General features: G+C 58.9%; 64 protein-coding genes, 1 tRNA gene, 3 rRNA genes, 1 pseudogene and 1 riboswitch (1 of these 70 cut by a window edge). Of the genes and pseudogenes, 49 read left to right on the top strand and 20 right to left on the bottom strand.

Annotated elements, in window-relative coordinates; all coding sequences use genetic code 11:
• Nucleotides 1–71: 71 nt before the first annotated feature.
• The 5 genes from BN3002_RS01185 to rsmI all read left to right on the top strand — a co-directional run bounded on the left by BN3002_RS01185 (nt 72) and on the right by rsmI (nt 6541).
• A 16S ribosomal RNA gene (locus BN3002_RS01185) occupies nt 72–1622 on the top strand.
• Nucleotides 1623–1883: 261 nt separating this feature from the next.
• Nucleotides 1884–4986 (top strand): 23S ribosomal RNA (locus BN3002_RS01180).
• 122 nt (nt 4987–5108) lie between these two features.
• Nucleotides 5109–5227 (top strand): 5S ribosomal RNA (rrf, locus tag BN3002_RS01175).
• Together the 16S, 23S and 5S rRNA genes form the textbook arrangement of a ribosomal RNA operon.
• A gap of 212 nt (nt 5228–5439) precedes the next feature.
• Complete coding sequence (locus BN3002_RS01170) at nt 5440–5652, top strand: Rv0909 family putative TA system antitoxin (RefSeq protein WP_058236220.1); 213 nt, start codon at nt 5440–5442, stop codon at nt 5650–5652.
• A gap of 43 nt (nt 5653–5695) precedes the next feature.
• A complete protein-coding gene (rsmI, locus tag BN3002_RS01165) occupies nt 5696–6541 on the top strand; it encodes a 16S rRNA (cytidine(1402)-2'-O)-methyltransferase (protein WP_058236219.1) in 846 nt (281 codons plus the stop codon).
• A 20-nt stretch (nt 6542–6561) separates the two neighbouring features.
• Here the strand turns inward: rsmI and BN3002_RS01160 are convergent, their stop codons facing one another.
• Entirely contained in the window at nt 6562–7140 is a 579-nt protein-coding gene (locus tag BN3002_RS01160; RefSeq protein WP_058236218.1) for an isochorismatase family protein, read from the bottom strand.
• 134 nt (nt 7141–7274) lie between these two features.
• Here BN3002_RS01160 and BN3002_RS01155 point away from each other — a divergent pair, with 134 nt between their 5' ends.
• Together BN3002_RS01155 and metG are read left to right on the top strand one after the other, a co-directional pair.
• Entirely contained in the window at nt 7275–8210 is a 936-nt protein-coding gene (locus tag BN3002_RS01155) for an aldo/keto reductase (protein WP_058236217.1), read from the top strand.
• Nucleotides 8211–8267: 57 nt separating this feature from the next.
• A complete protein-coding gene (gene metG / locus BN3002_RS01150; RefSeq protein ID WP_058236216.1) occupies nt 8268–10073 on the top strand; it encodes a methionine--tRNA ligase in 1806 nt (601 codons plus the stop codon).
• Nucleotides 10074–10086: 13 nt separating this feature from the next.
• Here the strand turns inward: metG and BN3002_RS01145 are convergent, their stop codons facing one another.
• On the bottom strand, nt 10087–10389 hold the full coding sequence (locus tag BN3002_RS01145) for a hypothetical protein (RefSeq protein ID WP_154955683.1): 303 nt from the start codon (nt 10387–10389) through the stop codon (nt 10087–10089).
• A 10-nt stretch (nt 10390–10399) separates the two neighbouring features.
• Nucleotides 10400–11779, bottom strand: a complete 1380-nt coding sequence (locus BN3002_RS01140; protein ID WP_058236214.1) for a PspC domain-containing protein — start codon at nt 11777–11779, stop codon at nt 10400–10402.
• A gap of 113 nt (nt 11780–11892) precedes the next feature.
• Between BN3002_RS01140 and BN3002_RS01135 the strand changes: the two genes are divergently transcribed.
• Nucleotides 11893–13188, top strand: coding sequence for an ATP-binding protein (locus tag BN3002_RS01135; protein WP_058236213.1), 1296 nt, complete (start codon nt 11893–11895; stop codon nt 13186–13188).
• Nucleotides 13189–13201: 13 nt separating this feature from the next.
• On the top strand, nt 13202–13852 hold the full coding sequence (locus tag BN3002_RS01130; RefSeq protein WP_058236212.1) for a LuxR C-terminal-related transcriptional regulator: 651 nt from the start codon (nt 13202–13204) through the stop codon (nt 13850–13852).
• A 7-nt stretch (nt 13853–13859) separates the two neighbouring features.
• On the opposite strand, the gene BN3002_RS01125 is transcribed toward BN3002_RS01130, so the two are convergent.
• From BN3002_RS01125 to BN3002_RS01105, 5 genes are read right to left on the bottom strand one after another with little or no spacing between them, the layout of a single operon-like run.
• A complete protein-coding gene (locus BN3002_RS01125) occupies nt 13860–14648 on the bottom strand; it encodes a hypothetical protein (protein WP_058236211.1) in 789 nt (262 codons plus the stop codon).
• A gap of 4 nt (nt 14649–14652) precedes the next feature.
• Entirely contained in the window at nt 14653–15192 is a 540-nt protein-coding gene (locus BN3002_RS01120) for a hypothetical protein (protein WP_058236210.1), read from the bottom strand.
• Nucleotides 15189–15599, bottom strand: coding sequence for a hypothetical protein (locus tag BN3002_RS01115; RefSeq protein ID WP_058236209.1), 411 nt, complete (start codon nt 15597–15599; stop codon nt 15189–15191). The genes BN3002_RS01120 and BN3002_RS01115 overlap by 4 nt, the downstream gene beginning before the upstream one ends.
• 42 nt (nt 15600–15641) lie before the next feature.
• Nucleotides 15642–16769 carry a tape measure protein gene (locus BN3002_RS01110; protein ID WP_058236208.1) on the bottom strand — a complete coding sequence of 376 codons (1128 nt, stop codon included), beginning with the start codon at nt 16767–16769 and terminating at the stop codon, nt 15642–15644.
• Nucleotides 16770–16784: 15 nt separating this feature from the next.
• Nucleotides 16785–17066: a hypothetical protein gene (locus tag BN3002_RS01105; protein ID WP_058236207.1), complete on the bottom strand. Its 282-nt coding sequence runs from the start codon at nt 17064–17066 to the stop codon at nt 16785–16787.
• 148 nt (nt 17067–17214) lie between these two features.
• Between BN3002_RS01105 and BN3002_RS01100 the strand changes: the two genes are divergently transcribed.
• The 9 genes from BN3002_RS01100 to guaA all read left to right on the top strand — a co-directional run bounded on the left by BN3002_RS01100 (nt 17215) and on the right by guaA (nt 33367).
• Complete coding sequence (locus tag BN3002_RS01100) at nt 17215–19485, top strand: bifunctional metallophosphatase/5'-nucleotidase (protein WP_082628469.1); 2271 nt, start codon at nt 17215–17217, stop codon at nt 19483–19485.
• A gap of 72 nt (nt 19486–19557) precedes the next feature.
• Nucleotides 19558–22077 (top strand): ATP-dependent helicase, encoded by a 2520-nt coding sequence (locus tag BN3002_RS01095; protein ID WP_058236206.1) that lies wholly within the window; start codon nt 19558–19560, stop codon nt 22075–22077.
• 121 nt (nt 22078–22198) lie between these two features.
• Nucleotides 22199–23410 (top strand): ADP-forming succinate--CoA ligase subunit beta, encoded by a 1212-nt coding sequence (gene sucC, locus BN3002_RS01090; protein WP_058236205.1) that lies wholly within the window; start codon nt 22199–22201, stop codon nt 23408–23410.
• 26 nt (nt 23411–23436) lie between these two features.
• Complete coding sequence (gene sucD / locus BN3002_RS01085; RefSeq protein ID WP_058236204.1) at nt 23437–24357, top strand: succinate--CoA ligase subunit alpha; 921 nt, start codon at nt 23437–23439, stop codon at nt 24355–24357.
• Nucleotides 24358–24450: 93 nt separating this feature from the next.
• Nucleotides 24451–26226: a cell division protein PerM gene (locus BN3002_RS01080; RefSeq protein ID WP_058236203.1), complete on the top strand. Its 1776-nt coding sequence runs from the start codon at nt 24451–24453 to the stop codon at nt 26224–26226.
• A 29-nt stretch (nt 26227–26255) separates the two neighbouring features.
• Nucleotides 26256–26342: riboswitch (ZMP/ZTP riboswitch) on the top strand.
• Between the two features lie 29 nt (nt 26343–26371).
• Nucleotides 26372–28168, top strand: a complete 1797-nt coding sequence (locus BN3002_RS01075) for a bifunctional phosphoribosylaminoimidazolecarboxamide formyltransferase/inosine monophosphate cyclohydrolase (RefSeq protein ID WP_058236245.1) — start codon at nt 26372–26374, stop codon at nt 28166–28168.
• A gap of 136 nt (nt 28169–28304) precedes the next feature.
• Nucleotides 28305–29273 carry a S41 family peptidase gene (locus BN3002_RS01070; protein WP_058236202.1) on the top strand — a complete coding sequence of 323 codons (969 nt, stop codon included), beginning with the start codon at nt 28305–28307 and terminating at the stop codon, nt 29271–29273.
• A gap of 185 nt (nt 29274–29458) precedes the next feature.
• A complete protein-coding gene (locus tag BN3002_RS01065) occupies nt 29459–31753 on the top strand; it encodes a glycoside hydrolase family 3 N-terminal domain-containing protein (protein WP_058236201.1) in 2295 nt (764 codons plus the stop codon).
• A gap of 39 nt (nt 31754–31792) precedes the next feature.
• Nucleotides 31793–33367, top strand: a complete 1575-nt coding sequence (gene guaA, locus BN3002_RS01060; RefSeq protein WP_257525372.1) for a glutamine-hydrolyzing GMP synthase — start codon at nt 31793–31795, stop codon at nt 33365–33367.
• Nucleotides 33368–33482: 115 nt separating this feature from the next.
• Here guaA and BN3002_RS01055 read toward each other — a convergent pair whose 3' ends face one another.
• Nucleotides 33483–34304, bottom strand: coding sequence for a MerR family transcriptional regulator (locus BN3002_RS01055; protein ID WP_058236199.1), 822 nt, complete (start codon nt 34302–34304; stop codon nt 33483–33485).
• A 78-nt stretch (nt 34305–34382) separates the two neighbouring features.
• On the opposite strand from BN3002_RS01055, the gene BN3002_RS01050 reads away from it, so the two are divergent.
• Nucleotides 34383–34703, top strand: a complete 321-nt coding sequence (locus BN3002_RS01050) for a DMT family transporter (RefSeq protein ID WP_058236198.1) — start codon at nt 34383–34385, stop codon at nt 34701–34703.
• Nucleotides 34704–35673: 970 nt separating this feature from the next.
• Here BN3002_RS01050 and BN3002_RS01045 read toward each other — a convergent pair.
• Nucleotides 35674–40131 carry an LPXTG cell wall anchor domain-containing protein gene (locus tag BN3002_RS01045; RefSeq protein WP_257525371.1) on the bottom strand — a complete coding sequence of 1486 codons (4458 nt, stop codon included), beginning with the start codon at nt 40129–40131 and terminating at the stop codon, nt 35674–35676.
• A gap of 853 nt (nt 40132–40984) precedes the next feature.
• On the opposite strand from BN3002_RS01045, the pseudogene BN3002_RS01035 reads away from it, so the two are divergent.
• Both BN3002_RS01035 and BN3002_RS01030 read left to right on the top strand, forming a co-directional pair.
• Nucleotides 40985–41239, top strand: a pseudogene (locus tag BN3002_RS01035) (GMP synthase (glutamine-hydrolyzing)); the annotation flags it as partial.
• Nucleotides 41240–41859: 620 nt separating this feature from the next.
• Entirely contained in the window at nt 41860–42300 is a 441-nt protein-coding gene (locus BN3002_RS01030; protein WP_257525370.1) for a hypothetical protein, read from the top strand.
• Between the two features lie 218 nt (nt 42301–42518).
• Here the strand turns inward: BN3002_RS01030 and BN3002_RS01025 are convergent, their stop codons facing one another.
• Together BN3002_RS01025 and BN3002_RS01020 are read right to left on the bottom strand one after the other, a co-directional pair.
• Complete coding sequence (locus tag BN3002_RS01025; RefSeq protein WP_058236193.1) at nt 42519–43970, bottom strand: hypothetical protein; 1452 nt, start codon at nt 43968–43970, stop codon at nt 42519–42521.
• A gap of 2 nt (nt 43971–43972) precedes the next feature.
• On the bottom strand, nt 43973–45331 hold the full coding sequence (locus BN3002_RS01020) for a hypothetical protein (RefSeq protein ID WP_154955681.1): 1359 nt from the start codon (nt 45329–45331) through the stop codon (nt 43973–43975).
• Here BN3002_RS01020 and BN3002_RS01015 point away from each other — a divergent pair.
• The gene (locus BN3002_RS01015) at nt 45300–46952 is read left to right on the top strand and encodes a hypothetical protein (RefSeq protein WP_257525369.1); all 1653 of its coding nucleotides are present in this window, start codon (nt 45300–45302) and stop codon (nt 46950–46952) included. The two genes, BN3002_RS01020 and BN3002_RS01015, sit on opposite strands and share 32 nt — an antisense overlap.
• A 224-nt stretch (nt 46953–47176) precedes the next feature.
• The gene (locus BN3002_RS01005) at nt 47177–47860 is read left to right on the top strand and encodes a hypothetical protein (protein WP_257525367.1); all 684 of its coding nucleotides are present in this window, start codon (nt 47177–47179) and stop codon (nt 47858–47860) included.
• Between the two features lie 447 nt (nt 47861–48307).
• Here BN3002_RS01005 and BN3002_RS01000 read toward each other — a convergent pair whose 3' ends face one another.
• The gene (locus BN3002_RS01000; RefSeq protein ID WP_058236190.1) at nt 48308–50839 is read right to left on the bottom strand and encodes a DUF4268 domain-containing protein; all 2532 of its coding nucleotides are present in this window, start codon (nt 50837–50839) and stop codon (nt 48308–48310) included.
• 123 nt (nt 50840–50962) lie between these two features.
• Here BN3002_RS01000 and BN3002_RS00995 point away from each other — a divergent pair, with 123 nt between their 5' ends.
• From BN3002_RS00995 to BN3002_RS00965, 7 genes are all read left to right on the top strand, one after another.
• Entirely contained in the window at nt 50963–51427 is a 465-nt protein-coding gene (locus BN3002_RS00995; protein ID WP_058236243.1) for a maltose acetyltransferase domain-containing protein, read from the top strand.
• A gap of 106 nt (nt 51428–51533) precedes the next feature.
• Nucleotides 51534–52805, top strand: coding sequence for an HNH endonuclease signature motif containing protein (locus BN3002_RS00990; protein WP_058236189.1), 1272 nt, complete (start codon nt 51534–51536; stop codon nt 52803–52805).
• Nucleotides 52806–52883: 78 nt separating this feature from the next.
• A complete protein-coding gene (locus tag BN3002_RS00985; protein ID WP_058236242.1) occupies nt 52884–53807 on the top strand; it encodes a TatD family hydrolase in 924 nt (307 codons plus the stop codon).
• Nucleotides 53808–53954: 147 nt separating this feature from the next.
• Nucleotides 53955–55082, top strand: a complete 1128-nt coding sequence (locus BN3002_RS00980) for a resuscitation-promoting factor (RefSeq protein ID WP_307781412.1) — start codon at nt 53955–53957, stop codon at nt 55080–55082.
• Between the two features lie 89 nt (nt 55083–55171).
• On the top strand, nt 55172–56500 hold the full coding sequence (locus tag BN3002_RS00975) for an aggregation-promoting factor C-terminal-like domain-containing protein (protein WP_257525363.1): 1329 nt from the start codon (nt 55172–55174) through the stop codon (nt 56498–56500).
• A 27-nt stretch (nt 56501–56527) separates the two neighbouring features.
• Nucleotides 56528–57466: a 16S rRNA (adenine(1518)-N(6)/adenine(1519)-N(6))-dimethyltransferase RsmA gene (rsmA, locus tag BN3002_RS00970; protein ID WP_082628466.1), complete on the top strand. Its 939-nt coding sequence runs from the start codon at nt 56528–56530 to the stop codon at nt 57464–57466.
• Nucleotides 57459–58409: a 4-(cytidine 5'-diphospho)-2-C-methyl-D-erythritol kinase gene (locus tag BN3002_RS00965; protein ID WP_058236188.1), complete on the top strand. Its 951-nt coding sequence runs from the start codon at nt 57459–57461 to the stop codon at nt 58407–58409. Before rsmA ends, BN3002_RS00965 begins: the two co-directional genes overlap by 8 nt.
• Here the strand turns inward: BN3002_RS00965 and BN3002_RS00960 are convergent.
• Entirely contained in the window at nt 58389–61088 is a 2700-nt protein-coding gene (locus BN3002_RS00960; RefSeq protein ID WP_058236187.1) for a glycoside hydrolase family 172 protein, read from the bottom strand. The two genes, BN3002_RS00965 and BN3002_RS00960, sit on opposite strands and share 21 nt — an antisense overlap.
• Before the next feature lie 216 nt (nt 61089–61304).
• Here BN3002_RS00960 and BN3002_RS00955 point away from each other — a divergent pair, with 216 nt between their 5' ends.
• The 7 genes from BN3002_RS00955 to BN3002_RS00925 all read left to right on the top strand — a co-directional run bounded on the left by BN3002_RS00955 (nt 61305) and on the right by BN3002_RS00925 (nt 69200).
• Nucleotides 61305–62912: a sugar ABC transporter ATP-binding protein gene (locus BN3002_RS00955; RefSeq protein ID WP_074026135.1), complete on the top strand. Its 1608-nt coding sequence runs from the start codon at nt 61305–61307 to the stop codon at nt 62910–62912.
• A 17-nt stretch (nt 62913–62929) separates the two neighbouring features.
• Nucleotides 62930–64033, top strand: a complete 1104-nt coding sequence (locus BN3002_RS00950) for an ABC transporter permease (protein ID WP_058236186.1) — start codon at nt 62930–62932, stop codon at nt 64031–64033.
• A 58-nt stretch (nt 64034–64091) separates the two neighbouring features.
• A complete protein-coding gene (locus BN3002_RS00945) occupies nt 64092–65159 on the top strand; it encodes a substrate-binding domain-containing protein (RefSeq protein ID WP_058236185.1) in 1068 nt (355 codons plus the stop codon).
• Nucleotides 65160–65328: 169 nt separating this feature from the next.
• On the top strand, nt 65329–66720 hold the full coding sequence (locus BN3002_RS00940) for an MFS transporter (RefSeq protein ID WP_058236184.1): 1392 nt from the start codon (nt 65329–65331) through the stop codon (nt 66718–66720).
• A 30-nt stretch (nt 66721–66750) separates the two neighbouring features.
• On the top strand, nt 66751–67851 hold the full coding sequence (locus BN3002_RS00935) for a LacI family DNA-binding transcriptional regulator (protein WP_058236183.1): 1101 nt from the start codon (nt 66751–66753) through the stop codon (nt 67849–67851).
• Nucleotides 67852–67857: 6 nt separating this feature from the next.
• Nucleotides 67858–68499, top strand: coding sequence for a hypothetical protein (locus tag BN3002_RS11075; RefSeq protein WP_154955680.1), 642 nt, complete (start codon nt 67858–67860; stop codon nt 68497–68499).
• Nucleotides 68500–68504: 5 nt separating this feature from the next.
• A complete protein-coding gene (locus BN3002_RS00925) occupies nt 68505–69200 on the top strand; it encodes an MgtC/SapB family protein (RefSeq protein WP_058236239.1) in 696 nt (231 codons plus the stop codon).
• Nucleotides 69201–69206: 6 nt separating this feature from the next.
• On the opposite strand, the gene BN3002_RS00920 is transcribed toward BN3002_RS00925, so the two are convergent.
• From BN3002_RS00920 to BN3002_RS00900, 5 genes are all read right to left on the bottom strand, one after another.
• A complete protein-coding gene (locus BN3002_RS00920) occupies nt 69207–70976 on the bottom strand; it encodes an ABC-F family ATP-binding cassette domain-containing protein (protein WP_058236181.1) in 1770 nt (589 codons plus the stop codon).
• Between the two features lie 147 nt (nt 70977–71123).
• Nucleotides 71124–72827 (bottom strand): hypothetical protein, encoded by a 1704-nt coding sequence (locus BN3002_RS00915; protein ID WP_154955679.1) that lies wholly within the window; start codon nt 72825–72827, stop codon nt 71124–71126.
• Nucleotides 72812–73573: an ABC transporter ATP-binding protein gene (locus tag BN3002_RS00910; protein ID WP_058236179.1), complete on the bottom strand. Its 762-nt coding sequence runs from the start codon at nt 73571–73573 to the stop codon at nt 72812–72814. The genes BN3002_RS00915 and BN3002_RS00910 overlap by 16 nt, the downstream gene beginning before the upstream one ends.
• Nucleotides 73574–73611: 38 nt before the next feature.
• The gene (locus BN3002_RS00905; protein ID WP_058236178.1) at nt 73612–74118 is read right to left on the bottom strand and encodes a MarR family winged helix-turn-helix transcriptional regulator; all 507 of its coding nucleotides are present in this window, start codon (nt 74116–74118) and stop codon (nt 73612–73614) included.
• 43 nt (nt 74119–74161) lie between these two features.
• Nucleotides 74162–74785 carry a TetR/AcrR family transcriptional regulator gene (locus tag BN3002_RS00900; RefSeq protein WP_058236177.1) on the bottom strand — a complete coding sequence of 208 codons (624 nt, stop codon included), beginning with the start codon at nt 74783–74785 and terminating at the stop codon, nt 74162–74164.
• Between the two features lie 80 nt (nt 74786–74865).
• On the opposite strand from BN3002_RS00900, the gene BN3002_RS00895 reads away from it, so the two are divergent.
• From BN3002_RS00895 to deoC, 12 genes are all read left to right on the top strand, one after another.
• Nucleotides 74866–74936, top strand: a tRNA-Gln gene (locus tag BN3002_RS00895).
• A gap of 254 nt (nt 74937–75190) precedes the next feature.
• On the top strand, nt 75191–76171 hold the full coding sequence (locus tag BN3002_RS00890) for a ribose-phosphate diphosphokinase (RefSeq protein WP_058236176.1): 981 nt from the start codon (nt 75191–75193) through the stop codon (nt 76169–76171).
• A gap of 161 nt (nt 76172–76332) precedes the next feature.
• Nucleotides 76333–76965, top strand: coding sequence for a 50S ribosomal protein L25/general stress protein Ctc (locus BN3002_RS00885; protein WP_058236175.1), 633 nt, complete (start codon nt 76333–76335; stop codon nt 76963–76965).
• A 70-nt stretch (nt 76966–77035) separates the two neighbouring features.
• A complete protein-coding gene (locus BN3002_RS00880) occupies nt 77036–78097 on the top strand; it encodes a mannose-1-phosphate guanylyltransferase (protein WP_058236174.1) in 1062 nt (353 codons plus the stop codon).
• 113 nt (nt 78098–78210) lie between these two features.
• Nucleotides 78211–79341 (top strand): BMP family lipoprotein, encoded by a 1131-nt coding sequence (locus tag BN3002_RS00875; RefSeq protein ID WP_058236173.1) that lies wholly within the window; start codon nt 78211–78213, stop codon nt 79339–79341.
• Between the two features lie 105 nt (nt 79342–79446).
• Nucleotides 79447–81024, top strand: coding sequence for an ABC transporter ATP-binding protein (locus BN3002_RS00870; protein WP_058236172.1), 1578 nt, complete (start codon nt 79447–79449; stop codon nt 81022–81024).
• Nucleotides 81025–81047: 23 nt separating this feature from the next.
• On the top strand, nt 81048–82247 hold the full coding sequence (locus tag BN3002_RS00865; protein ID WP_443592059.1) for an ABC transporter permease: 1200 nt from the start codon (nt 81048–81050) through the stop codon (nt 82245–82247).
• Nucleotides 82244–83509: an ABC transporter permease gene (locus BN3002_RS00860; protein WP_058236170.1), complete on the top strand. Its 1266-nt coding sequence runs from the start codon at nt 82244–82246 to the stop codon at nt 83507–83509. Before BN3002_RS00865 ends, BN3002_RS00860 begins: the two co-directional genes overlap by 4 nt.
• Before the next feature lie 28 nt (nt 83510–83537).
• Nucleotides 83538–83978 carry a cytidine deaminase gene (locus BN3002_RS00855; RefSeq protein ID WP_257525362.1) on the top strand — a complete coding sequence of 147 codons (441 nt, stop codon included), beginning with the start codon at nt 83538–83540 and terminating at the stop codon, nt 83976–83978.
• The gene (locus BN3002_RS00850) at nt 83968–85263 is read left to right on the top strand and encodes a thymidine phosphorylase (RefSeq protein ID WP_058236168.1); all 1296 of its coding nucleotides are present in this window, start codon (nt 83968–83970) and stop codon (nt 85261–85263) included. The genes BN3002_RS00855 and BN3002_RS00850 overlap by 11 nt, the downstream gene beginning before the upstream one ends.
• Complete coding sequence (locus tag BN3002_RS00845) at nt 85260–85808, top strand: hypothetical protein (RefSeq protein ID WP_058236167.1); 549 nt, start codon at nt 85260–85262, stop codon at nt 85806–85808. The genes BN3002_RS00850 and BN3002_RS00845 overlap by 4 nt, the downstream gene beginning before the upstream one ends.
• Before the next feature lie 20 nt (nt 85809–85828).
• On the top strand, nt 85829–86482 hold the full coding sequence (gene deoC / locus BN3002_RS00840; protein ID WP_058236166.1) for a deoxyribose-phosphate aldolase: 654 nt from the start codon (nt 85829–85831) through the stop codon (nt 86480–86482).
• Nucleotides 86483–86488: 6 nt separating this feature from the next.
• Here the strand turns inward: deoC and BN3002_RS00835 are convergent, their stop codons facing one another.
• Nucleotides 86489–86868, bottom strand: partial view of a phospho-sugar mutase gene (locus BN3002_RS00835; RefSeq protein WP_058236165.1) — the 3' end only. It continues 1318 nt past the right edge of the window; only the last 380 of its 1698 coding nucleotides appear in the window; the start codon falls outside the window, past its right edge; its stop codon occupies nt 86489–86491.

Raw genomic sequence — 86868 nt, 5'->3', positions numbered from 1 at the left:
GGGTTTTGGTTGGGATTGGCTGCCCTGTTGTGGGGTGGTTGTTTTCTGAGCAGATTATGGTTTTTGTTTTTTGTTTGGAGAGTTTGATCCTGGCTCAGGACGAACGCTGGCGGCGTGCTTAACACATGCAAGTCGAACGGGATCTGCGTGGCCTTTGTGGTTGTGTGGTGAGAGTGGCGAACGGGTGAGTAACACGTGAGGAACCTGCCTTTTTCTTTGGGATAACGCTCAGAAATGGGTGCTAGTACTGGATGTTCTGCGCTTTCCGCATGGGGGGTGTGGGAAAGGGGCCTTTGTGGTTTCTGGAGGGAGATGGGCTCGCGGCTTATCAGCTTGTTGGTGGGGTGATGGCTTACCAAGGCTTTGACGGGTAGCCGGCCTGAGAGGGTGGGCGGTCACATTGGGACTGAGATACGGCCCAGACTCCTACGGGAGGCAGCAGTGGGGAATTTTGCACAATGGGGGGAACCTTGATGCAGCGACGCCGCGTGAGGGATGGAGGCCTTCGGGTTGTGAACCTCTTTCGCTCGTGTGCAAGCCGCTATTTGGGTAGTGGTGAGTGTAGCGGGTAAAGAAGCGCCGGCTAACTACGTGCCAGCAGCCGCGGTAATACGTAGGGCGCGAGCGTTGTCCGGATTTATTGGGCGTAAAGGGCTTGTAGGCGGTTTGTCGCGCCTGTCGTGTAATCCTCTGGCTTAACTGGGGGTGTGCGGTGGGTACGGGCAGGCTTGAGTGCGGTAGGGGAGATTGGAATTCCTGGTGTAGCGGTGGAATGCGCAGATATCAGGAGGAACACCGGTGGCGAAGGCGGGTCTCTGGGCCGTTACTGACGCTGAGGAGCGAAAGCGTGGGGAGCGAACAGGATTAGATACCCTGGTAGTCCATGCTGTAAACGTTGGGCACTAGGTGTGGGGGCCGCCCTTGGTTTCTGCGCCGTAGCTAACGCTTTAAGTGCCCCGCCTGGGGAGTACGGCCGCAAGGCTAAAACTCAAAGGAATTGACGGGGGCCCGCACAAGCGGCGGAGCATGCGGATTAATTCGATGCAACGCGAAGAACCTTACCAAGGCTTGACATGCGCCCTGAGCGCCTAGAGATAGGTGTGCATTTGGTTGGGGGTGTGCAGGTGGTGCATGGTTGTCGTCAGCTCGTGTCGTGAGATGTTGGGTTAAGTCCCGCAACGAGCGCAACCCTTGCCCTATGTTGCCAGCGCGTTATGGTGGGGACTCGTGGGGGACTGCCGGGGTTAACTCGGAGGAAGGTGGGGATGACGTCAAATCATCATGCCCCTTATGTCTTGGGCTTCACGCATGCTACAATGGCAGGTACAGAGGGTTGCGATGCTGTGAGGTGGAGCGAATCCTTTAAAGCTTGTCTCAGTTCGGATCGGGGTCTGCAATTCGACCTCGTGAAGGTGGAGTCGCTAGTAATCGCAGATCAGCTACGCTGCGGTGAATACGTTCTCGGGCCTTGTACACACCGCCCGTCACGTCACGAAAGTTGGTAACACCCGAAGCTTGTGGCTTAACCTTTTTGGGGGGAGCAGGTGACGGTGGGATTGGCGATTGGGACGAAGTCGTAACAAGGTAGGCGTACCGGAAGGTGCGGCTGGATCACCTCCTTTCTAGGGAGCCCTGTTTGTGCGTTTGTTTCTGCTCTTTTTGGGGTGGGGCGCGTTGTGGGGTTGCAAGTGTTGGCGGAGCAGACACATTGTCGGGTTTTCTTTCAATTCCTGTGTGTTTTGGAAGTGTGTGTTGCCTGCGTCTGGCTGCTGTTGTGGTGGTTGGGTGTGTGGTGGGTTGTTTGTGAACTGTATAGTGGTTGTGAGCATCTTTATTGTGTTTTCTGTGTTTTGTTGTTTTTGCATGTTTTCATGTTTGTGTTGTGTTTAGTTTTTGTGGGCATTCGGTGGATGCCTTGGTACCAAGAGCTGATGAAGGACGTGGCGGCCTGCGATAATCCTTGGGGAGTTGGCGAGCGAGCGTTGATCTGAGGGTGTCCGAATGGGGGAACCTGGCTGGGGTTGTGCCTGGTCACTATCATCTGAATTCATAGGGTGGTAGGGGGAACGCGGGGAAGTGAAACATCTTAGTACCCGTAGGAGAAGATATTTCGTCAGTAGTGGTGAGCGAAAGCGGATGATGGCTAAACCGTGTGCGTGTGTGACTCGGCGGGGGTTGCGTGTGCGGGGTTGTGGGGCTCTTTTTTCTCATCTTCTGCCGGGGGTGGGGGTGTGTGCGTGTGCGTGTGGTGAACATCTTGGGATGGGTGACCGAAGTGCGTGATAGTCGTGTAGCTGTGTGTGTGCGTGTGTGCCAAAGGGGTGCCCGAGTAGTGCGGGGCTCGTGGAATCTCGTGTGAATCTGCCAGGACCACCTGGTAAGCCTGAATACTTTTTGGTGACCGATAGTGCATAGTACCGTGAGGGAATGGTGAAAAGTACCCCGGGAGGGGAGTGAAATAGTGCCTGAAACCGGGTGCCTGTAAGCCGTCAGAGCCTGCTTTTGTTGGGTGATGGCGTGCCTTTTGAAGAATGAGCCTGCGAGTCAGTGATGCGTGGCGTGCTTAACCCGTGTGGGGGATGCGTAGCGAAAGCGAGTCTTAATTTTGGGCGTGTGTCGCGTGTTGTGGACCCGAAGCGGGGTGATCTACCTATGGTCAGGGTGAAGCTATGGTAAGACGTGGTGGAGGCCCGTACCCACCAGGGTTGAAAACCTGGGGGATGAACTGTGGGTAGGGGTGAAAGGCCAATCAAACTCCGTGATAGCTGGTTCTCCCCGAAATGCATTTAGGTGCAGCGTCACACTGGGCTTGGTGGAGGTAGAGCTACTGGTTGGTTGATGGGCCGTGTTGGTTACTGACGTCAGCTAAACTCCGAATGCCATTTCAAGTGGGTGTGGCAGTGAGACTGCGGGGGATAAGCTTCGTGGTCGAGAGGGAAACAGCCCAGATCATCGGCTAAGGCCCCTAAGCGTGCGCTGAGTGGGAAAGGATGTGGAGTCGCGTTGACAGCCAGGAGGTTGGCTTAGAAGCAGCCATCCTTGAAAGAGTGCGTAATAGCTCACTGGTCGAGTGGTTGTGCGCCGATAATGTAGCGGGGCTTAAGCGTGCCGCCGAAGCCGTGGCAATAACTTTTTGTTTTTGGGTAGGGGAGCGTCCTGCTCTGGGTGAAGCTGCCTGGTGATGGGTGGTGGACGGGGTGGGAGTGAGAATGCAGGCATGAGTAGCGTTTCGTGGGTGAGAATCCTACGCGCTGATTGACTAAGGGTTCCAGGGGCAGGTTTGTCCGCCCTGGGTTAGTCGGGTCCTAAGGCGAGGCCGACAGGCGTAGTCGATGGGTGACCAGTTGATATTCTGGTACCGTTTGTTTTCCGTCTAACGCTGCATGCTTTCGCGTCGTGTGCTTGCCGTGCGTGGTGTTGTCTTTCGGGATGATGCTGAGTGTGGCTGTGTGTGGTGTGGGGTGTGTGGTGAGCATTGGGGTGACGCAGGGAGGTAGTTGCTGCACACTGGTGGTTATGTGTGTCTAAGGTTGTGGCCTGTTTCTTGGGTGAAATCCGGGAAGCTGCGTTTGATCGCGTGGGTGAGGGCTGATGGGGCTGCCTGTTGGGGTGGCTAGTGGTGATCCTGTACTGCCGAGAAAAGCCTGGATGTGAGGAAGATGAGCGCCCGTACCCTAAACCGACTCTGGTGGTCAGGTAGAGTATACCGAGGCGTGCGAGTGAATCATGGTTAAGGAATTCGGCAAATTGCCCCCGTAACTTTGGGATAAGGGGGGCCCTGCTGGTGTGCCTGCTGTTCGTCGGCTTGGTGCTGATTGGGGTCGCAGAGAATTGGGAGAAGCGACTGTTTATTAAAAACATAGGTGTGTGCTAAGCCGTAAGGCGCTGTATACGCACTGACGCCTGCCCGGTGCTGGAAGGTTAAGAGGACGACTTAACTGCTTTTTTGTGGTGAAGGTTTGAATTTAAGCCCCAGTAAACGGCGGTGGTAACTATAACCATCCTAAGGTAGCGAAATTCCTTGTCGGGTAAGTTCCGACCTGCACGAATGGCGTAACGACTTCTCCGCTGTCTCGACCGTGATCTCGGTGAAATTGCAGTACGAGTAAAGATGCTCGTTTCGCGCAGCAGGACGGAAAGACCCCGGGACCTTTACTATAGCTTGGTATTGGTGTGTGTTTGTGCTTGTGTAGGATAGGTGGGAGACTGTGATGCCGTGCCGCTAGGTGTGGTGGAGTCGTTGGTGAAATACCATTCTGGTTCAAGTATGCATCTAACTTGGAGCCCTGATCGGGTTTGGGGACAGTGCCTGGTGGGTAGTTTAACTGGGGCGGTTGCCTCCTAAAGGGTAACGGAGGCGCTCAAAGGTTCTCTCAGCCTGGTTGGTGATCAGGTGGTGAGTGTAAGTGCACAAGAGGGCTTGACTGTGACACTGACGGGTGGAGCAGGTACGAAAGTAGGAACTAGTGATCCGGCCATGGCTTGTGGAAGCGTGGTCGCTCAACGGATAAAAGGTACCCCGGGGATAACAGGCTGATCTTGCCCAAGAGTCCATATCGACGGCATGGTTTGGCACCTCGATGTCGGCTCGTCGCATCCTGGGGCTGGAGTTGGTCCCAAGGGTTGGGCTGTTCGCCCATTAAAGCGGTACGCGAGCTGGGTTTAGAACGTCGTGAGACAGTTCGGTCCCTATCCGCTGCGCGCGTTGGAAACTTGATGAAGGCCCGTCCCTAGTACGAGAGGACCGGGATGGACGAACCTCTGGTGTGCCAGTTGTACTGCCAGGTGCATTGCTGGTTGGCTACGTTCGGTTGGGATAACCGCTGAAAGCATCTAAGCGGGAAGCTTTCTTCGAGATGAGGTTTCCGTGCCCCCCTTTTTGGGGGGTGGGAGGTCCCCAGTAGATGACTGGGTTGATAGGCCAGAGGTGGAAGCATTGTGAGGTGTTGTGAGCCGACTGGTACTAATGGGCCGATTCTAAACCAACACTCCACACTAGTGTGTGGGGCGAAGCGAGAAAACACGTGCACCCTATGTTTGGGGTGTGGTGCTTGCAATCACTGTGCGGTACACACTCAACCCACATACGGTGGGTGGGTGACATTTTTTGCGGTGGCTCATGGCAGGCGGGAAACGCCCGGCTCCTTTCCGAACCCGGAAGCTAAGCCGCCTTTGCGCTGATGGTACTGCGACCGGGGGGTCGTGGGAGAGTAAGACACTGCCGCAATCAACCGTGAGTTGGGGGTGGGGTACAGGCCTGGAGACAGGCACGTACCCCACCCCCCCTTTTTTACGCGCACACGCAAGCCCGCACACCCAGCGGGGCTGACCGACCGGATACCCAGTCAACCAGCATTTCATGTTTCACATCACATACGCCGCGGCGAATAGCTATTATGAGATCGGCATTAAGGCCACCGACAACGAATGGAGACAGACATGAACTTTGACGATCTGAAGAACAAGGCGACCGACGCGGTGCAGAACTCCGGCAAGGCAGACGATGTGCTGAACAACGTGTCGGAATCAGCCAAGAACGCCACCGACCACAAGTACGACGATAAGATCGACTCAGCGCGCGACGCGATCTCCAGCAAGATCGGTCACAAAGACGAAGCTGGCGCCGAGGATCCCCAGGCAGAAGCCAAGTAAGAACTTCATGTCATAATTCGAGCTGGTAGGGCAGAATGGTCTCGTGAATGAGAACCAGTCCCTACCAGCTTCGTGCATTATTGTGGCCGCAACACCGATCGGCGATGTCAACGACGCGTCGCCTCGGCTGTGCGCAGCCCTCCAGCAGGCAGATGTCGTTGCCGCCGAAGACACGCGCCGAGTCCGTGCATTGGCCTCGCGCCTCGGTGTCCACATTGCAGGATCCATCCTCGCCCTCCACGACCACAACGAGGGCGAGCGCGCGGGCGCACTCATCAGCCAGGCAAAATCAGGTGCACGCATCCTCGTCGTCTCCGATGCCGGCATGCCGACAGTCTCCGATCCGGGCTATCGCATCGTTCACGGAGCTATTGACGAGGGAGTACGCGTCACCGCCCTGCCAGGCCCTTCCGCTCCAGTAACGGCCCTCGCTGTGTCGGGTCTGCCATCAGACCGCTTCGCCTTTGAAGGATTCCTGCCACGCAAACAGGGAGAAGCTGAGCGCACACTCAAGGAACTGGCACGCGACCCGCATACTCTGATTTTCTTCGAATCACCGCGCCGGGTTCATGCCACGCTGTCGTTGATGTCTGAGCACTTCGGTGGCGCCAGGCGCGCGGTCGTGTGCCGAGAGCTGACCAAAGTGCACGAAGAAATCATGCGCGGAACCCTGGCGGAACTGGTCGACGCTACGCAGGGCGACGTGCTCGGTGAGATCACCATTGTCGTTCAAGGCGCCACTCAGAGCGTGAACGCACGGGACCATGTGCAGGCCGTCCTTGCCCTTGTTGACGAAGGTATGCGCCTGAAAGACGCTGCCGCTCAGGTCGCGCAAGCAACGGGTGCGCGCCGCAATGACCTGTACCGGGAAGCGCTGAAAGCTCGGTAGGAGGCTGTGCGGCGGCGCGGCTAGAACGTCGCAGCAGTGGATGCGAGCTGCTGCACGCCCTCCTCGTTCATGCGTTCACGAGCCTTGACACCAAGCTCTTCGCTCACCGGCGCCGTCAAATCTGAAAACACGCGAACCGTGAACTGCTCACGAACCGCATCGATTGCCGTATCGCACACGCAATGAGACTCAGCCAGTCCCACCACATCCACGTCAGTGATCCCCGCGTGGTGAAGTGCGTCGGCCAGGGTGGTGCCATCGTCTGCGACACCCTCGAACCCTGAATAAGCAGCCTCGTACTGGCCCTTCTTGACGGCAATGTCGACGGGAACATCACTGAGTGCCTGGTGGACTTCCGCATTCGGTGTGCCGGCAACACCGTGAGGCGGCCATGAGTCGACGAAATCCGGCTCGTCGGAAAAATGTGCACCTGGGTCAATGTGCCAGTCCTGGGTGGTCGCAATGAGGTCGTACGTATCCGGGTGGCTGCTCACAAAAACGGCGATACGCTGCGCAACCGCGTTGCCGCCCTCGACTCCGAGTTCACCGCCTTCGCAGAATGTCGGTTGGACATCGACGATGATGAGCGCGCGGGACACGGTTCCTCCTCATGATTCGGTGCATATGCACACCTTTGTGGGTTGGTCTTAACTGTAGATGTACGGCAGCGAAAGTGCGAACCGACAGGCGCGAAGCGCGTGCGAATATGTCTCCTCTTGCTTAGGCTGAAGATATGAAACTTGGTGACAGGCATTGGGATATTTCAGGTGTCGCGTTGGGCGGCAACACCTTCGGGTGGACTGCCGATGAGGCGATGACTGCCGACATTTTGGACGCGTACGCCGATCTGGGCGGAACGCTCGTCGACACCGCCGACGTCTACTCTGCATGGGTGGATGGTCACGAGGGAGGCGAATCCGAACTGGCCATGAAGCCGTGGCTTGCACGCCCCGGCAACCGCGACCGCCTGCTGATTGCCACCAAAGTTGGATCCAAGGACTCCCGCAAGGGATTGCGACCGGAGAACATTCACGCTGCCGTGGAAGAATCGTGCGAACGCCTGGGCATTGGCACGATCGACCTGTACTACGCACACTTCGACGAACCCGACGTTCCCATTGATGAGGTCGCCAGCGCGTTTCATGACCTGGTTGAACAAGGCACCATCCGTGAAATCGGAATGTCCAACCTGGAGCCGGATCGCCTGCGCGCATGGTGCAACGCCGCGCGCGAACATGGCTACCACATGCCGATCGCCCTGCAGCCGCACTTCAATGTCGTACACCGAGCCGAATTTGAATCAGAGCGCCTTGACATTGCGCGCGAATGGAACCTGGGTGTCTTCCCTTATTTCTCGCTGGCTTCCGGTTTCCTGACCGGTAAGTATCACCGCGGCGACAAGCTGGAAGGCGACCGAGCCGGAATGGTGGCTCCGTACGTGTCCGCTCAGGCGTTCGACGTGGTTGACGCGGTGACGCGCATTGCCCGCGATAAGGATGTGGCACCGGCTGCTGTCGCCCTCGCCTGGCTGATCGCGCAGCCCACCATTGCTGCACCGCTCGCCTCGGCACGTAACCTCGGGCAGCTCGAAGGCATCATGCAGGCCAGCTCCGTGGAGTTGAGCCAGGAGGAGATTGACGAACTGACGCGCCTGTCGGATGGGCTTTAGGTCACGACCGGCCCCGGCCCGTTCCTCACAGGCGGAAAATCAGTCTAGGCTAAGGGTATGAGTCGTATTCTGTCTGCCGTCGCGTGGCCCTACGCTAACGGGCCGCGCCACATTGGTCATGTTGCTGGTTTCGGTGTTCCCTCTGACGTGTTCTCCCGCTATATGCGAATGGCGGGGCACGACGTCCTGATGGTGTCGGGAACGGACGAGCACGGCACACCGATCCTGGTGGCGGCTGACCAGGAACACGTCACCGCCCGCGAACTTGCCGACCGCAATAACCGCCTGATTGTCGAAGACCTGCAGGCACTGGGCCTGTCCTACGACCTGTTTACGCGCACCACCACCGGTAATCACTACAACGTTGTGCGCGCCATGTTTGAGGTTGTCCGAGACAACGGCTACATGCTGGTGGAAACCACGCGAGGCGCAATCTCTCCCTCGACGGGACGCACCTTGCCGGACCGTTACATCGAGGGCACGTGCCCACTGTGTGGGGCCGAGGGAGCGCGCGGCGACCAGTGCGACAACTGCGGCAACCAGCTTGACCCGACAGATCTGATCAACCCGCATTCACGCATTAACGGTGAGACACCCGAGTTCGTCTCCACGGACCACTACTTCCTCGACTTGCCCTCCCTGGCCGCTGCGTTGTCGAAGTGGCTGGATGAGCGTGAAGAGTCCGGCACGTGGCGTCCGAACGTCATCAAGTTCTCTCAGAACTTCCTCAAGGAAATCCGGCCGCGTGCCATGACTCGCGACATTGACTGGGGAATCCCGGTTCCAGGGTGGGAAGACCAGCCCTCCAAGCGCCTGTACGTCTGGTTTGACGCGGTCGTCGGCTACCTGTCCGCATCGATCGAGTGGGCGCGCCGAAGCGGCGATCCTGACGCGTGGCGCAAATGGTGGAACGACCCGGAGGCGCTGTCCTACTACTTCATGGGCAAGGACAACATTGTCTTCCACTCGCAGATCTGGCCGGCTGAACTGCTCGGATACAACGGTGAAGGTGCGAAGGGTGGCGAGCCGGGTGACCTCGGGCATTTGAACCTGCCCACAGAAGTGGTCTCGTCTGAGTTTCTCACCATGGAAGGCAAGAAGTTTGCCTCCTCACGCGGCATTGTCATCTACGTGCGAGACATGCTCAGCCGCTACCAGCCTGACGCGCTGCGTTATTTCATCAGCGCGGCCGGCCCGGAAACATCCGACGCGGACTTCACGTGGACGGAGTTCGTGCGCCGAACCAATTCGGAGCTGGTGGCAGGGTGGGGCAACCTGGTCAACCGCACCGCATCGATGATCCACAAGCGCTTTGGTGAAATCCCGCAGCCCGGAGAACTCACCGACGATGACCGCGCATTGCTGGACGCAGTTGAAGCCGGCTTTGATGAGGTCGGCTCGCTCATCCGCACGCATCATCAGAAAGCCGCGCTGGGCCAGGCAATGCACCTGGTCGGCCTGGCGAACAAGTACGTGACTGATCAGGCGCCGTTCAAGTTGAAGGCCGAGGAGGAGCGCCCTCGTCTGGCAACAATCTTGTGGACACTGGCGCAGGTGGTGAGCGACCTGAACATTATGCTCAGCCCGTTCCTGCCGCACTCAGCCAACGACGTGGACACCGTGATGGGCGGCGAGGGCACCATCGCCCCCATGCCGCGCATCGATGAGGTTGAAGATCTGGACGTGACGAACGAGGATGGCTCACCGCGACGCTACCCGATTCTGACCGGCGACTACACGCATGTTCCTGAGTGGAAGCGCCATGATATTGAGGTTGGCCGTCCGATCGCCAAACCCGCGCCCGTCTTCCGTAAGCTTGACGACGCCATTGTCGACGAGGAGCTGGAGCGGGCTCAGGCCTGACAGTGCCGCGTAGCTAGCGGCCCTCTTTACGTGCCGTGACTACTGCCGCGACGATCAGTCCCAGGCCCAGCAGGATCAGTGATCCGATGAGCAGGATTGACATGTTGACCGTGGAATGAATTCCCACGATGAACACGAGGACTCCTGCCATGATGATAATTGCCGCCCAGATGAGCTGCCCAACGTTGACGGATGGAGGTGGCGGGGGCGGCAACGCGGGTGCCGCAGGATTTTCGCCTTGCTCGGCAGAGCGCCAGTCCGCGCTGTCGGGCTGCGCCTCAGTGTCGGTCTTCTCTGGTGTTGATTCGTCGCTCATTGCTGCATCCTTATCCATTGCTGCGTGAAGATGATTGAGCAGTGTCTCCTGACTGTGCGCCGCTTTGAGACAGGTCGCCGCTCTGGATCGTGTCACCGGAGATATCTGCAGGCGCAGACTCGATGATGGTGACGCTGCCGTACACATTGGTGATTTCCAGGTTGATCCCGTGCTCAGGAGACCAAAAATCATTGCGGAATGCCAGTTCCTCTGACACGAACTGCACTTCCGGAATCCATGGGCTGGACACCCGGCCTCCTTGTGCATCCAGCCAGTAGTCCGAGCGGATCAGACCGACCGAGCTATACAGATGAAACCCCACCGGCTGATTTTGACGCATCACGATCGTCACATCGCCACCAATATCGTCCAGACGGATCGTCTTGAGCGCATCTGCCGGCGCCTGCGAAAGATCCAGAGTGATTGAACCAGTGTCGGATAATTGCGTCGCAGTCCAGTCGTATGTCACGGCCGTGTCTGCCTCTGCCATACCCGGTTCTTCGCTCTCCAGGGTCTGCAGGTATTGCTCCTGCTCGTATTCGGCGTAGCCCACAGCCAGTACAAGTGGAGAGCATACTGCCACAAGAACGGACAGGCAGATCAGCCATGGCGCGCGACGCCCTCGAAAAGCCGTGAACGCAAGGACTATGCCGAGCCCCACGAGAACGCTCGCTGTCAGAACCACGAACACGCGTACCGCATCCACGCCGCCCAGACCTTCCTGAACGACCAACGCGCACGCTGCTGCAAGAGCAAGGACAATGAGGCCGGTAATGGCCAGGTTCGCCGGCATCGGCACAGAGGGCGAGGCCGGTCGCTGCGCAGGTGGCACCGTCCACGGATTGTTCGGCGTGCCGGTGGCAGGAGATGGTGTTGGCGCACTCACAGGCCGAGGCGCGCTGGCGGGGACATAGCTGGATGGTGGCACATGTGGTAGCGCGCCTTTCTGATGGTTACGCGTGTACTGCACCGCACCGGCAATCGCCATAATGGTCAGGATGATCGCGCCAAGAATGACGAGTGGGTAGATCCACGGCACTGCAGCACTGGAAGCCAGTCCGACCAGAGTTGTCACCAGTGCGCCCGCAAACCCCACATCGAATGTGCCGAATCGGATCAGCTGTTCACAGTGAATACGGCCGTCGCGGTACTCAGGCAGGAAAGCCCATGCCAGTCCATAGGCAGGCAAGATGAAAACGGAACACAGCAATCCCAGAACAATCGCCATTGCCCGCACGAATGCCAGATTCCAGCCAGTGCGCGCAGACATGCCGGCGCATACGCCTCCGACCAGGCGATCCTCACCGCGAAACCAGCCTGACCGACGGATGGAATCGAAAAACGATGAGGACCCGGGATCGGTGAAGGGTGTGCCTGCTGAATAACTCATGAAACTACTGTGGCAGACTGAGTCGTTTACATCTATCGGGGAGAGCCCTGATTCCCCCCTGAAAAGAAGCTGAGAATCACGGCTCGGAGCGGTTTTGATGCCAAGATAGAACAGTGACAGCAGCCAATCGTGAGCGCGACAACGGGTGGATTCCGCCTGCCCGCCATGACTCCTCACGTCCACCGCTGATCCGCGCCACACATTCCTCACAGGCCATGCCGCGTCCGATCCTGGCCGGCGTCTGCTCCGGCATTAGCGTCCATATCGGATTACATGTATGGATCGTCCGCGCGATCTGCCTGTTGTTGTGCACGGTGGGAATCGGCATTCTCCTGTACGTCTGGTTCGCCGTCACCATGCAGGTGGACCGCGGCAGGCGCACAAGCCGATCAGATGGCGCGCTCGCCACCCCTTTGACGCGATCGACCTTTTCAGCCCGATCCAAAGGCGTATCCGCCCAGCTGCTTGCCGCCGGACTGATCGCGATCGGCCTCGCCACTGTTCTGGCGATCCTCGTGGTACTCAACGTCGCCCAGGCCGTTGACATCCCCGCCATACTCGCCTCCATCGTCGGACTGGCACTGGTGTGGAGCCAGAGCGCCTCGCGCCGCAAGAAACTCAGCGCGCTGAACATCGTACTGATCGCCGCCGGCGTCGCATTCTTCCTGCTCGGCATTTTCGCCCTGTTCTTCGGCAGCACGTCACGTTTCCTGGTGACTCGCTCCCTGTTCGTCGGCGTGGTGCTGATCGGTGGACTGATCTTCGCGATTGCTCCGCTGTGGCTGAGAGCCTCAACGAACCTGTCAGCGACACGTGAACAGCAGGTGCGCGACGCCGAACGCGCAGATATTGCCGCTCACCTGCACGATTCAGTCCTGCAGACGCTGACACTGATACGCGCTCACGCCCAGGATCCGACCCGCGTTTCAGCATTGGCGCTGCGTCAGGAACGCGAACTGCGATCCTGGCTGTACACGGGTCACCACGAAGTGTCCGACTCCTTTGCCGCAGCTCTTCGCGAGTCCGTTGAGAACGTCGAATCCCGCTACGGCGTCCCGATCGAGGTCGTAAGCGTGGGAGATTGCGTGCCCACCGTTCAGGCCCTCGCCCTGGTTGCCGCCACCACCGAGGCCGCCACGAACGCTGTGCGTCATGGTCGCCCACCGGTCACCATCTACGCGGAAGTCGGCTCAATCAGCCTTGATGTCTACGTGAAAGATCAGGGCAAGGGCTTCGACGTGGACACAATCCCTGACGATCGCCACGGCATCCGACACTCCATTATCGGCAGAATCGACCGGGTCGGCGGCACGGTGACGATCCGTCGCCTGTCATCTGGTACCGAGATCCACATGAATGTCCCCATCGACGAGGGCGACCCTGCGCCCTCGGAGACCACTGAAAACTGAGAGGGAAGAACTGGTGAGTATTCGCATCGTCGTCATCGATGACCATCCTCTGGTGAGAGCAGGTGTGCGTTCCGAACTGGAAGAATCGGGCGCTGACCTGACCGTGGTGGGCCAGGCCGCTGATGTGGACGGCGCTGTTGCGGCCTGCCGTGATCTGCAGCCTGACGTGGCACTGCTGGATGTCCACTTGCCGGGCGGGCAGGGTGGTGGTGGCGCGGAAGTCGTGGCGCGTTGCGCAGATATCCCGCAGGTGCGCTTCCTGGCGCTGTCGGTGTCAGATTCGCCCGAGGATGTGGTGAGCGTGATCAGAGCAGGCGCTCGCGGATATGTCACAAAGTCGATTTCACCTGGCGACCTGCTGGAAGCCATTAAACGCGTTGCGAGCGGGGACGCGGCATTTTCGCCCCGCCTGGCAGGTTTCGTGCTTGACGCGTTCGGCACGCGTGAGGTGGCGGCCCACGAGGACGAACTGGATCTGCTTTCAGCGCGCGAGCAGGAAGTCATGCGCTTGATTGCGCGTGGCTACACGTACAAGGAAGTTGCAGCCGAGCTGTTTATCTCGGTGAAAACTGTCGAGACACACGTGTCAGCGGTGTTGCGCAAACTGCAGTTGTCGAACCGTAATGAACTGACCCGGTGGGCGGCTCAGCGTCACCTGATCTGACCAGTGGTTATGCGAAAAGCCACTGCGTGATGGTTGCCCACACGGGTGGGGCAGTGGTGGGGTCCACGAAAAGTGCGGGCTCCGACAGGCCAAGCTCGGCCTGTGCCTCCTCAGGCACGACGACAATGGCATACAGACACGAGGGGACACCCAGCGTGATGATCATGTCTGTTGTTTCCCATTGGCGCACTCCTGCGGCGCTGAGGTCCTCCCCGTTGTCGTTCATTGCGGCAAGTGCGTCAGTTGTCAGCAAGTTCAGAGTCCACTGGCCAGACTGGAGCTCGCGAGCCAGCGCACTGTCATCGCCTCCTGCCTGAGCAGCAGCTTGCAGCACCTGGTCGCACCGGGCGCCGTCTGCCGAGTACAGCCCTTCCAGCAGCTCCACACTCATCAGAATTGGCCCCTCGTGAACAGAGGGACGAGGCATAAGGTCGAGGAATTGTCCGAAAACGGATGGGACCTCTTCCGGGGGCAGAGCGTAGAGGTGAACGCCGTCGTTGCTGTGCTTGGCGATCGTTGTTGATCTGGAACTGATCCACGCTTCAACGACCTGGGCTGAATGGGGGCGAACGTCGAGAGCCTGGAATCGTGAGCGCACCGAGTATGCTGCGCTAAGTGCCTCCAGAGCTGTGGGGGTCGGGTCGCTCGAATCGTCAAGGATATGAGCGTCCACCAGTGAACGATGAACCGGATCTGACAGTGGCTCGCCATTGATGATGAAGGATGTCAGTTCATTCCATTCGTCTTCCGATATGACGAGGACGGGTCCTCCAGCAGTAGTCTGCACAGTTGCCATGAAACTATCCTTCGCGTGAGTGGTCGATTGTCGCGGCCGGCATCGCCTCAAGGCTTGCACCAACGTTTTCGAAAAGTTCGTAGTGTGCGCCGTAGTCGCGGGTCGCGCACGACAGTGTTGCCGTGTAACCGCGCGGCTGGTCTGGATCGAGCCACGTGAACTGACGTATCGTGATGGATTCGTCATCGAGGATGTAGCACCCCAGGCGCGCGAAACCCTTCCATTTCTGCGTGGCGACTTCAGACAGGTCCAGGAGCACGAACCCTGGGATTTCGTCGACCAATGCGTGCGTGGTGGTGTCTCGCCACTCCAGGTCGCCCAGGTCGGTGGGAACCGACGCGACGGTGACGACCAGGTTCGGTGCGTATACGCCATCGCGGCTGTTCTGCGTCTGCGCAGCGATGCAGTCGATTGCCGAGCCAATTCCCTGAGACTGTGAAGCCGCCGGGTTGTCGGGCTTCAATTGCGTCCACCCCTCTGGAAGGAGGGCACTGACGACATGTCCGTGAACTGTTGTCGAGCTATCAGATGTCATGCCACTCATTGTGCATCGCTCCTTTGAACATCGGTACCGGACTCAGTGCTGTGATCCACGCGCGAGGCTTTCAGAGCGCGCTGTTTTTCGTGCCATTCGGGATACATCTGTTTGGGAAGATCGAAGTTAAAGAAACTGAGAATGACGCCAATCATGGGAATAAAAATCAATGCCAGCATGAGTGCGGATAGCGGTTTGGAAAGTTGACTATCTGGCAGATTGCCTGTGAGTGCCAGAACTATAGAACCAGCGAAGAAGAAAAGAGCGATCGAAGGCTCGCCAAGGGCTATTGAGTTCTTAGAACCAAGCCACTGCGCCTGCTTGCGGAAAAAACGCCCTGGCCATGTGTCAGTGAACATAGCTAAAGCCCACATCACAGCCATCAGGATCCCAAAAATACATCCCAAGGCAATCAAGCCAGGATCCTCCTTTCAAATAGCCCGTCGTCACTCATGAGTTCAGTGGAATAGTTTGGAGACCAGTGACAGTGCACTGTCTCCCACCGCATCCCCAAACTTCGATGCCGCAAATCCTCCGATTGCACCGCCGATGAGGCTGCCCGCGAGAATTCCAACGGGTCCACCAAACGTTCCGATCATACCGCCGATCTTCGCGCCAGCCGTAGCTCCAGCCCAGCTGCTGACACCACTGACAGCGGCGCGCGTACCGGCACGCGCGATACGCTCGCCTTCACCCATCTGAGGATTATGGGCATCGGCTTGATATTGCTCGTACCCCTTCAGTCCGGCACTGAGGACATTCATGCCCCTGCCGACCCACTTGGTGGCAGGATGCGAAAGAATTTTCGAGGCGCCCTTCGAAATCTTCGCAGCGGTACTTCCTGCCTGACCCGACTTTGCCATCCAGTTCTTCGCTTTGGTCATGGATGAAAGCCGCTCGAACGTGCCCATGCTCTTGGGGGAGACGAACTTGCCACCTGCCCCGCGTGGCGCGAAACGGAATCTTGAGTCCATCGGCAGCCACTGTGCGGCTTTACCAAGGTTCTTGGCGCGCGAGAAAGCCCAAGGTACCAGAGCCAACCCAAGACCTGGTGGGAAAAGGCTCTTAATGAGCTCTTCGAGGAAATTGAGTTGGTCTTCGCACGCACTATCCATTGTCTCGTGCGCTTCCTGCTCACTTTGACGCAGTTGGTAAGCAGTTTCACCCGCGGCGTTGTACGCCGTGACCTTCCTGTTGTACTCAGCAATTTCAGCAGGACTGGGGTCGCCAACGGGCGGAGTTGGTTCGTTGATCACGTCGCCCGTGACGATCAGACCATTGCCGGATGCTGTGCTTCGTGCTTGAGCAAAATCGTTGCGAATTCCTCTGATAGTGCCAGAAAACGTTGTCAGTGCTGTTGTGAATCTGCCCAAAGAATTTGCGCACTCGAGCAGAGAATCTATCGCTGTGCTGATCTTGTTGACAGACGCGTCATGTGTTTCGCCCTCCAGAGCATCACTGGTGGAGCGACGAACGTCCGAAAGGTTATCGACGTAGTCATCCAGTGAGTCTTTTGCTGCGTTCAGCGATGCGACAGATGAATCTATCTGCGACGGATCAGCTTCGACGCTGGTGTCAATTGCCATCTCAGTCTCATTCCCTTAGGGCTGCTGCGTGTAGGTTGAGGAAAATCGGCCTTGGTGTGTGGTATCAACGTGGACAAACGTCTTGATCGCCGTGTCCATGCCCGACGCGAATGTCTCGACCTGCTTGCCTGCTGCGGCGATGCTTTCCTGCAACGCTGTTGTGAAGGATGAACAGGCAGCGTCCGAACGCCCCGTTCCCTGTGGTGCGTTGAGCGTGATGCTGCGGATACTTGCGGCGGTTGAATGTGCCTCGCTGGCAGCCTTATGCGCCTCAGCGGTATCTACTACCAGATTCATACTTAGAGGCTACAGCGGGGTATTCGATCTTTCAATGGTGTGACTTAAACTACGGACTTCAGAGAATGTCAACTTCAATTGCCCCCTTGGAGTGATGTAGGTCATCTTGTTACGATGTGCACGCACCTAGTGACCGCGTAAAGGAGCAATGGTGAATACCACGTATCGTCGTCGCGTGGCTGCAGGAATTGCAGCCGGCACGTTTGTAACTTTAGGCTTCGGAGTAGCCGCACAGGCCGACACGGCGCAGTCAGATGCTGAGCCCATGTCGGCTTCTTCTGACTCACCAGCACCAGCACCGGCGCCGCGCACGTCAGAGCGAGCCGCCAGGCAGAACAATATTGTGACTCTTGATCTGTACAAGCTTACAGACGTTCACGGTCATATTTCCCAGGCGTCGAAGGGCGGGAATGTGACCGAAGCTGGCCTTGCCGCTGTTGGGTGTTACCTCGACCAGGCCCGTGCAGCCAACGACAACTCGACGTTTACGCTGCTGGGCGACAACATCGGAGCCAGTCCCTACGTCAGCGGCTCGTTGAACGATAATCCCACAATTGAAGCTCTCAACCTTTTGCGCCCGGATGCCTCGACGATCGGCAACCACGAACTCGACATGGGCCAGGAGGTCTTCAAGCAGCGGGTTGACGGTTCAGCTGCCGACCAGTTCGTCCAGGCTCAGTTCCCCTACCTGGCAGCCAATGTCAAAGGGATGGGCACCTACCGTAATGATCAGGGCGAAGAAGTACCCTACCTGGGTGACACGAAGATTGTGAGCACGCCCTCCGGTGTCAAGGTCGCTTTCATCGGTGCGATAGCGCAGGACGTTCCCTACAAGCTCTCACCCAAAACCACTGAGGGCCTGACATTTGACGACCCCATTGCGGCTGTCAACGACCTGGCAGGTTCCCTCAAGTCGAGCGGACAGGCCGACGTTGTGATCGCCATGCTTGACGACGACGTGAAGAACAACTTCCCGAAGATGGGGAAGAATGTCGACGGCCTCATGGGTGGTGACACGCACGTGCCATACGACTTCGACATGGTGGACGGAGCCGAAGGTAACAAGCTCTCAGCGGTGGCTTCCGGCTCGTACACCGACAACCTCGGCGTGCTGCACATCCAGTACGACACTGCGAAGAACACAGTTGTTGAATCCAGCGCGGACCTGATCCCCGCCAGCGAAATCGCGCAGTGCGGCGAGGATCCTGACATCAAGGACGTCGTCACCAACGCTGAGAAGATGGCGAAAGAAAAAGGCCAGAGCGTTGTTGCCACAATCGCTCCCAACGCGAAGTTCTCACGCGGAGTCTTCGACAAGGCCGAGGGAGAGTCGGCCGGCCCCGGATCCAACCGTGGCATCGAATCAACACTGGGAGGTCTGGCTGCAGACGCAATGCGTCACGCCGTGACCACCCCTGACGGCAAACCCGTGGACATCGGAATGATCAACGCCGGTGGCCTGCGAGCCGATCTTCAGGCCAATGACAAGGGCGAAATCACCTACGCCTCCACATTCGCGGTCATGCCATTTTCGAACCAGATTGGATACGTGACCCTCAAAGGCTCTGACATTAAGCAGGCACTTGAACAACAGTGGAAGACCAACCTCAATTCGCAAAACTCCCGTCCGATGCTCAAGCTTGGCCTTTCCTCCAATGTCTCCTACACCTATGATCCCGCCAAACCGTACGGTGAGCGCATCACATCCGTTCTCGTCAACGGAGCTCCGATCGACGAGGACGCCTCCTACACGGTGGGGTCGGTGACGTTCCTGCTTAGTGGCGGCGACAGCTTCGACGCCCTGACCAACGGCGGTGAACCGATCATTTCACAGGGACTCGACAGGGATTACTTCAATGAGTACCTCAAGGCTCACGAGGGGGAACTGGCCCCTCGAGCACTTAAAGGATCAGTCGGCCTGTCACTGTCAGGTGAGGCGGTGCCGAACAACTCGGTTATCTCGATCGACCTGCGTGGACTGTCCTTCAGTGAAGGCCCGGGAATCACCGACACGGTCACCGTGAGTGCAGGAAGCCAGAAGGCAACCGCCAAGGTGAATAACTCACTGGTCGAACCTCAGGCCAATACGGAGGCCAGCATCATCACCACTGATGGTGCAGGTCAGGCTCAGGTTGAACTGACTGCTCAGGCTGACTGCTCGGCGACCCCCGGACAGGTAGTCGAGCTGCCACTGACCGTGTCGACCGATGCCGGGGATGTTGTCACAGCGACCAATGGCCTGGTTGTGCGCGTCTCCTGCCCGGCCGCCCAGCGTCCCGTCGAGGAGGGAAAGGCGCCAGCAGGTGCCCCTCAGACCGGTAAGATCGCGCGGACAGGTGCCACCGATTCAGTTGCGATTGCTGCCCTGGTCCTTGCCGGCGTGGGAGCTGCGCTGACGATGCGTCGCCACCGCGCCTAAGATCGCTGTCACATCCGCCCTGGGCATCGCGCGGGTACGGAAATGCCCGCGCGATGCCCTACAGTGGAGTCGATGAATCAGCGTTATTTTTCAACCAGACGGCCACGTATCGCCCTTCCGGACCTGGGCTTCACCCAGACCGCAACGGAGCCTGACGCCGCCCTCGTCAATGACACAGGTGTCGATGCGCTGCTGGACGGGCTGAACGATCAGCAACGCGACGCCGTCACCCACGAGGGCAGTCCGCTTTTGATTCTGGCTGGTGCCGGGTCAGGTAAGACGCGTGTGCTGACCCATCGCATCGCCTGCCTGCTGGAAACGGGGCGCGCACGCCCCAGTGAAATCCTGGCGATCACCTTCACGAACAAAGCGGCAGCTGAGATGCGTGAACGCGTAGCGAACCTGATTGGGCCTGCGGCAAGATCCATGTGGGTGTCCACATTCCACTCGGCGTGTGTGCGGATCCTGCGCAAGGAACACGCTGCGGCAGACTTGACATCAACGTTCACGATTTACGATGCGCAAGATTCGCAGCGCCTGATACAGATGGTGCTCAAAGCCGCCAACGTCGATGTCAAACGCTTCACGCCGAAAATGGTGGCCGCACGAATCTCTGACCTGAAGAATGAGCTGGTCGCTCCCGTCCAGTTCGAGGCGAATGCGCCCAACGATCCGATCTCGCAGGTTGTGGCGGAAGCGTATGTCGAATACGACAAACGACTGCGCCAGGCCAATGCGCTCGATTTTGATGATCTGATTTCGCGCACAGTGGCCCTGCTTCGCGACAAACCCGCCGTCGCTGAGCACTACCACCGACGTTTCCGTCACATCCTGGTCGACGAATATCAGGACACGAACCACGCGCAGTACGTGCTGGTTCGACTGCTCACCGGCAGTGGCGATGACGGTGTCGACAGCGCGGAGCTGACAGTTGTGGGTGATTCGGACCAGTCGATCTACGCGTTTCGTGGCGCCACGATCCGCAACATCGAAGAATTCGAACGCGATTTTCCCGGTGCCCGCACGATCTTGCTGGAACAGAACTACCGATCCACGCAGAACATTTTGTCCGCAGCCAACGCCGTCATTGCTCGCAATCAGGGCCGCCGCCCGAAGAACTTGTGGACCGCTCACGGTGACGGGGCGCCGATCGTGGTGGCCGCACTGGACAGCGAATATGACGAAGCGCGTTTCCTCATCAAAGAAATCCGTCGCCTGCACGACCAGGGAATTGACGAGGGTGACATCGCGGTGTTTTATCGCACGAACGCGCAATCACGTGCCTTGGAAGAACTCCTGGTCCAACAGGGAATCGCCTACCGGCTGGTGGGTGGCACGCGCTTCTACGAACGCAAGGAAATCAAGGATGCGATCGCCTATCTGCAGGCCGTGGTCAACCCCGACGACACGGTGTCGCTGCGGCGGATCCTCAACACTCCGCGCCGCGGCATCGGTGCGCGCGCCGAGGGTGCATTGCTGGCGCACGCAGACCTGTATAACGTGTCGCTGGGTGAAGCGATTCGACACGTCTGGGTCCACGCAGGCAGTCCCGCTGGTGAAGGGGAAGGGATCGAGATCCCTGAAACAGAAGAAAAGTCAGCAGCGGAATCTGCCGGCGACCCTGTCCCGTCCGTTCAGGGGCTTACCCCGCGGGCATCTGCATCTGTCGCAGGTTTCTGGGGGCTGCTTGAAGCCGCACGCGCACTGGACAGGGCCGGCGCGCCGCCAGCCGATATTCTCGACGAGATCCTTGACCATTCCGGCTACCTTGCCGAACTCAAGCGCTCAGATGACCCTCAGGATGCATCGCGCGTGGAGAACCTGGCTGAACTGCACACTGCTGCCACGACGTTCCGTCAAAGTGAACCGGAAGGAACGCTGCTCGACTACCTCGAACGCGTCTCACTGGTGGCTGACTCCGACCAGGTGCCGTCCGATGAGGAGCGTGGCGGCTTTCTGACGCTGATGACCGTTCACACCGCTAAGGGCCTGGAATTTCCCGTTGTTTTCGTCACCGGTATGGAGGATGGCATCTTCCCGCACCAGCGCTCCCTGGGCGAAGAAGCTGAACTTGAAGAGGAACGCCGCCTCGCGTATGTGGCGATCACGCGAGCCCGCTCACGCCTGTACCTGACGAGGGCGGGGCAGCGTTCCGCCTGGGGCACACCGCAGGAATTTCCGCCCTCACGCTTCCTGGATGACATTCCGCCCGAGCTGATCGATGAGCGCTCCTCCATGACATCGACAGAACGCCTGCGTCAGGTGCACCGACAACGCGCCGACCGGTACGGTGACGCTGATGCGGCACCGGCATTCGGGTCAGGGCATTCAAATCTGAGGAGCGCTGCTTTTCGCCTTGCGGGTCGGCGCGCTGTCCGAATGGGAGTTCCACCGGCTCAACAGGCGGAGCCTCCCTCGGACACGACGTCGCTGGTACTGAAGACCGGTGACGTGGTCGAGCATGCGACGTTCGGACGTGGCACCGTGCTGAGCGTGGAAAACAGTGGGGCGCGGGCCGTGGCGCGTATTGACTTTGCCGGCCGGACGAAGAATCTGCTGATCCGAATGGCTCCGCTGACGAAGATTTCATAGGAATTTTGTCCAAAGGGTAGGACTGAAGGCCTCCTTCACGGTAGTCTGAAGGCGATGTCTCGATGTCAAGGTAATTTGTGGCGTCGAAGAAGATCGTGCGAATACTGAAAAGGAGACAGGCGTGGACCTATACGAGTACCAGGCGAAGGAACTGTTCAAATCGCATGACGTGCCAATCCTGCCGGGTATCGTCATCACCGAGGCTGACCAGGCAGTTGACGCTGCGAACACGTTGAACGCTGACCTTCTCGTCGTGAAAGCGCAGGTGAAAACGGGCGGCCGCGGGAAAGCCGGTGGCGTCAAACTGGCTCGCAGCGGCGACGAGGCCCGCGAACATGCCAGCAAGATTCTCGGCATGGACATTAAGGGACACACAGTTAACACAGTGATGATCACCGCCGGATGCGATATTGCCGAGGAATATTACTTCTCCATCTTGCTCGATCGTGCGAACCGTCAGCACCTGGCGATGTGTTCACGTGAAGGCGGCATGGACATTGAAACCCTCGCCAAGGAGCGCCCCGAAGCACTGGCCCGCGTTCCCCTGGATGCGCAGCGCGGCATTGACGAGGACGTTGCGCGCGACATCCTGACTCAAGCAGGATTCGAGGGCGACACGCTCGAAAAGATCGTGCCGATCCTCGTCAAGCTCTGGGACACCTATCACGGCGAAGATGCCACGCTGGTGGAAGTCAACCCGCTCGTCCTGACACCAGAAGGCGACGTCATCGCGCTGGACGGCAAAGTCACGCTCGATGACAACGCGCGCTTCCGTCATGCCGAGCATGAACAGCTCATCGATACTGCAGCTGAAGACCCTCGCGAAGCAATGGCGAAAGCTGCAGGCTTGAATTATGTGCGACTGCAGGGCGAAGTCGGCATCATCGGTAACGGTGCCGGCTTGGTGATGTCCACCCTCGACGTTGTTGCGCTCGCAGGTGAGGAATACGGTGTCAAGCCCGCGAACTTCCTGGACATCGGTGGCGGAGCGTCCGCTGACGTGATGGCCAAGGGCCTGGATGTCATCCTCGGAGACGAACAGGTGCGCGCCGTGTTCGTCAACGTGTTCGGTGGGATCACTGCATGCGACCAGGTGGCGCAAGGTATCGTTGAAGCACTGTCGATCCTCGGTGACAACGCCACGAAGCCGTTGGTGGTGCGCCTTGACGGAAACCGCGTTGATGAGGGACGCGAAATCCTCCAGCAAGCCAGTCACCCGTTGGTCCACATGGCACACACCATGGACGGAGCAGCCCGCATGGTGGCGCAGCTGGCTGCCGGCGTCGAGCCCGACCCTGAAGACACATCCGATCCGGCCGCCCCGCTGGCCTGAAACCTGGAAGCACAAGGAGACTTCTCATGTCGATTTTTCTTGACTCACACTCACGCGTCATCGTCCAGGGCATGACCGGATCAGAGGGACGCAAGCACACCCAGCGCATGCTCAACTCGGGCACCGCCATTGTCGGCGGCGTCAACCCGCGCAAAGCCGGACAGTCCGTGACATTCGATGTCCAGGGATACGGGCCGATGGCTGACCAGGTCACCGACGGCCCTGTCGACATCCCTGTGTTTGGAACGGTTGCAGAAGCAGTGAAGGAAACGGGTGCCACAGTATCGGCCATTTTCGTGCCGCCGGCATTTGCGAAAGACGCTGTACTCGAAGCTGTCGATGCCCGCGTGGAGACGGTCGTGGTCATCACCGAAGGCATCCCGGTCGCTGACTCCACGGAGTTCGTGGCCCGCGCACGTGAAGCGGGCGTGCGCGTGATCGGACCGAACTGCCCAGGCATTATCAGCCCCGGACAGTCGAACGTCGGCATCACCCCGGCAGATATCACCGGCCCAGGACGGCTGGGACTGGTATCGAAGTCCGGCACACTGACCTACCAGATGATGTTCGAACTGCGTGACATCGGCTTTACCACCTGCCTGGGAATCGGTGGTGATCCGGTTATTGGCACCACGCACATTGACGCGCTCGAAGCCTTTGAAAATGACCCCGACACCGAATTGGTCGTCATGATCGGTGAAATCGGTGGCGACGCGGAAGAGCGCGCAGCTCAGTGGATTTCCGAACACATGACCAAACCGGTGGTGGCCTACGTTGCCGGTTTCACGGCTCCGGAAGGCAAGACGATGGGGCATGCCGGCGCGATCGTGTCTGGATCTTCCGGCACGGCCGCGGCGAAGGCTGAAGCACTCGAGGCCGTCGGCGTGCGGGTGGGCCGTACACCTTCCCAAACTGCCATCATCGCTCGCGAGATTCTGCAGAAATAACATCCGGTCGTGCACCGCTGATCGTGAATGAACTTTCTCATGGTCGGCGGTGCACCTCCATGTGTGGGCGCGGATGCGAGACGATGAAGAACGATGACGCACTCACCTGACTCTTCCCCATCGCAGCGCCCTGACAGGCAGCGCGCAGAAGCGGACCTGTCCGCTGATGAGATCCCAACCGAGGTGGTTGGCGCGTGGCTTGAGGAGGAAGACCGTGAAGCAGGTGCGTCGCTGATTTTTGGGCCGGCTCACGATGAGGCAGACAGTGATGATGAACCCGAATTGGATAATTCGGAAAAAGAAACTGAACGCCTCGACCTTGACGGAGCCGACGAGACAGATGCCAAGGCGCCCTCGCCAATTCGAGTGGCCCCGGCACCTCAGGTGCACGACGAGGAACCTCACACCACTCGCACCGCCGTGCGGCGACGCACGATCCGCATCGCACTGCCTGACGGGTGGGCACGCTCCGGCCTGGCCGGCATTGAGGCGGCCCTGATCGGATGGGCGTTCATGATGGTCGTGACGCTGGTGGGGTACTGGTTCGTCTCGCAGAACCCCTGGCTGGCGTCGACCAGCTGGGACGATGCTCGGGCAGTGGGTGGTGACCTCTGGGCTGCGACGCTGGGAGCGCCGATCACGGTGGGGCAGAGCGACATCCTCGCCATTCCGACACTGCTCGGAGCGCTGCTGATCATCATTTTGCGTGTTCTTCTGCTGCCGGGACGGGATTTTCCTGCCGCCGCGCAGTGGATGGCTGTCCCCACGTTTGCAGTCACGGCGCTCATTACAGCTGGAGCGTCCTCGGCTCACATCAACGTGTGGCGCGCACTGCTCGGTGCGCTCGTCATTCCGCTTCTGGCAGCGACCTGGGCGGTAGTTGCTGCTCGACACACGTGGACATGGCCCACGATTTCATCTGAACGGCGCGAATCGTTGACATGGCTGTGGTCAGGGCTGCGCCTTGGTCGCGTTGCCGTGGCACTGACAGTGCTGTTCAGCCTGATCATGAGCGCCGTGTCAATCCTTGTTTCTCTCCAGCGTATCTCCGGTATCCACGAACTGCTCTTTGCTTCGACCAAGGACACGGTCATCATCAACATTGTCCAGGCCCTGTTTGCTCCGTCGATCATGGCATGCGCACTGGCGTGGATCGCGGGGCCTGGTTTCTACGTGGGTGCCGACGCCCTCCATTCAGCGGCGAACGCACCTGTTGCGCCGATTCCGGCGATCCCGATTCTTGCGGCCGTCCCACAGACAGCTCCGGGCCACTGGGTGGCCTGGGCGTTGGTGGGAGTGGGAATCCTGCTGGGCGCATGGGCGGCGTGGCGGCATCGTATGACGCACCTGTGGAAACAGGCGGCTGCGATGGGAGTGGCCACCGTGATCACTGCGCTCGTCATCGCAGCGTGGCTTGCCTCGTCGCGCATGTCGTTGGGGTCGACCCGTCTGAGCGTCGTTGGCCCGCGCGTGTGGTGGAGCGTGCTGTTCGTCGTACTGGAAGTGTGCATGGTCGCACTCGCGGTGTCCCTGGCAGCACATCCGACCACGATCGCGTGGGTGCGCCGAGCGGCCGCAGCTTTGACGGCGTGGACGAAGGCGCGTATTGCCGCATGGAAGAAGAATCGCGCCCAGTCATCGACGAGGGAGACGCCCCTTCCAGCTCCTGACCTGAATGAAGCCGGCGAAGAGACGCCGGAGGAAGAGGAAACGGCGCTGGAAGAAGAGGTGACCGAAGAACTGCCCGCTCCTCCGCGTGCTCCGGATGCCCGCATGGAAGCACTCAAAGCCAGCGCTGCGCCCACGGAACCCATCGCCGTGTCAGACAATACTGACAACAGTGACGAAGATCTGAAAGATCACAGCTAGGCGCATATCCAGCGCCGCCCTCGTACACTAAAAGAGGCCGCAACTGGCGAGGGTGGAGGACCACCGGGAAGCGGCTGAAGCAGCCTCGCACGGCGCCGCCCGCCTGGGCGCTGAGGACCGACCTTGAACCCCCTTGGAGGAAGAATTGTCAGTCCGTTTGGATAACCTCGAACCCGTTGATGTCCGCCCGATCCGCAGAGCACTGATCTCCGTTTACGACAAGACCGGCCTGGTTGACCTGGCTCGCGCACTCGCTGATGCTGGCGTCGAAATCGTGTCCACCGGTTCAACTGCACAAAAAATCCGTGACGCGAAGATTCCTGTGACGCCCGTGGAAGACGTGACTGGTTTCCCCGAGGTGCTGGAAGGTCGCGTCAAGACGCTGCATCCGAAGATCCATGCCGGCATTCTCGCTGATCAGCGCAAAGCCGATCACCGCCAGCAGCTCGAAGACCTGGGGATCGCAGCATTCGACCTGGTGGTATGCAATCTGTACCCATTTGAGGACACGGTTGACTCGGGCGCAGGATTCGACGAATGTGTTGAGCAGATTGACATCGGCGGCCCGTCGATGGTGCGCGCTGCTGCGAAGAACCATCCCTCCGTTGCCATTGCTACCAACCCGGAGCAATACGACGCGGTGATCGACGCTGCACGTTCTGAGGGATTCACTCTGGAGGAGCGTCGCGAACTGGCAGCGGCCGCATTCCGTCACACAGCAAATTACGACGCCGCCATCGCTGACTGGTTCGAAGACGAACTGGATGCTGATCTTGATGTTGACGAGTCGGCTGAAGCCGATGACGTTGATGACGCACAGTGGCCACCGGTGCTGGTCTCTGCTTTCGAACGCCTCCACACCTTGCGTTATGGCGAAAACCCGCATCAGGATGCCGCCGTATACGGCGACATCGTCGAGCTGATGGGTGAGGGTGAAGTTGACGTTGAGTTTGACGAACCAGGCGATGAACAGGACGGCGACGACACGACCCAGGACCTGCTGCCTGGCATCGCGAACGCGCGCCAACTGCATGGCAAAGCGATGAGCTACAACAACTACACCGATGGTGACGCAGCACTGCGCGCAGCATTTGACCATGACGAGCCGTGCGTGGCCATCATCAAGCACGCGAACCCGTGTGGGATCGCCATTGGCGCAGATGTGGCGGAAGCACACCGCAAGGCGCATGCATGCGATCCTGTGTCAGCATTCGGCGGAGTGATCGCAGTCAACCGTGAGGTCAGCGTCGAACTGGCCAGGCAGATCAAACCGATCTTTACCGAGGTCGTCCTGGCGCCCTCCTACGCCGAAGGCGCACTGGAAGTACTGGAAACGAAGAAGAACCTGCGAATCCTGCAGGTAGTGCCACCGGTACGCGGAGCCCTGGAGTTCAAGCAGATTTCCGGGGGACTGCTGGTGCAGGAACGCGACGACATTGACGCTGACGGTGACGACCCGGCGAACTGGACTTTGGCGGCAGGCGAGCCGGCCGACGAGGCAACACTGCGCGACCTGGAGTTCGCGTGGCGCACCGTGCGAGCCGTGCGGTCGAACTCAATCCTGCTGGTTCACGACGGTGCAAGCGTCGGGGTTGGCATGGGTCAGGTCAACCGCGTGGACTCCTGCCGTCTGGCGGTCGAACGCGCGAACACGCTGGGTGGCCGCACAACAGGTGACGCCGCTGCTGACAAGGTGGATTCGGCGGGCGGTGCACGCACAGCCGATGTGGTCGCTGACGAGCCGGAGCGCCGTTCCGAAGGTGCCGTTGCCGCCTCGGACGCATTCTTCCCGTTTGCTGACGGCCTCCAGGTGCTGATCGATGCCGGCGTGAAAGCGGTCGTTCAGCCCGGTGGATCGATCCGCGACAACGAGTCGATCGAAGCGGCACAGGCCGCTGGCATCACGATGTACATGACGGGAACCCGTCACTTCGCGCACTGACAGGCGCTCAACGATCTGCATATGCGGGGTAGAGTCAGCTCTACCCCGCAATGTAGATGGGGCTGTCTTCGCACGCATGAGTCCGCTTCCTCATAATGGAACGCAGACCGACACGTCAACGTGAGGAGCTTAGTCCATGTCCACGGTTGCCAAACGAATCATCATCGCCTTGGTGGCACTGATTGTTGTCGCCGCTGCGCTGCTTGGAGTCGCTGTCGTCAGGTGGGGACCCGACTTCGGTATTTGGCTGACTGAGCCCAGTCCACAGCGCTACGGTGAAGTCGCCCTCAGCCATCTTGACCAGGGAATCAACGCATCGTCCGAAGCCTGGCAGGATGAGCGTCCACGAGTCGAACAGGCAATCAGCGAAGCCACCAGCATTGACGAGGTCGACGCTGTCCTGTCCGATGCCGTCAAAATTGCGGGAACGAAGCACTCGTTCTTGATGATGCCGGACGAAGCGCAAGAAGCCGTCGACGAGTACGAGGCGCCGAGCGTGGAAGAAAACGACGGTGTCGTGACTGTTCACATGCCCGCGTTTATGGGCACACCCGACCAGGGCAGCGAATACGCGCAAACTATTGCGCAAGCTGTGTCCGGAGCGAATGTGTGCGCGGCGGTGATTGACCTCAGTGAAAACGGTGGTGGCGACATGGGACCGATGATTGCCGGTATCTCGCCACTGATTCCTGACGGTCCCGTGTCCTACTTTGTTACGGGCGGAGGCGAAAGCGCCGTCATGTTGGAGAGCGGGAAGGTCAGCGGCGGCGGAAGGCCCACGACCGTTGACATCACGGAAAAGTCAGAGGTGCCGGTCGCGATTGTCACCGGTGAACACACCGGCAGCTCCGGTGAGCAGGCTTTGCTCGCTTTTAAAGGCGTACCGAATACGCGCGTGTTTGGCCAGCCGACCGCAGGATATGCCACGGTCAATACACCGTTCCCGCTGTATGGAGGAAAGCAGCTTGTGGTCACAGTCGGCGTGACGAAAGACCGCATGGGAACGACTCACGCGGAAGATCCGATCGCACCGGATGTGACGGTGGAACCTGCTCAAGCGGTGAACGCGGCAACGCAATGGGCGCGCGACCAGGGTTGTCAGTAGATCGCTCAGCGTTGCCCTGTCGCGAACTCGCCTGTATTCACGTCGATGACCATGCGTTCAGGTCCGGCAATGGCGGGCTCAAAACGCATGATCCAGGACCAGTCCATGCGCATCTGGCCGGGGTCCTTGATGTTCTAATTTACCGACTGTAATATTAGGGTGTTAACTGCCGTGAAAGGACAATGATGACTGACGCTGCTTACCCATTCCAAGATGCTGCTTTGTCGACCACTGAACGCGTCGACGACCTGCTGGGACGCCTGACGGTTGAAGAAAAAGCCGGACAACTGACCCAGTACTTCTACCTCGCTATGGCGTTGAACCAGCAGGACGGCGCGCCCGCTGACGGAGAAGATGCGAACACAGCCCAACGCGCGATGGTGGAAAAAGCGATTAAAGCGGGGCGGGTAGGATCACTCCTGTTCGTCAACGAAGCCTCTGAGACGAACCGGCTGCAGAAACTGGCGATTGAGCACCATCGCTTCGGAATCCCATTGATCTTCGGCTACGACGTCATCCACGGTTTGCGTACCATCTTCCCGGTGCCACTGGCAATGGCAGCAAGCTGGGATCCTGACAGCGCCTCGGCCGCCCAGCGCATCGCAGCACGCGAGGCGCGTTCAGTCGGCATCCACTGGGCATTTGCACCGATGGTCGACATTGCACGAGACCCGCGATGGGGACGCATCATTGAAGGCGCAGGTGAAGATCCCTACCTGGGCAGTGCGATGGCTGCCGGACAGGTGGCAGGCTTCCAGGGCGGTGCGGGCGCGGACGGCGCTGTGCCAGGTGACGCCATCCTCGCTGGTCCCAAGCACTTTGCCGGTTACGGTGCGGCTCGCGGTGGCCGCGACTACGAAGACGTCGACCTGTCCGATTCGGAACTTCACAACGTGTATCTGCCTCCGTTCCGTGACGCTGTTGCCGCTGGCGCACGCAACATCATGAGCGCGTACATGGATCTGAACGGCGTGCCTGCCTCGGGCAACAAGTGGTTGCTGACCGACACGCTTCGCGACGAATTCGGCTTCAAGGGGTTCGTTGTGTCTGACGCGAACGCTGTCCACTCGCTCACCGTCCAGCACTTCGCCAAGGACCTGCCCGATGCGGGCGCGCGAGCCGTCAACGCCGGTCTTGATATGGAAATGGCGATGTTCGAGGCCGCATACGAGCACCTGCCCGAAGCGGTAGAGGACGGACGTGTCTCGATGGAGGTGCTGGATGAAGCTGTCCGTCGCGTACTGCGCGCCAAGTTCGACCTTGGCCTGTTTGAACATCCATATGTTGACGAAGGAGACGCTGCCGCAACCCTGTCCACACCTGAGCATCGCGACGCAGCACAGCACGCTGCTGAACGCACATTCGTGCTGTTGAAGAACGAACACTCCACGCTGCCGCTCAAGGCAGACAAGACGTCTTCCATCGCAGTGATCGGTGAGCTGGCCAACGCACGGCGAGACCCGTTGGGCCCATGGTGCTTCAAGTACGACATCGATGAAACAGTGACGATCCTGGACGGTATTCGCCAGCGCGCCGGTCAGGATGTGAGCGTTGAGTTTGAACCTGGCGCGGGAGTAGGGGAGCGCCTCTATCCCTCGATGTTCGACGATAATGAACCGGTCGTGGACCGCACCCCCGAGGACTGGGATGATGACGCGCACATTGACGCCGCCGTGAAACTTGCTGCACGCAGTGATGTTGCGGTCGTGGTGATCGGCCAGCATCAGAACCAGATCGGTGAGAAGGCCTCCGTGTCCACCTTGGAACTCCAGGGGCGCCAACTGGAGCAGCTCCAGCGTCTGGCAGAGACGGGAACCCCCCTCGTTGTCCTGTGTATGTCGGCCCGCCCGCTGGACCTGACTTGTGTTGATAGTCATGAGGGCGTCGGTGCGATCATGCAGGTCTGGTATCCGGGGACGCGTGCAGGTGCAGCCGTGGCAGCCGCGCTGTTTGGTGATGTCTCGCCTGCCGGTCGTCTGCCGATCACATGGCCACGCAACGTGGGGCAGGTGCCGATGGTCTACAACCACTACCGCACGTTCCAGCCCGAAGGCGCAGGTGAGCGTTACTTCAACGAGCCGAGCACGCCGCTCTACCCGTTCGGATACGGCTTGAGCTACGCGTCATTTGAGTATTCGAATCCGCGTTTGGATCGTGACCAGATCCGCGTCGGTGAGACAGCCACGCTCAGCGTTGACGTCACGAATACCGGGGATGTGGATGCCGACGAGGTTACCCAGCTGTACATCCACCAGTGCTACGGCACGTCCTCGAGGCCTTTGCGTGAGCTTAAGGGATTCTCACGTGTGAGCATCCCGGCCGGTGAGACCGTGACGGTGACGTTCCCCCTCGGCCCCGATCAACTGCGGTACTGGAGCGCGGTCACGAAGGACTGGATCCAGGACGCCACGCGCATCGAACTGTATGTGGGTGGTGATTCCAATGCGCCTTTGGCAGGTTCGCTGACGGTGACGCAGTGATTGTGGCGCATGGGCCGTCCGTACGGCTACGATGAGCCTGTGAGCACTGAAAATCGTCCTGTTCTTGTTGTTGACTTTGGCGCCCAGTACGCGCAGCTGATTGCGCGTCGTGTCCGTGAGACCTCTGCGTACTCGGAGATCGTGCCGCATACGATGCCGGCCGTTGAGATGCTTGCGAAGGATCCGGCTGCGGTGATCCTGTCCGGCGGCCCGTCATCTGTGTACGCGGACAACGCGCCAACGTTTGACACTGAGCTGTTCACGTCAGGCGTCCCAGTGCTCGGCATTTGCTATGGGTTCCAGGTCATGGCGAAGGCTTTGGGCGGCACCGTCGGCAAGACGGGAACGCGCGAATACGGCCATACGTCGCTCACGATTGACGAGGGCGCCTCCAGCGCGCTGCTTGCTGGTACTCCGGCAGAACAGTCCGTGTGGATGAGTCACGGTGATGCGGTGCAGCAGGCGCCGGATGGTTTCACTGTGACGGCCAGCACGCAGGAAACACCTGTTGCCGCGTTCGAGGATCAGTCGCGCCGGCTCTATGGTGTGCAGTGGCACCCTGAGGTGCATCACAGCGAGTTTGGCCAGAAGCTCATTGAGAACTTCATTCACGAGTGTGCGGGTATTGGCACTGATTGGACTCCCGGGTCGATTATTGATGATCAGGTGGCGCGTATTCGTGAGCAGGTGGGCGATGCGCGCGTGATCTGCGGTCTGTCCGGCGGCGTGGATTCCTCGGTTGCTGCCGCGCTGGTGCACAAAGCGGTGGGCGATCAGCTGACGTGTATTTTTGTTGATCACGGGTTGCTGCGTGCGGGTGAGCGTGAGCAGGTCGAGCATGATTACGCGGGCACGATGGGGATCCGCGTGGTGACGGTGGACGAGTCGGAGCGTTTCCTGAATGCTCTGGCTGGCGTGAGCGACCCGGAGCAAAAACGCAAGATCATTGGCCGCGAGTTCATTCGTTCTTTCGAGGCTGCGCAATTGAAACTGGTGCGTGAGGCCGGTGAAGCGGGCGCGGAGATCAAGTTCCTCGTACAGGGCACGCTGTACCCCGACGTTGTTGAATCCGGTGGCGGCGAGGGTGCTGCGAACATCAAGTCGCACCACAATGTCGGTGGACTGCCGGAGGACTTGAACTTTGAGCTGGTGGAGCCGCTGCGCACGCTGTTCAAGGATGAGGTGCGCGCCATTGGCCTGGAACTGGGCGTGCCGGAGAACATTGTGTGGCGTCAGCCGTTCCCCGGTCCTGGCCTGGGAATTCGCATCATTGGTGACGTGACGCGCGAACGCCTGGAGATTCTGCGCGCCGCGGATCTGATTGCCCGCGAGGAGCTGACCGCTGCCGGGCTGGATCGTGAGATCTGGCAGTGTCCGGTGGTGTTGCTGGCGAATGTGCATTCGGTTGGTGTTCAGGGCGATGGCCGCACCTATGGCCATCCGATTGTGCTGCGCCCCGTGTCGTCCGAGGATGCCATGACGGCCGACTGGTCGCGCGTACCGTTCGATGTCCTGGCCCGCATCTCTAACCGCATCACCAACGCGGTGCCCGAGGTCAACCGTGTTGTCCTGGACGTGACCAGCAAGCCGCCGGCAACGATTGAGTGGGAGTAACGGAAGGGCATATTTCTCCAGCTAAGCATGCTAAACCCCTCTGTCGACTTGCGCTTGGCAGAGGGGTTCTTTAAGCCTTTGGAAGCCTCTTGGGGCCATTTCGGCAACCGTCGCGCTAAATCCCAAGCGCCCTCATCTCTATCGAGCAGCGGTACCTGTCCTCCTGGTCCAGCAGCTTGAAGGCCGATATCTCGTAGCGCGGCAGGTCGCCGCGAAGTCCCTGACCGCGCGCGAAGGCGACGAGCGAAGCGTGGGCGCGACCGAGTCCCGAGCAGGGGCCGTCGTAGCTCGCGACCACGTACTCGCCGGCCTCGAGCTCGACGGTCGCGCCGCTATAGGCGGAATCGTCCGGCAGCACGTAGAACAGGTCGTCGTAAGCAACGTCTCGATCAGGAGTGGGCGCTTCCCTGCACACGCCGCCATAGGGTGCGAGCTCTGCCATCAGACCAGCCTCGGCGAGAAGCGCTGCGACTTCCAGGTCACGTCTCACGACCAGGTCGTCAGGATAGGCGCCGAGGCCGACTGCGGCGACGCCGAGCATGGCGATCCTTCGCGCAGGGCGCCTGATGACCCCGATGGACCTGGCATCTATCTCGCATGCTGCTCGGGCCTGCCGGGCGACCTCGTCTATACGCTCGAGGGATTTTCGCAAGCTCGCAATGCGAGCTTCAATCTTGCCGCGTGTGGCATCGAGCGACGTGGCAAGAGCGCGCGCGTCGTCGGTCTCGAGCACACGCTTCACCTCCTGCAACGGCATGCCGGAATCCGCCAGAGCCCTCACCGACAGGAACCGGTAGCGCTGCGATGCCAGGTACAACCTGTAACCGCTCTCCGCAACACGAGCAGGCTTCAGGAGCCCCATCTGGTCGTAGTGGATGAGCGTGTTCTTCGTCGTGCCGCACAGCTCGGCGAACTCGCCGGATTTTAGGAATCTCATTTTCGCCCCTTGACTCTATGGTTACCCGAGAGTTTAGCATAGCTTTTGCTATGGAACATCGAAAGGATTGGGGGTCCCATGTACTACCTCTTTTTGGCGGTCGCCGTCGTCTTTGAATGCGGTGCTACGTTCTACATGAAGCTGTCGGACGGCTTCAGCCAGCTCGGTCCGTCCATCGGCTGCCTGGCGCTCTACGGCCTCTGCTTCGGGTTCTTCTCGAAGGCGCTGCAGGGCATTCCGCTGAGCGTCGCCTACGCGTCGTGGGGCGCACTCGGCATCATCATGGCCACGGGGATATCGGTGTTCGCATTCAAGGAGCCGCTCAATGCCCCGATGATCGCGGGCATTGTCATGTGCGTCGCAGGGGTCCTCGTCGTGAACATCTTCTCTACCCACTAGTCGCAGGCAGGGCATTTCGCCTGAACGTTGCACGAAGGTGCTACACATCGTATCGCGAAGAGCCGAGCGGGGTTCGTCCTTTCGTTGGATCCGTCCGCTTGTTAAGAGCGCCCAAGCCTAAAACGAGTACACGATTCTGCTGATTTGTACTCACCTTTTAAAAATGAGTAATACTCCCCATCACTGACCTGCGGCTGTGACTACTCCCCGAGGGTCTCGTGATCACTCCCCGAGGGCTGAGTACAGAAAGTGTACTCAGTGGTGAGTACAGGTGAGTACACCCTTGGAGCCGCTTCGTGAAAATACTCCCCAATAACGAAACGCCACGAGCGAGCACGCAGCGGCACGGGCGAGCACGAGACGACAAACTGTTAGCGTGTGGAAACTAGCCTTGTGACAGTTGAGTGGGAATAGATCCCGGTCATTTGAAAAGGCATCTTGGCAAATTCGGGGTAACCGGCGAGACATCAAGAATAATATGCGGAAATGGTCTAATCGCTTTAGTCCGGAGGCGCCGGATTATGCGGTGGCAGCGGCCGGCTCTCTCCTTAATCTCTCAGCTCATAAATGATCCGGTTACCCCGTGGGTAAGGCGCGATGCGCTGAACCTTTACCCGTTGAGCTTCCGCGAGTTTTTTCGATGCAACCGGGAACGTCCCTCTGCGGAAGCTACTGGATTCCGAGAACACCGACAGCGTGAAATCGTTTGTGTCAAAACTTACGGCGCTGTTACGCCAATACTACGTGGTCGGGGGCATGCCGGCGGCGGTTGACGCCTTCGCGCAGAATGCGGGACTCGCGGAGGTGCGTATGATTCAAACCGGCATTGTAAGAGGGGTACCAGCGTGATTTCGCGAAGCATGCGCCTTTCGCGCTACCGCCCGGGATGACGGAAGCGTTGGAGTGCGCAACGTGCCACTGTACGCAATGTCGAATACGCGGGAGTGTGGAATCTCTGCTAATGGCAGCGTTAGTTAAGCGCACGTACTTTTCTGGATGCCAAACCTGCACCGGCGGCAGCGGCTAGTCCCAAAGCAAGAATTGCTGACAATCCGCTAGCGCCGGTCTTAGGCATTTTGCGACGCACTCTCTTCACCGCTGTGGAGCCCTCTTCGCCTGGCTCGTTTGGTACCACAGAGCTTTTGGAGACCTTGACGGTTAGCTGGATCGTGTCGTCGTCAGTTGCTACTGCGTCCTTGCCGTCCGGCCACTGGATTGCGTCCCAAGTGAATGAGAATGCTTTTCGCGTGCCAGATTTTGAGGTGGCCATCGCGCTGAATCTACCCTCTACTGTGCCGACAATGGTCAGGTTCGCGTCAACGTCCGCATCTTCGTCAATCATGATTCCAGGGACGGTAATCTTCATCCAACCTTCCGCACCGCCGGCGGCGTCCACAACCTGTTCAAGATCGGAATAAGTCTTGATGGCGGCGGGGTCAGTCAGTGCGAAGACGACGGTTACGGTCTGGGCGTTAGCTGTCACATCTTTGACTGTGAAGCCAGCACCGAAATCGGCAACCCTAACCTGTGTGGCGTCGAGATTGGCCGGCAGGCTCATGCCATCCGGAATAGTGAACGTGGCGACGAACGAGAAGTCTTTCACGTCCAGAGCGATTTCATCGTGATTAACCTCAGGATACAAGGCTTCAATTCCGCCCATCTGTTCATGAATAGGCGTCACTTGCAGGGCACCGGTCAGGTCGAATGTGGAACCTTGAGGCAGGGTAATGACTTCATCATGCTCGGTGTCGGTGCCGACCAGCATGTCGCCGGGCAGCTCGCCAGCTATCGGCGACGGGACTTGCACAGTGAACTGGATAGCCTTGCTGTTGGCGGGTGCCATCACGTCTTTGCCCTCGGGTGTTTGTTCCCCAATCCACTTGAAGAAGAACTCCCGCTGTGTGCCAGCGGCTGAGGTTGCCAGGGCGTTGAATGTGCCAGACACTTCGCCACTTACAGTCAGCTGTGTGCCGCCTGAGACGTCCTTATTCACGGTTACGCCCGGGATCGTCACCTTCATGGTCGAGTCAATCTTGTTGACGGCGTCCTTGAGCTGCTGATAATTCACAATCCCGCTCTTAAGTGTCATGGTCACTGTGACGGTTTTACCCTCCACTGAAACGTCAGAGATAGTGAATGTGTCGGCAAGACCTTCGGCTTTCACCGTATCTTTGGTTAGGTTATCGGGTAAGGTCATGCCGTCCGGAATCGTGAAAGAGGCGGCAAATGTCGAAGCCACATCGCTAAGGTTGATGCTCGACAAGTTTGTGACACCAGGGTATTGGAGCTCAATCGCGTTCATCTGATTCTTGACGACCTCAGAGCCTAGGGTGCCGGTGAAATCAATATTCTCGCCTTGAAAAGCGTCATAAACGTGAGTGTTCTCAGTGTCGTTTCCGACCAGAATGTCGCCAGGCAGTACAGCTTCATAAGGTTTAACCACCAGCAAGGTTTGCTGGATTGTGGAGTCGTCCTTGGCGCGAACGTCCTTGGCCGTATCGGTTTGGTCACCTGTCCAGGTGAAAGTGAATCTATGCAACCTGGGTGCAGGGTTTTCTGCCTGAGCCCTAAAGAGCGCCCTAGCGCTACGAGCAGACACTTTACTGGCTGTCGAGCCTTGCGCGACAGCGTTGAAATTGCCTTTGACAGTTCCGGTTACAGTGATTTCTTGGCCGTTGGTCACCTGTGCGGCGTCCAAGGTTAGACCTTTGACGGTGGCCGTAATCAGGTTTCGATTTCCAGCTCCGGTCGAAAAGACGGCATCCTTTAGCTGCTTGTAGTTTTTGATGCCGGGCTTTAACTTGAAAGTTACGTCCACTGTTTGACCGGTTACGCTAGTGCCTGCAAGCTCGAAGCAATCGCCCAACCCCGCCATCTCAACGGTGGGGTTAGCTGGGATAGCTACGCCATCCGGGAAAGTGATGGACGCGGTGAACGTCGAGCTCAGGCTGGACAATGCAATCTTGTCCGGGGTCTTAGCGTTCTCTGGGAAGACCCCTTCTATGCCCGTCATTTGGTTCTTTATACCGGCGGGATCAACGGCTCCGGTAATCTCGAAGGTGCTCTTCGAGCCCTCCGTGTAAACCCGCTTTATCTTGGTGGTCGCGTCAATCGAGTCAGCCCACATATCGGCGTCAATCGTCAGATCCGCTTTGGTCTCGAGCACTGTTGGGTCAGTTTTCCAAGACAAGTAATACGTGGTGTCAGCCGTAATATCTGGGTTTGCGCCAGGTATCTTGATGCCAAAGAAGCTGGAGTCATCAAACCGGACGCCCGAACCGCCTGCGCCGGCAGCCTTGCTCCAATAAGACTGGTTGGCTAGCAAATACCCCAATTTCTTGGCGTCCGCCTTGGCTGGGGTGATGTCGCCATAAGTCACCTTAGTCAGCAGTGTGCGGAACTTCTGCCCGTATGTAGCTGGCTGTTTCAGAACGGCAATCTCGCCGCCGCTGGCGTCGGTCTCAACAGTAAACTCTTCAGGATTTGTCTTGAATATGCTTGTTTCAGAGAAAATCCCGCCGTTAGCCGAGAAAGCGACCCGGTATTCGTTGTCTTTATATTGGGCGTACAAGTCAATTTGGGTGGTCTCTGCAGCGAATGTTAGCCCAGCGCCCGGTGCGACCTCGTCACCAGAGCCGTCTGGCGCCGTCGTCCACTTTACGAATGTCTTTCCTGCCGGTACAAAGGCGCTGACCTTGGCGGCGACTTCGTCGAAAGCTAGGGCAGTGGCCGTGGTGTCGTTGGGGTCAACATTTTGGATGTACTCTTCACCTGCACCATTGTGGTAAATGACGGTTTTTGCGTCCCATTTCGCATAAACCTCGATGTTGGTATCGAGCTGGGCATTCGCATAATCGAAAGTATGCTCTGCGCCTGCCGCGTCCTTATAGAACCAGCCTAGGAACTTTACGCCGTTAGCGTCAGTTGGTGTGTCGGGGTCAGTGTTACCCGTCACATCGTCGAGTTTGTAGCCGCGAACGGTTGATTTCGCCTTGTCAGCGGTGGTGCCGTCGGCGAAAGACGCATTAGCGTTTTGCAATTTGAAGGTGGCTGTGGCGGCTGGCGCCCAAATGTGCTTTTGCCCGTCTTTGGAGGCCTGCGCTACCGAATAGTTGTACCTGACGCCGTTGGCGTTGATCGGGTTCACGGTATTAATGGTGTTGTCCGCCAGCGTGAATAGCGAAAGCCATTCGTTACCGTTTTGGTCGCCGTTGGTTGGCGTAACGACATCGTGGTTGAAATCGGGGCTATAGGCAATCAAATATGACCCGCCGGTAACCACGTAAGAGCTTCCGGTGCCACGGTTAGCCCCGCCATTGTCAGCAGTGTTATTGCTGGCGTCGGTATTGACCACGCTATTGCCAGTAAAGGTGATCGAGCACGGCCCTGACGACTGCCCAGCGCCATAGGAGGGGTAATACTTCATGTTGGTGGTTTCCAGCACAGAGTTGGTGAATGTCGCCTCGCCAGGCTTGTAGTTGACGTTCAGGCCGCCGTCCGTGCTGTTCTTGATGACTACCTTTGAGTCGGTCACCGATAATTTCGCCGAGACCGTGATGCGTGAGCCATCGGCAGTGAGAGTGGAGCCGTTGACTAGCTCAGACGCGCCCAATAGGGCGAGGGTATTTTTGTAGGCTCTGACTCCTGTAGCTTTGTAAGCATAAAAGTCAGAGTGGTCGAGGTGTACCCCGCCTTTGCCCTTGTCCGGGTCGAAGTAATACCAAACGCCGCGGGTGGTAAGCGAGGAATTCGTCATGTAGAGGCCGGCGTACTGTTCGCTTTTTCCGGGTGTGGCTTGGACGTCCACCGTGCAATTGATGAACCTGGCGTCTGAGTTATAGACAAACCCTCGCCCCAAGCTGTTCTTTGCCGAGATAGTTAAAGCCTCGCGTGAGGTGCCGTTAATTTTGCCTTTTAGGTCGAAGCCGATGGTGTTGCGGTCGAGGATGTAGTTGCCATCGTTAAGCTCAGCGCCAGCCTGGATGGTCAATGCGGTGTTGTAGCCGGTCATTGTGACCGTCTTGCCTGGGGCGCTTAGTTTCGCACCACTTGTGATGGTTAGAAAATTGCCAGAGCCTGTGAATGTGACGTTCTTGTTGATAGCCAGGTCAGTGCCGGACGTGAACGCGCCGACGGTATGTATCGTCCCGCCATCGGATACTAGACCAAGCGCTTTCTCAAGAGTTTTGACGGCGGCGGTTTGACTGCCATCATTGTCGTCTGAGCCCGCTTTGCTATCTACCCAAACCTCAGAAACACCTTGCGGGGAGCGTAATTGCGGTTGGTTGGCGGTAGTGGCTTTCAGCGTTGTCTCAGATGCGGTCGACGAGACTGGGGTTTGGTTTTCTGCTGTTGGGGACGCGGCAGAATCGCCGGCGCTTGGTGTCGGGGTGCTTGACGCCTCGGTGGGTTGAGGAGAAGCAGCCACGACATTTTCCCCTGGTGCGCTGCTAAGGGTTGTCCTCGCGGTAGCGCTTGGCGTGGCATCCTCCGCCCCGGCTTGATCCTCAGCGAAAGCCGCTGCTGGTGTCATAAACAGCGCAAAAATAAGCGACAACGATGCAGCAACGATTCGCTTAGGCATTGCGGCGTTGCTTTGCAATTTTCTTTCCCTAGTCGCACCCATTATTTCCCCCCAGGGTCGTGAGCGGATGGCCATTCGTCGGCCAGAAATAAATACATTCTCACTGAATAATACCGTCTGTTCGGTTAACTAATCTAGGTAGATCAAAAAAGTTCACCCGTTAGTCGAGGGTTCCGAGGCGCAGAGTCTGTCGTATTCCTGGTTTTGTCACGCCATTCACGCTCCGTTGATACCGGGCTGCCGATTAGAAACGTTCCAGCTGTCTCTAGGTGCGTATAAGGATGGTTTTCGAGATTAGCCGACGCCTAGCCAGAGACTCGTTCCACTAACTCGCTGCCCAGGATTACCGGGCTGGTGATGATTGCCAGACGGCGAGAACCCCTTTCGATGAGCCGCCGAGCCCCGAGGTGTCCAGACTCAGTATTGTCTACGTCTACCCATGAGTTAAAGGTTGGGGCTTGGGTAGGTCTGCCGATGAAAACCATAGGAGCATTTTGGAGAGTTTGGATTTGGTGCGGCACCTGGTGATGCAAGGTGACGATTGCGCCATCGACGTGACCCTCATATAGGAAGGGACGTAGTTTAGTGTCCTCGCACCCACGATCAGCGAGCATAAGCAACAACTGCAGATGGGTGTCCTCGAATTCGCGGTTCACTGCGTTGACTATGACTGAGAAGAACAGATCCGAAAATAAGCGAGGTCTGGCAGATGCCCGTCGTGCTGCTGGCGGACGTCCGCTCGGCTGGTGTTCAGGGCGATGGCCGCACCTACGGTCCCCCGATCGTCCTTCGTCCGGTTTCGAGCGAGGATGCTATGACCGCCGACTGGTCGCGCCTGCCGTTCGATGTCCTGGCCCGCATCTCCAACCGCATCACCAACGCGGTGCCGGAAGTCAACCGCGTTGTCCTGGACGTGACCAGCAAGCCGCCGGCAACGATTGAGTGGGAATAGCGGAAACTGGCTTCTGAACTCGCGTTTTGGTGCTGCCGAGTACCACCTGATGCTGTTTCGGCATCGCCTCAGAACAAAGCCGCCAGCGAAATAGTGGGAATAAAAGCCCTCGACCCCTCTGGTTCGAGGGCTTTCTTTTTGCATTCCTACCTGGGAAAACGGTTCAATTATTCCCGCATGCCCCTACTGGGCGGTACGGCGGAGCACTCGGCGGTACGGGAATAATGGGGCCCTGCGGGAATAATTCACAATTCGGGTCCCCCGAGGGGCGATTTCGCGCGGCCGAAACTAAGTTGAAACTGCGAGGTGGATTCAAGCCCTCGTCAATTGCATTTGCCCAGGTCAACAAACGGGAATAATAAAACGCGAAAATCGGTTTCCGCAGTTTCAGTGACCCCGAATGCCGCCGAATAACGCCGCGTATCTTGCTGTGTTCGGGCACGTAATTATTCCCTTAACAGAGCTTCCGGGGTGCCGATTTCATGCGGGAATAACGGAACAGCCTCCGGAGAACCGGAGGCTGTTCGCAAGGAAACGTCAATTTAACTGGGGAGATATCAGAAAGAGGTCTTCCAGTCGGCGTAAGCGGCCTCGTCTATTTCGCCGCGTTCGAGCTCGAGATGCGCGAGGAGCCCGAGAGGGGGCTCTGGCTCACGGCGAACTGGCACCAGGTGCGCGACGACTGGCGCGCCGACGCGCCTGCGGACGACATGCCGGCTGCGCGCAGGTCCCGCGGGTGGCGCTTCATGCTGGCCTCGGAGGCCGAGCTCGGGCAAGCCCGTCGCGTCCTGCTCGACGGCGATGAGGCGTTCGCCCGGGTGCGGGGCTTCCTGTGTGACGCGGCTGCGATCGGCGCCTGCTACCGCGAGCACGTGGGGCCTCCCTCAAAACCGCTGAAGTCGCAGATAAGGGACCTGCAGCGCGCGCTGGGGAGGGCGGAGGTCCCGGGCGTGCCGGACGAGCTGGCGAGGCTGCTCGCGCAAGAGAAGGAAGAGAGCGCCGAGGATGGCGCCCGCAAGGTCAAGGAAGATTGGGGTGACGTCGATGAAGAGGCTTGGTAAGTTCCTCAAGGCGGCGCTTAAGGTCACGCTGGGCTTTTTCGTCTGGCTGTTCCGCGCTGTGTTCAAGTGGGTGATGTAGACGATGACCGTTTGCCTGCCTAGGCAAGCATTCGCTGTTATGAGCATGATAGTAGTGCAAGGAGATTCATCCGTTCTAGACGGCAAACGGCCGAGCGATTGGGTTTCGCTCGGCCGTTGTTTCTTTAACCTGACTGATTCTAATTTAGAAAGAAATCATCGACTTCTTCACGCATGTGCAGGATTTCGCTATCTGGAACGTTAAGGCTTGCCGCCAGCTCAATGGAGCCGGAAAAAGCCATGGCGGAATTCGAGGAGAATGCCTTTTCTAGAAGACTGATGTATTTGATCATATTCTCACGAAGGTCGCTGATGCATGCGGCGTATTCGCTTTCGAGCTCTGTATCGAGGGCCTTCAGCTCCTGGGCATAGTGCGCGAGCAGCTCCGCCTCTCGTTTGTTATAGAAATCCTTTCCCAATTCGTACACGGTCGCCCCTACGGCGTTGCCGACGAGGGCGCCCAGAATCGGGATCGGAATGATAACCTGGCCCACGAAGCTCGAGAATGCGCTCACGGACGCATCGAGGCACGCGATTTCGGAACGTTCTATAAACTCGATCTCCGTCAGCTCGCCGCTGCGGAACCTGTAAGCGCATTCTGCGACGCCGAATGACGCAGTGACCAGCGCGCTTGCGACAGATGAGGGCGTGGCCGTGTAGTTGTTCAGCCAATAAACAGCTCCACCGCGAACCCCGCCCTTGACGAGTCCCATGCCGGAATCTTTGGCGATTTCCTCCCAGTCATCCTGGGTCAAGTCGTCGATACGCTTTCCGTTCCCGAGATGGCGCTTCATTGAAATGACGAATGCCGTTCCCGCTTCCAGAACGGCGCCAGCCGCTGCGGCTTTCGCGCCCTCTTGGGGCGTGGGCTTGTGCTCCTCGTAGATGTCTTTCTTTATCCGCTCGCTCTCGTCTGCGAGCCTGCTCTTCTCCTCGGCCATCTTGTCGGCGATAGCGTTCTTCTGGACCTCCGAGTACTCGAATTTGGAGGCTTCAAGGTCATCGATACTGAACCCGCTTGAGTCGAAGAACTCATGGATGCTCTTCCAGGTTGAGTAGGATGGGCCGCCGGTCGAGGACGCCAGTTTGGCTGCATCCTCCTTTGGCATCTCATACAGGGAGCGCACCGCGTCGAGATGGTCCTTCGGGATCTGATAGATGCCGTCTTTGTCGAGGAAATCAGGGTACTTCTGCAAATGGGCGGCCACAGCGTCCAAGGAGAACTTGCCGCCGGCGTTCACGAACTTGACCTGTATCTCGACGCCGTTGCGCAAAAGGTCGGCGGGGCCGTTGTCGTTCACCCATTCCATTACCGGTTTATCGCCATGGACGAGGCTCTGCGCATTCTCCAACCCGCATTCGGCCACCTCGGCGATGAACCCATGGATGCCCTTGCTGCCGCCCCTGTTCGCAACGACGAGGTCCTCGATCTTCCCGAGCGCCCAGTTCATGGACTCCATTGTGGAATCGAGGTTCTGGTCTTGGCGGTTGAGATTCTCGATGAGGTCGTCGATTCTCATCTGGTTGATCAAGCCGATCCATGCGGCGACGGCCTGCTCCTGGGAGCTCTTGAGTACCTTCTCTGCATTCATGGCTATTCACCGTCCCGGGCGGCCACCCTCTCGACGATGAGGCTGCCCAGGGACTTCGCGTTGTTTACCAAGGCACCCAGGGCCAGTTTCTCGTCGTCGGAGATGGAAAGGTAGTCGGCGCCGTACATGCGGCATGAGGGCATAAAGGACCCGGACAGCTCTTCGCGAAGGGTATTGGTCTTTATCTTAAGTGCCCCGATTGCTGCGGACGTCTCCCTGAGAGCCTCGGTGTTCCGCTTCACCGACAGGAGCTCTTCGTGCTTTTCCCTGGCAATCTCGTGCTGCTTTTTCACAAAGAGAGCGATGGAGGTCAGCAACGTGGCGCCTGCGACGCCCCATCCGATGGGGCCCGCCATTGTCAGGAAAGCGGTGCCACCGGCCATTCCGCCGCCTCCGGCGGCCAATGCGCCTCCGCCGAGCCAGGCCATCGCCGCATTTGTCGCGGCAGCGCCCGATAGCGTAGAGATCGCGGTGCCCGTGGAGGCGGTACCGAAAGTTGTGGCAACCCACATGGCGGCGGATGGGGCGATGCTGGCAACGGCCATACCTGCCGCGACGCCGGCGCCAGCGCTGGCTGCCGATTTCCGTGCCGAGTCCAGCTCTTCGCGGGCGAAGGACGCCGACTCTTTGAAGCTTCGCTTTTTGTGTGACACCTCTTCGATATCTTCCACGAACGACTTCGGCGTGTTCGCAATCGAGTTCACCAGGTCGGTAACGAGGTCCAGCAGGTCGATGCTCCTCAGCCTAGACTGGTAGAGCTCGATCCCTCCCGATTCCAGATCGGTATAGGTTTGGTTGTATTCGATGACGGTGAGCTCGTACTCATCCGGTTCTTTCGCCCTTGCATTCTCGACGCCTTGCCTGACCCCATCGGCGATTTCCCCCGCTTTACCTGCGATGGCGGCGACAGCGCCTTGGGCACCGGCCGCTGCCACGCTTGCAGCGTTTGCGGCTCCTTCAGCCACATCTCCAAGCATTTTCGCCATATGTTCCGGAGCTAGCCTTTGAGATTGGGGCGATCCGTCAACGTTTCGCTCATCGGCAAACTCAGTGTTGTATTTGAAGCTCTTCGGCTCCGGGACGTCTTTGATCGCATCCCCAATGCTCTGAACAGCGCCCTTTGCCTTGCCTGCAATGTCCCCGATAGCCTGCCCCGTCTGCTCGACGGCGCTTTGAGCGGCATTCGATGCCTGTTCGGCAACGCTTGCGATTCCTTTTCCTGCAGCAGCCGCAGTCTTCTGCGCCTCTTTTATTGGGTCGAAGCCTTTATCAAAGAAGCCCATCGCCCCTGCCTTTCTCCATATGCAATCTAAGGCCATTATCCCACCAATGGATTTGGCCTCTATCAGCGATTTAACCACCGGTCATTATCTGCGCGTCAACGTGTGCGCAGGCTCGGGCGCGGGCATCGGCCTTGCTGCCCTGCCGCCCGTGCAGAAGTCGATGCGCGACCCGCTCGAATCGAAGTCCATCACGCTGTCCTGCGGCAAACTCACCACCGGCGTCACGGTGAAGCCATGGACCGGCGTCTTCATGCTCTCCAACGTAAAGAGCGCCGAGACCTACTTCCAGACGGCGTTTCGCGTGCAGTCGCCCTGGACGGTCAAGGACGACGACGGGAACATGCAGATCGTCAAGAACGAGTGCTACGTGTTCGACTTCGCGCTCGACCGCGCCCTCACCATGGTGTCCGACTACTCCACGCAGCTCTCCCCAGAGAAGAAGGGCCCCGAGCAGAAGGTCGGCGACTTCATCCGCTTCCTGCCCGTGCTCGCCTACGACGGCAGCCGTATGAAGGAGATCAACGCCTCCGAGATCCTCGACATCGCCATGGCGGGGACCTCCGCGACGCTTCTCGCCAAGCGCTGGGAGTCGGCGCTGCTCGTCAACGTCGATAACGACACGCTACGACGCCTGCTCGCCAACGACGAGGCAATCAACGCCCTCATGAGCATCGAGGGCTTCCGAAGCCTCAACGACGACATCAAGACCATTATCAACAAGTCGGAAGCGGTAAAGGAAGTCAAGAAGGAGAAGGAGTTCAAGTCCAAGCGCAAGGAGATACAGAAGAAGCTGATCAAGTTCGTCACGCGTATCCCGGTCTTCATGTACCTCACCGACTACCGCGAGGAGACGCTCTACGACGTCATCACCCAGTTGGAGCCGGGGCTGTTCAAGAAGGTCACCGGCCTCGACGTCTCGGACTTCAACCTGCTCGTCTCGCTTGGCGTGTTCAATTCCGCCCTCATGAACGACGCTGTCTACAAGTTCCGTCGCTACGAGGATGCGAGCCTTGTCTACACTGGCATCAACAAGCACGAGGGCGAGAAGGTCGGCCTCTACGACACGTCTCTGTCCAATTACGACTACCTCTACGCGAAGCAGCAGGAGTCGATGGTGGCCCCCGACGGTTCCACTCTGGGCAACGGCGCTGGGGTGGAGGCTCCGTCGCCTGCTGTTGCGGTAAGTCCCGCGATCAAACCGTCGGCATCGGGCGTTTCGAGGTCGACTGCGAAAGCAACGACGCTCGGAGAGGCGCCCGTCAAGAAGGACTGGGTCATCGACGTCCTCGAGTCCCACAACGTCCGCATCGCCGATCGCCGTCCCAAGGGCGGAAGCCTTTGGGCCATCGGCGGCGGTGAGCTCGACGTCGTCATGAACGAGCTTGCCGCGAACGGCGCGCAGTTCACCTACAAGTTGGAAGGCGGTAAGGCAACGAGCTTCAAGGCCGGCTGGTGGCTTTCCGGCTATCCGAAAAAGTCCGAGCCCAAGGCATTGGAGCCCGAAGAGCCGGTTATCACTGAAGCCGACCTTTCCAGGATTGAGGAAGGAACCCAGATCTTCCACAAGAGCTTTGGCTATGGTGAGGTCGTTTCGATTGGCAGTGACAGAATCGCCGTGCGTTTCGACAACGACAAAAAGAAAAAAGAACGCGAATTCATGTTCCCGTCGACCTTCTACCAGGGGATGTTGCAGCTATGAGGTCCGCAGAAGCCATCAAGTCGATACTCGAGGAGCAAGGCCGCTCCCAACGCTCCCTTGCTATCGATCTCGGTCTCACCCCGCAGGCGCTAGACCAGCGCCTAAAGTCGAAGACTATGAAGGTGGAGACCTTGTGTCAAACGGCAGCGCAGCTCGATTACTCTGTGAAGCTGGTTCCGAAAGGTGGCGGCGAGAGCATAGAGATTGAGGGTTAACCGATGTGCTTGGAGCTTGACCTGTTGCTTCCTGTTTCCGAAAACGAAGCGGGTGCGCCCCAGGGCGCCCCGCGGATTATTGAGCGCTCGCCGAGAAATCTCATCGGGGAGGCTCGCTTGGCGTTCGATGCCGGGCTGCTAATCTCATGCCTGACGGTTCTGGTCACCATTCCAGATGTCTGTTCGAATTTGATCGACTCTAGCAATAAAGATGGTCAGCGAGATTGGTGTACGAGGTATCTCGGGTTTCCTAGCACCCCTGTGGCTGACGACATCGACCGATCTCGCGAGCAAAGTCGAGACCATATCGAGCGAACGATGAATGCGCTCATGCGGGAAGACAACTTCACCGCATCCGATTTCTGCCAGCTGCGAAACGCTGTGCTCCATACCGGATCTTCGGTTGTTGACGGCGCGGGGGCAAAATACTCGCCGTTCCATTCGATCGATATACAGGTCTTCAACGACGACAGCCAGCTGGTCATTGGATATGGAGCCACCAGCTCACCAGAGGCGAATGGAATTGAAGGCGATTGCCGCATAAAGATCAACATCAACTTAACTGCCCTGCTTGCGCGCATGGAAAGGGGCGTTGAAAGGTTTTTGAGCGAGTATCCTGAGCTCGATAAGGAAAAAGGGGAATGGGAGTACCTGACTTGGGGAATCGTTGATTTTCGAGCTCCGATCAACTGAGGGCTCCTTTGTTCACTAAGTGAAGCGATCAGCCTTATTGAGCAGTTCCGAAGCGTGATTAGGGGCATGCACGAAGCCACCTGCGACGATTCTTTCAGTCATCGCTCTTGTGTATCCCTTCTGACCTGCGGGAACGCATGACGATAAAGCCGCTGGCTACGATTCACTTCGTTAAACGGGCGTCGATGAGGATGATTGTTGCTTTTGGCATCCATTTCGGGTGTTTCTGAGCCTCAAAACCAGCCCATTCTTGTCCCCGGGTCAAAAATGAAACTGCGGGCTCGCGGTTTCGAAATAGTTCGCGCTTTTGTCCCAGGATTTGTCCCAAACGCCTACGCGAGGTCACGCAGCGGGATTCGGTGGTATGACGGTCAAAATCGACGAGCCAACTGGAGTCAACTGGAATGACGCAACAGTAAACGAGCGTGAAAGAGTGGGAGTAGCGGGTTAGATCGAGGCTAGATTCCGCTTTATGAATTGATGCGCTACCTTCCGCAATGCGTGCATACCTGTGGCCAGCCATTCGTACACCTCATTGACTGAATCACCAGTCAAATCGGCTGGGCGTGCAACGTTCACAACGCGGGTCGTCTTGTCGAGGTCGCCCTCGTCCCACTCAAACGTACCCTCGAGGAATTCCAGTTCTTTCTCGATGTCGGATCGCCGTGCGAGGACGGGTTTGTAGCTTTCTTCGTCAGAAAAGTGGAGCTGGACGGCCACTTCTTGCCCGCTCAACCGTACTAATGCTGTTAAATCGCACTTTCGCAGACCAATGCCAAATGAGGCCCAGTTATCGCGATTAGGCTCACGTGTCGACGGGTCGCGGAAAGCTTCGGTAAAGCCAGGACGATTCGCACAGTATTCATAGAAACCGTTCCAAAATTCCACCATGGATGCGTCGCGGTGGCTCGTGGTCGCTGCCTCGTCATAGCGTCGGCGAATTTCGCTCAACTTGGGACCACCGTCATTCAGACGCCAAAAGTCCCATCCGTTTCGTCCTCCAGAACCTCCTTCGAGGGCGATGACGCGACTAGCTGCCGAGGATGGGCTCGAGAACTTCTCACCGTTGCGCAAGATTAAATCGCCCCTATCGGTGAGTGTCACTGTTTGCGTGAAACGATCAGAACCGGGTTCCAGCACGTCGCCGACATGAAGAAGTCCTGCCGATACGAGGTCATGAATCGTGACTCGCCATGCGCGTCTGTCTGGCTGCTTGCGCGCGACGTATCGCTCGGCTGTATCGGGCGAAACATCAAGGCCTGGCCAGCGCTTGAGCGCAATTGCAGTCAGGTTTTCTGCTCTGTTTCGTATCTCCTCTTCACCCCATGACTCTGCATCTTTCAGTTCTGCTGAGATCGCCATGTATTCGTTGGCGTAACCGCCGATGCAGCGTTCCTTCTTTTCAGTAAAGGTACCGTCGGAAAGTTCGGAATTGTAGGCAGTGACAGTCAAGTTGCCGATGTTGTTGACGAGGGCTTCAAAGCCTTCCTCAGGGGCCTCGCCCAGCGCCTGGCGCCATTCAGAATGAGCAAGCGCATTTTGCGGCATGATGTGCTCAATTGTGTATGAGCCGGATGCGAAATCGTGAGGATCTTTAGGGTGGTGGAAATTCTCAAGATTTGTCAGCAGGAAGAAAGACTTTCTGAAGAGGTAAGAGTCACGCGTGAGTAGTGCATGCGAAAACTCGTCATCTGTTGGAAAACGCCGCGTGGTCCCCGCTGCCATGTATAGCAACGATTGGAAGGCTTCGACGTAATCACCGCCCTCTTCCTGCACTTTATTGAGATTTCCGATAATGCTGGGAAAGAACTTATTCAGCGAATTTGTGGGAGCATCGCAAATTGCTCGCCTCAAGACGTAACTTTCGGTCAGACGAAGCAGGCGGATAAAATCTTCTTTTTCGAAGGCTCCTGCCTCGTAATCTTGATAAAACGACAGGAGGAGCGGATTGAGGACGCTCATATCCAGTGTTGCTATTGTGTCGAAGTGCTCTTTGAGCTGGGGGTCCTCCTCGGTCCCAGAGGTGATTGCCGCGTAGTAGCGAGCAACGTCTTCCATTTCACTGAGAAGGTTGACCATCCGCCCTTTCTTGGCAAACCCGTTTTCGGTGACGTGGCGCTTGAAAATGGGGTACACATCTTTACGCGTGAGCGGTTCAGGCGCATACAGAATGGTCAGATAGTTTCTGATGAATTCATCGAAAACTCTGTCGTATGTGTCTTCGCCAAGGGTCTGCTCAATACGCCGCCAGTGGTTCTGATAGAGCTTTTCTTGTTCGCCTCGGGGTAATCCCATGAGGACAAAGTTTCGGATCAGGTCGGCTGACGAAAGATCTTTACCTGTCGAGTTCATCGATTCGAAAATGAGCTGAGGATTGTCGCGAGTTGCATCCAGAGAAATCGATACAACTTCAAGACGCTGCAGACCATCCCATATTGTATTCGGATTGTCGAGGGCGGCCAGCTTTCGCTCGAAAAACTCCAAGTTGGCAATTAAACGTGATGAGTTGTTGACGACTCGATAGTCCTCGTCCACTAAATGCTCGAGCAACGAGATAAGGGTAGCTCGATCGCCCTGAGACAAAAGCAGCTTGTAACGCTCGTCACCATGCCTGTCGTCATCTATCAGGTACCCCTTGTTGACCAGCCGAGAGTAGGAAAAGTTGAGCTTTTCGTCAGGGTTGTTCTTAGCGTATCGAGCCAGCGCAATCATGAGGAGTACGACAGTTGTGACTCGCTGCTGACCGTCGATTAAGAGAAGCGGCGTCACCTCCGACATCACACCATCTTGGATCCACACAATAGAACCGGTGAAGTGCTTATCATCTGGGCGCTTTCCAACCGACAACACGTCTTCCCACAATTGTTCGCATTGCTCCTCGTCCCACGAGTAGGGGCGTTGATAGACAGGGATGACGAAACGTAAGTTCTGGCTTGTCACAAGCCCGATGAGCGAACGAGCCGATGCGTTCATAGTCATGAGAGCGGGCGCCTTTCGCCGAACAGTTCTTTGAGGCACTGTACCGCACGGCGGCGTCTTAGTGGCATTGAGCTGTGCGAAGAGGCAGTGACTTTTCTAGAATGTTTCGCAGACCAGCCGCCTTTGACACGACAAGTAAGACTGCGCGATGAGCGTCATGCAAGAACGAAATGCCTCGAGCGGCTCCACGAATTTAATCAGCTGCGCCCATCCGAACAGGTCAAACGCCAGGCGATGATGAAGGAAATGTTCGCTGAAATAGGGGAGAACTGCTACATCGAGCCTCCGTTCTACGCGAACTTCGGTAGCAACATCTACGTCAACTTCAACTTCACCTGCGTAGACGACACACACATTTACGTCGGTGTCTACACGATGTTCGGCCCGAACGTCACCATCTCAGCGGCGGGACACCCGATTATCCCGGAGCTTCGCCGAAAGGGCTACCAGTACAACATGCCGGTTCGCATCGGCTCAGGCTGCTGGATCGGTGCGGGTGTCAATATCCTGCCTGGAATCAATGACCGCGACAAGGAGTTCCACTTCAAAGATCGCCGCATTGACTACGCGCAGCTGAACGGAAAATAGGAAGCCGCCCTGCTGGCTCAAATGTGACACACATCACTTAAATTGTGTCCCGTTAAGTGGTGTTCGTGGGACGCAGATGCACATGCCATCCCTCACAATAGAACACATGTTCGATACTTGTGTGTGTGCAGGTGCACCCGACGGCGGCGGTTCCGCCAGTGAGCTTGATGCTGCCATCGAGCAGGTGAACGCACTGCGCGAGGCGGATGCCCGCTGGCGGAAAGCTGAAGCTGAGCGCGCCCGCATGATCATCGACACGATTCTGACGGTCACTGCCGCGCTCAAAGGAGAGCAGGCTCTTGTGCCGCGCTCAAGCAGCGGCACCCCGCTCATTGCCGAGTTCGCCCATCTCGAACTTGCTGCCGCTTTAGGATGCTCACCCTCTCAAACATTGCAGGAACTCTACTCGCTACTTGGTGTTCGCTTCCGCCTCCCGAGACTGTGGGACCGAGTCATGGATGCTGAAATCCCCGTCTGGAAGGCCTGCCATGTTCACTCGCTGACGTCCACACTCGGCGAATCTCAATGCGCGACGCTCGATGAACTGCTCGGACAGATCGGCTCATGGAACCAGGGGCGCATCACCCGTCACGTGAACCTTCTGATCGCCCGCGTTGCCCCGCAGATGATCGAAGTGCGTGCAGAACTTGCCGAGCGTGCCAGACGCGTCGTGTTCGACATGGACGAGGGAGCTGGCAGCGCCTATATGCATGCGCAACTCGCCGTTACAGATGCCCTCCATCTTGACCGCACCGTCGCAAGTCTGGCATCTGCGCTGGCCGCCTCGCATCCAGATGAGTCGGTTGATGAGCGGCGCTCGCGTGCACTCGGCTTGCTGGCGAACCCCGAGCAGGCGGGGGCACTGTTAAATGGACGTGAAGCGAAAACTGAGCGCAGAGCTGAGATCGTTGCTCATATCTACCCGGATTCGCCGCACTGCGCGAGTATCGACGACGGCGGTTCTGTTCCCGTCGCGCAACTCGCATCCATGCTTGCGCATACTCGGGTCACGATTCGCCCCGTCCTTGACTACTCATCGCTGCCTGCCGGTGACCGGCACGATCCGACATCGACGATGCGCAGGGCACTGCTTCAGCGTGAACCGTTCGAGGTATTCCCCTACTCGAACACGCCCTCAACCTCGTGCGACCTGGACCATACGGTCCCATATGAGGAAGGTGGCTCGGCTGGGCAAACAAATCTGGCGAATCTGGGTCCACTGTCGCGAAGTGTTCACCGTGCAAAAACGCATGCAGGTTGGGACCTCGACCAGCCAGAGCCTGGTGTGTACCAGTGGACAACTCCACTCGGCTTCCGGTACGACGTCGTCAACGGAATTACCCGCTATCGCGGACATATGCCGCCTCAAGGGGAATGAGCCGCAAACGCGGCGGGTTCGTTAGGATCGGTTCAGAGGAATAAGCACGTCACCACAGTGAAGGAAGTGACCGGTCCGGTGTCGAAGAAAAAGAAGCGCGAATGGCCACCAGCTGCGCAACCGCTCGAAGGTCATGTGATCGACAACCACACTCATCTGCCGCTGTATGAGGAACAGATTCCTCGCGCTGAGGGAATCAGGCTGGCGCTTGACGAACAGCTCGAGCGCGCTCAGCAGGTCGGTGTGCGCGGACTCATCACCTCTGCCTGCGAAATCCCTGACTTCCACGGATCGATGCAGCTTGCGCGTGAGGGCGCGCCCGGCCTCGCGATACGAGTGGCGCTTGCGATTCATCCCAACGAAGCAGCATTGCATGCCGGGATTGCTGAACCGTCGCCAGATGGCCTCGTCCCGCACGTTGAACAGCACCACGTTCCGCTGGACGAAGCACTCACGGAGGTTGAACGGCGTCTGAATGACCCGGTCGTCGTTGCCGTCGGTGAAACCGGACTCGACTACTTCCGTACAGCCGATGCCGGCAAACAAGCGCAGGCGGAATCATTTCGCGCGCACATTCGACTCGCAGCCGCAGCGGGCCTGCCGCTGCAGATTCATGATCGTGATGCGCATGAAGACACACTCGCGATCCTGAACGAAACCGCCACGGCCGACCAGCTCATCGTCTTTCACTGTTACTCCGGCGACGCGGCAATGGCGCGCGAACTGGCGAAGAACGGGTGGTATGCGTCATTTTCCGGCAATATGACGTATCCGGCTAACGCCCACCTTCGTCAAGCGCTGGTCGAACTTCCGCCTGAACTCGTGCTGGTCGAAACGGATGCGCCCTATCTCACAGCAGTGCCGTGGCGTGGTCATCCGAACGCGACTTACTCAATTGTCCACACTGTGCGGGCAATTGCCGAGCTATGGAACGTCGACGAAGCTGCTGCGTGTGACCGGTTGTGGCGCAGCACGACGCACGTATACGGCGCGTGGGCGTAAGGGGTGGACGCAACCACGTGCGACGGCGAAAAGCAAACGCGACGCATGTGAGATGTGCGACGTCGGATGTCACGTTTGGGTAAAACCTATTAGTGTGGCACCAGTCAGTCCGTCTGCCCGACGGAGCCGAACGACCTCAGGACACTTGTGAATTTGGAATTCTCACCGAGCCGACGAACCGTTATCGCAGCCGCATCCGCCGCATCGCTCGCAGTTGTGGGCGTGGCCGGAGTGGGCGCAGCAGCAGCACACAACACCGTGACTCTCGAGGTCGACGGAGTCTCGCAGCCCGTCAGCGGATTCTCCCGCACCGTCTCAGACGTCATCAATGCTGCAGGCGTTGAAGTCAGCCCTCACGATCTGGTCGCACCGGCGATGGGCGAGGGAGTGTCCAACGGTGACACCGTCGTTGTACGGACTGCATCGCCGTACACGGTGGATCTGGACGGGAACCAGGTGGAACTGTGGTCCACAGCAGGATCAATGGCCGATTTACTGGACGAATTCTCCCAGCACGGCACGGCGATCATCGCCGCTGACCGATCCTTTGCCCGTGCCACATTGCCGCTGGCAGCGCCCGGCGAACGCATCAAGGTTGAGGTAGACGGCCAGACCCTTGACACAGCTGCCGAAACCGGTGACGACACGGCTTCAATCCTGGCTCGCTTGGGCGTCACAACAAGCCCGTTGGATCGCGTGAAGCTGGAAAACCGCGGCGGCACCATCACGATCGTCGTGACACGAGTTGAGCGCGGCTACCGCACGCAGACCGACGCAGTGCCGTTCCAAACTGAAGAGCGAAAAGACGACACCCTGACTGAAGGAACGACGTCGGTTATTCAGGAAGGCAAAGACGGCTCGGTGACGACCAAGTACTTTGAGGAAAAAGTCGGCGGAGAAATCGCCGTGTCGGCAGCCGTATCGACCAGCAAGACCGACCCGCAAAGCAAGATCGTCGCGGTGGGAACGAAGAAAGCGGCCGCCCAACAGAGGACGACAGCTTCCACGCCGACTGCAGCTCCCGCAACCACTGCTGGTTCGGACGTGTGGGCCGCGTTGGCTCAGTGTGAATCCGGCGGAAATCCGGCGACCAACACGGGCAACGGATTCTACGGCATGTACCAGTTCACTTTGCCCACGTGGCAATCGATGGGCGGCACCGGCCTGCCCTCGGACGCATCGGCAGCTGAGCAAACTGCCCGCGCTCAGGCACTGCAGGCGGCAGCTGGATGGGGCCAGTGGCCAGCATGCGCGGCAAGCCTCGGACTGTACTGAGCGCGCAACTCACCACAATTTTCCGGTCCGACTCCACAAATAGTCACAAAACGGTTACGGTAGGAACAGCCGATTGGAAGGAGCCTGCCGTGACCCCGCGACGCATCATTGCCACAGCAAGTGCAGCGTCACTTGCAGTAGCCGGCATCGCGGTTGGTGGTATTGCTCAGGCTCGTCACACAGTGATGCTCGAAGTCGACGGAGTCAGTCAGCCTGTCACCGTGTGGGGCGGCACAGTCTCCGACGCGCTCGCCAGCATCGACGTACAGGTCGGTGAACACGACCTGATCTCGCCCACACCCAGCGAAAACATCGCGTCAGTTGACCATGTCGTTGTGCGCACGGCCAAACCCTACGACCTGACGATCGACGGCGAAGAACGCACCGTATGGTCGACGTCCAGCTCAATTGACACGATCCTGGCAGATGCCGACACCTACGGATCCACCGTGGCGATAGGCGCGAGCCGCTCCTCGATGCGAGCCGAACTTCAACCGCTCGTGTCACGCGCACGCACACTGCCAGTCATTGAAACAAACGGCAACGTGATCCAGAATGTTGCCGTCCGGGCAGGCCAGGACATACGACACGTCATTGAAAACAACGGAATCAAGCTGTCGCCGCTGGACCGGGTCACCCTCGAATCGGCAAACGGCGAACTGTCCGTGCGCGTCCAGCCCGTCACCCGCGGACGCGTCAGCACAGACACCCCGGTGAACTTCTCGAAAGAAGAACGCAAGTCCGACGCACTGTTCGAAGGCGAACGCATCGTTGAACAGGAAGGCACACACGGTGCCAACAGCTCTGTGGTGTGGCAGGAAACAGTCGACGGCGAAGTGACCTACTCAGCCGTGCTGTCGGCCGACAAGAAAGCGGAACCGCGACCGGAAATCGTCACCGTCGGCACCAGGAAAGTCACGCCCGAAGCTCTCCTGGCCGCCGGCATCGATCCGAAAGCCCAGTTGGAAGAAGGCACTGAATCAGATGGCCGCACGTCCGTACGATTCCGAGCCAAACCCGGTGACATCTCAAGCCAGGCCGAACTCGATGAGATTCGCGGCATCGCTGAAGCCGAAGGGCTGACGATCAGCTCGACACCGACCGGAACATACTCGGGCGAAGATCCGCGCGGCATCGCGCAGCAAATGGTGAGTCAGCGCGGCTGGTCAGACAGTGAATTCCAGTGCCTGCTGACATTGTGGGATCGCGAATCGCACTGGAACCCCTATGCCGCTAACGCCTGGTCAGGCGCCTACGGTATTCCGCAGGCTCTCCCCGGATCGAAAATGGCATCTGCCGGTGCTGACTGGCAGACGAATCCGGCCACGCAGATCACGTGGGGCCTGGGATACGTCGCCGGCCGCTACGGAACCCCATGCGGCGCGCTCGGGCATTCCAATTCTGTCGGTTGGTACTGATCCGCGCTCACGCGATACCCTCGTGACGTGAACGAAACAGACGAACGATCCGCGCTGCTGGGACCTGCCGAGATCCACGCAATCGCGGCTGCCCTCGACATTCGCCCGACCAAAGTGCTGGGGCAGAACTTCGTGCACGACGGCGGAACCGTTCGACGCATCGTGCGAGCAGGTGGCGTAGGGAGAGATGACCACGTGCTTGAGGTCGGGCCGGGACTGGGGTCGCTCACACTGGCGCTCCTGGAAACCGGCGCACATGTCGATGCGGTCGAAATTGATCCACGCCTGGCTCGTGCGCTGCCGGAAACCGTTCGGGCCCGCATGCCCGAGGCAGCAGAGCGCCTCACCGTCACCTGTATGGATGCGATGAAAGTGACGCCGGACGAGTTGGGCGACGCTGCGCCCACCAAACTTGTCGCCAATCTGCCATACAACGTGGCTGTGCCGGTACTGTTGCGACTGCTCGAACGCTTCGAGACGCTGCGCGATGTCCTGGTTATGGTGCAGGCAGAGGTTGCCGACCGCCTCGTCGCAGGGCCCCGCTCACGAACCTATGGTGTTCCCTCCCTGAAAGCCGCGTGGTACGGCAACGCTGAACGAGCCGGAAGCATCGGGCGCGCTGTGTTCTGGCCGGTTCCGAACGTCGATTCCGCGCTGGTGCGGCTCACCAGGCGCGATGAGCCGTTGGGTGACGCCGTCCTGCGCGACGCCACATTCGATGCGATCGACCGCGCATTCGGGCAACGACGCAAGACTCTGCGCGCGGCCCTGCGTGACTGGGCGGGATCCGGGGAAGCGGCCGCCGACCTTCTCACCCGTGCCGGCATCGACCCGCAGGCTCGTGGCGAAACGCTGTCCATCGGCCAGTTCGTCGACCTCGGCAGGCTTATCGTCGCCGCCAGATGCGATCCCTCCACGCCCGAGGGAGCCTACGCCTCCACACGAAACGGAGAGGCACATGCGTGAAGCTCAGGCCAGCGCCCCGGGCAAAGTCAACATGCTGCTGCGCGTCGGCGCGCCGGAAAAAGACGGATATCATCCGCTGATCAGCGTGTTCGAGGCGCTCGACCTGCGTGAAACCGTCACAGTGACAACGGCTCGCACCCCCGGAATCGCGGTATCGACAACCGTGTACACGCCAGAGGGCGAGGTAGACGGTCAGGCAAGCGCCATGATGAACGAGCTCGACCCGCACCGGCACTTGGCGGCACGAGCCGCACGCACCTTGCAGCGCCTCGCACAAAGCGGCCCGTGGGCGTCGACCGCGGCAGGCGTGAGGATCCACGTTGATAAGCGCGTGCCGATTGCCGGTGGAATGGCCGGTGGGTCAGCGGATGCGGCAGCCACCCTCGTCGCCTGCAACGAACTGTGGGAATTAGGACTGGACGCAGATCAGCTCCAGGCGGTCGGCCGCACGCTGGGCGCGGATGTGCCGGCCTGCCTGGTCGGCGGAATCGCGCTGGGAACCGGGCACGGCGACCATATGCAGGTCTTGGACAGCGAACATGAACACCTGTGGGTATGCGCAACCGCCCACGAAGGTTTATCGACGCCGGAGGTTTTCAGGCGGCGCGATGAGATGGGTGAATGGGCCGAACTCACCCGGCCAGACGAACAGACGCTCGCCGCACTCACCGCCAGTGCGCGCGAGGCGGCACCGTACTTACATAACGACCTGGCAGCGGCCGCGTTCACGTTGCGACCCGAACTGGCCGACACGATTGAGATCGGACGCGAAAGCGGCGCGCTCGCGGTGATCCTGTCCGGATCGGGGCCAACAGTTGCAGCCCTCGTTGCCGACGAACGCGCCGCTGACAGCGTGGCCGCAGCATGGCGTGAGGCTGATCAGGTTGATCGGGTCATCACCACGCGCGGCCCCGCCCACGGCTCAGTGGCGTCTGCGAACTGACAGTGCGCACGCTCCTACGCCCAGCGCTCCAAGTGCTGTGAGTGCGAGGATCGGTGCAGACGAGCCGGTCGCGCTGAGGCGAGGCGGCTTGTCGGCCTGAGGACGCTCGCCAGTCGTGGGCGATGTAGGCGGTGCGGGCGGTTCAGCCGGTTCCGGCGGTTCGACTGGCGTCGCCGCCTCTTCGCCGCCAATCGTGTACACCTCGTAGCGCGCAGCACTCCACGGTGCCGAACCATCGCGCGGAGTCAGCTCAACCGTGATGCTATCGACGTTCTCAGTGATGGCGCGGGGGATTTCGAACGTGTCCTCCAGCCACTGATGAGTCTGATTGGCCAGGGGCTGCAGCCACGTGCCGACATGCATGCCGTTCACGGCCACATCGACGCTTTGATAGCCACTCGACTGGTCCGACATGCGATGCAGGCGTACACCCTGATTCGACTTCTTGACTGCCGCGGTGAAAGTGATCGGATCAGTCGAGTCGCGCAGAGAATCGGTCACGCTGACCGTGTCATCGTTGCCTTCGAATGTGCTGGTCAGCGAGCGCGGTTCGCCGCCACCTGAGTACGCGTGAGCCGCCTCGCTGTCCACGTCGGTGATGTTGAGTGAATCAGTAAAGGTCAGTACAGGCGCAGCCGCGTGGCCGTACCAGAAAGCGGTCGAAGAGTATTCAGCCGGATGGCGATTATCCGGCCCGTGCTCCAATCCGGCGCTGATCGAGCTCTGGAAATCGATCGCATCACCGATCAGCAGTCGGTAGGCCGAGTCGCACTGATAGTCACAGCCGTACGTTCCAGCGATCTTCTCCAGTGGCGCACCGTTGGTAAATGCGGAGAACGGTCCGTAATCGAAATACCAGCCACCCTCGTAGAAATCTTCACTGCCGGTGCCGTGCCACTGTGGGGTGCGCAGCCCGTCAACGTAGATGCGCTCATCGCCTTCCAGGTAGCCGCGAACGTTGCCGTCGCCCTGTGACGAGGACATGGTGTGGCTGACTCCCATGAAGCGGCCCTGGCCTTCAGTTGAGAGGAACACCCAGTCGCGCCCGTCTTCGGTCGGACCCGCGTGGTGCGTGGCGTAGAAATATCCGAGGGAGGGGACCGGTCCGCTCAAACGCTCGGCCACACTCGCATCCGCGTTGAATGTGACATCGCACGTACCGTTGTTCAGCGTGTACTGAGAGTTGTTGACCAGTGAGATCGTCATCGTCTTGCCGAACGGCATCGGCCACCACGACGAATATGTCCCTGTTTCGGGATCGACACCGAACATCAGCGAGGTAACGGGCGCCTGACCCAGACCGGTACCGAAGAACTCTCCGATCGGCGCGTCGACGGTCAACTGGCCGTCGGCGTGAATCTGGATATGTGTATTCGTCAGGAAATCGTCGGACGCCGCGATTTGCTCGGCGTCAGCGGGGTTTGTATTTTCGCGCGCATAGGTCCGGTCTCCGTGCCAACGTTCGTTCACGATCGAATAGTCGTGAGCTTGTTCAGAGGCGCGCGATTCGTCGGTTCCCTCGCCAACGTCGACTTCATCGGTCCGGATCATGTCGCCGCCCACCTTGGAGTCGACGAAGTAGCGGAATTCGTTGAAGTCGTTGCCCGCAGAGATGAACTCGTTGGTGATGCGGATCGATGACTTGCCTGCGGTGGCGTCGGCGGGCAGTTCAACCGATTCTTCGCGCCACACCCCTGATTTGCCTTCAGTGCCATCCCACTGGCCGGCCTGCGTGCCGTCAACCAGGATACGTGCCTTCTGATCAGGTGAAATCGGGTCATAACGGCGCGTGAGCGTGACACCCTCGTTCGCGGGATCAATCGCCACGGTGAAGCTGGTCGAATCCTTCGTTGCGCGACCGTCATCGTTCATGCGCTCAGGTGCCGGCGCGCCCTTGAGACCTGGCAGGCCAAGGGTGAAAGCCTGGAGCATTCCGGGCTCATCCAGTGTCGCGATTGTTGTGGATTCGCCCGGAGCAAGACTGAAGTCTGCGTGCAGGTTCGGCTCATTGACGAGGGAGGCCGGCGGCTGCGTACCCCAAGTCTTAGTCTGTTCGAGCAGGTCGGTGGGCACGTTGGAGGGATCGAAGGTCGAAATGCCGTCAGCGGTGGCGAACGAGCGGTACGACACATGGTAAAAGAACGGATTGTTCTGCACCGTGACGCGCATGGATTCGCGGTAGGGCATGGGGATCTTGATGTACACGCCACCGGAGGTTTGCATCTTGTCGGCAACGAACGGATAGATGAACGGTGCGCCGGCTTTACCTTCAACCACGTCCTGGAACTGTGCATTGAGAACGACTGTGCCGTCGAGTTCGATGATGATGTTGCCGGCCTTGGTGACGTCGCCACGATCCCACGTTGACCAGATGGATTGGATTTCGCCGGCGCCTGTGGCTTCTGCCAGCACGCATCCTTCATCGGTGGTGCGCAGGCAGGAGTACTTTCCGCTGAATCCGTCGTGGTCGTTGCCACCTTCGCGATCAAAACTTGAGAACTGGCGGCTCTGCGTGCCGGTGCTCAGTTCCGGAAGGCGAGTGATGTCAGTGTAGGTTTGCCAACCTGTTGCGGGATTTTCGTCGGGTGGCGCTGCCTGGGCGAGTCCGCCGATGCTGAGCAGCAGGGCTGTTGACGCGGCCAGTGCGATCTTTCCCGGTCGAGAGAGGTGATTCATCATTGATCCTTGGGTCGAGTGGCGGCATCGCCACTTCGTTTTCGGGCAAAATCAGCTTAAATGGAGCAAAAATGAGTGTCAAGCGATTGTGCATAGTAAATGCTATGTGATATATAGGTTATAGTAATACTAATGTCGCTAAACCGTTACCTGTGAAATCGTTGAGTCGTCTAAACAGCTGGTATACGGTGTGGAGATCAATCTAGGCGCTTGACATCAATGGCGAATCGGAGGCGCGTCGTGACTGTACCGTTGCTCGAAATGCACCATATCGGGAAATCGTTTTCAGGAGTGCGAGCACTCGATAATGTGTCGTTGCGCCTGGGCGCCGGTGAAGTTGTGGCACTGCTGGGAGAAAACGGAGCAGGCAAGTCCACGCTGATCAACGTGCTCTCTGGAGTCTTCAACGACTACGACGGTCACATCAAGGTCGACGGAGAGCCGGTCACGCTGCATAGCCCCAGCACCGCACAACAGCTGGGGATTTCCACCATCCACCAGGAACTGAACCTCGTCCCCGACATGTCAGTGGCAGACAATATCTGGCTCGGACGAGAACAGGCGACCGGAGGGTGGGTCAAGAAACAGCGCACGATTTCGACGGCCCGGGATCTGCTGGCGCGAGTCGGGCTGGATCTAGATCCTAGAAAGTTCGTGCGTCAATACCGACTGGCAGAACAGCAGCTCATTGAAGTGGCAAAGGCGATGAGCCTGAACACCCGAATCCTGATCATGGACGAACCGACGTCGGCGCTGGCAGATGCTGAAGTTGAACGCCTGTTCGAGGTTGTCAGGTCACTTGCATCCGAGGGAGTCGGCATCATCTACATCTCTCACCGTCTGGAAGAACTCGAAGAGATTGCTGACCGGGTCGAAGTGCTGCGAGATGGACAGTTCATCGGTGAACGCGAGATGAGGGACGTCAGTCGATCAGAACTGATCCACATGATGGTGGGTCGTCCGATCTCGGAACTGCACCAGCGTCCCGAGGAAACCGGTGCCCGCGCCGAGGGCGGCGAAGCCAGACTGACGGTGGAGCACCTCTCCCTCATGCCCAATGCGCGCGAGTCGCGGGCAGCACTGCACGACATCTCGCTGTCGGTTGAGCCCGGCGAAGTGCTGGGAATCGCCGGCCTGATGGGAGCTGGTCGCTCAGAAGTACTCGAATCCATTTTTGGAACACCCCCATCCTCGGACATGATCGGTCAGGTCACCCTGAACGGCAAGGCGCTGACCAAGCGGACGCCCGCACGCAGTATCGACGCCGGGATTGCCCTGGTATGTGAAGATCGAAAACTGCAGAGCCTGATCCTGGAAAACTCCGTGCGCTTCAATATGACGCTCCCCGCCCTGTCGGATTTTGCCGGCATAGGCGGATGGGTGAAGAAAACTCGAGAAAAGAAGGCGAGCGAGGAGCAGGTTCAGACTCTTGGGGTGAAGACCCCGTCGATGGATGCGTTCATGAGCACCTTGTCGGGTGGAAACCAGCAGAAAGTCGTCCTCGGAAAATGGCTGCTGACCAACCCGGAAGTGATCTTGCTCGATGAGCCGACACGCGGTATCGATGTCGGTGCGAAAGCAGAAATCTACGAACTTGTTGCGCAGCTGGCATCGCAGGGAGTGTCGTTCATCGTTGTCTCGTCAGAGCTTCCCGAATTACTGGGAATGTGCGACCGAATCGTGGTGTTGTGCGAAGGAAAAATCACCGCTGAATTTGACGCCGGCACAGCCACTCAGGAAGACCTACTCACCGCGGCAATGCCGATTCAAGGGCAGGCAGTCAGAGAGGATGCGCCCGCCGTCGATGCCATCGAAACTGCTAAATAGTGAAGGAGAACAACCCCATGAGCACACAGTCGCAGCGCGGATCGGGTGCGGTCGTGCAGCGCAAGAAATGGCTCCTGATGTTGAGCCAGTCCCAAGGCTATATCGGCCTTCTCCTGATCGTCCTGATTGGACTGTGGAGCCAGGGAGGGCGCTTCGCGGACATAGGAAACCTGACGAACGCCATTGGGTACTTCGCTCCGCGAGGCATCCTGGCGGTGGGAATGACTCTGGTCATTATCACCGGCGGCATCGATCTGTCGGTGGGCGCAGTCATGGCAGTCGGTTCAACCACGTCAGCATGGCTGCTGACGGAAATGAACTGGCCGGTGATCGCGATTGTTCCCACGTCAATGGCTGTGGGCGCCCTCTTCGGCATCATCAGCGGTATCGGCACCGCGTACTTAAAGATCCAGTCGTTTGTCATGACGCTGGCCATCATGACGATCGCACGAGGCTTTACCCGCGAGTTCTCCCATAACGTGTCGATCGGAACGAATGTGATCGGACCGGACGGGGAGGTGGCTCCGGGATCTCAACAGTTCCGAATGCTGGGGACGCCAGGCGAAACGCTGTTCCCTATACCGTTAATAGGGTATTTCCCTGTGCTGGCGCTGATCGTGGTCATTATCCTCGTCCATCTGCTGCTGTCACGCACGACGTTCGGGCGGCACGTGTACGCGGTGGGCGGCAATCCCACCGCGGCGCGCCTGTCGGGTGTGAACGTCAAAGCAGTGCTCGTCATTGTCTTCATGATCTCTGGTTTGCTGTGCGGCCTGGCCGGTCCGATTAACGCGGCTTATAACGCATCAGCAGATCCTCAAGCCGGCATGACCTATGAGATGGACGCGATTGCAGCCGTCGTCATCGGTGGTGCGAGCCTGGCTGGCGGCCGAGGCACAGTGATCGGAACGTCGATCGGCGCATTGATCCTGACCCTGCTCGACAACGTGCTGGGCCTGAACAACTTCAGTGCCAACTGGCAGATGATCATTAAAGGCATCATCCTCGTGGTCGCCGTTGTGATCCAACATCCCGACCTCATTCCCAACGCTGCGGCTCGCCTGAAACGACGAACCGCGCATCCCGTTAAGGCATCCTCGACGCGACACGCGAAGGAGTAGGCCGAGGGGGAAGTCCACACCAAGGTAAACACAACACTAAGAAAGCGAAGGAGCTCTCATGACAATCACGCGACGCAAACTACCGGTACTCCTGGCGGGTGCCCTGGTCGCCGCAGCATCGCTCGGCGCGTGCGCAACCAACGATCAGCCGACATCCGGCTCACAGGCAGATGAAGGCGCATCGAGTGCCACAACTGATCAGAGCAGCGCGGCTGGCGCAAGCGACGGACGTCTGCTGCCCGAAAAGGACAAGTACGTCATCGGGTACTCACAGGCCAACAACGCTGAGCCATATCGTGCGCAGATCAACGCACAGCTGGAGTATTACATCGGGCAGGAATCGAACCTTGAGTTGCTGCCGATTGCTGACGCTCAGCAGGATTCCTCACGTCAGGTGAGTCAGGTCCAGCAGTTCATTCAGCAGGGCGTTGACATTCTGATCGTCTCGCCTAACGAGTCTGACCCGTTGACCCCGCCAGTTGAGCAGGCATGTGAAGCAGGTATCCCGGTGATCGTGCTGGACCGCGCTGTGAACACGGACTGCATCACCTCCTTCATTGGCGGTGACAACGTGGCAATCGGTAAGGCCGCAGGTGAACTGGCACTCCAGCTTCTGCCTGATGGCGGTAAGGTCGTCGAGCTGCGAGGCATTACCTCGAACCAGCCTCAGATCGACCGCGACCAGGGCTTCCGTGACGCAATCGCTGCGAACCCGAAGATCGAGATCGTCAAGGATCAGGACGCAAAGTGGATCAAGGAAGAGGGCACCAAGATCATGCAGCAGTGGCTGCAGTCCGGTGAAGACATTGACCTGGTCTACGCGCACAATGACCCAATGGCGCTGGGCGCCTACCTGGCTGCGGCAGGTGCCGGCAAAGCCGAGGACATCAAGTTCATCGGTATTGACGGCCTCGCAATTCCTGACGGTGGCATACGAGCCGTTCAGGAAGGCCAGCTGGCAGGTACCTTCATCTATCCGACAGGTGCCAGGGAAACAGTCGACACCATTTTGGCGATGATCAAGGGCGAGCCGGTCGAGGCCCAGCAGGTCCTTGAAACCACCCCGATCACACCTGAAAACGCTGCCGAACAGTACGAGCTGAACGACTTCTCCAACAAGAAGTAAGAGGGCTTGTACGAGGCCGGCGCCGAGGAACTCCCCGGCGCCGGTTTTGTGTCTAACGGGCGCGAACTGGGGAGATTTGACCCTGCTGAGAACGAGTTATACTCTTTAGCTACGCGCGTAGACAATGCGCGTCAATAGTTCTGCTTCTTCGCTCAATGAGGAGATGTAAATGAGTACTCGAGCAGACGCCGCACCGGCTGCGTCAGGATCGAAGTTCCAACGTCAGGTTGCGGTACTTTCAGGTGCAGGAATGTTCCTTGATGGATTCGATGTATCCGTCATTGCAGTGGCCCTGCCAGGTTTGAAACGACAGTGGGAAATTTCCGGAGGAATTGAAGGCATCGTCGCTGCTTCTGCGATCGTCGGCATGTTCCTTGGCATGATGTTCGGCGGAAAACTGGCTGACTCCTTGGGTCGGCGCAAGATGTACATGATTGACCTGAGCGGATTCGTGATTTTCGCCCTGCTGGCAGCGTTGACGCAAAATGCGTGGCAGCTAATCGCAACACGTTTCCTGTTGGGTCTGTTCATTGGTGCGGATTACCCAATCTCATCGTCCATTACCGCTGAATTCACTGCTCCCAAGCGTCGTGGACGCTTCATCATCCTCATGTCATTGTTCTGGCAGGTGGGAGCTTTCTGCGCGTACATGACAGGCATTGCCATGCATCCGCTAGGGGAATCCGCATGGCGATGGATGCTGGGATTGGGTGCCGTTCTGGCGGGAATTACGTTGGTTCTGCGTCACAAAGTTCCTGAATCGCCTCGCTGGCTGCGTGAACACGGGCGGATCGAGGAAGCTAACAGTGTGATGCGTGAGATCACAGCCATTCAGGGTGCCTACTTCGACGAAAATGACACGTTAGCAGAGTCCGCACAGGAGTCGATGCAGTCTAAGTCGCGCGTGTATGGGACGTGGTGGGAGCTCTTCAGCCCCAATATGATTCGTTCAACCATTTTCTGCTGCACATTCTGGTTTGCCTTTGCCGTGTCCTTCTATGGCATTCAGATGTACACTCCGTCAATTCTGGAACCGTTCACTCAGGGGAACACCATCTTGGCTTACATTGGTTCGTCGATCATCGCATTGCTGGGTGTTGCCGGCGCCGGCATTGGCATGTACACGGTCGAAAAGATCGGTCGCCGTCCGCAGATTCTATGGTGCTTCGCTGGTATGATCGTCGTCCTCGTGGCACTGGCGCTGACTGATAACCCATCAATTGGCCTGCTTATCTTCCTGCTGTCAGGAGCTATCCTTCTGGCGAACCTAGGTCCCGGCGTGCTGGACATGGTCTATCCAAACGAGCTGTTCCCGACCCGTCTGCGTGCATCCGGTACTGGTTTTGCGGGATCTATCAGCCGTATCGGCGCGATCTTGGGCGTCACAGTGTTCCCCGTGATGGTGGAAAACTGGGGAATGTCGCGCTCAACGTGGCTCTTCGCGGGGGTAGCGGTAGTGGGGTTGATTGTGTCTTACTTCCTAGCTCCTGAAACCAAAGGCAAGTCTCTCGAAGAACTCGAGGAATTGGCCAATAATGGGTGGAAGACCCGTAACGTGTAAGACGCGTTGCCACACGGCGTGGAGAGGCAGATGAAAAGCAAGAGGCCGACTCGCGAGGATGTTGCCCGCGAGGCAGGGACATCAGTAGCTGTTGTGACATACACAGTGAACAATGGCCCTCGGCCCGTTGCTGAAGAAACCCGCAAGCGAGTGCTTGCCGCGATCGACAAGCTGGGATATTCGCCTAATCATGCGGCGCGTATTCTGGCCTCTGGAAAGAGCGGCAACTATGGGCTTGTTCTTCCTAATATCACGAACCCGTTCATTGCAGAAATTGCGCACGCATTTCAGGCGAAGGCGCTCGAGCAGGGAAAATTGATCATCATCGGTGACTCCGCTGATGACCCTGAGAGGGAACGTCGACTCCTGCAGTCCCTGATTGGACAGCAAGTGGATGGCGTGATCTATATGGGAACGGTTGAGAAACTTGCCCTCGACGTGTTTGACGGAACCGGCATTCCCGCAGTGGTTCTCACATATGCAGATTCGGATTCGAAATGCCCGTCAGTCAGAATTGATGAAACTCGGGCAGTTTTCGAGCTGACCACTCATCTGCTCCGACATGGGTACGATCACATCGATATGATGACCGGGCCCGAGGGAATGGAGAATTCATTCGTTCGGGCCCAGGGGTGGTGCAATGCGGTTGGAAGCGATCTGTCATCACCGCACATCTCATGGTGCGCCTACTCGAGAATAGCCGGATATCAATGGCTCACTGATAAGTACGCACAGGGGCACGTTCCCCAAGCAGTTGTGGCAGGCAATGAACGGCAGGCTCTAGGAGTGATGGCCGCGTGCTCGGATCTGCATATACGCATTCCGACGGATCTCGCTTTGGTTGCTCTCAATGGGTCATCGGATACGGGCTATTCCGTGCCGTCGTTGACTGCTGTTCGACAGCCCTGGGGAGAGATGGCTGAGCTTGCATTCCACATCCTTTCGGATACGTCGTTGAACCGCCAGCCACGATCCTTCGCCAGTGGCTTCGACATTGTTTTTGGTGAATCGTGTGGGTGTCGCCACGCTGGCACCCGAGACAGGGCGCTGTTGGCATCCTGGGCAACACCATCCTCCGATTCGCTGGACTCCGTCGCAGGTGTGGCGACACAATCATTGACAGATAAGTAGGAAAAGATGCGCGATTTTTTCGCAAAAGCACCAGAAAACTGGGACAATCCCTCTGGACAACTTCATATCTACGTCTTGCCGGAGCGGAATTTTACCCATCTGGTTGCGCCATACCTTCAGGTACTGACAGAAAGCAGCATCTGTGCAGTGCAGCCACGGGACTCTCTGCATGCTACGGTCCAGCGACTGCCGTATTTTGCCGATGATGGGGAAATAAGAAGGAAAATTCCTTTGCTCGGTCAAGCGATCAGACGGCACTTCGCGCAGTGGCGATGCCCAAATCTGGAGTTCCAGTTACCTGAGGTCACTGAAGATTCAGTATTGTGCTATTCGCGCCCCACCACGGCGTGGAATCACTTCGTCGAGGGTGTGCGTCAATGCGCAATTGATGTCCTTGGTGATGAGGCCGCTCACTTTTCGGGTGTACCACGGGCTCACCTGACTTTGGCATACGGGATCGCTGATGCTGATTCCCGCGATCTTGTCGATCAGATCGACAAGATCAATACTGTGGAATATCGTCACCGCTCGTCCCAATCGCTTTTCTATACCATGGCTCTCGACCATGCTGCAGTTGTGACGGTCCATCAAAACCACCAAGAAGGTACGTATACTTTCGAGCCACTAGCAGTTTTTTATTTAAAGTGATGGAAATGCATTTATCAGGTGAATTAACTCAGATACTTCTTCTGCTAGCAGCGTTGGTGCTGTCTGCGATCATCGGTCTGGAACGCCAGATCCTCGGGAAAAGCGCGGGCATACGTACGCAAGCGATCGTCGGTATGACAGCGGCGCTCATGATGCTGATTTCCAAGTATGGATTCAGTGATGTGCTGAGCGAGGGAATCGTGCGGGTGGATCCATCACGGGTCGCTGCCCAGGTTGTTTCCGGAATCGGCTTCCTAGGAGCCGGAATCATCCTGACACGCCATGGGGCAATCCGCGGACTTACGACCGCAGCAACGATCTGGGAAACTGCGGCGATCGGTATGGCATGCGGAGCGGGCCTGTGGTGGCTTGCACTGGCAGGAACCGTATTCCACTTCGTGGTCATCTGGGTGCTCTCACCCTTCGCACGGCTGTTCCGACGCAAGGGCAGCGAAGACGAAAACATCCTGTGTGTCTCGTACCCGCAAGGTGAGGGCGTCCTCCGAAGCATCCTGTCCGAGCTGGCACGCGAAGGGTGGAGCGTGGAAAACGTCAGCACCTCCACCAGTCGCTCCTCCGAGACACTGACCGCTTACATCAGAATGCATTCGCGGGTCGTGGTCGACCAGGCTTCCACGCTCGCCACCCTCGCGGATCTGCCTAACGTGCAAGGTGTGCGGATCATGGAAGATAACGAATAGTTACGCCTAGCCTTCGAGCTCTTCGGACAGCTCCAGCCACTGTGCTTCGAGCTGGCCAACCTCGTCCTCAACTGCGCGAACCTGATCCGCAAGGTCCTGTAACCCCACGTAGTCAGTCGGATCATGGCCTGCCATCTGCGCTTTCAGATCCTCGCCCTGGCGTGTCAGGCGGTCCATCTTTCGCTCCAGCGCTGACAGCTCTTTTTGTGCAGCGTAGGCGCGGGCGCCGGAATTCTCGGTTTCCTCCTCAGCCGGTGACGGTTCAGTGAGCTCGGCCTGACTTTGGATCTTCAGGTACTGCTCGACCCCACCGGGCAGATGGCAGAACGTGCCGTCAATGATGGCGTATTGCTGGTCGGTGACGCGCTCAATCAGGTACCGATCGTGCGACACAACCAGCAGCGTGCCCGGCCACGTGTCGAGGACGTCCTCCAGGGCGGTCAGCATATCGGCATCGACGTCGTTGGTCGGCTCGTCCAGAATCATGACATTGGGTTGGTCAAGCAGGACGAGCAGAATCTGCAGCCTGCGTTTCTGCCCGCCCGACAGTTCTCCGACGCGCGCTGACAGATGCTCGTGGCGAAATCCGAGGCGCTCCAGCATCTGCGCTGGAGTGGTGTCCTTACCGTCCACGACGAACGTTGTTCTGGTGCGGCCAAGCACTTCGCGCACGCGGTCACCCGAGATCTCATCCAGCTGCGAAAACTGCTGGTCGAGCACTCCGATACGAACAGTCTTACCCTGACGCACTCGCCCCGACGTCGGCTTCAGCGCACCGCTGATGACGTTGAGCAGGGTTGATTTGCCCGCACCGTTCGGGCCGAGGATAGCGCTGCGCTCTCCGGGTGCGATCCTCCACGTCACGTCGCGCAGAACCTCGTTCGTTTCAAACGAAACCGACACGTCCAGCAGATCCACCACCTGTTTGCCCAGGCGTGCCACAGATAGCCGCTGCAGTTCAATCGGGTTGCGCATCTGCGGTACGTCAGCGATCAGCTCATTCGCCGCTTCGATACGGAACTTCGGCTTGGACGTGCGCGCCGGCGCTCCGCGACGCAACCAGGCAAGTTCCTTGCGCATCAGGTTATGGCGCTTCGCTTCGGTCGCAGCCGCGATCCGGTCACGTTCCACACGCTGCAGGACGTACGCTGCGTATCCGCCTTCGAACGGTTCAACCGTTGTGTCATGCACCTCCCACATGCGGGTGCACACCTCATCAAGGAACCACCGATCGTGCGTCACAACGATGAGCGCACCGTCGCGCGGACTCCACCGGTACTTGAGATGGTCAGCCAGCCACGCGACCGCCTCGATGTCCAGGTGGTTCGTTGGTTCATCCAGAATCAGCACATCCCACTCGCCCACAAGCAGGCGCGCAAGATCGACGCGTCGGCGCTGTCCACCTGAAAGATCACCGACGAGGGAATCCCATGCGATATCCGAAGCCAGTCCAGAAATAATGGATCGGATATTCGCGTCGGACGCCCACTCATACTCCGGGCGATCTCCCACTAGTGCTTCTTTGACGGTGTGAGACGGATTCAGACGATCAGACTGGCTGAGGTATCCCAGGCGCAGGTCGCGACGATGAGTGACGCGACCGCTGTCAGGTGTGATCTGGCGGGTCAGTAGCCGCAAGAGTGTGGATTTGCCGTCTCCGTTGCGACCCACCACGCCGATTCGGTCGCCCTCGTCAACTCCGACGGTGACCTGATCAAGGACGACGGTCGTGGGGTATTCCATATGCAGGTTGTCTGCGCCGAGAAGATGTGCCATATCGGCACATATGGTACGTCAAAATGCGCTGGTGAGGAGACCTCAGAATCCTCATATCAATCGAGATGATGTGAGTGCGGGGTTCGAAGAGCAGGCTAAATGGCCGCTTACCTGCGTAAATGGTGGGATCGTGCGCGTGGATTCCGATCAGGCCGTCTTCGCGTGGCCTGGCCAGGCCTTGATCTGCTGCAGAAGCGTCACTGCGTGGCGATCCCACATGCGACCGCCCACGATGACGCCGACGACCAGACATACCAGCGACCAGACTGGGGCAACGATGTAGCCGATCCAATCTGGCAGGATGCCGAAGAAGCCGAGTAGCAGAACGACTGAGGCCGGCAAAGACGCCACAAGAGCCGCGAGCCACTGGGCGAACTGCACCAGCATCGTGGCAGTGAAGCTGCCGGTGGATTTTGTCGATATCGGGTTCGTGCCGGGCGGAGGAACAGGGTAGAGCCAGCGTGCATGCAGGATCTGGCCTGCGCCGGCAGTCGCGCAGAACAGGAGCACCGTGGTGACTGCGAGGTAGATGAGCGAACGCCCTTGAATCCCCGCGGCGAAAGCCAGCAGTGCCATGACAACGGCGAAGAGGCTGATCGCTGAGGGTAACGCGCCCACAAGACGCCCCAGACGCTCGTCGCGTCCGCGTATTCCAGCAGTGATGCTCAGCCAGTTCGCCGTTGAATCCCATGCCATCAGGGTCGCGACGACACCGCCGAAGAGCATTGCACCAAAGAGCGTGAAGAAAATGGCGAACGTGTTGCCAAAGCTGAAGTCCGAATTCGACCCCATAAACGAAATCGCGATACCCAGCACGGGCAGGACGCCGACCGCGATCAGCTGTGAGAGCAGACGCGGATCGCGGATAAACTCGTGACTGGTGCGGGCCGCCAGCGCGGCCGCTGCCCGTGGCAAGCCCAGGCGCAACCACGGATCGACATGCTTGAAGGAGCGCTGGTCCGCGCGCGCCGAGGGAGCAGCCTGCGTGGGATCGATCAAGTGGCGTCCCTCTGTAATCGCCTGACGGGCCTCAGCACTGACTGGCCGTGCCTTGCCATTCATGGCGAAGGGGAGTACGTACTGCCACAGCTTCCATCCTGCCCACAAAGTGACCAGTGAAATGGCCAGCCGCGCGAGGGCAACAAGGTAGTTGCCTTCATAGACGGATTGACTGATCGCGAACGGGGCGCCCATCGGTGTCCAGCCGACGATCGTACCGAGTCGGGTGACGAAAGCGGCGTTGAAGTTGTCGATTCCGGCATTGACGTACAGACCCAGAGGCGTGACGAAGAGAAACAGCGCGACCGTTGCGATGACGCCCTGTAGATCGCGCCTACGGGTGGAAGCCGTCATCTGAACGCTCATCCACGTCGTCACGGCACGTGACCACACCATCGATATGGCAAGTGCCAGGCAGGCGCTGATCACACTGACGAGCGCCACCACCACATGGCCGGAGACAATCCAGGCGACGAAGGGAATCAGAAGAAATAACGCAGTGCCAATGCCGGCGAATCCCACGAAAGCTGCGGCAATCATGCCGATCGCGAAACGCCGTGAAGGTGCGGCAAACGGTGCGAGGCGAACCGGATCCAACGTGTTGTCAGCCGATGCCATAAGCGCAGGAGCTATCACCCATGCCAGCACAGCTAAGGCACTGATCAAAGTGAACATGACGCTGGCCAGGTCGGCGTAGCCCTCGAAGATGGAAAACACGGCTCCGACGGCAATCATTCCGACGTAGCCGGCGATGCCCAGGGCCCCCAGGATTGACAGGACGAGGAAGGCTGTCTGACGCTTCATCGAGTTCCACGTCAGCTTCGCTTTCATCCGCATTAGGAGTGCAACCATGACAGCCCTTCGTGAGTGATGCGGCCTCCGACGATCTGAGTGAAGCGCTCTTCGAGGTCACCGCCTGCAGCTACCTCGTCAGTCGTGCCGGAAATTACGACCTGACCGTGATGGATGATCGCAACGTGGCTGCACAGTTTCTGCACGGTTGACATTACGTGACTGGACAGCACAACTGTGCCGCCCTGGCGCACGAACGATTTGAGAATCTCACGGATATTGGCGGCCGACACCGGGTCGACCGATTCGAACGGCTCGTCCAGAACCAGGACGCTGGGGGAGTGGATCAAGGATGCGCCCAACGCGATCTTCTTGGTCATGCCGGCCGAATAATCGCCGATCATTTTGTCAGACGTTTCAGTCAGATCCAGGGCTTCGAGCAGGTCCTGGGTACGCGAGCGCGCGGTGTCAGTGTCCATCCCGCGCAGCAAGGCCACGTAGGTCAGGAAATCCGGGCCGGAGAGGCGGTCCAGCAAATGCATGCCGTCAGGCATTACTCCGAGAAGTTTCTTAGCCTCGGTTGGATTGGCCCACATGTCAACGCCGTGGACGTAGGCTGTTCCTTCATCTGGACGCAACAGGCCGGTCGCCATCGTCAGGGTTGTGGTTTTGCCTGCACCGTTGGGGCCGACGATTCCATAGAACGAGCCGGCGGGAATATTCAGGCTCAGGTCGCCTACTGCGACGAGATTGCCGTACACCTTGACCAGGTGATCGAATGCGAGTGCCGGTGGTTGGTCAGTCATAAGTCCCCTCGCGGTAGTGGTCGGACGCTACTTTTAGGCTAGTACTTCGTTTCGTAAGATGCGAGGATAATTCTGAGCAGGTCAGCAAGATCGTCCTGATCGCCTCGGGAAAGCGGCGCCAGAATCTGCTTTTCGCATTCGAGCAGGGAGATCAGCGCCGCATCAACGTGCTTCTTGCCGGTGGGGGTCAGGGTGACGAGGACGGCGCGCCGGTCATCCGGAGCCGGTGAACGCGTTACAAGGTGGCGACGTTCGAGGCGGTCAATACGGTTCGTCATTGTCCCGGAGGTGACGAGCAGTTCGTCCATGAGGTGCCCGGGCGTCATCGAATACGGCTTTCCGGCGCGGCGCAGGGAGGAGAGCACGTCGAATTCCCACGGGTCAAGATCGTGTTGGGCGAATGCCTCGCGCCGCTTGAGATCCAGATGGCGCGCCAGTCTGGCTACGCGCGAGAGCACAAGCATGGGGGAGGGGTCAGTGTCCGGGCGTTGACGTGCCCACCCCTGAACGATCGCATCGACCTCGTCTCGCTGCGTTTTTCTCATGACACCAAGATACTTGTTTTCGAGATACTTTCGCGAGGGGGGCTCACGCAGAATGCATACGCAATGACGGATCAGTCTTGAGGTTGCGCAGCCCGTACCACACCAGGTTGACGGCGTGTGCTGCCACAACTTCCTTCGGCATGGAGCGATCTTCGAGCCACCACTGCCCGACCTGCGCGATCAAACCGACAAGCATCTGCGCATACAGCGGTGCCCACCCCGGTTCCATATTCGAGCGTTCGAACTGTTCGGCCACAAGGTATTCCACCCGCATCGCAACATCGCCGAGCACCGATGAGAAAGAACTGGATGTACGGTCGTTGGGTGTATCGCGCACGAGGACGCGGAAGCCATCCGTATTCGATTCAATGTAATCCAGCAGTGTCAGTGCGGCCGCCTCGAGGATCTCACGCGGATGCGTGGACGATTCCAGCGACGTCTGGATCGCGGAGACAAGGGACTGCACCTCACGGTCCACGATCACCGCATACAGACCTTCTTTTCCGCCAAAGTGCTCGTAGACGACCGGTTTGGAGACGCCTGCCTGCGCGGCTGCCTCCTCCATGGACGTACCGTCGAAACCTTTCTTTGCAAAGAGGGCGCGACCGACTTCAATGAGTTGCTCACGTCGCGCCACACCGCTCATCCGGACTCGTTTTTCTGCCATAGCAGTACTCTAGAACGTGTTGAGCTCCACACTTTAAGCTTCTGATTCTTCGCGCGACTGTGACATAATCGGGTGGTCTATCCGCCTTGGTGTAACGGCAGCACAGGGGTTTTTGGTGCCCTTAGTCTAGGTTCGAATCCTGGGGGCGGAGCTCAATGTACTGAGCAAAGTTGCACTATAGCAACGAAAAACGGTTTTACGTCATCCTCTCTGGGGGTCGCGTTCCCCGAAATAATCTCGTGCCTGCACGACACCGGAACAACTGCGCTAATCGATCCTGAAATAGCCTTGAGGGGCCTGTATCGAGTAAAGCACGCCACATCAACTCACGGATCAGGGGGATGAACCTATAGCATAAGAGACGCCGCATCCGTGTAGCGGCAGGTTGAAGGGGAGGACAACCGTATGAGTGGCTTGGTCGCCAGTGGTGAAAAACGACTCGTGCTTGTATCAGGACGGGCACACGTCGATCTTGCAAATCAGGTAGGTGAGCATCTGGGCTGCGGTGTCTCTGCGACCACTGCCTACGATTTTGCCAACGGAGAGATCTACGTTCGATTCAACGAATCTGTGCGTGGAGCCGACGTCTTCGTGCTGCAGTCGCACACCACCCCTATTAACAAGTGGCTGATGGAACAGCTCATCATGATTGATGCCGCCAAGCGCGCGTCAGCCAAGCGCATCACCGCTGTTTCACCGTTTTACCCCTATGCACGTCAGGATAAGAAACATCAGGGTCGTGAACCGATCTCCGCTCGCCTCGTGGCCGATCTGTACAAGACAGCCGGAGCTGACCGCGTGATGAGCGTGGATCTGCACGCCTCGCAGGAACAGGGCTTCTTCGACGGTCCTGTTGATCACCTGTGGGCCATGCCCGTGCTGGTCGACTACGTGCGCGGACGCGTGAACCTGTCGCACGCCACTGTCGTGTCGCCGGACGCCGGCCGCATTCGCGTGGCTGAGAAGTGGGCTGCGAAGATGGGGAACTGCCCGCTGGCATTCATTCACAAGACCCGTGACACCACTCGCCCCAACGTCGCGGTCGCCAACCGCGTGGTGGGTGAAGTCGACGGGCGTGACTGCGTGCTGGTTGATGACCTGATCGACACGGGCGGCACGATTGCTGAAGCGGTCAAGGTACTGTACAAGGCCGGTGCGAAGTCAGTGCTCGTGGCGGCAACGCACGGCGTCCTGTCCCACCCGGCAACCCAGCGCCTCTCTGAGTGTGGAGCAACTGAAGTGGTCGTCACTGACACGTTGCCCATCACTGGGGAGAAGCGTTTTGACAAGCTGACGATCCTGTCGATTGCGCCTCTGCTGGCTCGCGCCATTAAAGAGGTCTTCGAAGACGGATCGGTCACATCACTGTTCGACGGGGTCGCATAGAGCGCCCCTTTCGGGTTAGGCTATGTGTCGTTGCTCCGGCGAGGGCGTCGCATATCTGCGGTGCCGTGATCGACGAAGCTTTTACCTGCGGTGCGCCCGCGCGCAGAGAGAAGCCTTGTTGGTGTCGTCGGCGAAGAAACGACTGAAAAATGGAGGCTTCAATGAGTGAAAATCATCTTGATGCGCAGCTGCGCAATGACTTTGGTAAGGGTGCAGCACGCCGCGCACGTCGTGACGGCGTGATCCCCGCAGTCATGTACGGACACGGTTCCGACACGATGCATCTGGGACTGCCCTCGCACGAAACGTTTTTGATTGTGCGTTCTAACCCGAACGCAGTCGTTGAACTGTCGGTCGATGGTGAAACCTACCTGACATTAGTGAAGGACGTCCAGCGTCACCCCGTGTCACGCAACATCCTGCACGTCGACCTGCTGGCCGTGAAGGCCGGCGAAAAGGTTGATGTTGAGGTTCCGATCTCCGTCGTGGGCGAGCCGCAGGCCGGCCTGACGCACACCGTCGAAACCTTCCAGGTCATGGTGGCTGCGCCTGCTACCTCGATCCCCGAGTTCATCGAGGTCGACATCGAGGGCGCCGAGGACGGCCTGGTGATCCACGCAGGCGACCTGAAGTTGCCTGAGAACGTTGATCTGGTCACCGACGAAGAGGTTGACATTCTGTCGGTCGCCGAGATTCAGGAAAACGAAATTCCTGAACCTGAAGCAGCTGCAGAAGGCGAAGCTGAAGGCGCAGAAGCCGCTGAAGCCGCTGAGGAAGCATCTGAAGAAGAGTAAGACCCGACTCTCCGGTCATAAACCTCCGGTCGCCGTGGAGCGGCCAGAGGTTTATGCATATTCTGGAGCCATGACGACCCATATCGCCCCGACCATTCACGCGATTATTCCGGCTGGAGGCTCAGGTACACGCCTGTGGCCACTGTCGCGCCGAAACCGCCCGAAATTCCTGCTCGACCTGACGGGCAGCGGCTGCTCCATGCTGCAGGAGACAGTGACGAGGCTGACGCCTGTCTCCCGGTCCATCACGGTCGTCACCGGCGCCAGGCATCGTGACGCTGTCGCCGCCCAGCTGCACGACGAGTGCACAATCCTTGCGGAACCGGCTCCACGCAATTCGATGGCAGCGATCGGGTGGGCAGCCTACTCCATTCTCAGGCGTTTTGGGCAGGACGCGATTGTCGGCTCATTTGCAGCTGACCATGCCATCGCGCACCCCGATCAGCTGCACCAGGCGATCGGGCGGGCAGTTCAGGCAGCCCGCAGCGGTTACCTGACAACGATTGGCATTGCGCCCACCTCGCCATCGACCGCGTACGGATATATCCATCCCGGGCCTGCACTTGGGGGAGCCAGCGGCGCCTATACAGTCAGCGAATTCGTGGAAAAGCCCAACGAGTCAACCGCCCGGCGATACGTGACGGACGGCTACCTGTGGAACGCTGGAATATTCATCGTGCGGGCGGGCACACTCAGGGACGCCCTCGCCCATGAGAATCCACAGATGGACCGCGCCTTGAACGCGATCGTGGACCCTGACACCGACCCGAACGAGCGCGAAGAACTATGGGAGTCCATTGAATCGATCGCCATTGACTACGCCCTGGCCGAGCCGCTCGCCGCGCGCGGACGCGTCGCGGTGGTGCCTTCGCAGGATCTGGGGTGGACTGACGTGGGGGACTATCCCTCGCTCAACACGTTCGGCCAATCGGAGCGATCGGTCGTACGCGTTGATGCGCCGGGCACCAGCGTGCACTCGTCGACCGATCAGATGATTGCGCTGGTCGGGGTGGACAACATGACCGTCGTCGTTCAGGACGATGCGATTCTGGTGGTCAGCAATGACCGCGCTCAGGACGTATCTCATGTTGTGGAGCTGGCGCGTGAAAACGGACGTCTGGACATGATCTAGATCAAGAATCCGTAATTTTGCCCAAACGCCCTTACGATTTGCGCTATCGTTATGAGGATTCTGCAGCGACGACATGTCCACCGAGGGCATGCCATATTCGTGAGAGGAAGACTATGACGAAGAGCTTCAAACTAGGCGCTGTTGCAGCGATCGCAGCGCTCGCGCTCGCAGGATGCGGCGCAGCACCCGAAGCATCAAGCGGATCAACCGAACCGGCATCAGGAGCCGGCGGCCAGTCCGGTCAGGCAGCGGGTTCCAGTGAAGTCAAGGCCTGTATGGTCTCTGACGAAGGCGGCTTCGACGACCGCTCCTTCAACGAATCCGGTAAGGAAGGCATGGATCGCGCTGGCCAGGAACTGGGCGTGGAAGTCAAGTTCGCGGAATCAACGTCAGACGGTGACTACCAGACCAACGTTGACGCCATGATCCAGGACGGATGCACGCTGATCGTCGGCGTTGGATACAAGCTGGCTATCACCATGGCTGAGGCAGCACAGGCCAACCCGGATATCCAGTTCGCACTCGTTGACTCGCAGTTCCAGGACGCACAGCAGAACCCGATCGAACTGGAAAACGGCCGCCCGCTCATCTTCAACACGGCTGAGGCAGCGTTCCTCGCCGGATATGTTGCAGCCGGCACCACCACGAGCGGCACAGTCGCAACCTACGGCGGCATGGAAATTCCGACCGTCCAGATCTTCATGGAAGGCTTCGCCAAGGGCGTTGAGAAGTACAACGAAGACAACGGCAGTGCCATTCAGGTTCTGGGGTGGGACACCGAGAAGAAGACCGGTTCATTCGTGGGCGACTTCTCCTCAATCGATAAGGGACAGACTCTGACTGAAGGATTCATCTCTCAGGGCGCCGACATCATCATGCCGGTTGCCGGCCCAATCGGCTCAGGCACCCTGTCAGCCATCAACGCAGCACCGAACAAGAGCGAACTGAAGGCAGTGTGGGTTGACGCTGACGGTCACGAATCAGTGGGCGATCCAGCCATCTTCACGTCCGTCGTCAAGGAAATCGGAAATGCCGTGTTCGACACTGTCAAGGACGCGAAGGACGGCAACTTCTCCTCCACGCCATACATTGGCAACCTGAAGAACAAGGGCGTGGCGATGGCTCCGTTCTACGACATGGACTCCCAGGTTTCTCAGGAACTCAAGGACAAGGTCGAAGAGCTGAAGCAGCAGATTGTGGACGGATCACTGGATGTGTCCACGCAGTACGACCCGGCAAAGTGATGCGCTCTCTGTGAGCGTGTAACACCGACCGAATGATGAAGATGCCGTCGCAACCGAATATGAGGTGGCGACGGCATCTTCGTTCTTTCAGAAAAGAGTCAGCGAGTGAAACTCGAACTACGAGGCATCACTAAGGTTTTCGGGCCCCTCGTCGCCAATGACCATATTGATCTGACCGTTGAACCTGGTCAGATTCACGCCCTGCTGGGTGAAAACGGCGCAGGTAAATCAACGTTGATGAATGTGCTGTACGGCCTGTACCAACCAGATGCCGGTGAAATCCTCATCGACGGGGAACCCGTCCGCTTTAAAGGTCCCGGCGACGCTGTGGCAGCCGGAATCGGCATGGTGCACCAGCACTTTATGCTCGTCCCCGTATTCACCGTTGCCGAATCCGTGGCCCTGGGTTACGAACCCACCGGCACGTTTGGAGTGATCGACGAGGTCGCCGCCGCCCGTAAGGTGACTGAAATCTCAGCCCGATTCGGATTCGACGTGAATCCGAAAGCACGAATCGAAGACCTGCCTGTGGGAGCTCAGCAGCGCGTGGAGATCATCAAGGCACTCTCGCGTGAAGCTAAAGTGCTGATCCTCGATGAGCCGACTGCCGTGCTCACCCCGCAGGAAACCGATGAACTTATTGAGATTATGCGCGGACTGAAAGAGGACGGCACATCCATCGTTTTCATCACGCATAAGCTGCGCGAAGTGCGCGCAATCGCGGACCGCATCACGGTGATCCGGCGCGGAAAAGTGGTTGGTGAAGCTGCTCCGGATTCAAGCGAGAACGAGCTGGCCTCGATGATGGTGGGCCGCGACGTGAATCTGACGGTGGAAAAAGGCCCGGCCTCACCTGGCGAGGTTGTGCTGGATGTGGACGGACTGTCGCTGGTTGATGCGGCGGGCGCAGTTGCACTCGATGATGTGACGTTGAGTATTCGCAGCGGAGAGATTCTGGCGGTGGCCGGCGTGCAGGGCAATGGTCAGACCGAACTGGCTGAATGCCTGCTCGGACTGGAAACACCGACGTCCGGGACGATGACAATGTCAGGAGCGCAGCTCTCCCCGATGAGTGTGCGCCAGCGCATCCATCACGGCATGGGGTTCGTGCCCGAGGATCGCTCGACCGACGGCATGATCGCAGGCTTCTCGATTGCCGAAAATCTCATCCTGGATATTTCGAACAGTGCGCAGTTTGGCGCAGGTCCGTCGTTAAATCCGAAGAAAGTGCGCGCCAACGCGCTCGAAAAAGTTGACGAGTACGACATTCGTGTCACCGACGTTTCTGACCCGATCTCCACTCTGTCGGGCGGCAATCAGCAAAAAGTCGTGCTGGCACGTGAAATTTCGCGCGACCTGGACCTTCTGGTGGCCTCGCAGCCGACCCGCGGCCTGGACGTCGGATCGATCGAGTTCGTCCACCGCCGCATTGTTGCTGAGCGTGACGAAGGAACCGCGGTGCTGATCATCTCCAGTGAACTGGACGAGGTTGTCGCGCTGGCTGACCGGATCGCCGTGATGTATCGCGGACGAATCGTCGGCATCGTCCCCGCCGATACACCGCGCGACGTGCTGGGACTGATGATGGCGGGTGTGCCCGCCGACGAAGCTCGCAGCCAGGCCGCTCACCATGAAACAATTCTGGGCGCTGCCGACGAGCAGGCTGAAAAGGAGGAGCAGTGAAAGAGGCACAGGAAACACCAGACGTGTCCGACCGCTCCGGTGCGCAGGCTTCCCTCATCCGACGCGTCATGTCGGGCTCCTGGCTCGTATCGGTTCTGGCCGTTGTCGTGGCACTCGTCGTCGGATCAGTGCTGATCGCCATTTCAAACCCAAACGTTCAGACAGCGGCCGGGTATTTCTTCGCACGCCCCGTCGACACGTTCGCCGCATTGTGGTCCGCAGTGGGCGACGCCTACGAGGCGATGCTGCGCGGCGCAGTCTTTGACTGGAAAGCGTCCAGCACAGCACGCATGTGGCGGCCGATCACCGAAACCCTCACCAACTCGGTTCCCCTGATCTTTGCGGGCCTGGGTGTGGCAGTGGGATTTCGGGCAGGCCTGTTCAACATCGGTGCGCAGGGGCAGGTCGTGCTCGGTGCAATCTTCGGCAGCTACGTGGGATTCGCCTGGCACCTGCCACCCGTGATTCACTTGCTGGCAGCCATGTGCGGAGCCGCCCTCGGCGGTGCACTGTGGTCCGGAATTGCCGGCATCCTGAAAGCGAAGACCGGCGCGAACGAAGTCATCACGACGATCATGCTCAACTCGATCGCCGGTTTGCTGATCGGGTACGTCCTGACCCGGCCCTCGTTCATTGGCGAGGGGAACACGAACCCGAAATCCATGCCGGTCCTCGAAACAGCGATGTACCCCAGGCTGCTGGGAGATTCCTTCCGTGTGCACTTCGGATTCATTGCTGCTCTGGCGGCTGCACTGTTCGTGTGGTGGCTGCTGGAGCGTTCAACGATCGGGTTCGAATTCCGCGCGACGGGCCTGAATCCTGCGGCGGCACGCACAGCGGGTATCTCCGTTGAAAAAGTGACGACGCTGGTCATGATTGTTTCTGGTGCGCTGTGCGGTCTGGCTGGTTCCGCCCCGGCTCTGGGCACCGAACGCTATCTGACCACCGGCATTGCCGCATCAATCGGTTTTGATGCGATCACCGTGGCGCTGCTGGGCAAGTCACGCCCACTGGGTACGGTGCTGGCCGGATTGCTGTTCGGCGCGCTGAAAGCGGGCGGTGCGATTATGCAGACTGCGACGCAGACTCCGATCGACATTGTCCTGGTCATCCAGTCCACGATCGTGTTGTTCATTGCCGCGCCGCCACTGGTTCGCGCGATTTTCCGTTTGCCTGAACCGCTGCCGCATTCCCGTATCGCGAAGAAAGAGATGGCAGCATGAGCACCACAGCGACTACACAGTCTGTGCAGCCCGCACTGCCGGTGAAAGTTGTTGTTTCCTACGCGCTGGCGGCGGTACTGAGCGCACTGTTGGCGTTCTATTGCCACAGTTCCACGCGCTTTGCGCTGGGACGGTCCTCGGACTTCGTGGCGATCCCGGACTTCTCTGTTCCTGCACGGCCTTTCGCCATCGTGGCCACGCTGATTCTGGCAGCCCTGACAGCCGTCGCATTCATGCAGCGGCAGCGCCGCGTGAGCACTCCGCTGTGGATGCATGCAATCGTCGGCGTACTGTTCATTCTCGTGTTCCTGACCTGGGCTGGAGCGGGGCGCGACACCGTCATCCCGATCGTCACATTGCTGGCGGGCGCACTGACCCTGTCAGTCCCATTGATTTTCGGCGCAATGGCCGGAACGGTGGGGGAGCGCTCCGGAACCATCAACATCGCCATTGAAGGTCAGCTGCTTTTCGGAGCGTTCCTCGGCGCGGTCGTCGCCTCGCTGGCCAGGAACGCATGGGTGGGCCTGATTGCCGCGCCGATCGCCGGCATGCTGGTGTCACTGCTCCTGGTGCTGTTCGGACTGAAATACCGCGTCGACCAGATCATTGTCGGTGTTGTGCTGAACGTGCTGGTATTGGGATTGACCAGCTTCTTCTACTCCACGGTGCTGAATGTGTCAGCGGAGTCGCGCGAAGCCTTTAACTCCGGTGTATCACTGCCTGTCATTTCGATTCCGATCCTGTCCAGGATCCCCCTGATCGGCCCGGTGCTGTTCCAGCAGACCATCTTGGTGTACACGATGTACGTTGTGGTTGGAGTGCTGCAGTTCATGCTGTTCCACTCACGATGGGGCCTGCGTATGCGGGCGTGCGGCGAGCACCCGCAGGCGGCCGACACAGTGGGCATCAACGTGATGAGGACACGCATCAACAATGCGATCCTGGGTGGCGCTCTGGCCGGCCTGGGCGGTGCGTTCTTCACCATCGGGCACGGCCTGGCATTCGCCAAGGACATGGCATCGGGCAACGGCTACATCGCCCTGGCCGCCATGATTCTGGGCGGCTGGACCCCGATCGGCGGAGTGGCCGCAGCACTGCTGTTCGGTTTCGCCATGAACCTGGGCTACACGCTGTCCATTATCGGATCACCCATGCCGTCACAGATCATGCTGATGATCCCCTATGTGGTGACGATTCTGGCGATTGCAGGCTTCGTAGGTCGTGTGCGCGCGCCAGCCGCAGAAGGCGTTCCCTACCCGTAAACTAGAAATGGAACGGCAAGGGAGAACTATGGAGATCACAAACCAGACGTGGGTTGACCTTCACCAGGCAGCCGTTAGTGCCATGCAGCGAGCCTATTGCCCGTATTCGCACTATCCGGTGGGCGCGGCCGCCCTCGTCGACGATGGTCGAATCGTGTCGGGATGCAACGTTGAGAACGCCGGGTACGGTGTGACACTGTGCGCTGAATGTGGCGTGATATCTGAACTGATCAACACAGGTGGAGGGCACCTGGTCGCGTTCGCGTGCGTCAATGCCCACCAGGAGGCGACCGCTCCATGCGGACGGTGCCGACAGATCCTGTTCGAACATGGCGGCCCTGACCTGATGCTCGCCATGCCTGGCGGCCTGATGCGGATGGACGAGGTACTGCCGCGCGGCTTTGGCCCGTGGAATGTGCGTGAAGTGACAGGGGAAGGCCCTGAGAACGGAGGAAGAAATGAGCGTTGAACAGTTTGACGTTGTCGACATCATCTCAGCCAAGCGTGACGGAGGTGAGCTGGACAACCAGCAGATCGACTGGGTGATCGATGCCTACACGCGAGGCGTCGTTGCCGATGAGCAAATGTCGGCACTGGCGATGGCGATTTTCATCAACGGGATGCAGCGCCGTGAAATTGAGCGCTGGATGCAGGCCATGATGAGCTCCGGGGAACGGATGGACTTTTCCAGCCTGAGGCGCCCCACCAGTGACAAGCACTCCACCGGCGGTGTCGGTGACAAGATCACGCTGCCGCTGGCACCTCTCGTCGCGGTGTATGACGTGGCCGTGCCGCAGCTGTCCGGGCGCGGCCTGGGGCACACCGGCGGAACCCTGGACAAGATGGAATCGATCCCCGGGTGGCGCGCGAACCTGAGCAATGACGAAATCATGCACATGCTGGATACGGTTGGGGCAGTGATCTGCGCGGCAGGGTCCGGGTTGGCTCCCGCTGACCGCAAGCTGTACGCGCTGCGTGACACGACCGGAACCGTTGACTGTATTCCGCTGATCGCATCGTCGATTATGTCGAAGAAGATTGCTGAAGGCACCAGCTCACTGGTGCTGGACGTGAAGGTCGGCTCCGGTGCCTTCATGAAAGACATTGACCATGCGCGCGAACTGGCACGCACGATGGTGGACCTTGGTTCAGATGCAGGTCTGTCGATCTGTGCGCTGCTCACCGACATGTCCACGCCGCTGGGACGTACTGTCGGCAACGCGCTGGAAGTGCGTGAAGCTGTGGAGGTCCTGGCCGGTGGCGGACCCTCTGACGTGGTGGAACTGACCGTTGCTCTGGCACGCGAAATGCTGCGTCAGGCTGGACGAGGAGACGTTGACCCGGCTGAAGCGCTCGCTGATGGCCGCGCGATGGACAAGTGGCGTGAAATGGTCGCAGGCCAGGGCGGGGATCCTGACGCTGCGCTGCCGGCTGCCCAGCACACGGAAGTCATTGCTGCCGAAGCTTCCGGATATGTCACCGCGATGGATGCACTCTCGATCGGTGTGGCCTCGTGGCGCCTGGGGGCTGGCCGCGCACGCAAGGAAGATGCCGTGCAGGCGGAAGCAGGCATCGAAATCCACGCCAAACCGGGTGAGGCCGTCACGAAGGGGCAGCCGCTGTTGACGCTGCACACGCAGACACCTGAGCGAATCGAGCGGGCGCGTGAAGCCCTGTCGGGAGCCATCGCGATTGGCCCTGATCGCCGCGGCGGTGCTGACTCCGTCGTGCTGGGTCGAGTGGATCCTCAGTGAACACCGCGCGCCCTCGGCCACTTCCCGCAGTCATGCCGCATCAGGTTGACGGCACAACGTGCGGGATCGCCGCGCTTGCAGCGGTTGCCGCGCGGGCGGGCGGACCGCAGCACGCCTATCTGAATGCTCGGCGCGATGCTGTTGACCGGATCCAGGTTGCGCTGCACGCTCAGGCCGCGCGGGTGGGGATCCCGTGGCCGCAGGCCTTAGGCACCTCGCCGTGGGCACTGGCTTCACTGGCATCAAGCGCGGTAGGAGTGCATTACGGCTGGACGCCATGGGAATGCGGGGGTGTTGACCGGGTTCAACGGGCAGTCAACAGCGGAATCGATGCGTTCGTCTACGTGGGGGCGCACCGCCTCATCCCTCGGCACGTCATCGCCGTGCTCGCAGCGGAATCCACTGACTCGCAGTGGGTGGTTTTCGAGCCATCCAGCGGGAAAGTCATCACTACTTCTCCCAGCGTGTTCACACAGGCTCGCGCTGGGCACCCTCGGCAAGAATTTGGAAACTGGACGCTGCCCAGCCTTGTGGTAGCGCCCTGACCTACTGAAAAGGAGACACCATGACCACTCGATCCGACGTCGCACAGATGATCGACCACACATTGCTCAAACCGGAATCAACGGACCAGGACGTGCGCGCGCTGATTGCACAGGCTCAGGAACTGGGCACCTACTCCGTGTGCGTGTCACCGTCGATGCTGCCCATCGACGCCCCTGAAGGACTCCACGTGGCGTGCGTGTGCGGATTCCCTTCCGGCGCGCACAAGGCCGAGGTGAAAGCCGCTGAAGCTGCTCAAGCCGTTCGTGACGGTGCTGACGAGATTGACATGGTTGTGAACCTTGCGCTGGTTAAGCAGGCAGACTGGGATGGTGTGCGCGCCGACATTGCGGCCGTGCGTGCAGCATGCCCCGACTCGGTTTTGAAAGTCATCATCGAATCAGCCGTCCTGACCGATGAGGAAATCGTGGAGACCTGCAAGCAGGCAGAAGCTGCCGGAGCGGACTTCGTCAAGACGTCCACCGGTTTCCACCCCTCAGGTGGTGCCTCGGTCCACGCCGTTGAACTCATGCGTCAGACCGTGGGGGACCGCCTGGGAGTCAAGGCATCGGGCGGAATTCGCGACGCTCAGAGCGCGCTTGCCATGATCGAAGCAGGCGCATCCCGGCTTGGCCTGTCCTCCTCGGCGGCCGTGCTGGACGGCCTGGACGACTAGGTTGCGCTACACGCCGAGCGCTGCGCGCAGGTCAGTTTTGACCCGCTCGAGGCGCTCGGCGGCTTGTGTTCGGGCCGCGTCCACATTCCCATCCGAAACAGGGATCACAACCTCGCAGTAGCACTTCAACTTCGGCTCAGTGCCCGAGGGGCGAGCCACCACGCGGTCATCGGATTCGGTGCGGAAAATAAGCGCATCCGTACCGGGCAGATCGAGCTGCTCAGAGCCGTTCGTCAGGTCTGTTGTCTCGATGACGGGGGAGCCGGCCAGCGAATCCACACCGCGCTCGCGCAGATTCGCCATACCGGTCGTAATTGTGGCCAGGTCATCGACACGGATAGTCAGGGGAGAGGTCGCATACAGGCCGAACTCGCAGGCCAGCTCAT

The sequence above is a fragment of the Actinomyces ihuae genome (genome assembly GCF_001457875.1).
In the GTDB taxonomy this organism is placed as follows: domain Bacteria; phylum Actinomycetota; class Actinomycetes; order Actinomycetales; family Actinomycetaceae; genus Pauljensenia; species Pauljensenia radingae_A.
This window is presented reverse-complemented; position numbering and strand designations above follow the sequence as displayed.

Bases quoted from the DNA above. Each gene is read 5' to 3' on its own strand.
- BN3002_RS01170 (WP_058236220.1), top strand. From the start codon at position 5,440: ATGAACTTTGACGATCTGAAGAACAAGGCGACCGACGCGGTGCAGAAC.
- BN3002_RS01155 (WP_058236217.1), top strand. From the start codon at position 7,275: ATGAAACTTGGTGACAGGCATTGGGATATTTCAGGTGTCGCGTTGGGC.
- metG (WP_058236216.1), top strand. From the start codon at position 8,268: ATGAGTCGTATTCTGTCTGCCGTCGCGTGGCCCTACGCTAACGGGCCG.
- BN3002_RS01145 (WP_154955683.1), bottom strand. From the start codon at position 10,389: ATGAGCGACGAATCAACACCAGAGAAGACCGACACTGAGGCGCAGCCC.
- BN3002_RS01140 (WP_058236214.1), bottom strand. From the start codon at position 11,779: ATGAGTTATTCAGCAGGCACACCCTTCACCGATCCCGGGTCCTCATCG.
- BN3002_RS01125 (WP_058236211.1), bottom strand. From the start codon at position 14,648: ATGGCAACTGTGCAGACTACTGCTGGAGGACCCGTCCTCGTCATATCG.
- BN3002_RS01120 (WP_058236210.1), bottom strand. From the start codon at position 15,192: ATGAGTGGCATGACATCTGATAGCTCGACAACAGTTCACGGACATGTC.
- BN3002_RS01110 (WP_058236208.1), bottom strand. From the start codon at position 16,769: ATGGCAATTGACACCAGCGTCGAAGCTGATCCGTCGCAGATAGATTCA.
- BN3002_RS01105 (WP_058236207.1), bottom strand. From the start codon at position 17,066: ATGAATCTGGTAGTAGATACCGCTGAGGCGCATAAGGCTGCCAGCGAG.
- BN3002_RS01100 (WP_082628469.1), top strand. From the start codon at position 17,215: ATGGTGAATACCACGTATCGTCGTCGCGTGGCTGCAGGAATTGCAGCC.
- BN3002_RS01095 (WP_058236206.1), top strand. From the start codon at position 19,558: ATGAATCAGCGTTATTTTTCAACCAGACGGCCACGTATCGCCCTTCCG.
- sucD (WP_058236204.1), top strand. From the start codon at position 23,437: ATGTCGATTTTTCTTGACTCACACTCACGCGTCATCGTCCAGGGCATG.
- BN3002_RS01080 (WP_058236203.1), top strand. From the start codon at position 24,451: ATGACGCACTCACCTGACTCTTCCCCATCGCAGCGCCCTGACAGGCAG.
- BN3002_RS01070 (WP_058236202.1), top strand. From the start codon at position 28,305: ATGTCCACGGTTGCCAAACGAATCATCATCGCCTTGGTGGCACTGATT.
- BN3002_RS01065 (WP_058236201.1), top strand. From the start codon at position 29,459: ATGACTGACGCTGCTTACCCATTCCAAGATGCTGCTTTGTCGACCACT.
- BN3002_RS01055 (WP_058236199.1), bottom strand. From the start codon at position 34,304: ATGAGATTCCTAAAATCCGGCGAGTTCGCCGAGCTGTGCGGCACGACG.
- BN3002_RS01050 (WP_058236198.1), top strand. From the start codon at position 34,383: ATGTACTACCTCTTTTTGGCGGTCGCCGTCGTCTTTGAATGCGGTGCT.
- BN3002_RS01030 (WP_257525370.1), top strand. From the start codon at position 41,860: ATGCGCGAGGAGCCCGAGAGGGGGCTCTGGCTCACGGCGAACTGGCAC.
- BN3002_RS01025 (WP_058236193.1), bottom strand. From the start codon at position 43,970: ATGAATGCAGAGAAGGTACTCAAGAGCTCCCAGGAGCAGGCCGTCGCC.
- BN3002_RS01015 (WP_257525369.1), top strand. From the start codon at position 45,300: ATGGATTTGGCCTCTATCAGCGATTTAACCACCGGTCATTATCTGCGC.
- BN3002_RS01000 (WP_058236190.1), bottom strand. From the start codon at position 50,839: ATGACTATGAACGCATCGGCTCGTTCGCTCATCGGGCTTGTGACAAGC.
- BN3002_RS00990 (WP_058236189.1), top strand. From the start codon at position 51,534: ATGTTCGATACTTGTGTGTGTGCAGGTGCACCCGACGGCGGCGGTTCC.
- BN3002_RS00965 (WP_058236188.1), top strand. From the start codon at position 57,459: ATGCGTGAAGCTCAGGCCAGCGCCCCGGGCAAAGTCAACATGCTGCTG.
- BN3002_RS00960 (WP_058236187.1), bottom strand. From the start codon at position 61,088: ATGATGAATCACCTCTCTCGACCGGGAAAGATCGCACTGGCCGCGTCA.
- BN3002_RS00955 (WP_074026135.1), top strand. From the start codon at position 61,305: ATGGCGAATCGGAGGCGCGTCGTGACTGTACCGTTGCTCGAAATGCAC.
- BN3002_RS00950 (WP_058236186.1), top strand. From the start codon at position 62,930: ATGAGCACACAGTCGCAGCGCGGATCGGGTGCGGTCGTGCAGCGCAAG.
- BN3002_RS00945 (WP_058236185.1), top strand. From the start codon at position 64,092: ATGACAATCACGCGACGCAAACTACCGGTACTCCTGGCGGGTGCCCTG.
- BN3002_RS00940 (WP_058236184.1), top strand. From the start codon at position 65,329: ATGAGTACTCGAGCAGACGCCGCACCGGCTGCGTCAGGATCGAAGTTC.
- BN3002_RS00935 (WP_058236183.1), top strand. From the start codon at position 66,751: ATGAAAAGCAAGAGGCCGACTCGCGAGGATGTTGCCCGCGAGGCAGGG.
- BN3002_RS11075 (WP_154955680.1), top strand. From the start codon at position 67,858: ATGCGCGATTTTTTCGCAAAAGCACCAGAAAACTGGGACAATCCCTCT.
- BN3002_RS00925 (WP_058236239.1), top strand. From the start codon at position 68,505: ATGCATTTATCAGGTGAATTAACTCAGATACTTCTTCTGCTAGCAGCG.
- BN3002_RS00920 (WP_058236181.1), bottom strand. From the start codon at position 70,976: ATGGCACATCTTCTCGGCGCAGACAACCTGCATATGGAATACCCCACG.
- BN3002_RS00915 (WP_154955679.1), bottom strand. From the start codon at position 72,827: ATGGTTGCACTCCTAATGCGGATGAAAGCGAAGCTGACGTGGAACTCG.
- BN3002_RS00910 (WP_058236179.1), bottom strand. From the start codon at position 73,573: ATGACTGACCAACCACCGGCACTCGCATTCGATCACCTGGTCAAGGTG.
- BN3002_RS00905 (WP_058236178.1), bottom strand. From the start codon at position 74,118: ATGAGAAAAACGCAGCGAGACGAGGTCGATGCGATCGTTCAGGGGTGG.
- BN3002_RS00900 (WP_058236177.1), bottom strand. From the start codon at position 74,785: ATGGCAGAAAAACGAGTCCGGATGAGCGGTGTGGCGCGACGTGAGCAA.
- BN3002_RS00890 (WP_058236176.1), top strand. From the start codon at position 75,191: ATGAGTGGCTTGGTCGCCAGTGGTGAAAAACGACTCGTGCTTGTATCA.
- BN3002_RS00885 (WP_058236175.1), top strand. From the start codon at position 76,333: ATGAGTGAAAATCATCTTGATGCGCAGCTGCGCAATGACTTTGGTAAG.
- BN3002_RS00880 (WP_058236174.1), top strand. From the start codon at position 77,036: ATGACGACCCATATCGCCCCGACCATTCACGCGATTATTCCGGCTGGA.
- BN3002_RS00875 (WP_058236173.1), top strand. From the start codon at position 78,211: ATGACGAAGAGCTTCAAACTAGGCGCTGTTGCAGCGATCGCAGCGCTC.
- BN3002_RS00860 (WP_058236170.1), top strand. From the start codon at position 82,244: ATGAGCACCACAGCGACTACACAGTCTGTGCAGCCCGCACTGCCGGTG.
- BN3002_RS00855 (WP_257525362.1), top strand. From the start codon at position 83,538: ATGGAGATCACAAACCAGACGTGGGTTGACCTTCACCAGGCAGCCGTT.
- BN3002_RS00850 (WP_058236168.1), top strand. From the start codon at position 83,968: ATGAGCGTTGAACAGTTTGACGTTGTCGACATCATCTCAGCCAAGCGT.
- deoC (WP_058236166.1), top strand. From the start codon at position 85,829: ATGACCACTCGATCCGACGTCGCACAGATGATCGACCACACATTGCTC.